111 protein-coding genes, 5 tRNA genes and 1 pseudogene (2 of these 117 only partly in view) are annotated in these 112,596 nt (G+C 56.3%); 61 read left to right on the forward strand and 56 right to left on the reverse strand.

Features of this window, described 5'->3' with window-relative positions:
* Positions 1–697: the 5' portion of a TRAP transporter small permease subunit gene (locus tag AC2T28_RS11185; protein ID WP_486749078.1), read on the reverse strand. Its footprint begins 260 nt before the window's first position; only the first 697 of its 957 coding nucleotides appear in the window; it begins with the start codon at positions 695–697; the stop codon falls past the left edge of the window.
* 115 nt (positions 698–812) lie between these two features.
* Positions 813–1,895 carry a TRAP transporter substrate-binding protein gene (locus tag AC2T28_RS11190; RefSeq protein WP_486749079.1) on the reverse strand — a complete coding sequence of 361 codons (1,083 nt, stop codon included), beginning with the start codon at positions 1,893–1,895 and terminating at the stop codon, positions 813–815.
* Between the two features lie 253 nt (positions 1,896–2,148).
* Between AC2T28_RS11190 and AC2T28_RS11195 the strand changes: the two genes are divergently transcribed.
* From AC2T28_RS11195 to ilvN, 4 genes are all read left to right on the forward strand, one after another.
* Complete coding sequence (locus AC2T28_RS11195; RefSeq protein ID WP_486749080.1) at positions 2,149–3,564, forward strand: cache domain-containing protein; 1,416 nt, start codon at positions 2,149–2,151, stop codon at positions 3,562–3,564.
* Between the two features lie 59 nt (positions 3,565–3,623).
* Positions 3,624–4,268, forward strand: a complete 645-nt coding sequence (locus tag AC2T28_RS11200) for a response regulator transcription factor (protein ID WP_486749081.1) — start codon at positions 3,624–3,626, stop codon at positions 4,266–4,268.
* Between the two features lie 365 nt (positions 4,269–4,633).
* Positions 4,634–6,385 (forward strand): acetolactate synthase 3 large subunit, encoded by a 1,752-nt coding sequence (locus AC2T28_RS11205; protein WP_486749082.1) that lies wholly within the window; start codon positions 4,634–4,636, stop codon positions 6,383–6,385.
* Positions 6,386–6,463: 78 nt separating this feature from the next.
* The gene (gene ilvN / locus AC2T28_RS11210) at positions 6,464–7,024 is read left to right on the forward strand and encodes an acetolactate synthase small subunit (protein ID WP_486749083.1); all 561 of its coding nucleotides are present in this window, start codon (positions 6,464–6,466) and stop codon (positions 7,022–7,024) included.
* A gap of 18 nt (positions 7,025–7,042) precedes the next feature.
* On the opposite strand, the gene AC2T28_RS11215 is transcribed toward ilvN, so the two are convergent.
* Complete coding sequence (locus AC2T28_RS11215; protein ID WP_486749084.1) at positions 7,043–7,396, reverse strand: hypothetical protein; 354 nt, start codon at positions 7,394–7,396, stop codon at positions 7,043–7,045.
* Between the two features lie 232 nt (positions 7,397–7,628).
* Here AC2T28_RS11215 and AC2T28_RS11220 point away from each other — a divergent pair, with 232 nt between their 5' ends.
* The 3 genes from AC2T28_RS11220 (at position 7,629) to AC2T28_RS11230 (ending at position 9,911) form a co-directional block, all read left to right on the forward strand.
* Positions 7,629–8,426: a helix-turn-helix domain-containing protein gene (locus AC2T28_RS11220; RefSeq protein ID WP_486749085.1), complete on the forward strand. Its 798-nt coding sequence runs from the start codon at positions 7,629–7,631 to the stop codon at positions 8,424–8,426.
* Positions 8,427–8,538: 112 nt separating this feature from the next.
* Complete coding sequence (locus AC2T28_RS11225; RefSeq protein ID WP_486749086.1) at positions 8,539–9,693, forward strand: aromatic ring-hydroxylating oxygenase subunit alpha; 1,155 nt, start codon at positions 8,539–8,541, stop codon at positions 9,691–9,693.
* Positions 9,690–9,911, forward strand: a complete 222-nt coding sequence (locus tag AC2T28_RS11230) for a hypothetical protein (protein WP_486749087.1) — start codon at positions 9,690–9,692, stop codon at positions 9,909–9,911. The genes AC2T28_RS11225 and AC2T28_RS11230 overlap by 4 nt, the downstream gene beginning before the upstream one ends.
* A 292-nt stretch (positions 9,912–10,203) precedes the next feature.
* Here AC2T28_RS11230 and AC2T28_RS11235 read toward each other — a convergent pair whose 3' ends face one another.
* The 3 genes from AC2T28_RS11235 to prfB form a co-directional block, all read right to left on the reverse strand.
* Entirely contained in the window at positions 10,204–10,983 is a 780-nt protein-coding gene (locus tag AC2T28_RS11235; protein WP_486749088.1) for a DUF2189 domain-containing protein, read from the reverse strand.
* A gap of 30 nt (positions 10,984–11,013) precedes the next feature.
* Positions 11,014–12,402, reverse strand: coding sequence for an amidase (locus AC2T28_RS11240; RefSeq protein WP_486749089.1), 1,389 nt, complete (start codon positions 12,400–12,402; stop codon positions 11,014–11,016).
* Positions 12,403–12,516: 114 nt separating this feature from the next.
* Positions 12,517–13,641 (reverse strand): peptide chain release factor 2, encoded by a 1,125-nt coding sequence (gene prfB, locus AC2T28_RS11245; protein ID WP_486749090.1) that lies wholly within the window; start codon positions 13,639–13,641, stop codon positions 12,517–12,519.
* A 266-nt stretch (positions 13,642–13,907) separates the two neighbouring features.
* On the opposite strand from prfB, the gene AC2T28_RS11250 reads away from it, so the two are divergent.
* On the forward strand, positions 13,908–15,653 hold the full coding sequence (locus tag AC2T28_RS11250; protein WP_486749091.1) for a Hint domain-containing protein: 1,746 nt from the start codon (positions 13,908–13,910) through the stop codon (positions 15,651–15,653).
* A gap of 182 nt (positions 15,654–15,835) precedes the next feature.
* On the forward strand, positions 15,836–18,253 hold the full coding sequence (locus AC2T28_RS11255) for a Hint domain-containing protein (protein WP_486749092.1): 2,418 nt from the start codon (positions 15,836–15,838) through the stop codon (positions 18,251–18,253).
* Here AC2T28_RS11255 and AC2T28_RS11260 read toward each other — a convergent pair.
* The 3 genes from AC2T28_RS11260 to AC2T28_RS11270 form a co-directional block, all read right to left on the reverse strand.
* Positions 18,250–20,748 (reverse strand): penicillin-binding protein 1A, encoded by a 2,499-nt coding sequence (locus AC2T28_RS11260; RefSeq protein ID WP_486749093.1) that lies wholly within the window; start codon positions 20,746–20,748, stop codon positions 18,250–18,252. The genes AC2T28_RS11255 and AC2T28_RS11260 overlap by 4 nt on opposite strands.
* Positions 20,749–20,911: 163 nt before the next feature.
* The gene (locus tag AC2T28_RS11265; RefSeq protein ID WP_486749094.1) at positions 20,912–22,147 is read right to left on the reverse strand and encodes an N-acetylmuramoyl-L-alanine amidase; all 1,236 of its coding nucleotides are present in this window, start codon (positions 22,145–22,147) and stop codon (positions 20,912–20,914) included.
* 87 nt (positions 22,148–22,234) lie between these two features.
* A complete protein-coding gene (locus AC2T28_RS11270) occupies positions 22,235–23,380 on the reverse strand; it encodes a pyridoxal phosphate-dependent aminotransferase (RefSeq protein ID WP_486749095.1) in 1,146 nt (381 codons plus the stop codon).
* Positions 23,381–23,402: 22 nt separating this feature from the next.
* On the opposite strand from AC2T28_RS11270, the gene AC2T28_RS11275 reads away from it, so the two are divergent.
* Both AC2T28_RS11275 and AC2T28_RS11280 read left to right on the forward strand, forming a co-directional pair.
* Positions 23,403–24,755, forward strand: coding sequence for a M48 family metalloprotease (locus tag AC2T28_RS11275; RefSeq protein WP_486749096.1), 1,353 nt, complete (start codon positions 23,403–23,405; stop codon positions 24,753–24,755).
* On the forward strand, positions 24,752–25,516 hold the full coding sequence (locus tag AC2T28_RS11280) for a DsbA family protein (RefSeq protein WP_486749097.1): 765 nt from the start codon (positions 24,752–24,754) through the stop codon (positions 25,514–25,516). The genes AC2T28_RS11275 and AC2T28_RS11280 overlap by 4 nt, the downstream gene beginning before the upstream one ends.
* Before the next feature lie 50 nt (positions 25,517–25,566).
* Here the strand turns inward: AC2T28_RS11280 and ispG are convergent, their stop codons facing one another.
* From ispG to hemA, 3 genes are all read right to left on the reverse strand, one after another.
* Positions 25,567–26,685, reverse strand: coding sequence for a flavodoxin-dependent (E)-4-hydroxy-3-methylbut-2-enyl-diphosphate synthase (gene ispG / locus AC2T28_RS11285; RefSeq protein WP_486749098.1), 1,119 nt, complete (start codon positions 26,683–26,685; stop codon positions 25,567–25,569).
* 106 nt (positions 26,686–26,791) lie between these two features.
* Positions 26,792–28,000: a helix-turn-helix domain-containing protein gene (locus AC2T28_RS11290; protein ID WP_486749099.1), complete on the reverse strand. Its 1,209-nt coding sequence runs from the start codon at positions 27,998–28,000 to the stop codon at positions 26,792–26,794.
* Positions 28,001–28,128: 128 nt separating this feature from the next.
* Complete coding sequence (gene hemA, locus AC2T28_RS11295; protein WP_486749100.1) at positions 28,129–29,352, reverse strand: 5-aminolevulinate synthase; 1,224 nt, start codon at positions 29,350–29,352, stop codon at positions 28,129–28,131.
* Between the two features lie 330 nt (positions 29,353–29,682).
* Here hemA and AC2T28_RS11300 point away from each other — a divergent pair, with 330 nt between their 5' ends.
* A complete protein-coding gene (locus tag AC2T28_RS11300; RefSeq protein WP_486749516.1) occupies positions 29,683–31,074 on the forward strand; it encodes a M20/M25/M40 family metallo-hydrolase in 1,392 nt (463 codons plus the stop codon).
* An 87-nt stretch (positions 31,075–31,161) separates the two neighbouring features.
* Here the strand turns inward: AC2T28_RS11300 and AC2T28_RS11305 are convergent, their stop codons facing one another.
* Positions 31,162–31,488 (reverse strand): low molecular weight protein tyrosine phosphatase family protein, encoded by a 327-nt coding sequence (locus AC2T28_RS11305; protein ID WP_486749101.1) that lies wholly within the window; start codon positions 31,486–31,488, stop codon positions 31,162–31,164.
* A gap of 83 nt (positions 31,489–31,571) precedes the next feature.
* Positions 31,572–31,964 (reverse strand): acyl-CoA thioesterase, encoded by a 393-nt coding sequence (locus AC2T28_RS11310; RefSeq protein WP_486749102.1) that lies wholly within the window; start codon positions 31,962–31,964, stop codon positions 31,572–31,574.
* 126 nt (positions 31,965–32,090) lie between these two features.
* On the opposite strand from AC2T28_RS11310, the gene AC2T28_RS11315 reads away from it, so the two are divergent.
* Positions 32,091–32,474: a DUF4440 domain-containing protein gene (locus tag AC2T28_RS11315; RefSeq protein ID WP_486749103.1), complete on the forward strand. Its 384-nt coding sequence runs from the start codon at positions 32,091–32,093 to the stop codon at positions 32,472–32,474.
* 178 nt (positions 32,475–32,652) lie between these two features.
* On the opposite strand, the gene AC2T28_RS11320 is transcribed toward AC2T28_RS11315, so the two are convergent.
* The 3 genes from AC2T28_RS11320 to AC2T28_RS11330 form a co-directional block, all read right to left on the reverse strand.
* A tRNA-Asp gene (locus AC2T28_RS11320) sits at positions 32,653–32,729 on the reverse strand.
* 66 nt (positions 32,730–32,795) lie between these two features.
* Positions 32,796–32,872, reverse strand: a tRNA-Asp gene (locus tag AC2T28_RS11325).
* 79 nt (positions 32,873–32,951) lie between these two features.
* A tRNA-Asp gene (locus AC2T28_RS11330) sits at positions 32,952–33,028 on the reverse strand.
* Between the two features lie 624 nt (positions 33,029–33,652).
* Here AC2T28_RS11330 and AC2T28_RS11335 point away from each other — a divergent pair.
* The 3 genes from AC2T28_RS11335 to flbT all read left to right on the forward strand — a co-directional run bounded on the left by AC2T28_RS11335 (position 33,653) and on the right by flbT (position 35,357).
* Positions 33,653–34,501: a flagellin N-terminal helical domain-containing protein gene (locus AC2T28_RS11335; RefSeq protein WP_486749104.1), complete on the forward strand. Its 849-nt coding sequence runs from the start codon at positions 33,653–33,655 to the stop codon at positions 34,499–34,501.
* A gap of 78 nt (positions 34,502–34,579) precedes the next feature.
* On the forward strand, positions 34,580–34,951 hold the full coding sequence (gene flaF, locus AC2T28_RS11340; protein WP_486749105.1) for a flagellar biosynthesis regulator FlaF: 372 nt from the start codon (positions 34,580–34,582) through the stop codon (positions 34,949–34,951).
* Between the two features lies 1 nt (position 34,952).
* Positions 34,953–35,357: a flagellar biosynthesis repressor FlbT gene (gene flbT / locus AC2T28_RS11345; RefSeq protein ID WP_486749106.1), complete on the forward strand. Its 405-nt coding sequence runs from the start codon at positions 34,953–34,955 to the stop codon at positions 35,355–35,357.
* A 123-nt stretch (positions 35,358–35,480) separates the two neighbouring features.
* Here the strand turns inward: flbT and AC2T28_RS11350 are convergent.
* Positions 35,481–35,556: transfer RNA gene (locus tag AC2T28_RS11350), tRNA-Val, on the reverse strand.
* Positions 35,557–35,631: 75 nt separating this feature from the next.
* Positions 35,632–36,224 (reverse strand): annotated as a pseudogene (locus AC2T28_RS11355) (histidine phosphatase family protein).
* A 398-nt stretch (positions 36,225–36,622) separates the two neighbouring features.
* On the opposite strand from AC2T28_RS11355, the gene AC2T28_RS11360 reads away from it, so the two are divergent.
* Entirely contained in the window at positions 36,623–36,985 is a 363-nt protein-coding gene (locus AC2T28_RS11360) for a hypothetical protein (protein WP_486749107.1), read from the forward strand.
* Between the two features lie 18 nt (positions 36,986–37,003).
* On the forward strand, positions 37,004–40,561 hold the full coding sequence (locus tag AC2T28_RS11365) for a M10 family metallopeptidase C-terminal domain-containing protein (RefSeq protein ID WP_486749108.1): 3,558 nt from the start codon (positions 37,004–37,006) through the stop codon (positions 40,559–40,561).
* A gap of 193 nt (positions 40,562–40,754) precedes the next feature.
* Here AC2T28_RS11365 and AC2T28_RS11370 read toward each other — a convergent pair.
* The 3 genes from AC2T28_RS11370 to AC2T28_RS11380 all read right to left on the reverse strand — a co-directional run bounded on the left by AC2T28_RS11370 (position 40,755) and on the right by AC2T28_RS11380 (position 41,977).
* Positions 40,755–40,830: transfer RNA gene (locus AC2T28_RS11370), tRNA-Val, on the reverse strand.
* A 19-nt stretch (positions 40,831–40,849) separates the two neighbouring features.
* Positions 40,850–41,317, reverse strand: coding sequence for an HU family DNA-binding protein (locus tag AC2T28_RS11375; RefSeq protein ID WP_486749109.1), 468 nt, complete (start codon positions 41,315–41,317; stop codon positions 40,850–40,852).
* 204 nt (positions 41,318–41,521) lie between these two features.
* On the reverse strand, positions 41,522–41,977 hold the full coding sequence (locus AC2T28_RS11380) for an Lrp/AsnC family transcriptional regulator (RefSeq protein WP_486749110.1): 456 nt from the start codon (positions 41,975–41,977) through the stop codon (positions 41,522–41,524).
* A 126-nt stretch (positions 41,978–42,103) separates the two neighbouring features.
* Here AC2T28_RS11380 and AC2T28_RS11385 point away from each other — a divergent pair, with 126 nt between their 5' ends.
* The gene (locus AC2T28_RS11385; protein ID WP_486749111.1) at positions 42,104–43,153 is read left to right on the forward strand and encodes a Glu/Leu/Phe/Val family dehydrogenase; all 1,050 of its coding nucleotides are present in this window, start codon (positions 42,104–42,106) and stop codon (positions 43,151–43,153) included.
* Between the two features lie 59 nt (positions 43,154–43,212).
* On the opposite strand, the gene lon is transcribed toward AC2T28_RS11385, so the two are convergent.
* Together lon and tgt are read right to left on the reverse strand one after the other, a co-directional pair.
* Positions 43,213–45,624 (reverse strand): endopeptidase La, encoded by a 2,412-nt coding sequence (gene lon, locus AC2T28_RS11390; protein WP_486749112.1) that lies wholly within the window; start codon positions 45,622–45,624, stop codon positions 43,213–43,215.
* Positions 45,625–45,909: 285 nt separating this feature from the next.
* Positions 45,910–47,040: a tRNA guanosine(34) transglycosylase Tgt gene (gene tgt / locus AC2T28_RS11395; RefSeq protein ID WP_486749113.1), complete on the reverse strand. Its 1,131-nt coding sequence runs from the start codon at positions 47,038–47,040 to the stop codon at positions 45,910–45,912.
* Positions 47,041–47,218: 178 nt separating this feature from the next.
* Between tgt and AC2T28_RS11400 the strand changes: the two genes are divergently transcribed.
* Both AC2T28_RS11400 and AC2T28_RS11405 read left to right on the forward strand, forming a co-directional pair.
* Entirely contained in the window at positions 47,219–48,109 is an 891-nt protein-coding gene (locus tag AC2T28_RS11400) for an SPFH domain-containing protein (RefSeq protein ID WP_486749114.1), read from the forward strand.
* A complete protein-coding gene (locus AC2T28_RS11405) occupies positions 48,109–48,387 on the forward strand; it encodes an NfeD family protein (protein WP_486749115.1) in 279 nt (92 codons plus the stop codon). The genes AC2T28_RS11400 and AC2T28_RS11405 overlap by 1 nt, the downstream gene beginning before the upstream one ends.
* Before the next feature lie 75 nt (positions 48,388–48,462).
* Here AC2T28_RS11405 and tpiA read toward each other — a convergent pair whose 3' ends face one another.
* From tpiA to AC2T28_RS11420, 3 genes are all read right to left on the reverse strand, one after another.
* On the reverse strand, positions 48,463–49,212 hold the full coding sequence (gene tpiA, locus AC2T28_RS11410) for a triose-phosphate isomerase (protein WP_486749116.1): 750 nt from the start codon (positions 49,210–49,212) through the stop codon (positions 48,463–48,465).
* Positions 49,213–49,360: 148 nt separating this feature from the next.
* Positions 49,361–49,720 carry a HesB/IscA family protein gene (locus AC2T28_RS11415; RefSeq protein WP_486749117.1) on the reverse strand — a complete coding sequence of 120 codons (360 nt, stop codon included), beginning with the start codon at positions 49,718–49,720 and terminating at the stop codon, positions 49,361–49,363.
* Positions 49,721–49,854: 134 nt separating this feature from the next.
* Positions 49,855–50,217, reverse strand: coding sequence for an SUF system Fe-S cluster assembly protein (locus AC2T28_RS11420; RefSeq protein WP_486749118.1), 363 nt, complete (start codon positions 50,215–50,217; stop codon positions 49,855–49,857).
* A gap of 519 nt (positions 50,218–50,736) precedes the next feature.
* Here AC2T28_RS11420 and AC2T28_RS11425 point away from each other — a divergent pair.
* On the forward strand, positions 50,737–51,282 hold the full coding sequence (locus AC2T28_RS11425; protein ID WP_486749119.1) for a hypothetical protein: 546 nt from the start codon (positions 50,737–50,739) through the stop codon (positions 51,280–51,282).
* A gap of 78 nt (positions 51,283–51,360) precedes the next feature.
* Here AC2T28_RS11425 and AC2T28_RS11430 read toward each other — a convergent pair whose 3' ends face one another.
* The 6 genes from AC2T28_RS11430 to AC2T28_RS11455 form a co-directional block, all read right to left on the reverse strand.
* Positions 51,361–52,737 carry a TRAP transporter large permease gene (locus AC2T28_RS11430; RefSeq protein WP_486749120.1) on the reverse strand — a complete coding sequence of 459 codons (1,377 nt, stop codon included), beginning with the start codon at positions 52,735–52,737 and terminating at the stop codon, positions 51,361–51,363.
* A complete protein-coding gene (locus AC2T28_RS11435; protein ID WP_486749517.1) occupies positions 52,737–53,417 on the reverse strand; it encodes a TRAP transporter small permease in 681 nt (226 codons plus the stop codon). Before AC2T28_RS11435 ends, AC2T28_RS11430 begins: the two co-directional genes overlap by 1 nt.
* Before the next feature lie 99 nt (positions 53,418–53,516).
* Positions 53,517–54,518, reverse strand: coding sequence for a DctP family TRAP transporter solute-binding subunit (locus tag AC2T28_RS11440; RefSeq protein ID WP_486749121.1), 1,002 nt, complete (start codon positions 54,516–54,518; stop codon positions 53,517–53,519).
* A 278-nt stretch (positions 54,519–54,796) separates the two neighbouring features.
* On the reverse strand, positions 54,797–55,333 hold the full coding sequence (locus AC2T28_RS11445; RefSeq protein ID WP_486749122.1) for a GNAT family N-acetyltransferase: 537 nt from the start codon (positions 55,331–55,333) through the stop codon (positions 54,797–54,799).
* 24 nt (positions 55,334–55,357) lie between these two features.
* Positions 55,358–56,596, reverse strand: a complete 1,239-nt coding sequence (locus tag AC2T28_RS11450; RefSeq protein ID WP_486749123.1) for a sigma-54-dependent transcriptional regulator — start codon at positions 56,594–56,596, stop codon at positions 55,358–55,360.
* Positions 56,593–58,347 (reverse strand): sensor histidine kinase, encoded by a 1,755-nt coding sequence (locus tag AC2T28_RS11455; RefSeq protein WP_486749124.1) that lies wholly within the window; start codon positions 58,345–58,347, stop codon positions 56,593–56,595. Before AC2T28_RS11455 ends, AC2T28_RS11450 begins: the two co-directional genes overlap by 4 nt.
* 59 nt (positions 58,348–58,406) lie before the next feature.
* Here AC2T28_RS11455 and AC2T28_RS11460 point away from each other — a divergent pair, with 59 nt between their 5' ends.
* Positions 58,407–59,588 carry a cytochrome P450 gene (locus tag AC2T28_RS11460; protein WP_486749518.1) on the forward strand — a complete coding sequence of 394 codons (1,182 nt, stop codon included), beginning with the start codon at positions 58,407–58,409 and terminating at the stop codon, positions 59,586–59,588.
* Positions 59,589–59,816: 228 nt separating this feature from the next.
* On the opposite strand, the gene AC2T28_RS11465 is transcribed toward AC2T28_RS11460, so the two are convergent.
* On the reverse strand, positions 59,817–60,284 hold the full coding sequence (locus tag AC2T28_RS11465) for an Lrp/AsnC family transcriptional regulator (RefSeq protein WP_486749125.1): 468 nt from the start codon (positions 60,282–60,284) through the stop codon (positions 59,817–59,819).
* 145 nt (positions 60,285–60,429) lie between these two features.
* Here AC2T28_RS11465 and cobA point away from each other — a divergent pair, with 145 nt between their 5' ends.
* The 6 genes from cobA (at position 60,430) to AC2T28_RS11495 (ending at position 65,401) form a co-directional block, all read left to right on the forward strand.
* Entirely contained in the window at positions 60,430–61,236 is an 807-nt protein-coding gene (gene cobA, locus AC2T28_RS11470) for a uroporphyrinogen-III C-methyltransferase (protein ID WP_486749126.1), read from the forward strand.
* The gene (locus tag AC2T28_RS11475; RefSeq protein WP_486749127.1) at positions 61,236–61,544 is read left to right on the forward strand and encodes a DUF2849 domain-containing protein; all 309 of its coding nucleotides are present in this window, start codon (positions 61,236–61,238) and stop codon (positions 61,542–61,544) included. The genes cobA and AC2T28_RS11475 overlap by 1 nt, the downstream gene beginning before the upstream one ends.
* Entirely contained in the window at positions 61,537–63,204 is a 1,668-nt protein-coding gene (locus AC2T28_RS11480; protein WP_486749128.1) for a nitrite/sulfite reductase, read from the forward strand. Before AC2T28_RS11475 ends, AC2T28_RS11480 begins: the two co-directional genes overlap by 8 nt.
* Positions 63,205–63,208: 4 nt before the next feature.
* The gene (locus AC2T28_RS11485) at positions 63,209–63,988 is read left to right on the forward strand and encodes a phosphoadenylyl-sulfate reductase (protein WP_486749519.1); all 780 of its coding nucleotides are present in this window, start codon (positions 63,209–63,211) and stop codon (positions 63,986–63,988) included.
* A 4-nt stretch (positions 63,989–63,992) separates the two neighbouring features.
* Complete coding sequence (locus tag AC2T28_RS11490) at positions 63,993–64,397, forward strand: DUF934 domain-containing protein (RefSeq protein WP_486749129.1); 405 nt, start codon at positions 63,993–63,995, stop codon at positions 64,395–64,397.
* A gap of 140 nt (positions 64,398–64,537) precedes the next feature.
* Entirely contained in the window at positions 64,538–65,401 is an 864-nt protein-coding gene (locus AC2T28_RS11495; protein WP_486749130.1) for a ferredoxin--NADP reductase, read from the forward strand.
* 72 nt (positions 65,402–65,473) lie between these two features.
* On the opposite strand, the gene AC2T28_RS11500 is transcribed toward AC2T28_RS11495, so the two are convergent.
* Positions 65,474–66,184, reverse strand: a complete 711-nt coding sequence (locus AC2T28_RS11500) for a translation initiation factor 3 (RefSeq protein WP_486749131.1) — start codon at positions 66,182–66,184, stop codon at positions 65,474–65,476.
* A 256-nt stretch (positions 66,185–66,440) separates the two neighbouring features.
* On the opposite strand from AC2T28_RS11500, the gene infC reads away from it, so the two are divergent.
* Entirely contained in the window at positions 66,441–67,052 is a 612-nt protein-coding gene (gene infC, locus AC2T28_RS11505; protein ID WP_486749132.1) for a translation initiation factor IF-3, read from the forward strand.
* 147 nt (positions 67,053–67,199) lie between these two features.
* On the opposite strand, the gene AC2T28_RS11510 is transcribed toward infC, so the two are convergent.
* The 8 genes from AC2T28_RS11510 to AC2T28_RS11545 all read right to left on the reverse strand — a co-directional run bounded on the left by AC2T28_RS11510 (position 67,200) and on the right by AC2T28_RS11545 (position 76,059).
* A complete protein-coding gene (locus AC2T28_RS11510; RefSeq protein WP_486749133.1) occupies positions 67,200–67,985 on the reverse strand; it encodes an FAD binding domain-containing protein in 786 nt (261 codons plus the stop codon).
* A 101-nt stretch (positions 67,986–68,086) separates the two neighbouring features.
* Complete coding sequence (locus tag AC2T28_RS11515) at positions 68,087–70,456, reverse strand: xanthine dehydrogenase family protein molybdopterin-binding subunit (RefSeq protein WP_486749134.1); 2,370 nt, start codon at positions 70,454–70,456, stop codon at positions 68,087–68,089.
* A 103-nt stretch (positions 70,457–70,559) separates the two neighbouring features.
* Positions 70,560–71,045 carry a (2Fe-2S)-binding protein gene (locus tag AC2T28_RS11520; protein ID WP_486749135.1) on the reverse strand — a complete coding sequence of 162 codons (486 nt, stop codon included), beginning with the start codon at positions 71,043–71,045 and terminating at the stop codon, positions 70,560–70,562.
* A 115-nt stretch (positions 71,046–71,160) separates the two neighbouring features.
* A complete protein-coding gene (locus AC2T28_RS11525) occupies positions 71,161–72,186 on the reverse strand; it encodes a molybdopterin-binding protein (protein WP_486749136.1) in 1,026 nt (341 codons plus the stop codon).
* Positions 72,183–73,166 (reverse strand): XdhC family protein, encoded by a 984-nt coding sequence (locus AC2T28_RS11530; RefSeq protein WP_486749137.1) that lies wholly within the window; start codon positions 73,164–73,166, stop codon positions 72,183–72,185. The genes AC2T28_RS11525 and AC2T28_RS11530 overlap by 4 nt, the downstream gene beginning before the upstream one ends.
* 131 nt (positions 73,167–73,297) lie before the next feature.
* A complete protein-coding gene (locus AC2T28_RS11535) occupies positions 73,298–74,545 on the reverse strand; it encodes a vWA domain-containing protein (RefSeq protein ID WP_486749138.1) in 1,248 nt (415 codons plus the stop codon).
* On the reverse strand, positions 74,538–75,089 hold the full coding sequence (locus tag AC2T28_RS11540; protein ID WP_486749139.1) for a P-loop nucleotide/nucleoside kinase family protein: 552 nt from the start codon (positions 75,087–75,089) through the stop codon (positions 74,538–74,540). Before AC2T28_RS11540 ends, AC2T28_RS11535 begins: the two co-directional genes overlap by 8 nt.
* Before the next feature lie 61 nt (positions 75,090–75,150).
* The gene (locus AC2T28_RS11545; protein ID WP_486749140.1) at positions 75,151–76,059 is read right to left on the reverse strand and encodes an AAA family ATPase; all 909 of its coding nucleotides are present in this window, start codon (positions 76,057–76,059) and stop codon (positions 75,151–75,153) included.
* Between the two features lie 135 nt (positions 76,060–76,194).
* On the opposite strand from AC2T28_RS11545, the gene AC2T28_RS11550 reads away from it, so the two are divergent.
* The 6 genes from AC2T28_RS11550 to AC2T28_RS11575 all read left to right on the forward strand — a co-directional run bounded on the left by AC2T28_RS11550 (position 76,195) and on the right by AC2T28_RS11575 (position 83,157).
* A complete protein-coding gene (locus AC2T28_RS11550; RefSeq protein ID WP_486749141.1) occupies positions 76,195–77,256 on the forward strand; it encodes a glycosyltransferase family 2 protein in 1,062 nt (353 codons plus the stop codon).
* A 104-nt stretch (positions 77,257–77,360) separates the two neighbouring features.
* The gene (locus AC2T28_RS11555) at positions 77,361–78,317 is read left to right on the forward strand and encodes a phosphoadenosine phosphosulfate reductase (protein ID WP_486749142.1); all 957 of its coding nucleotides are present in this window, start codon (positions 77,361–77,363) and stop codon (positions 78,315–78,317) included.
* A 63-nt stretch (positions 78,318–78,380) separates the two neighbouring features.
* On the forward strand, positions 78,381–79,421 hold the full coding sequence (gene pyrC / locus AC2T28_RS11560) for a dihydroorotase (protein WP_486749143.1): 1,041 nt from the start codon (positions 78,381–78,383) through the stop codon (positions 79,419–79,421).
* Between the two features lie 6 nt (positions 79,422–79,427).
* Positions 79,428–80,468: a threonine aldolase family protein gene (locus AC2T28_RS11565; RefSeq protein WP_486749144.1), complete on the forward strand. Its 1,041-nt coding sequence runs from the start codon at positions 79,428–79,430 to the stop codon at positions 80,466–80,468.
* A gap of 229 nt (positions 80,469–80,697) precedes the next feature.
* Complete coding sequence (locus tag AC2T28_RS11570; RefSeq protein WP_486749145.1) at positions 80,698–81,378, forward strand: orotate phosphoribosyltransferase; 681 nt, start codon at positions 80,698–80,700, stop codon at positions 81,376–81,378.
* Between the two features lie 252 nt (positions 81,379–81,630).
* Positions 81,631–83,157: a replicative DNA helicase gene (locus AC2T28_RS11575; RefSeq protein ID WP_486749146.1), complete on the forward strand. Its 1,527-nt coding sequence runs from the start codon at positions 81,631–81,633 to the stop codon at positions 83,155–83,157.
* A 125-nt stretch (positions 83,158–83,282) separates the two neighbouring features.
* On the opposite strand, the gene AC2T28_RS11580 is transcribed toward AC2T28_RS11575, so the two are convergent.
* The gene (locus AC2T28_RS11580; protein ID WP_486749147.1) at positions 83,283–83,573 is read right to left on the reverse strand and encodes a hypothetical protein; all 291 of its coding nucleotides are present in this window, start codon (positions 83,571–83,573) and stop codon (positions 83,283–83,285) included.
* Positions 83,574–83,922: 349 nt separating this feature from the next.
* Between AC2T28_RS11580 and alr the strand changes: the two genes are divergently transcribed.
* The 5 genes from alr to AC2T28_RS11605 all read left to right on the forward strand — a co-directional run bounded on the left by alr (position 83,923) and on the right by AC2T28_RS11605 (position 87,801).
* Positions 83,923–84,960, forward strand: a complete 1,038-nt coding sequence (gene alr / locus AC2T28_RS11585) for an alanine racemase (RefSeq protein ID WP_486749148.1) — start codon at positions 83,923–83,925, stop codon at positions 84,958–84,960.
* Complete coding sequence (locus AC2T28_RS11590; RefSeq protein WP_486749149.1) at positions 84,957–85,739, forward strand: MlaE family ABC transporter permease; 783 nt, start codon at positions 84,957–84,959, stop codon at positions 85,737–85,739. Before alr ends, AC2T28_RS11590 begins: the two co-directional genes overlap by 4 nt.
* Positions 85,736–86,482: an ABC transporter ATP-binding protein gene (locus AC2T28_RS11595; RefSeq protein ID WP_486749150.1), complete on the forward strand. Its 747-nt coding sequence runs from the start codon at positions 85,736–85,738 to the stop codon at positions 86,480–86,482. The genes AC2T28_RS11590 and AC2T28_RS11595 overlap by 4 nt, the downstream gene beginning before the upstream one ends.
* A gap of 395 nt (positions 86,483–86,877) precedes the next feature.
* Positions 86,878–87,261 (forward strand): hypothetical protein, encoded by a 384-nt coding sequence (locus AC2T28_RS11600; protein WP_486749151.1) that lies wholly within the window; start codon positions 86,878–86,880, stop codon positions 87,259–87,261.
* Between the two features lie 90 nt (positions 87,262–87,351).
* Complete coding sequence (locus tag AC2T28_RS11605) at positions 87,352–87,801, forward strand: paraquat-inducible protein A (RefSeq protein ID WP_486749152.1); 450 nt, start codon at positions 87,352–87,354, stop codon at positions 87,799–87,801.
* A gap of 65 nt (positions 87,802–87,866) precedes the next feature.
* On the opposite strand, the gene AC2T28_RS11610 is transcribed toward AC2T28_RS11605, so the two are convergent.
* Positions 87,867–88,019 carry a hypothetical protein gene (locus AC2T28_RS11610; RefSeq protein ID WP_486749153.1) on the reverse strand — a complete coding sequence of 51 codons (153 nt, stop codon included), beginning with the start codon at positions 88,017–88,019 and terminating at the stop codon, positions 87,867–87,869.
* On the opposite strand from AC2T28_RS11610, the gene radA reads away from it, so the two are divergent.
* From radA to AC2T28_RS11660, 10 genes are all read left to right on the forward strand, one after another.
* Positions 88,020–89,384 carry a DNA repair protein RadA gene (gene radA, locus AC2T28_RS11615; RefSeq protein WP_486749154.1) on the forward strand — a complete coding sequence of 455 codons (1,365 nt, stop codon included), beginning with the start codon at positions 88,020–88,022 and terminating at the stop codon, positions 89,382–89,384.
* A gap of 42 nt (positions 89,385–89,426) precedes the next feature.
* Positions 89,427–89,981 carry a CvpA family protein gene (locus AC2T28_RS11620; RefSeq protein WP_486749155.1) on the forward strand — a complete coding sequence of 185 codons (555 nt, stop codon included), beginning with the start codon at positions 89,427–89,429 and terminating at the stop codon, positions 89,979–89,981.
* A gap of 374 nt (positions 89,982–90,355) precedes the next feature.
* Positions 90,356–91,030 carry a Hint domain-containing protein gene (locus AC2T28_RS11625; RefSeq protein ID WP_486749156.1) on the forward strand — a complete coding sequence of 225 codons (675 nt, stop codon included), beginning with the start codon at positions 90,356–90,358 and terminating at the stop codon, positions 91,028–91,030.
* A 402-nt stretch (positions 91,031–91,432) separates the two neighbouring features.
* Positions 91,433–92,953, forward strand: a complete 1,521-nt coding sequence (gene purF / locus AC2T28_RS11630; RefSeq protein ID WP_486749157.1) for an amidophosphoribosyltransferase — start codon at positions 91,433–91,435, stop codon at positions 92,951–92,953.
* A 190-nt stretch (positions 92,954–93,143) separates the two neighbouring features.
* A complete protein-coding gene (locus AC2T28_RS11635) occupies positions 93,144–93,686 on the forward strand; it encodes a DUF2199 domain-containing protein (protein WP_486749520.1) in 543 nt (180 codons plus the stop codon).
* Between the two features lie 209 nt (positions 93,687–93,895).
* Complete coding sequence (locus tag AC2T28_RS11640) at positions 93,896–94,144, forward strand: hypothetical protein (RefSeq protein WP_486749158.1); 249 nt, start codon at positions 93,896–93,898, stop codon at positions 94,142–94,144.
* Between the two features lie 43 nt (positions 94,145–94,187).
* Positions 94,188–94,835, forward strand: a complete 648-nt coding sequence (locus tag AC2T28_RS11645) for an SDR family NAD(P)-dependent oxidoreductase (RefSeq protein WP_486749159.1) — start codon at positions 94,188–94,190, stop codon at positions 94,833–94,835.
* A 271-nt stretch (positions 94,836–95,106) separates the two neighbouring features.
* Entirely contained in the window at positions 95,107–95,889 is a 783-nt protein-coding gene (gene surE / locus AC2T28_RS11650) for a 5'/3'-nucleotidase SurE (protein ID WP_486749160.1), read from the forward strand.
* Positions 95,886–96,533 (forward strand): protein-L-isoaspartate(D-aspartate) O-methyltransferase, encoded by a 648-nt coding sequence (locus tag AC2T28_RS11655; RefSeq protein WP_486749161.1) that lies wholly within the window; start codon positions 95,886–95,888, stop codon positions 96,531–96,533. The genes surE and AC2T28_RS11655 overlap by 4 nt, the downstream gene beginning before the upstream one ends.
* 95 nt (positions 96,534–96,628) lie before the next feature.
* Positions 96,629–97,843 (forward strand): peptidoglycan DD-metalloendopeptidase family protein, encoded by a 1,215-nt coding sequence (locus AC2T28_RS11660; RefSeq protein WP_486749162.1) that lies wholly within the window; start codon positions 96,629–96,631, stop codon positions 97,841–97,843.
* A 76-nt stretch (positions 97,844–97,919) separates the two neighbouring features.
* On the opposite strand, the gene AC2T28_RS11665 is transcribed toward AC2T28_RS11660, so the two are convergent.
* Positions 97,920–98,762: an ATP-binding protein gene (locus AC2T28_RS11665; RefSeq protein ID WP_486749163.1), complete on the reverse strand. Its 843-nt coding sequence runs from the start codon at positions 98,760–98,762 to the stop codon at positions 97,920–97,922.
* A 154-nt stretch (positions 98,763–98,916) separates the two neighbouring features.
* On the opposite strand from AC2T28_RS11665, the gene AC2T28_RS11670 reads away from it, so the two are divergent.
* Entirely contained in the window at positions 98,917–99,114 is a 198-nt protein-coding gene (locus tag AC2T28_RS11670; RefSeq protein ID WP_486749164.1) for a hypothetical protein, read from the forward strand.
* Here AC2T28_RS11670 and AC2T28_RS11675 read toward each other — a convergent pair.
* The 4 genes from AC2T28_RS11675 to AC2T28_RS11690 form a co-directional block, all read right to left on the reverse strand.
* Complete coding sequence (locus tag AC2T28_RS11675; protein ID WP_486749165.1) at positions 99,111–100,082, reverse strand: adenylate/guanylate cyclase domain-containing protein; 972 nt, start codon at positions 100,080–100,082, stop codon at positions 99,111–99,113. The genes AC2T28_RS11670 and AC2T28_RS11675 overlap by 4 nt on opposite strands.
* A 227-nt stretch (positions 100,083–100,309) precedes the next feature.
* Positions 100,310–101,257 carry a twin-arginine translocase subunit TatC gene (gene tatC / locus AC2T28_RS11680; protein WP_486749166.1) on the reverse strand — a complete coding sequence of 316 codons (948 nt, stop codon included), beginning with the start codon at positions 101,255–101,257 and terminating at the stop codon, positions 100,310–100,312.
* Positions 101,254–101,739 (reverse strand): Sec-independent protein translocase protein TatB, encoded by a 486-nt coding sequence (gene tatB / locus AC2T28_RS11685; RefSeq protein ID WP_486749167.1) that lies wholly within the window; start codon positions 101,737–101,739, stop codon positions 101,254–101,256. The genes tatC and tatB overlap by 4 nt, the downstream gene beginning before the upstream one ends.
* Before the next feature lie 6 nt (positions 101,740–101,745).
* Entirely contained in the window at positions 101,746–101,970 is a 225-nt protein-coding gene (locus AC2T28_RS11690; RefSeq protein WP_486749168.1) for a twin-arginine translocase TatA/TatE family subunit, read from the reverse strand.
* A 219-nt stretch (positions 101,971–102,189) separates the two neighbouring features.
* Between AC2T28_RS11690 and AC2T28_RS11695 the strand changes: the two genes are divergently transcribed.
* Complete coding sequence (locus tag AC2T28_RS11695; RefSeq protein ID WP_486749169.1) at positions 102,190–102,498, forward strand: antibiotic biosynthesis monooxygenase family protein; 309 nt, start codon at positions 102,190–102,192, stop codon at positions 102,496–102,498.
* A 33-nt stretch (positions 102,499–102,531) separates the two neighbouring features.
* Positions 102,532–103,215 (forward strand): helix-turn-helix transcriptional regulator, encoded by a 684-nt coding sequence (locus tag AC2T28_RS11700; RefSeq protein ID WP_486749170.1) that lies wholly within the window; start codon positions 102,532–102,534, stop codon positions 103,213–103,215.
* A 68-nt stretch (positions 103,216–103,283) separates the two neighbouring features.
* Here AC2T28_RS11700 and AC2T28_RS11705 read toward each other — a convergent pair whose 3' ends face one another.
* The gene (locus tag AC2T28_RS11705; RefSeq protein ID WP_486749171.1) at positions 103,284–103,757 is read right to left on the reverse strand and encodes a hypothetical protein; all 474 of its coding nucleotides are present in this window, start codon (positions 103,755–103,757) and stop codon (positions 103,284–103,286) included.
* Between the two features lie 256 nt (positions 103,758–104,013).
* Positions 104,014–104,571 carry a TetR/AcrR family transcriptional regulator gene (locus AC2T28_RS11710; protein WP_486749172.1) on the reverse strand — a complete coding sequence of 186 codons (558 nt, stop codon included), beginning with the start codon at positions 104,569–104,571 and terminating at the stop codon, positions 104,014–104,016.
* Positions 104,572–104,728: 157 nt separating this feature from the next.
* On the opposite strand from AC2T28_RS11710, the gene AC2T28_RS11715 reads away from it, so the two are divergent.
* Both AC2T28_RS11715 and AC2T28_RS11720 read left to right on the forward strand, forming a co-directional pair.
* Positions 104,729–104,950, forward strand: coding sequence for a DUF2147 domain-containing protein (locus AC2T28_RS11715; RefSeq protein WP_486749173.1), 222 nt, complete (start codon positions 104,729–104,731; stop codon positions 104,948–104,950).
* A 6-nt stretch (positions 104,951–104,956) separates the two neighbouring features.
* Complete coding sequence (locus AC2T28_RS11720) at positions 104,957–105,394, forward strand: hypothetical protein (RefSeq protein WP_486749174.1); 438 nt, start codon at positions 104,957–104,959, stop codon at positions 105,392–105,394.
* Between the two features lie 70 nt (positions 105,395–105,464).
* Here AC2T28_RS11720 and AC2T28_RS11725 read toward each other — a convergent pair whose 3' ends face one another.
* The 3 genes from AC2T28_RS11725 to AC2T28_RS11735 form a co-directional block, all read right to left on the reverse strand.
* The gene (locus AC2T28_RS11725; RefSeq protein WP_486749175.1) at positions 105,465–106,283 is read right to left on the reverse strand and encodes a DUF2189 domain-containing protein; all 819 of its coding nucleotides are present in this window, start codon (positions 106,281–106,283) and stop codon (positions 105,465–105,467) included.
* Between the two features lie 189 nt (positions 106,284–106,472).
* Positions 106,473–107,399, reverse strand: coding sequence for a nickel/cobalt transporter (locus AC2T28_RS11730; protein WP_486749176.1), 927 nt, complete (start codon positions 107,397–107,399; stop codon positions 106,473–106,475).
* Position 107,400: 1 nt separating this feature from the next.
* Positions 107,401–108,036 carry a DUF1007 family protein gene (locus AC2T28_RS11735; protein ID WP_486749177.1) on the reverse strand — a complete coding sequence of 212 codons (636 nt, stop codon included), beginning with the start codon at positions 108,034–108,036 and terminating at the stop codon, positions 107,401–107,403.
* 168 nt (positions 108,037–108,204) lie between these two features.
* On the opposite strand from AC2T28_RS11735, the gene AC2T28_RS11740 reads away from it, so the two are divergent.
* Together AC2T28_RS11740 and AC2T28_RS11745 are read left to right on the forward strand one after the other, a co-directional pair.
* Complete coding sequence (locus AC2T28_RS11740) at positions 108,205–108,579, forward strand: SH3 domain-containing protein (protein ID WP_486749178.1); 375 nt, start codon at positions 108,205–108,207, stop codon at positions 108,577–108,579.
* A 149-nt stretch (positions 108,580–108,728) separates the two neighbouring features.
* Positions 108,729–109,217, forward strand: coding sequence for a DUF4329 domain-containing protein (locus tag AC2T28_RS11745; protein WP_486749179.1), 489 nt, complete (start codon positions 108,729–108,731; stop codon positions 109,215–109,217).
* 333 nt (positions 109,218–109,550) lie between these two features.
* Here AC2T28_RS11745 and AC2T28_RS11750 read toward each other — a convergent pair whose 3' ends face one another.
* Positions 109,551–109,877, reverse strand: coding sequence for a hypothetical protein (locus AC2T28_RS11750; RefSeq protein WP_486749180.1), 327 nt, complete (start codon positions 109,875–109,877; stop codon positions 109,551–109,553).
* A 367-nt stretch (positions 109,878–110,244) separates the two neighbouring features.
* Here AC2T28_RS11750 and AC2T28_RS11755 point away from each other — a divergent pair, with 367 nt between their 5' ends.
* The 3 genes from AC2T28_RS11755 to AC2T28_RS11765 all read left to right on the forward strand — a co-directional run.
* Entirely contained in the window at positions 110,245–111,057 is an 813-nt protein-coding gene (locus AC2T28_RS11755; protein ID WP_486749181.1) for an RNA ligase family protein, read from the forward strand.
* Positions 111,050–112,207, forward strand: a complete 1,158-nt coding sequence (locus AC2T28_RS11760) for an AAA family ATPase (protein ID WP_486749182.1) — start codon at positions 111,050–111,052, stop codon at positions 112,205–112,207. Before AC2T28_RS11755 ends, AC2T28_RS11760 begins: the two co-directional genes overlap by 8 nt.
* Before the next feature lie 215 nt (positions 112,208–112,422).
* Positions 112,423–112,596 carry the 5' portion of a hypothetical protein gene (locus AC2T28_RS11765; protein WP_486749183.1) on the forward strand. Its footprint extends 12 nt past the window's final position, so only the first 174 of its 186 coding nucleotides appear in the window; it begins with the start codon at positions 112,423–112,425; its stop codon lies off the right edge, out of view.

A 112,596-nucleotide genomic window follows, 5' to 3' on the forward strand; every position in this document is an offset into this window, starting at 1 on the left:
CACTGGCCGAAGGTTTTGGCACGATCAGGTGACGCCACAGGAAGAACCAGCCATACATCCAGATCAGAACCGCTGTCGGCACCATGAAGATGATCGAACCAATCATGTCGATTACCTTTTTAGTGCGGAAACTGACACCGGCATAGATCAGGTCAACGCGCACGTGACCGCCCTGAACAAAGGTGTAAGTCGCACAGAGGCAAACCACCATTGCGTTGTACAGCTTCAGTTCCTCAGCAAACCAGCTGATGTCCATCTGCAATGGAATCCCAAAGCCAAAGCTCATGTCAGGCCGGGCAAACACCCGCTGCATGAACACAATGATGATCTGTTGAAGAACCATCAGCAGGCCAGCCCAGGCGAAAAAGCGTCCAACCGTATTGGCGAAGCCTTCCAACCCACGCACCATGCTCCACATGAAGTTGCGGTAGTACAGACCAATGGCGGTCAGCACCAAGAACCCTGTGAATATCACAAAGAAAAACTCGACCGAGCCGCCGTAGTATACAAAGCGCATGACCGACTGTTTGTCTTCGGTGGTACCAGCCCAACTGATCCAATCCAGCCAAAGCTGTGGATGGCTAATTGCATAGCCCAAATTGTAAAAGGCCATGCCGATGTTCTGCACAAGCCACCAGAGCCCGTCAAAGAGCCCCCCGAATATCCCTGACAAGGAGATGCTACTCTCTTCTTGCATTTTGCCCCCGGATGATTGCCAGCAGCGATCCGGTGTTCTCACCGATCAACCTGCTGCAATTAGTAAAAGGATCCCCCGCGTCGGCGGAGGATCCCAGTGGTTTCAATCGGACGATTTAGCCCAGTACGCGGTCGCGCTGAGCGCGGTACGCGCCTTCCGACTTGGTCAGCCAGCTCGAGGAAGACTTCATGGAAGTTTCAACGCTGTTGCGGATCTTGGCGAACAGTTCGTCACCCATGAACTCATCCAGAGTGTCTTTGGAAGCCTTACCAAATGCATCCCAAACAGAGTCAGGGAATTCCAGAGTTTTCACACCACCGGACTGCAGGCGCTGCAGCGCCGCACCGTTGTTGTTCATGAACTGAGCCAGGTTCCACTGGTGCGTGTCGCCAGAAGCAACTTCAATAATCTTCTGGTGGGCAGGCGACAGGCTGTCAAATACATCACGGTTGGTTGCCAGCGACAGAGCTGCACCTGGCTCGTGGAAGCCCGAAGTGTAGTAAGTCTTGGTGATTTCCTGGAAGCCAGCTTTTTCATCAGCCCATGGACCAATCCACTCGGTGCCGTCGATCGCACCCGAGGACAGAGCCTGGTACACTTCGGAACCTGGAATGTTCTGAACAGATGCGCCCAGTTTACCCAGAGCCTTGCCACCCAGGCCAGGCATACGGAACTTCAGACCGTTAAAGTCTTCGGGACCGTTGATTTCCTTATGGAACCAACCGCCAGCCTGTGGGCCAGTGTTACCCGCGATGAAGGATTTCAGACCAAAGATCTGCCCCAGTTCATCGTGCAGGCCCATGCCTTCACCGTGGTAGTACCAGTTCACCAGTTCCTGCGGAGTCATACCAAAAGGAGCTGCGGTGAAATACTGGTAACCGGGGTGCTGGCCGGTGAAGTAGTAGTCAGCGGCATGATACATGTCAGCCTGACCCGAAGATACGGCGTCAAAGACTTCGAACGCACCAACCAGCTCGCCGGCTGCTTTGATGTCGACGGTCAGGTTGCCGTCGGACATGGCTGTGATGCTGTCGGCAACGTGCTGAGCAGCGTCAAAAACGCCAGCCAGACCACGGCCCCAGGATGTAACCATAGTTAGGGTACGCTTGCCCTGGGCATATGCTGGTGCGGCCAGAGTAGTGGCAGCAGCTGCAGTTCCGCCCAGTGCGGATGTTTTTAGAAATGAACGACGATCCATAAGTGTATTCCTCCCAGAATTTCGGATTGTCTCGGCCTCAAAAAGCCGGACGGATCGATATAAGTGGCGATAGACTAGCCGCGGTACTCGGGATGTGAATACCTAGTACTACGTAGACCCCCTAGTTTTTTAACACATTCAAGGGGCATCCACGCAATTTTCTTGCATCTCCCCCGTCAAATTTAACAAAGCAAGTGTTCGAGTTCATGCCCGGCTTTGCTTTTTGCTTTGCAATTGCGTATCGATTCGCCTCATGTCCTGGCTTCACTCTCTTTTCCGTCCGAACTACGCACAAAAACTGTCACTTTTGGCGACCTTACCTCTTATTGCGGCGGTGACTGCGATTGCTGTTCTGGTTGCTTATCAGTCCCGCGCACTTGCAGAGCGCGAAATCCAGGCGCTGGAGCATCAGCTGTTGGAGGCCAAAAAAGCCGAGCTGCGCAACTACGTCACACAGGCCCGTAACGGATTTTCATTCATCTATGGCCGTGCCCGCCCGGATGACGACGCAGCCAAAACTCAGGTTACTCAAATCCTGTCATCGATGATTTATGGCACCGACGGGTTCTTTTTTGTCTATGACTACGACGGCACCAATTTGGTGAGCCCACGTCAGACCGAATACATCAACCAGAACTGGTCGGGTCTAAAAGACAGCAACGGCGTGCCGGTGGTGGATGAGTTCATCCGCCTCGCCCGCAAAGGCGCCGGCTGGCACAGTTTCATGTGGGAAAAGCCATCAACCGGCGAATCCGCGCAGATGGTCGCCTATGTGGTTGGCCTGCAAGACTGGGGCTGGGCGGTTGGCACCGGAGTATTCATTGACGACGTGTTGGCCTCGGTTGCCACCGCCCGCGCCGAGGTAGAAGCACGGGTCCAGCGTACATTTGTTTACATCGGCGCCATTGCCCTGACCGCCCTGTTGGTGGTTTTTGCCTCGGGCATGATGCTGAACATTCGCGAGCGACGCCTCGCCGACGCCAAGCTCAAAGAACTGACCCAGCGGGTGTTTGACACACAAGAAGAAGAACGCGGCCGGGTGGCGCGGGAACTGCATGATGGTATCAGCCAAATTCTGGTTGGCGTCCGTTTTGCGCTCGACAACGCCCGTCGCCGCCTGGCCCGTGGCGACTATGACAAAACCCAGGAACCGCTGGACAAGGGACTGACCAATCTGGGCACCGCCATTTCAGAGGTCCGCCGCATCAGTCGAGACCTGCGCCCAGGCGTGCTGGATGATCTGGGCCTTGGCCCCGCACTCAAGGCGCTCACCGATGACTTCGCCGCCCGAACTGGCATCGACACTGATTTCAGCACCGTGGTCTTCCGCAACCGGCTGGACCAAGACAGCAAGATCGCACTGTATCGCATCGCCCAAGAAGCCCTGACCAATATCGAACGCCATTCCGGCGCGACCCATGTCTCGGTCGATATTCGTGGCCATGCCAAAGGCGCCACCATGCGTATTGCCGACAATGGGTCCGGCCTGCCAACCCAGAAATCCCGAACGGGGCCCGGGATCGGGTTGCGCAACATGCAAGAGCGGATTGAACAGCTTGACGGCACCCTGCGCATTCTGTCATCACGTGGCACCCAAGGCGGCACGGTGATCGAAGCCCGGCTACCCTTGAGCCATTTGCTGCCACCAAGCGGCAAGACCGAGACCTGACAAAACGGAATGTTTGGCCTTGGTACTGACACCACGCCATTTGCTTTTTGGGGGAGCCAATGACCAAACCAATCCGAGTGCTGATAGTAGACGACCACCCAATGGTCGCCGAAGGGATCCAGTCGATCCTGGAAAGCTATGATGACATCGAGGTTGTTGGCTCATTGACCAATGGCCGCGAAGCGGTTGATCGCGCAGCCGATCTGGCCCCTGATGTGGTTTTGATGGACCTGAACATGCCAAACTTGGGTGGCCTTAGCGCAACCGAACTGTTGCTGGAACACGCCCCCGAAACGCGCATCCTGATCCTGACCATGCATGACAGCCCCGAATATATCACCAGCGCCCTCAGCCACGGCGCCATGGGGTATATTCTAAAAGATGTGCCCACCGAAGAAATCAAACAGGCGATTGATGAAGTCATGCAGGGAAACCAGTATCTCTGCACCGGTGCTCAAGTTTCGCTCAAGCCAAAAGATGGCAGCAATCGCGAGTCTTTGACCAACCGAGAGCAGACCATCCTGCTTGAGCTGGCACAAGGGAAGTCCAATAAGGAAGTGGCTATTTCGCTGGATATTTCAGTCCGTACGGTCGAAACCCACCGCAAGAACATCAAACGCAAACTGGGTATCAGCTCTACCGCCGGGTTAACCCGCTATGCGCTGGAACATGGCGTATTACAGGGAACAGGTGCCAGTTTATAACTGACCCTCGCGATGGCAGTGCCGCAAATTTGAGTCGACCTAGGTCAATTGGATGCCTGCATCAGCCGCACATGATTACAAAAATGTCGCACCAGCACCCCCTCGCGCAATAAAATGTCCATTTTCACCCCTAAACTTGGCCAATTGACTGTTGACGCCCCCCGCTCCCCCAAATAATGTCCCGGAAACGCATAAAAGGAGCCTGGGGCAAATGAATACCCTAGTCGTAATCGTGGGAAACAAGCGCATGGGCCGGTAACGGTAAACCATTTTCGAACCCATGCGCCTCCGACAAAAAATCGGGGGCTTTTTTTATGTACATAATAAGTTACGCACTGAAGACGACGCCCAATGGAGCAAAGTAGATGACACGTGAGATGACCGGCGCAAAGATGGTAGTTCAAGCCCTGAAAGATCAGGGTGTGGACACAGTATTTGGATACCCCGGTGGCGCCGTCCTACCGATTTACGACGAGATCTTTCTACAGAACGATATCCAGCATATTTTGGTGCGCCACGAACAGGGCGCGGTACACGCCGCCGAAGGCTATGCCCGCTCCACCGGCAAACCCGGTGTTGTTCTTGTCACGTCGGGCCCCGGTGCCACCAATGCGGTGACCGGCTTGACCGATGCCTTGTTGGACTCGATCCCTATTATTGTTCTGACCGGACAGGTTCCAACTTTCATGATCGGCTCTGATGCCTTTCAAGAGGCCGACACCGTTGGCATCACCCGCCCCTGCACCAAACACAACTGGCTGGTCAAAGACACCGACGATTTGTCGGGTGTCATGCACGAGGCGTTTCATGTTGCAACCGCTGGTCGCCCAGGTCCGGTTTTGGTCGACATTCCCAAGGACGTTCAGTTTGCAACGGGCACCTATAATGGCCCCAAACCTTCGGCCTCACACTATCAGCCGCCGGTTAAGGGCGATATCGAGTCGATCACCGAACTGGTTGCCGCGCTGGAGAAAGCTGAACGACCGGTGTTCTACACCGGTGGCGGTGTCATCAACTCGGGCCCTGCTGCCAGCCAATTGCTGCGCGAATTGGTTGATGCAACTGGCATTCCAATCACTTCAACCCTGATGGGTCTGGGGGCCTATCCTGCATCTGGCAAGAACTGGCTGGGTATGCTGGGCATGCACGGCTTGTACGAAGCAAACATGGCGATGCATGGCTGTGACCTGATGATCAACATCGGTGCCCGTTTTGACGACCGTATCACCGGTGTCCTTTCGTCGTTTTCGCCAAACTCGGTCAAGGCACATATCGACATCGATCCGTCCTCGATCAACAAGGTAATCCGGGTTGATATTCCGATTGTTGGCGACGTCGCCCATGTTCTTGAGGACATGCTGAAGATCTGGAAGTCTCGTGGCCGCAAGGTGAACTCTGAGGCATTGGTGTCCTGGAACCGCCAGGTCGACGAGTGGCGCAAGGTTGATTGTCTCAAGTTCCCCGAGGACAAAAAGATCATCAAGCCACAGTATGCTTTGTCACGGCTGGAAGCCCTGACCAAGAAATACGACCGCTATATCACCACCGAAGTTGGCCAGCACCAAATGTGGGCGGCGCAGTTCCTGAACTTTGAAGATCCCAACCGCTGGATGACATCCGGTGGTCTGGGCACCATGGGCTATGGCTTCCCGGCATCCATTGGTGTGCAGATGGCGCACCCGGAGGCGCTGGTGATCAACGTCGCAGGCGAAGCCTCGTGGCTGATGAATATGCAGGAAATGGGCACCGCCACACAGTACAACCTGCCGGTAAAACAGTTCATCTTGAACAACGAACGTCTGGGCATGGTCCGCCAGTGGCAGGAACTGCTGCACGGTTCACGCTATTCACAGAGCTGGTCCGAGGCGCTGCCCGACTTTGTCAAACTGGCCGAGGCCTTTGGTGCCAAGGGCATCATCTGCTCTGATCCGGCGGATCTGGACGATGCGATCATGGAAATGATTGAATATGATGGCCCTGTCATCTTTGACTGTTTGGTGACCAAACACGAAAACTGCTTCCCGATGATCCCATCGGGCAAGGCGCATAATGAAATGCTGCTGGGTGAAGCCGATACTGAAGGCGCCATTCAGGCAGGTGGTGCGGTACTGGTTTAACCAGTCCCGTTTTCTATAAAGAAAACGACCCGGAAAATTCGAATTTTCCGGGTCACGAGGAACCGAAAAGGACGATACATGTCTGCCCTACATATCAAAAAAGGCTCGACCCGCCACTCTGCCTATAACCTACGCCCGACATTTTCGGACGTACAGGAACGGCACGCAATTGCGGTTCTGGTTGAAAACGAACCCGGTGTGCTAGCCCGTGTCATTGGCTTGTTCTCGGGCCGTGGTTACAATATCGAAAGCCTGACTGTGGCCGAGGTGGACCACACTGGCCACCTCTCCCGTATCACTGTTGTCACCAACGGCACGCCTCAAGTCATTGAACAGATCAAAGCTCAGCTCGGCCGCATCGTATCTGTGCACGATGTTCATGACTTGACTGTAGAAGGCCCAACTGTTGAACGTGAACTGGGAATTTTCAAGGTCTCGGGCGACGGTGAAAAACGAGTCGAGGCATTGCGCCTGGCCGATATTTTCCGCGCCAACGTGGTCGACAGCACATTAAACAGCTTTGTGTTTGAAATCACCGGTGCGCCAGACAAAATCGACGCCTTTGCCGATCTGATGCGTCCCTTGGGACTGGTTGAAGTCGCCCGCACGGGTGTCGCCGCACTGCTGCGCGGCGACTGATATCTACGACTTGGACTGTTAGCTTACACAGCGGCGCGATGTATCTTCGCGCTGCTTTTGTTTGGTTGCCCCTGCAAAGGGGATGATCTGCGCCGTTGGCCGATTGTCTCTTTCACTAGCGGTCGAACAGGGTTGCGCCGCTGACAGGGTCTCGGCAAGCCCCGAACAGGCCGCTTCAGCCAGTACCAGCGGATTTTCGACCACGCGCTTATTCTGTTGCAGGGTCATGTCAAAGCAGATCAGATCACCTTCGTGCAGGCTAATGTCTGCCTCTTGCTGATGCTGTGTATAATACGCCAGGTCTCCCTGATCCTCACACCAAACCACTGCTTTTTGTTGGGTTTGGTCGCTCCAAAGTACTACACCATTCATGTCATGCCTCATTTTGAACGCCCTTCAATTCTGCGTCAAAGAAGAGCGTTCAAACATGGTAAATTCGGTGTCTGGCACTTGCATTTTGTGTCTAAGCGGCTAGCATTTTGAAACAAAGCAGCGTCACTTATGATGCCGATTGGCGTCAAATGGGAGATTTATGCCCGAATTTTGGTGCAACCAAAGTAATATTGTCGATTATTGAGTTAAACAAATCTAAGGTCACAGACCAATGTCAAAGGTTAACCGGTCCCCAGCAGAATTACGCAACATGTTCGGAGCCAACCTGCGTAAACTGGCAAGACGATACCCCTCTATTTCAGAGCTGTCTCGCCAGCTTGGAATAAATCGAACGCAGTTCAACCGTTATCTCTCGGGTGAAAGTTTCCCCCGACCCGATGTGTTGGAAAGAATCTGCTCTTTCTTCGATGTTGATGCACGTATCTTGCTGGATCCGGTTGATAAAATCGACACCCATGGGCAGGTTCTAAATGGGTCTGTTCTAAGTGACTTTCTGGGTCCGGGAATTGGCCTTCTTTCAGAAGAGACTTTTCCTTCAGGTATTTACCGGTTCTCACGACGCAGCTTTGTAAAGGACCATCAGTACCTGCTAGGCCTCTCTCTCATTTTTCGCCAAGACGGCGTCACTTATGTCAAAGGCTACGAAGCCAAAGATGCTATGCGGCACCAGGGGCTGCCTACCGACCCAGACTCACGGGAGTTTCGCGGATATGCCGCCCGCCAGGATGACGGTGTAGCACTGGTCATTGCTCGGCGGGGGGCACTGACCTGTTCGTTTAACTATCTGTCCCGCGCCGCGTCTCTCGAGAACAATTTCTGGGTTGGCTATGTAAGCCGCACAGTCCGTGAAAATCCTGGTTCAACCCGGGCAACGCGCATGGTCTATGAACACTTGGGGCATAACACGGGCGAGATACTCTCCGCCGCGCGTCAAACAGGATTTGTCTCAGAATCGAATCTGATGCCGTTCCATCGTCGACTGTTACAGGTCGACGCTCCATTTCGATAAACCAGCACAATACAATCCAACATGTCGCCTTGAGATAAGTCAGGTCGCGAAATGGGCGGACAGAGGTTCTTTGCAGGGGTTCACTTATGTGGAGCCAAAGCGAGGATCCTCTATGTCTAACACCGACTTATCCGCGGTTCGTCAAACCATCGAAACCGCTCGTGGATTGGCCAACGCACATTACACCAACGGTGCTGTCTACGCAGAGGAAAAACAGGCGCTGCTTTTTGATCAATGGGCAGGTCTGGCGGTTGCGGCGGATGTGCCCGAACAGGGTGACGCAGTTCCTCTGGAGTTCATGGACATCCCGCTGTTGCTGATCCGCGATCGCCAGGGGGTGGTGCGGGTCTTTCAAAACACCTGCCGCCATCGCGGCATGATCCTGGTTGATGCACCGCGCAAGATTGAAGGCGCCATTCGTTGCCCCTATCACAGCTGGTGTTACTCAACCGACGGCAAGCTGGTCAACACCCCACATGTGGGCGGACCCGGGCAAAACACCCATGCGGGCATCGACCGGGCACTGCTGGGGCTGATCGAGGTCCGCAGCCACATCTGGCGCGATGTGGTCTGGATAAACCTGTCGGGCACAGCCCCGAGCTTTGAAACAGCCATGGCAGATGTGATCACCCGATGGGCTGAGTTTGACACTCCACTGTTTCACGGCGGGGTCGACAGCCGCTTTCAGCTGGACCTGAACTGCAACTGGAAACTTGCGGTGGAAAACTATTGCGAAAGTTACCACTTGCCCTGGGTGCATCCGGGTCTGAACAGCTACTCCCGGCTCGAAGATCACTACCACATTGAACACCTCGGCCACTACTCGGGTCAGGGCACCTGGGTCTATCGTCAGCTCAGCGATGACAACGCCCAGGTATTTCCGGATTTCAACGGGTTAAGCGACAAATGGGACAAGGCCGCTGAATATATCGCGCTCTATCCCAACGTGCTGATGGGTGTGCACCGCGACCATGCCTTTGTGATCCTCCTGCATCCCCAAGGCCCCGGACACACCCGGGAACACATCCATATCTACTATGCCAGCCCCAACACCAATGCCGAATTGCGCAGTCGCAACACGGAACAGTGGAAACAGGTCTTTGCCGAGGATGTATCTGTGGTCGAAGGCATGCAACGGGGCCGCAATGCACCGGGGTTTGACGGAGGGCGTTTTTCTCCGGCGATGGATGGGCCAACCCATCTGTTCCACGACTGGGTTGCCGCCCGACTGCAAGACCACCGCACCGGGCCAAACGGTGTGGCATGACCGAATTAAACGCTCGTCTGATGGCCGCCCATGCCAAGAGGGATAAGCTGGCCTTGGTTTCCTTTTATACCGAGGCTGTACAGCTTGAAGATACCGAGGACGCAAAAGGTTTTTACCTCACCCAGGCCTATGTCTTTGCGCTTGAGTGTGATCATCCAGATACCAAAACCCTACGTCAGAAATTGGTTGAGATGGGACGCGAGGAACCGGCGGGTTAGCCCCATGCCCAAGGGTGTTGCGCACCCAGCGTACGCTCTGGTCACGCGATCTTCGCCAATTCCTGCCAAAGTGCAGCCTGATCATGATCACCGCCCGGCCTGACAAGCCCGGCACCCAAAAAACGGGGCCCCTTGTGAAAGGGGCGCTATCGAGATGCATTTACGCTCGGGGGATAAAGTCCCCGACCAGCTCTGCTTTGGCGACGTCGCCATTAGTAACCGAAACCAATATTGGACTGATCGGCCGCTGATAATACGGTCTAGCCCCCGCTTGGTGGCCCTTCGCCGTGGGCTATGTTTCGCCCGCAATAACGATAAGACGATACACGTGCCAGCTTGCATGCCCCAGCAAGGGCAGCACTACCAGCAACCCCACAAATCCAGGCATCATTGCCACAAAGGTGGCAACGGAAATGAAGATAGCCCAGCCAAGCATCATGGTAAAGTTATTGGTAACATACTGAAAACTGGTGATCATTGCGGTAACAAAATCGACTTCCCGGTCCAGCAGAAGCGGCAACGACAGGACGGTAAGCATATAGAGCAACAACGCAAAAATTGCGCCGACAATTGATCCCACCCCCAGCATCATCAGGCCGTTGGGGGTCACAAACACCTCTAGTGACGAAGACACATTGGTCATCGGCTTCAGCCCCAGAAACAGTGCAAAAATCATATGCCCCAGAAAGAACCAGAACAGAAAGACCACAACAATGATAGCGCAGATCGATGGCAACTGGCGGCTGCCCTGCTGCAAGATGGCGGCGAACACGGCGCTGATATCCTTGGGCTTTCCTTGCTCCAGCCGGTGCGACACTTCATAGAACCCAACCGCTGCAAAGGGACCGATCAGCGGAAACCCGATTGCAGCCAGTACCAGCCAATAAGTGGTGCCGGTGGCCTGGGTGATCCAAGCCATCGCCCAGCCAGCCAGAACATAGAGCGCCGAAAACAACAGCCCCAGTTCGGGCCGGGCCTTAAAATCCCTCCAGCCACGCCGCAAGGCCTCGCGCAAAATCTCAGCAGTCATTGGCCGCAATTGCGGCACACCAAATTCTCTTTCCCTGCTCATCTCGTCTCCTCCCAAAGACAATCTGCCTGTTCACCGGGGTGGTGGTCGTTTCTCGGGCCACTTGGTGGCCTCATGATACCCTTTACCCAGTTCCAAAATCTCCCGGTCGCGCCCAAGCGCGCCAAAGATCTGTATGCCCATCGGCAGGCCCGCAGCACCAAACCCAGCTGGTGCAGCAAGACTGGGGAGCCCCAACAGGCTCACCGGCACCACAACCTGCATCCACCGGTGATAGGTATCCATAGCAACACCTGCGATCTCGCGCGGGTAATCAATCTCCACATCAAACGGCCAGCATTGGGCGGTGGGCATCACCAGCGCGTCATAGTCTTGGAACAGCTTCACCGCCGCCCGGTGCCAGTTCGAGCGCTGCTCTGATGCCTTCTGGATCTGCGCGCCGGTCAGTGCCAAGCCACGTTGCAGCTCCCAGATTGCGGTATCTTTCAACTGGTCCTCTCGACCGACAAAGGTTTTGAGCCCCGCCGCCACTGCAAAGGAACGCAGGGTGATCCAGCTGTCCCAGATCTGTTCAGCAGGGAACGGCGGCGCCACTGGTTCAACCACATGCCCCAGTTCCTCAAACACCTTCAACGCGCTTTCGCACTGCGCCAGAACTCCGGCTTCCATCGGGATCGCCCGGCCCCAGTCACCCAGCCAGCCAATGCGCTTGGGCCCCGACTGCGCCCGGCTCTCTGAAAGGTCGTGCGACAAAGGCGCCCGAGGATCCGTGCCTGCCATGACATCCAGCAACAGCTCGATATCACCAGGACTGCGCGCCATTGGCCCCAGTGTGGAAAGCTGGTGCAAATACAGATCGCCATCGGGTTCCGGCGGCACCCTGCCCCAGCTGGGACGGAACCCGTAGACATTGTTCCACCCCGCCGGGTTGCGCAGGCTGCCCATCATGTCAGACCCATCCGCCAGCGCTAGCATCCCCGAGGCCAGCGCCACCGCTGCGCCGCCGGAAGACCCGCCACAGGTGCGCATTGGATCATACGGGTTTAGGGTCGCCCCATGAACAGGATTGAACGTATGAGAGCCCAAGCCGAACTCGGGCGTATTGGTCTTGCCGATAAAAATCGCCCCAGCGCGGCGCATGCGTTCAACGATCAGATCGTCTTTCTGCGGCACAAAATCCGCAAGCGATGGCGAACCTTGGGTAGATCGCAGGCCTGCCACATTGGCCAGGTCTTTAACCGCAATGGGCAGACCGTGCAGCACGCCCCGATTGGGGGCTTGATCGGCGGCTTTGGCCTCGGCCATCAACTGATCACGGTCTCGCAGCGAAACAATTGCGTTCAATGCCGGGTTTACCGCATCAATACGATCCAGCGTTGCCTGCATCAGATCGACGGCAGATAGGCTATTCCTGCGCAATTCACCCAGTAAATCAGACGCAGAGCGGAAGGTCATAGACATAGGATTTGGCAGCTCATGTTAAAGTCATGCGCAGCCTAGCCTGAGGATTTTCAGATGCAAATACACGTCTCACATACATCTTACCGAAATGTATGTATTGCGGTGGCTTAAGGCCTAGACGCCCTGCGCTTCGGCCCGGCTTTTGCCAGCAACGTCCAGCGCCAGCGTCGCCGCCATAAAGCCATCCAGATCCCCATCCAGAACACCCTTGGTGTCCGAGGTCTCATGACTGGTACGCAGGTCTTTGACCATCTGGTACGGCTGCAGAACGTATGAACGGATCTGGTTACCCCAACCTGCATCCCCAGCGTTTTCGTGGGCCTCATTCACCAGCGCGCTGCGTTTATCCAGCTCCATCTGGTACAGACGAGATTTCAGGGCCTTCATCGCGATGTCGCGGTTTTGGTGCTGGGATTTTTCCGAGCTGGTCACAACAATACCGGTGGGATGGTGGGTAATCCGCACCGCCGAGTCGGTGGTGTTGACGTGCTGACCACCTGCGCCCGAAGAGCGGTAGGTATCAATGCGGATATCCGCCGGGTTCACCTCGATCTCGATATTGTCGTCTACCACGGGGTAAACTTTGACCGAGGTAAAGGAGGTGTGGCGCTTGGCAGCCGAGTCAAACGGTGAAATCCGTACCAGACGGTGGACACCACTTTCGGATTTCAGCCAACCATAGGCGTTATGACCGGAAATTTTGTAAGCTGCAGATTTGATGCCAGCTTCTTCGCCAGCACTTTCGGATTGTAGTTCAACCTTATAGCCCTTCTTTTCGGCCCATCGAATATACATCCTCGCCAGCATCGAGGCCCAGTCGCAACTTTCGGTGCCACCCGCGCCCGAGTTGATCTCAAGAAAAGTATCATTGCTGTCAGCCTCGCCATCCAGCAGCGCCTCCAGCTCTTTTTTGGCAGCTTTTTCCGCCAGCGCCTGCAGTGCCTGTTCGGCGTCTGCGATGACCTCATCGTCCTCTTCCATCTCGCCCAGCTCGATGAGTTCGATGTTGTCGGTCATATCCTGCGCGATGCCGTTGTAGGTCTCCATAGCGTCCACCAGCATTTGCCGTTCACGCATAAGCTTCTGGGCCGCTTCAGCGTTATCCCATAGGTTGGGATCTTCGACACGTGCGTCAAATTCCTCAAGCCGATGAGGCGCGGTATCCTTGTCCATCCGCTGGGCGAGCAGCTCGAGCGATTTTTCAATCTGAGTCACAAAGTTCTGGATCTCGGCGCGCATTGGATTTCCTTGGAATGACCTGTCAGTGCTGCGTGATAAACCACCCGAGCGTCGCGGGCAAGCAGACTGCAAGTTATGGCCAGAACAGCGTTAGCCCGAACAATTTTAATTAAACCTATTGAAAATATAGAAATGGAGAAGGACTAAAACATTTCTTAGTCAAAGAAAAAGTAACCTTCACTTTGTAGCACAATTTCACGGTTATTTTGCGAAAGCATCATGGTCGTCGAGCAAAAACAAAAAAAGTGCTGCAAGGACAAACAGGTATGCTCCAGGGTTACATCGTACAGCTAGGCAATGGCTCGCTCGACTCAGGCGATACCATTGTTGGACCTTATTCGAGTTTCACAACCGATACCGCGCTTGGCGCAGGAACCTGGACATGGACCGGATATGTCACCGATGACGAAGATGATCCGCCGGTTTACTACGCAAACGAAGTCGAAAACGGGGACTATTTTCTGGGCACTGACGGCAACGTCTACTTCGTCCCGTATTATGGTGCGGTTGATACCCTAGAAGGCGCAACCGTCACCACCGCCCCCAGCTACTCGGGTGCGGATGGGGTCATCGATGGAACCTCTGGCGATGATCTGATCAATTCCAGCTACGTCGACTCGGATGGTGACGGGGTAGACAATGGCAACGGCGGCGGCGCAAGCGGCAACCAAGACACCATCAACGCCGGTGACGGTAATGACACGGTGAAAGCAGGAGCAGATAACGACACCGTCTATGCGGGCTCTGGCGATGACAGCGTTGAAGGTGGAGCTGGCGATGATGCCATTTTGGGCGGCCTTGGTAACGACACACTGTCAGGCGGCGATGGCAACGACCAGATGTGGGGCGAAGACGGTGCTGACCTTCTGCAAAGCGGCGACGGAAATGATGCGGCCTATGGTGGTGATGGCAACGACACCCTAATGGGGTCCTACGGCCAAGATACGCTGCATGGTGGCGCAGGCGATGATAGCCTTATGGGCGGCGACGACAGTGACCTCCTGATGGGGGATGTCGGCAATGACACGCTGCACGGTGGTGGGGCAAGCGATACCCTGCATGGTGGGGCTGGCGCTGATCTTCTGGATGGCGGTTATGGTGACGATAGCCTAACCGGTGGCGATGGCGGCGACATCCTCAAAGGGGCGCAAGGTGCGGATGTTGTAGATGGTTGCGCCGGTGACGACTGGCTGTGGGCTACCCAAGGCGACACATTGGATGGCGGATCTGGTGACGACAGTTTCGTGATCGACGACCTGTTGGAGAGCGGATCTCAATCCATCACCATCATCGGTGGCGATGATGTCCAGATCGCTGGAGACACCCTGCATTTTAACGGCCATCTGGTGCCCGGCAGTGTCAACATCACCTCAACCGATCCAGTTACCGGCCTAACCGGGACAGCCCTGTTGTCCGATGGCAGCACCGTGGCCTTTACCGGCATTGAAACGATCATTTGTTTCACCACCGGGACACGGATTGCGACCCCCGCTGGCCCACGGCTTATTGAAACGCTGGAACCGGGTGATCTGGTGCTCACGCGCGATCATGGCCCGCAGCCCATTCGCTGGGTTGGTCAAACCACCACCCCTGCCCTGGGCGATCTGGCCCCGATCCGTATTGCTAAGGGCCAATTTGGCGCCACGCGCGATCTGCTGGTCTCACCCCAGCATCGGATGCTGTATCGCGGTTCCATGGCGCAGTGCCTGTTTGGAGACACCGAAGTGCTGGTAACGGCCCGTCATATGCTGAACGATCAAACCATCCGCCGCCAGGTCGGTGGTATGGTTACCTATGTCCACCTGCTCATGGACCAGCACGAGATCATCTTTGCCGAAGATGCGCCAACCGAGAGCTTCTTTCCCGGCGATCAGGCGATGGAAGCACTGGAGGATCAGGTTCGTAACGATCTGTTTTGCCATGCGCCCGAGCTACGCACCCGCAATTCAAACTACCATTCTACTGCACGACAGTGCCTGTCCAGCAAGGAAGCCAGCATTTTGCGCCAATAAATTTCTCTAATGTACCAAAAAATATCATTCGCATTTTCAATACCCTAGGGCTGTCAGCCGCTGGGTAGCTAAAACTGTGCGTATTTTCTACAGAAACGTAAAATTTCCGCAAATCAGTTCCCTGTACCTGTTCACAAAAGGTCCATTTTTTTGGGCTCAATTTTGTGTACGGGAACAGCAGTATGGCCCAAGGTTATCTGGTATCACTAGGCGATGGCAGCCTTGACTCGGGAGATGTGATTTCGGGGTCCTATACCAGTTTTACGTCTGATCAGGTCCTTGGGGGTGGTCAGTGGACATGGACTGGAACCGCCGGAGGTAGCTTTTACTCCAATGAGGTAGAAAACGGCAGCTATGTCCTTGGAACGGATGGCAATGTCTATTTTGTGCCAAGCTATGGCGCGGTTGATAGCCTGAGCTCGGCAACGGCAACAAACCCACCAACCTATTCTGCGCTGGATGGCACAATTGACGGCACAGCCGGGGTGGATCTTATCGATGCCTCCTATATTGATCCTGACTCGGATCAAATCGATAACGGTGCGGGCGGTGGACTGTCCGGTAATGACGACCAAATTGAAGCCGGTGCAGGGAATGACACTGTGCTTGCTGGTGACGGAAGTGACACCATTTATGGGGGAGCCGGAGGCGATAGCATCAGCGGAGACGGTGGCGATGATGTCATCTATGGTGATACCAGCTCGGGCGACGCTGGAAGCACAGTCAACATCACGGACGCCAACGTTACGGAGACCTCTAACGGATATACCGTCACCGCCCAGAGCATATCAGGAGGCGCACTGACAGCGGCAAACGCATCAAACCTGTCTTCTTACGATGGTGGTTTTGGCGTGGCCGGATCTGTGAGTGACTCGGACAGTGGCGTGACCGAACAGATTGGGTATGACAAGGCAACAGGCCTGTCCGAAGCGCTGATAATTCAATTTGAAAACGATGTCAGCGACGCGAACTTCAGCTTTGAACACCTTTATACATCTAGCTACGCCGAAACAGGCCACTGGGCGGTCTATAATGACGGGGTATTGGTCGCCGAAGGCGATTTCACCGAAGACACCGCAGGGACAGGGGTAGGAAGCGTTGCGATCAGCGGGGTTGGAGATTTTGACCAGCTGGTTTTGACTGCCAACATTCAGACAGATCTGACTGATGGTTCTGATTACATGGTGACCGACGTGAGCTTTACGCTGCCGGACATCGAACCCATCGGATACGATGACAGCCTTGCAGGGGGCGCGGGCAACGACACGCTATATGGCGAAGGTGGGAACGACACCCTGTTTGGTGAAGAAGGTGCGGATGTTCTCTCTGGCGGCGACGGGGACGATGTTCTGGATGGCGGGCTAGACAATGACACCCTGCAAGGGGGCGTTGGCAATGACCACCTGTATGGACAAGAAGGCGCAGACAGCCTGCAGGGTGGATATGGTCACGACACTTTATCTGGCGGCATCGGCGACGACACCCTGGATGGGGGGCATCACAACGACCTGTTATATGGCGGCGAAGGCAATGACCTGCTGCTGGGTGACAAAGAAAACGACACGCTTTATGGCGGCGACGGGGACGACACGCTGGACGGCGGGGTAAACACCGACGTCCTTTATGGCGAAGGCGGAAATGATTCACTCGTCGGCGGCATTGGGGTCGATACCCTGGATGGGGGCGACGGTAATGACACCTTAGACGGTGGCGCCAACGCGGATACATTCATTGGTGGCCAAGGCGCTGACAGTGTTCTGGCCGGCGCTGGCGACGACATGATCCTTGTCGCCGAAGGTGACACGGTTGATGCCGGAGATGACAGCGATTCCATCACCTTGACCGACTACGCCGAAGCGGGGTCTTCGACCATCACGATTGATGGTGGCGAAGGGGGAACGACTGATTGGGACGTCCTGAACTTTAACGGTCTGACAAATTCGGATGGCGTTACAATCACCAGCACGTCACCCGACGGGACACTGGCGGGCTATGCGACGCTGTTAGACGGCACGGTTGTCAACTTCTCGAATATCGAGCAGATCATCTGTTTTACAACGGGCACGCGCATCGCCACCCCCGCTGGTCCTCGGTTTATTGAAATGCTGGAGCCGGGCGATCTGGTGCTGACCCGTGATCACGGCCCGCAGCCCATTCGCTGGATTGGCCAGACCACCACCCCTGCTCTGGGCGATCTGGCACCTATCCGGATTGCCAAGGGACAGTTTGGCGCCTCGCGCGATCTGCTGGTCTCACCCCAGCACCGCATGCTGTATCGCGGCTCCATGGCACAGTGCCTGTTTGGCGAATCCGAAGTTTTGGTGACTGCCCGTCATATGCTGAACGATCAGACGATCCGCCGTCAGGTGGGCGGTATGGTCACCTATGTCCACCTGCTGATGGATCGCCACGAGATCATCTTTGCAGAAGATGCTCCGACTGAAAGCTTCTTTCCCGGCGACCAGGCACTGGAGGCGCTGGATGATCAGGTTCGCAACGATCTGTTTCGCCACGCTCCCGAGTTGCGCTCAGCTCACTTGGGCTACGAGCGGACGGCACGGCACTGCCTGTCTGGCAAAGAAGCCAGGACGTTGAGCTAGTACAATCCACCGGAACTGACGGTGCCAAAGGTCGCCTTGGGGCCCAGAACAGCAGTACCGCCGCTTGAGGTGGTGACCTGACGCCCGGTTGAGTTGACCTCTTCGAACAGCGGCAGGTTTGAGCCCATGGCAAAACCACCGTCATAGCTCAGACCAAAGATCGGCTCGGCGCCATCGCGGAAGTACTCGGCAACTACATATTCACCGCTGGCCTCATCCGGCAAGCGCGCGCCGGTGAACCGGTCAATCTTGATGAAGTGACCACCGGGCGGCACGTCAAACGGACCGCCACCATATTTTGCTGTGGCTTCTTTCATGAACTGCTGGAACACCGGACCACAGGTATTGCCACCAAAAGTGCCGCGCCCCAAGGGCCGTGGCCGGTCGTGGCCGATGTAGCAACCTGCCACGATGTTGGAGGTAAAGCCGACAAACCAAACGTCGCGCGCCTCGTTTGTGGTCCCGGTTTTGCCTGCGGTCGGAACGCCAAGGTTCACATTGCCCGAGGCTGTGCCGCGTTCAACCACGCCCCGCATCATCGACGTCAGCTGATAGGCGGTGATCGGATCCATCACCTGATCACGGTCGGTCACAATACGCGGTGCTGCGCCTGCTGGCAGTGACACCGAAGAACAATCGACACAATCCCGATCATCATGGCGGTAAATCGTTTGGCCTTCGCGGTCCTGAATACGGTCAACCAGGGTTGGCTCCAGGCGCTCCCCGCCATTGGCAAACATCGCGTAAGCCGTGACCATTTTGTACAGTGTGGTCTCTTCGGATCCCAGCGAGTTGGCCAGATAAGGTCCCATTTCCTCGTAAACACCAAAGCGTTCGGCGTAACCGGCCACCACCGGCATTCCAACTTCCTGCGCCAGACGAATGGTCATCAGGTTCCGCGAACGTTCAATGCCGGTGCGCAACGGGGTTGGGCCATAGAATTTGTTGGAGGAGTTTCGTGGGCGCCACAGGCCTTGGGGTGTGTTCACCTCAATCGGGGCATCCACAACAATGGTCGCCGGGCTATAGCCGCTGTCCAGCGCGGCGGCATAGACAAAGGGCTTGAAGCTGGAACCGGGCTGACGCTGGGCCTGGGTTGCGCGGTTGAACACCGAATGCTGGTACGAGAACCCGCCCTGCATCGCAATAACACGGCCGGTATTAACGTCCATCGCCACGAAGCCGCCCTGCACCTCGGGCACCTGACGCAGCGACCAATGCTGGAACGCGTCATCCTTGGTTTCGGCAACAACATGGACCACGTCACCAACAGTCAGGTTGTCCTGGAAGCTGCCTTTCATCCATTTGATGTCAGCGCGCGGGACTACGCCAATCTCATCCACGCCATCAACGCCGACCTGCAACTCCTTGTCACCAACACCCAGCACTACAGCGGGCAACCAATTGCCCCCCAGAATGACATCGCGTGGCACTTCCAGTTCAGCCAGCGTCTCCCGCCAGGCATCCCCGTTTAGCTGCTCAGCCGAAATGGTCAGATCGGTGCCACGCCAGACCCCACGCGAGCGGTCGTATTTTTCCAGTGCCGTACGCAAGGAAAGCGCTGCAACTGTTTGCATTTCCTCATCAATTGTTGCCCGCACGGTAAAGCCACCGGTGAAGAACTCACCCTCGCCAAAATCAACCGACAGCTGACGGCGAATCTCATCTGTGAAGTAATCGCGGGGCGGCAGGGCAGTGCGGAAGCTCTCAAAATCACCATTCTGAACCGAGCGCAGCGGTTGCTCGACTTCTACCTTGAAAACTGCCTCAGAGATATATCCGTTCTGGAACATCTCACGCAGTACATAGTTACGGCGATCTGTCAGACGCTGCTTGCCACGCACCGGATGAAATTTGCCCGGCGCTTTGGGGAGAGAGGCCAGAAAAGCCGCCTCGTGCGGAGCAAGCTCACCTAGGGTTTTGTTGAAATAGGTCTGCGAGGCTGCGGCCACCCCGTATGAGTTCTGACCGAGGAAGATCTCGTTCATATAGAGTTCGAGGATCTGTTCTTTGTTCAGGGTCTCTTCTAGACGTGTTGCCAGAATGATCTCCTTGATCTTACGCGCGGCCTTGCGGTCACCAGACAACAAAAAGTTCTTCATCACCTGCTGGGTGATGGTCGAAGCCCCACGAACGCTTTTGCCACCCGAGACAACCGCTTCATAGGCTGCCTTGGCTATGCCACCTAGGTCGTAGCCTTGGTGGCTATAAAAGTGCTTATCCTCGGCCGAGATAAATGCCTGTTTCACTAGATCAGGGATCTCATCTGACGGTGTAAACAGGCGGCGCTCTTTGGCGAATTCATCAATCAACTGCCCCTCACCGGAATAGATCCGGCTGATGGTTGGCGGCTGGTATTGCGCCAATGATTCGTGGCTGGGCAAATCACGCCCATAAATCCAGAACACTGCGCCAATTGTCAGGGCCACCATCGCAATACCTAGTGTTATGGTACTAAAAATGGAGCCAAAGAATGAGAGAATAAACCTAAGCACTGTACTGCCTTCCTGTGCACATGCCGTCTATATAAGGGGGCCAGCGCAAATGGTCAAAACAACAGATGGCGATTTCACGCCACCACTCGCTGCGCCGGATCTTGATCTGGCCAAAAATATCCCGGGGGTTGGTACAGAGCCCCAAACAACGCCACTTTTACCGCTATTGACGCACCAGAGCGCGGCGTGCTGCGTCTTCCTCGCGCCAAGTCACCAAACCGCTCAAGATCCCGGCAATCATGTCCTTGCGCCAAGCAGGATCTTGAATATTTGCCAGATCCCGGGGGCTCGACAGAAATCCAATCTCGATTAGCACCGAAGGAATGTCAGCTGCTTTGAGCACTGAAAAACCTGCTGATCGCAAGGGTCGGCGGTTCATCGGCCCGCCTTGATCGCTCATGCCCTTGACCAAAGACTGCGCCAGCGCATCGCTGCGCGGTTGGGTTTCCTGTCGCGCCAGATCCAGCAGGATACCGGTCACACGATCATCTGTGTCACTCAGATCAACGCCCGCCAACAGATCGCTGCGATCATGGCGTTCAGCCAGTTTGGCCGAGGCCACATCGGAAGCTTCGGGCGACAGCACATGCACCGTTGCCCCATGCGCCATACCGTCAGACAGGGCATCTGCATGCAGGGAAATGAAAACATCCGCGCCAGCCTGATGAGCCAGTGCAATCCGACGTTCCAGCGACACAAAATAGTCGCCATCGCGAGTGAGCTGGACCTGGAACCGGCCCGACCGCACCAAGGCCTCGCCCAGTTCGATGGCAAAACCTAAAATCAGCTCTTTCTCGACCACAGTCCCATGGGCCCCATGTGCCTCGGCCCCCGGATCGATGCCGCCGTGGCCTGGATCCAGCACCACCAGAAGGGGCGCGTCTGGCGACTTGGTCACTGGCGCAGGCAAGACTTCGGCTGCTGGCAGATCCCAGCGCGGATCCGACGGCGCACCGGCATTGGCAGCGAACTCTTCGGCGCTTGCCGGATTCAGTGTCACATGCAGGTTGGCATGAGCCGTGACAGTATCAATTTCGAGGGCTGCGCTATTGATCATCATGGGATCTGCCATCTGCAACACCATCCGCGACCACCCGGGCACATAGGTACCAAATTTCGCCTCGGAGATCCGCTCTCCCTGCAGCAGCGCCTTGGAGCTCAACCCCCGCCAGTCGACTTCTTGAAAATCCAGAACCAAGCGAGGTGGGTTGTTCAGGGTAAACAGACGATAGGGCACACCCTGACTGAGCCCCAGAACAATGTCCGTGCCGCCGTCATCACCATCTGTGATCTGGCTTTTCTCGGCAACAACACGCGCCAAGCCACTGAATTCCTGAGACAAGCCCGGCTGCGCGAGGCATGCCCACAAGACAGCCATAAAAGTGAATACTCTGCTCATTAACCCCAAGCCTTTGTTGGTCTTGTGCACCACAGTTCGATCTGCATCAGACTGAAACGCCGTTGATTGGACCAGAACGAACCGCTCTTATGCGCGTTGTTCCATAAACTGTTTCAACCGCGCCAGCCCCTCTTCGATATCCGAGGTAGACCGCGCATAGGAAAACCGCAGCGTGGTTGCGCCGCGCACAGGGTCAAAATCTAGCCCCGGTGTCACCGCCACCCCGGCTTTGTCCAGGATCTCGGCGGCAAAGGCACGGCTGTCCTGGGTCATGTCTGACACATCAGCATAGACATAAAACGCCCCATCGGGAGGCGCGATATTGGTGAAGCCTGCTTTGGGCAGGCCCTCCAACATCAGCTGACGGTTTTTGGCATAGACGGCCAGGTTCTCGCGCATCTCATCTTGGCAATCCAAAGCCGCCAACGCGGCAACCTGGCTGGCATGGGGGGCGCAGATAAACATGTTCTGCGCGATCCGCTCGATCACCCGCACATGGTCGTCAGGCACCACCATCCAACCAACACGCCAGCCGGTCATGGAAAAGAACTTGGAGAAGGAATTAATAACGTAACACTCGTCGGTCAGTTCCAGCGCCGTCACCGCCTTGGCCTCGTATTCCAGCCCATGATAAATCTCATCCGAGATAAAGCTGGCGTTTTGTGACTTGGCCGCGTCGATCAAGCCCCCCATGGCGGTGTGATCCAGCATGGTGCCGGTTGGGTTGGCGGGCGAGGCCACCATCAATCCGGCTAGATCCAGCCCTTCCAGATCTCCAGCAACTGGCTGCAAGCGGTTTTCCGCCGCGGTTTGGATATCCACCGGTGTCAGTCCCAAGGCGCTGAGGATCTGCCGATATGATGGATAGCCCGGTGCGCCGATGCCGACCCGATCGCCACTGTCAAACAGAGCGGTAAAGCCAAGCAGAAACGCCCCGGAAGACCCCGGCGTCACGATCACCCGGTTTGGGCTCAGATCAACGTTATACCATTCACCATAGAGCTGAGCGATGCGTTGGCGCAGTTCAGGCAGGCCCAGGGCCACCGTATAACCAAGGTTGTTGTCTTCCAGCGCAGCAGCCAGTGCACGACGCGCCCCCAGTGGTGCACCGGTCGAAGGTTGGCCAACTTCCATATGGATAATGTGGCGCCCCGCTTCTTCAGCTTTGCGCGCGGCTTCCATCACATCCATCACAATGAAGGGATCGACTTGAGACCGGGTTGAGTTTCGCATCTTTGTCTCCCATGGTGCGGCCATGACTTTTGACCGTTTATCCAGGCTGGCGTCAATCCCGGCCCTATTGTTGAGTGCGCTATTCTTTGTGGCCTCGGCCCTGCCCTCGGCCGCGATTACCTTGCTGCGTGATGCAGACATTGAACACGGGCTAAACAAACTGGCCACGCCGGTGCTGAATGCGGCTGGCTTAAATCCTAAACGCGTGCGGGTTCTGGTGGTCAACGATTCCAGCTTCAACGCCTTTGTCATTGATTCGCAGACCATTTTTGTGAATTACGGCTTGATCCTGAAGGTCACAAGCCCCGAGATGTTGCAAGCCGTCATTGCCCACGAGGCCGCCCATATCGCCAATGGCCACCTGTCGCGCCGCATGCAAAACATGCGATCGGCCAATTCGGTGGCTGGATTGGGCATGGCACTGGCCGTATTGGCGGCCGCGGCCGGAGCTGGCGAAGCCGCCGGAGGTCTTGCAATTGGTATTCAAAGCTCTGCCTTTCGCAGCTTTCTGGCCCATACTCGCGCCGAGGAAGCATCGGCTGACCGCTCCGCCGCCGGATATTTGACCCGCGCAGGCATCAACCCGCAGGGAATGGTTGACCTGCACCAGATTTTTGCGGGCCAAGAATTGCTCAGCGCGGCCAACCAAGATCCCTATTCGCGGTCGCACCCGCTCAGCCGAGACCGAGTGCGCGCAGCCAAGGCCTATGCCGCCAGCTATGGCGGAGACACCAGTCGTGACGCCACCGCAGACTATTGGTTTGCCCGCGTGCGCGGCAAGCTGTCAGCCTTTTTACGCTCTCCCAAATGGACCAGCCGCCGCGCAAGTGAGGAAGCGCACAAAGATATTCGGTTATTGCGCGAATCCGTCGCTTTTCACCGTCAGAACAAGCTAAACAAGGCGCTGAACTCCCTTAACAAAGCTCTGTCTCTTCGACCCAATGACGCCTTTTACTATGATTTAAAGGGCCAGATCCTGATGGAGAACCGGCGCTGGAACGAGGCTTTGGCGGCTTATAAACGGGCTGTTGATCTTGCCCCAACCGAGCCTCTTATTCTGGGTGGATATGGTCGTGCATTGCTGGCAGCAGGAAAGCCAAAGCAGGCCATTCAAGCCATGGAGAAAGCCCGCGCCAGGGATTTCCGCGATGCGCGATTGCTGCGGGATATGTCCATTGCCTATGCCAAGATCGGACAAAACGGTATGGCAGCGCTGGTCACCGCTGAACGATACGCCCTGCGTGGCCGGATGGAGGACGCTGAACGACACGCAAAGCGTGCTACCGCCCTGCTGCCACGCGGAGCCCCCACATGGCGCCGTGCACAGGATGTACTGGTCGCCGCGGAACAATACCAAAAAAGGAAGAGAAAATGATCCGCTTACCCCGCGCCTTTACTGGCGCTGCAACCGCACTTGCGTTGCTGACTGCTCCGGTTCAGGCGCTTGATCTGAATGAGATGAACGCAGCTGAACGTGAGGCCTTTGGCAAGGCGGTACGGCAGTATATTCTTGAAAACCCGGAATTGATTATCGAGGCGGTCAACCTGCTGGAGCAACAGCAAGCTGCGGCTGAGGCCATGCAAGACAACGAGTTGGTTGCGGCCAATTTGGATGAGCTACAGGACGACGGCTATTCCTGGGTTGGAGGCAACCCGGACGGGGACATCACGCTGGTTGAATTCATGGATTATCGCTGTGGATTTTGTAAACGCGCCGCTCCCGAGGTTGAAAGATTGCTGGCCGAGGATGGCAATATCCGTCTGGTGGTCAAAGAGTTCCCAATCCTGGGCGATGCTTCGATGCTGGCCTCTCGCTTTGCTATTGCAACCCGGATTGTGGCCGGTGACGGCGCCTATAAGCAGGTGCATGATGCACTGATCGCACTCAACGGTGAGCCAAACGAGGTGTCGCTGCGCCGCCTGGCCGACGGCCTGGCGCTTGATACAGATGCAATCATGGCCATGATGGACGACGACGAAATCACCTATGAGCTAACTCAGACCCGTGCGCTGGCACAGCGGATGAAGATCTCGGGCACCCCAACCTTTGTACTGCAGGATGAATTGCTGCGCGGTTATCTGCCTGCCGATCAGTTGTCGATCATTGTAGCTGATAAACGCGATCAGCGTGGCTGATATGTGTAGGGTGCGTGTTTGCACGCACCTTTCGCGCTCAGCTCAGTGACCTATTCCGCCGCTGCTTCGGCTTCCAAAGCGGCGGCCTTTTTTTCGACCTCGCCAACGATGTGATCGATCATCTGGTCGTTGTTCATCTTGTGGCTGGCCTTGCCTGCCAGATAAACCATCCCTGATCCTGCCCCACCACCGGTAAAGCCAACATCGGTCATCAGCGCCTCGCCAGGGCCGTTGACCACGCAGCCGATGATCGACAGGCTCATTGGGGTGTGGATATGGGCCAGACGATCTTCTAGCGCTTCAACCGTCTTGATCACATCAAACCCCTGCCGCGCACAGGACGGGCACGAGATGATGTTGACGCCACGGTGACGCAGGCCAAGAGATTTCAGGATTTCAAAGCCAATTTTGACCTCTTCCACCGGATCGGCGCTCAAAGATACCCGCAGGGTGTCACCGATGCCCATCCACAAAAGCTGTCCCAGACCAATCGCCGATCTAACCGAGCCAGAGACAAAGCCGCCAGCCTCGGTGATGCCAAGATGGATCGGCGCATCGGTGGCATCGGCCAGCTGCTGATAGGCGGCGGCGGACATGAAGACATCAGAGGCTTTGACCGAGATCTTGTAGTTGTGGAAATCATGGTCCTGCAGGATGCGGATATGATCCAGCCCGCTTTCAACCATCGCATCAGGACAAGGTTCGCCATATTTTTCTAGCAGGTGCTTTTCCAATGACCCGGCGTTGACTCCGATACGGATCGAACAGTTGTGGTCCTTAGCGGCTCTAATAACCTCGGCAACACGGGTTTCATTCCCGATGTTGCCGGGGTTGATACGTAGACAGGCAGCCCCTGCCTCAGCGGCCTCGATCCCACGTTTATAGTGGAAATGTATGTCGGCAATGATCGGCACCGGGCTTTCCGCCACGATCTCTTTCAAGGCCTTGGATGATGCCTCGTCGGGAACCGAAATCCGCACCAGATCGGCCCCTGCCTCCGCGGCGGCCTGCACCTGGGCGATAGTTGCAGCAATATCCGTGGTCAGCGTGTTGGTCATGGTCTGCACTGCAATAGGTGCGTCGCCACCAACTGGCACATTGCCCACCATGATCTGGCGGCTTTTACGACGTTCGATATTGCGCCAAGGGCGGATGTGATTGATCGACATGTTGGGGATCCAGGCTAAAGATCAGTTACCTTCAGATACGCGCAGATCCGGCCCGCTGCAATGGCACATGCGTGTTAAGGCAACTGTGTTGAGTGCGACTGATGTCTTACTCCGAAACCACGCCCGCTTCGAGTTCCGCCACCATTTTTGCAAGATCCCGATCTTGCTCGAGATCGGCAACGTTGAAACGCTCTACCACGCCATCAATAGACAACGGCAGATTTTTGGTGACTTGGCCACGGCTTCCAACAGGGCCGAAGTGCGCGCCATTCAAAGCAAAATAGATGGCGCTGCTTTCGCCCGTGCGCAGCAATGGTGCCTCTTCAGTTGCAAGAACTTCATAACGTTGGCCCGGTTGCATAATACCTTCGAAGATCACACTGCCGTCTGCCGCGCTGACCCGCACCCAAGATTTGCGTACCGCAACCATTTCCATTTTCGGAGCCGCTTGTTCAACAACTTGTGGTACCGATTGAGGCTGTGGCGCAGTCAATGAAGACATGCCAGCCAAACGCCGGGTCTCGGCAACCTCTGTACTGGGGCTTACAGGCGCAGCAAAGCTGCCAAAGCTGCTGGGATCGAGCGTCGAAATCGGAGCGTCCCGCGCCATCATAACTGGAACATCCAGAGCCTGCGGACGATACAAACGGTGTAGCGCATCAGCCGAGGGGCCATCTTCGGAAATTACGGGGTTCAATCCTGCGCCTTGTAGGGGGTCCAGCTCTGCCAATACCACGGGTGTTTGCTCAACTGGGGCCATTTGTACCTGTTGCACTTGTTTCAGTACCGTCCAGCCGCCAAATCCGATACCACCGATCAGAGCAAGCAACACCAACGATGAACCAATCGCCCGCGCTTCGAAATTGGCAAAGGCACTGCCACTTTTGGGTGCAAAGGGGGTATTAGGCGCGGTAAAGGCATCGGTCCCTAACCCACCCATGCCAGTGGCAATAGGGGCTGGGCCCTCGCGTTTGCTCGACGCCTTGGCAGACATACCATGGGCCACTTCGAACCCGCTTTCGCGGCAGAAATCATCGAACACCTGTTCGGGATCCATATTCAGATACCGAGCGTAAGAACGCACATACCCAGCGATGAAGCCGGGGGTGTCAAATACGGTTGGGTCCGAGTTTTCGATGGCAGCGATGTAGGAGGCTTTGATTCGCAATTCCCGTTGCACATCCAGCAGTGACTTACCCAAAGTTGCGCGCTCACCGCGCATGGCGTCACCCAATCGAAACTCATAATCATCAAAGCTTTTGGGTTCGACGACTTCTTGCGCCTTGGATCTGCGCTGAGTAATGCGCCTAATCATGCCGCTTTCCTAACCTGCCCGCCACGTAGTCTCCAGAACACCTGACGAATCATCCCATCGATTCGATTGTGCCCTTTCGTTGACGAATTGGTAACACATTCAAAAATAATTTGTAGGGGGCTAGTGACTTAGCCTGCGAGATCGGCACGATTCAGCGCACAATGGGACCACAGAGCGTCCATTGCACACACAAGGGCATCAATCTCCTTGGGTCCGTGGACTGGCGACGGTGTGAAACGCAGTCGTTCGGTGCCGCGTGGCACAGTAGGGAAGTTGATTGGCTGCACATAGATGCCATGATCGGCCAACAACATGTCACTCAACTTTTTGGTATGCACCGGGTCACCAACCATCACGGGAACGATGTGGCTGCCGTGATCGATGATAGGCAAGCCCATCCCCTTGAGCCGTAGTTTTAGAATTTTGGCCTGTTGCTGGTGCAGTTCACGCAGTTCAGGTGCCTGTTTCAGGTAGGCAACAGAGGCAGCGGCACCCGCGGCAACAGCTGGGGCCAACGAGGTGGTGAAGATAAAGCCTGGCGCATAGGAGCGAATAGCGTCCACCATCTTGGCGCTGGCTGCGATATAGCCGCCCATCACACCGTAAGCCTTGGCCAGGGTGCCGTTGATGATGTCGATACGATGCGCAAGATTGTCGCGTTCGGTCACGCCGCCACCGCGTGGGCCATACATGCCCACCGCGTGCACTTCGTCGATGTAGGTTAGCGCGTTAAACTCTTCGGCCAGTTCGATAATCTCTTCGATCGGACCAAAGTCGCCATCCATCGAGTATACCGATTCAAAGGCGATCAGTTTTGGCGCCGACGGATCATCAGCTTGCAGCAGTTCACGCAGATGTTCGACGTCATTATGACGGAACACGCGTTTGGCACCACCGTTGCGGCGCACACCTTCGATCATCGAGGCATGGTTCAGCGCATCCGAATAGATGATCAGACCAGGAAAAAGCTTAGGCAAAGTCGAAAGCGTTGCGTCATTGGCGATATAGGCTGAGGTGAACAGCAGTGCAGCTTCTTTGCCATGCAGATCCGCCAACTCGGCCTCGAGCCGTTTGTGATAGACAGTGGTGCCAGAAATATTGCGAGTACCGCCCGAGCCTGCGCCAGTTGCGTCAATCGCTTCGTGCATGGCCTCAAGCACAACAGGATGCTGCCCCATTCCAAGATAGTCGTTGCCACACCAGACGGTAATGTCTTTCTGGCTGCCATCCGGCTGGGTCCAGACTGCATGCGGAAATTGGCCCTTTTGGCGCTCAATATCGATAAAGGTCCTGTAGCGACCTTCTTCGTGCAATTGGTCGATTGCTGTGTCGAGTTTCGCGGTATAGTCCACCGGTTTCTCCATAGCTTTCCCGGCACCCCGGAGTTGAGGCGACTGTGCCGTATTCACCTTTGTGAATAGTAAACCTGCGCGCCCGTTTCGATCAACCACATACGTCCCGTCGAGCCGCCGTAGCCTTGATGTGGATCAAATAGACCTTTGTTTGGGGCTCGGCAAGAACGCCAAGCGACCGGTTTCAGCAATTTGCGCCTGATTTGTCGCCAATCGGAAGCGAACAAACAATATAGACTATCTTGAAAGTCCTTCTTTGCTTGGTCTGGTCCATGCCGACCGCCACTGCTAGGCTCTGCGACAAAACACCTCGACATGCTGGAGAAATTGATGTCGCTTGATAACGTATTGGCCCAGATCGACAATGATCTGGACACCGCCACCAACCGCCTGATGGAACTGCTGCGGATCCAGTCGATCTCGACCGATCCAGCCTATAAGGCAGACTGTGACAAAGCCGCCGACTGGCTGGTGGCAGACCTGAAATCCATTGGCGTTGATGCTGCCAAGCGCCCCACCCCAGGCCATCCGATGGTTGTTGGTCATGTCGGCGATAAGGACAGTGATGTACCACACGTACTGTTTTACGGTCATTATGACGTGCAACCCGTTGATCCGCTTGACCTGTGGGACAACCCTCCGTTTGAACCGCAGCTGGAAGAAACTCCAAATGGCACTGTAATCCGAGGTCGCGGATCGTCGGATGACAAGGGCCAGCTGATGACTTTTGTCGAAGCCTGTCGTGCCTGGAAAGCGGTGCATGGCTCCCTGCCCTGCCGCATCACCTTCTTCTTTGAAGGCGAGGAAGAGTCCGGTTCCCCGTCGCTGATTCCTTTCATGGAAGAGCACGCCGAGGAGCTGAAGGCCGACATTGCGCTGATCTGTGACACTTCCATGGTGTCTCGCGGCGTGCCGTCGATTGCCTCGCAACTGCGTGGCATGTTGAAAGATGAGTTCACCATCATCGGCCCGCGTATCGATCTGCACTCGGGCCACTATGGCGGCCCTGGCCTAAACCCGCTGCGTGAGATTTCACGAATCATCGACAGTTTTTACGATCAAGAGACCGGTCGCGTTGCTGTTGAAGGATTCTATGAGGGCGTTCACGAGGTGCCAGCCGACCAGCTGCGCCAGTGGGAAAACTGTGGGTTTGACGAATCCGAGTATCTGAACTCGGTTGGCTACACGCAGGCGCATGGCGAAAAGGCCTATTCCACGCTGGAACAACAATGGGCGCGACCAACACTGGAAGTGAACGGGTTGTGGGGTGGATATAACGGCGCGGGTTCCAAGACTGTGCTGCCATCGGAGGCGCACTGCAAAATCACCTGCCGTCTGGTGGGCGATATGGATCCGGATGCGCTGCGCGAAAAGATTCGCGCGCATGTAAACAGCCAGCTTTCGCCCGATGCCAAAGTTGTTTGGGATCAGGATCTGGAGGGATCACCCGCCTCTGTGATGAATATCTCTCGTCCTGAGTTCGAAGCCGCCCGCGGTGCGCTGTCGGATGAATGGAACCGCGAGGCGGTGTTCTGCGGTATGGGTGGATCGATTCCAATTGCCGGTTTCTTTAAGTCCGTTCTGGATATGGATGCGATGCTGGTTGGCTATGCCAATGATGACGATGCGATCCACTCACCTAATGAAAAATACGACCTGAAGAGCTTCCACAAAGGTATCCGCTCATGGGCGCGTATTCTGGACGCACTGACCAACCAATAAAGTCTACCTAGTTTCGGGCAGCGCTCGCCAGCAAGCGGGTGCTGCCTTTTCTCTTAAGACTATGTCTATGTTTTAAAATGAACTGAGCTAGTGACCCTGCAGGTAGGGAGAAATTTTACTCTTGAGTAATTCAACAAGCTCCGCATCTCCGCGCTCATACTCATCAGGTATATGCAGTGTTATGATTTTGCTATCCCCTGGGCGTTTCTTGAATTTCTTTCGAATTCGATCGCGGTGATGGCTTTCCATTGCAAAAATTAGGTGAGCGTTCGCAACCAGATCCTTGGTCAATGGTCGTGGCGCATCAGAACTTGTGCCTGCAGAAACAGCTTCAATACCCGGCCAATCGCCAAAGACATCCTCGGCAGTTGGGCTTCTAAGTTCATCGGCGGTGCAAACAAATAGTACTTTCATTCGATGATCATAGCTCCGGCCCTAATGATGTAAATATTGGGCAGGGACAGAATACTCTTTATCAATTCTGCCTCTAACATCGGCTAGACCTCTCGGACAACTGGACGCGGACGGGCGTTTTCATCAAGCGCGACAAAGGTGAATACCCCTTCGGTCACTGGATTGCTTTCCTCCTGATGGCGCGCGCGGCTCCAGACGCGCACCTTGATTCGCATGGAAGTACGGCCAATTTTCAAAAGGTCGGCATAGAAAGACACTTCGTCCCCTACTGTAACCGGCTGATGAAACTGGATCTGATCAACGGATACTGTCGATGCCCGCCCCTTGGACACTCGCGCGGCAATGGTGCCTGCTGCAAGGTCCATCTGGCTCATCAACCAACCGCCAAAGATATCACCTGCAGGGTTGGTATCCGTTGGCATCGCAATCACGCGGATGGTGGGCTGGGTGTCGGGGGGCTGAACCTTTTTGCTCATCTCGACCTCCTGATCTGTCTGTTCTACATACGGTTTTCAGGTATGGCGTTCGGCAAGAAGTCAACAAATCTAAGGGCAGTTTTCAGTCGACTTGCAATGTGTTGCGCGACGGAGCACCCTGCAAGCATGGAAAAACAAACACTAACAAGCGGCCCGTTGCTGGCTGAAATCGTCGCACATGAAACCAGGGTCTGGGAGGCCCTTGTAGCAGGCGACCCTGAGGCAGATGGGCAAATGCTAACCGAAGACTTCCTTGGCGTTTATCCGTCAGGCTACTGCGCCAAGGCTGGACACTGTGAGCAGCTGGAAAACGGGCCAAGCATGGTGTCGTACGACCTGTGCCAGACGCAGTTGCGGATCATTTCACCCGATGCTGTGTTGCTGAGCTATCGCGCCCAGTATCGTGCGGTTGAGGGTGACAAAGACGAAGTCATGTATATCTCGTCGCTCTGGGAACGGGATGCTGAGGGCTGGTTGAACAGTTTCAGTCAGGACACACCAGCGGCGTGATACAAGTCGACCATGGGCTCCCGCCCGGCCCATGCCCCTTGATAAGGGTTGGTCCAGTTGGGCATGGCAGCACGCCTGTGGCGTGCTGTGGTCCCTATTCGGTGCAAATCGAAAACACGCGCGCCAACGATAGAAAAAACCAATCATGGCATCTGGTATTTCAGATAAAAGGGGTAAGTGGCGCGGTTGACGGGGCTCGAACCCGCGACCTCCGGCGTGACAGGCCGGCACTCTAACCAGCTGAGCTACAACCGCGCAGTGACCTTGCGGTCGCTCCCCTCCGGGGCGGTCCTGATATCCTCAGGAAGGATGAGAAAGAAGTGGCGCGGTTGACGGGGCTCGAACCCGCGACCTCCGGCGTGACAGGCCGGCACTCTAACCAGCTGAGCTACAACCGCGCATTTTCTTCTCACCGGACCTTGCAATCCAGTCCCCTCCGGGGCGGACCTTGATTTCCCCAAGGTGGGTAAGGCAGCGTGGCGCGGTTGACGGGGCTCGAACCCGCGACCTCCGGCGTGACAGGCCGGCACTCTAACCAGCTGAGCTACAACCGCTTGCTGCCCATCCAGCATCGCTGCTGAATGTTGGGCTGTAATATTCCTAGGTCTCGGGCATCGTCAAGCGGTGTTTGGGCTTTTTCTCTCCTTTCGGGAAAAAAAATTCCCGCAAGCAGGCAAGTCTCTGAAAATACGTCAGAAGATCCGAGACACCTAATAGCTAGTACTGGGTTCATTTCAAGACACGGCCCTTAAAGACCAGCCTGAACATTCTTCTGAGCTGAAAGACCGTGACCATCTGACAAAGCAATAGAGAATTACCCGGGTCAGGCCACTTCGGCTCAGCAACCAGCTCTCGAGCAAGCGACACAAACAACTGGTGCTCTCTTCATATAGAGGCCTCTCCTCTAAGACCTCGTCTCCCCTTGCTTAGTCCGATTGGCTTACTGGCGATCAAATCAATTTAGAGAAAATTCTAGCTATGCTGTTTTTCTGAATTAGCACTCCATTAGCACCTATTGGGCCAATGTCCGCTTGCATCTCGGACCGGGGTGGCGCGAACGCTTCCGGCCGAACGCAGCAGTCAGAAACGACATGATGAAGAGGTCCATCAGGACCAACAATGCCCATTAGGGCCGCAATAAGCTGGGTAAAATCCTGGCAGAAAAAGGAAGAAACATAATGACCAGCATTCTGACCAACAATGGCGCAATGGTTGCTCTGCAGACTCTGCAATCTGTGAACAACAACTTGACCGATGCTCAGAACGAGATCTCAACTGGTAAACGTGTGGGTGAGGCAAGCGATAACGCTGCTGTTTGGGCTATCTCCAAGACCATGGAATCCGATATCGCTGGCTTCAACGCCATCTCGGAAAGCCTGCATGTAGGCGAAGCAACCGTTGCCGTGGCTTCGGCTGGTGCTGAGCAGATCGTGGAAAAGCTGACTGAAATCAAAGAGCTGATCGTTTCTGCACAGTCGGAAAACGTTGACCACACTAAGATCCAGAACGATATCACCAAGAAAAGTGAACAGGTTGCCAACATCATCGCCGCGGCCCAGTTCAATGGTGCCAACCTGCTGGCCTCTGATATTGACGGCAACACAACAACCACACTTGGTGTTCTGGCCTCGCTGGATCGCGTTGGTGCAACTGGTACGCCAACACCAACTGAAATCAGCATTGCTACCGTTGATTTTGAAGCCAATATCGACCTGGCAGCCAACCTGACAGCGATCACAGACAGCGCAACCGCAGCTACGGCCATGGGTGAAATTGATGCCTTCTTGGTTCTGGCCATTGATGGTGCTGCCCAGCTGGGCGCCGATACCGCCCGCCTGAAAGATCAGGGTGATTTTGTCTCCAAGCTGACCGACTCGATGAAAATGGGTGTCAGCTCGATGACCGATACCAACATGGAAGAAGCTTCGGCCCGACTAAAAGCTCTGCAGACACAGCAGCAGCTGGCAGTTCAGTCGCTGTCGATCGCCAATGGTGCTCCAGAATCGATCATGCAGCTGTTCCGTTAAACGGCATGAGCCGGGGCACCCTAATGCCCCGGCATCCCATCTCAGAGAATCTGTAGATTATTGACGTAAGGAATTCACGTGAACGCACTCAGACATGCGAAGCAGGCCTATTCGGCGGCCAAAGCCCCGACCCGCACCTTTAAAAACCTTGAATACGACGCTGTAGCACGCATCACTCACAAATTGATTGCAGCTGCCAACAAGGGTCCAGACGGGTTTGGTGCATTGGCGGCGGCTCTCACCGACAATCGCAAACTGTGGACCATCTTTATGGCCGACATTGCCAGCCCAAAAAACCAACTGCCGCAAGAGCTGAAAGAACATTTGGCTTATCTGACCGAGTTCACAATGCAATATTCCAGCAAGGTCCTGGCTCGCGAAGCCGATGTCAGACCGTTGGTGGAAATCAACACGGCCATTATGCGTGGCCTACGCAGCGGAGCACCATGAAATGAGCGGATTGGTCCTAAAATTAGCCCCTAAAGAACGCGTCCTCGTGAACGGCGCGGTGATTGAAAACGGTGACCGGCGCAGCCGATTGTCGATAGTCACCCCGGATGCCAACATCCTGCGCTTGCGCGATGCCATCCACCCTGAAGAAGCCACCACACCGGTGCGCCGGGTCTGTTACGCAGCCCAGTTGATCTTGTCGGGTGACATTGACGCCCAGGAAGACCGGCTGCCAATGCTGCGCCGCATCGAAGACCTGAGCCAGGTGTTCACCGACCCGGACAGCCGGGCATCACTGGCTGAAGCAACCGAAGCAGTCATTCAGAACAACCACTACAAGTGTCTGAAAGCATTGCGCACCCTACTTCCACGTGAGGACCGCCTGATCGCGGTGAACCCTAACTGAAAATTCAGCCGGCAGTTCCATCCTAAGGAATTGCCGGTTGTCTCCGCCCTGGCTCTGATCACGGCACAAAAGCCGCTATGCCGCATACACTGCGGGTTATTGCGGCTTATTTAGAAGTGGGAATGGTGGGTCGTGAGAGGCTCGAACTCCCGACATCTTCGGTGTAAACGAAGCGCTCTACCAACTGAGCTAACGACCCGTTGAGCCGGGATTTAGACAATGCGCCCGGCAGGCGCAAGAGCTCAATTGAAGTTTTTTGAACTTATTTTGGTTCCTAGCGCAACACCGTCTCTGTGCCGTCTTCAAGCAAATAGATACAGCCCTGTTCATTTCCCAGTACTGCCATCTGAGATCGGTCTAGCCCCTGCACCACGCCCCGCATGACCTGCCCCAACAAACCATGGGCCACCTCCACTGTTGGCGCGACAAGTGTGGACATGAAATCGACGATACGACCTTTGAACCGGTCAAAACCCTCTCCTCCGGGTGCTGCGCAGAACAGATCCAAGTTTTGGGGGTTGTTGGTGAAGATCTCTGGGTAGAGTTCAGCCACATCTGCTCTGGTTAAACCCTGAAGGTCCCCGGCATGAGCCTCGGCCAGTCGCGCGTCGGTGTCAAACGGTGCCCCTCTAAAGCGATGTCTGCGGTCTGCTGCGCACGCCCCAGCGGAGACACAAAACAAGGCGGCTGCTGTGTCAGGATAGGCTTCATCAGTTCAGCCTGTCGGCGCGCCTGCTGGATCCCCAAAGGGCTCAGCCGCGATTTCAGTTGCCCTTGAATGCGCTGCTCGGCGTTCCATTCCGTCTGTCCATGGCGCAACAGCCAAATCTTGGGATATGAACGCGGCATATTGGTTCCTTCGCGCATGGCTGGTTGACGCAAATGCCACCCTGCCCTTGTGAAACATGGAAGTCCACACAGTCATCCCTAGTCCACAAACAGGCACGGCTAGGCTGTATGCCTGGTCACACGTGCGCATAACATTAAAGAACCGCAAACCGATTACCGCAGTTTTTAGTGATCTAATTTTCTGGCAAAATCAACGACCTGAAAGCGGTGAGCAGCAGAGACTATGGTAAATGGGCGTCCCGCAATCAGCGCGACCACATTTCCGCCACTTTTACGACCCCTTCCTGCCCGGATATCAAACTAGAAAATTAACAGCGGCCAGAACGGCGCGAGAAAATCTAAATATCTCAAACCGTTAAGTGATCAACACCTTGGCCCGACTTAAAAAATACACCCAACTCTCGGCCGCTGCCGTGATGCTTACTTCAGGCACGGTCCTGCAAGGGAATGCGGCACCTCGCCTTGATGTTGAGTGTGAAGGGAAGCAGCAAGCAGCACTCTGCTCTGCGTTGGAACAGGCACTAAGCACAGAGTTTCCCAATCACAGGCCGTACACATCATCCGGCTCAAGTGATCAGGCAGATCTGACAGTCGGTTACGTGGAAAAACACCAGGCCTCTGACTGGGTGTCCGGACATCTGATCTGGAAGCTGGCCGACGGTCGCGCCGGAGACGGCCCCGTCATCGAATATTCGGTCATGGACCGACAACTGAACGCGGACGACATGACACCATTTGCCCAGCAACTGGTTCGGTCGACCGAGTTCCCTAATCAATAAACGAACGAGGTAAGCAGCATGTGCGATCTTTGCGGAAACCCAGAACACCATCTTGCTTGGGGTAATGCCAGCAGCGGCAGCACCACCTCGACAACGTCCTCCTCCAAGCCCTCCTACACCGTGGATCAGGTCGCCAACTATCTGACACAAGGGTACTGGAATGACACCGGTCGTCAGCAGCGCTCGTTTGATGTAGAGCCCGGCGGACAAATCACGGTGAACCTAACTGGCCTTGATGCCTATGGCCAGACAACAGCGCGTCAGGCTCTGGACAGCTGGACTGCAATCACCGGTATCGAGTTTGTAGAAAGCGGCTCAGCCCAGATCACTTTCGACGATAACAATTCAGGTGCCTATGCCAGCTCATCCGTTAGCGGCACCACCGTTATCAGTTCACACATCAATGTTGCGACGTCCTGGTCGAGCTATGGTGACTACTACCTGCAGACGTACATTCATGAAATCGGCCATGCGCTGGGTCTGGGCCACACCGGCAACTACAACGGTAGCGCCAGCTATGGCGCAGATGCGAACTTTGCCAACGACAGCTGGCAGATGTCGGTCATGTCGTACTTCAGCCAGACCGAAAACACCTCGACCGATGCCTCGTATTCTTTCTTGGCCACTGCGCAGCTGGCTGACATAGCCGCCGTGTATCAGCTGTATGGCACCCCAACCAACGTTCAAACCGGCAATACCGTATATGGCGATGGCGAGACGACCGGCCAATTTGGTATGGATCTGACCGGAACCTGGGCTGTCGCCATTGTGGACAGTGACGGCATCGACCTGATCAATCTGGGTTCGCGCAGTTACAACCAATATCTCAGCCTTGTTGAGGAAACCTATTCCAACTTGAACGGCCGCATTGGCAACTTCTCAATCGGCCGCGCTACAACAATCGAAAATGCCATCACCGGCACGGGCAATGACACGATCATTGGCAATGACGCTGACAACCGTCTTGAGAGTGGCGCAGGCGACGACCAGATCGATGCGGGCAACGGCAACGACATCCTGATTGGCGGCGCCGGTGCAGATCAATTGACGGGTGGCACAGGCGGAGACCGCTTTGTCTATACTGCCCTGGGCGATGCTGGAGATACCATCACCGACTTTGATCTGGCTGCAGGAGACCGCGTAGACATCACACAGCTGCTGCTGGCGATCGGCTATGCTGGCAGCGCACCGGTCACAGATGGGATTGTCTCTCTTGTTGCCGGAACAGGTGGTTCGTGGCTTGTCATTGATGATGGCAGCACCACCACTCAGCTGGCGTTCCTGACTGGCGTGGCAGACACCGCAGATGTGGCAGCGATCATCAACAGCGGCGACACACCGCCACCTCCGCCTCCGCCCGAGCCGGTTTCGATAGACACCACCTATACCTATGACAATGATTTTGTTCGCTTCTGGACCACAACTCTTGGCTTACTCAGTGACGCCGACGGTGGCATCGACACTATCGACCTGAGTGGCGTCACATACAATCTGAACGTAAACCTAGAAGCTGGTATGCAAAGCCGAATTGGCTCCAAGAAACTAACCATTGAGGCTGGAACCGAGATTGAAAACCTCATTCTGGGCGCAGGCCGCGACCAGGCCTATGGCAACGGCCTGGATAACCACATCCAAGGCAACGGTGGTGCAGATCGTCTGTACGGCTTGGATGGCGCAGATACATTGGACGGCGGCGATGGAGCTGACCGGTTGTATGGCGGCGACGGTGATGATGTTCTCAATGGTGGTGCCGGAGACGATGCACTCTACGGCGGCGCTGGAATTAACGTTCTGAACGGTGGAGAGGGTAGAAACCGTCTGACCAGCCTTGGCGGTGATGACACGCTTACAGCAGGCAGCGGCAGCGATCGTATCGACGCTGGTGAAGGCAACAACAACGTTGACGCTGGTGATGGGCAAAATGTGATCAAAACCGGCAGCGGCAATGACACCATCACGTCGGGTACTGGCGGCGACAGGATCACCACAGTCGATGGACACAACCTCATCAACGCAGGCGGTGGGCGAAACAACATCAAAAGTGGCGCAGGCAACGATACCATTGTGACTGGTGACAGCGACGACAGAATCGCCGCTGGGGGTGGCAACAATCTCATTACCGCCGGCCACGGACGCAACGCGATCAAAACCGGCAGTGGAAATGACACTGTCACGACGGGGAGCGATGCCGACCGTATTGACACCACAGGTGGCAACAACCTGATCACTGCTGGTGACGGGCGAAACTCGGTTAAGACAGGTGCCGGAGATGACACCATTACAACTGGTCTCAGTGATGACAAAATTGATGCCGGAGGTGGCACCAATACCATCATCGCAGGTGATGGCCGCAACATGATCAAAGCTGCCGAGGGCGATGACACTGTCACAGCCGGTTCCGGAGACGACAGAATTTATGTTGGCGAAGGTAATAACAACGTCGCAGCTGGAGGTGGCCGGAACACGATTAAGACCGGCAGTGGCAACGATACCATTACGTCCGGGAACAGCGATGATCGGATCTACGTCGGCAACGGCAACAATATCATCACCGCTGGCGATGGTAACAATATGATCAAAACCGGTAATGGCCATGACATCATCACTGCTGGTTCTGGCAATGACAGGATCTTAGCCGGCGACGGACACAATGACATCACCGCCGGTGACGGTAAGAACATGATCAAAACCGGCCATGGCGACGATATCATCACCTCTGGTTCAGGCGATGACAGGATTGATGCCGGAAACGGCACAAACCACATCACCGTCAGCGGCGGGCGCAACATGATCAAGACCGGCACGGGGAATGATACGGTGTTGTCGGGGGTCGGCGATGATCGGATCGACACCAAAGAGGGTGATGACTTTGTCGCAGGTGGCGATGGCCGCAACGCGATCAAAACGGGCGCAGGCAATGACACCATCACCTCGGGCAATGGTGCCGACAGAATTGACGGCGGCATAGGAAACGACAGCATTGATGGTGGTGATGGCGCCAACCAGATCAAAGGTGGGCATGGCAACGACTGGATCCAATCCGGAGCTGGAGTCGATAGCATTTACGGTGGTGACGGAGACGACACCATTTCAGCTGGCGATAGCAACGATGTAATTTATTCTGGCAAGGATAATGATGTTATCAACGCAGGTGCTGGCGATGATCGGGTCTTGGCCGATACAGGCAATGACACCATCGATGGTGGTGCAGGCGACGACCTGCTCGACGGGGGCACTGGCAACGATGTGCTGATTGGTGGTGATGGCGCTGACATTCTTAAAGGTGGAACGGGGTCCGACGTATTTGTCTTTAACTCTTTGAGCGAAATCGGCGACACAATCAAAGACTTCTCGCTTACTCAGCTCGACAAGCTTGATATATCTGGCCTGCTGCTGGAACTGGGTACCGACCTGAATACCGCCCTAAGCAACGGCCATCTGGACCTGAACGGTACGAGAGCCGCGTCTTGGCTGGAATATGATGCCGACGGCGTTGGCGGTGCGGATGCAATACAGATTGCTTATATCCTGCGCGCCAATTCAGAAACCGATGTAACACTTGATTGGTTTGCATAGGAAATGCGCTGCATTTAATAACGCTTATAACGGGCAGCGGTTGCTACAGCAGCGGTTGCCCGTTTGCAGAAAGCGGGATGTGACGGACAGTTGCATTAGGCTGGCTTGGAATTACCCCTGATACCGAGGCTATCCCAGTTCTGTGCCTAGCCAGCTTCCAGACCATTGAAGCGTGGCATAACATCGGAAGGGATGGTGGGTCGTGAGAGGCTCGAACTCCCGACATCTTCGGTGTAAACGAAGCGCTCTACCAACTGAGCTAACGACCCGTGAGGCCGGGTATTACCCTCAGCCTTTGTCCTCTGCAAGGGGGTCTGCATCAGTTTTTTCGTCTTCTGCAGATTTTTCCACGGTGGCTGAACTCTGGCGCAACTTACAGACGATGACCCGACCATTGCTACGCTCTTCGCTGCGGTTGATACGCAGTTTTCCCAACGGCTGCAGATTCAGCTCACGCCCTGCGCCAATGGTTTCCCCCAGCACCGCCAACATGGCCTCGACCACTGGTTTGGCGTCTTTCTTCTTGATGCCAGACCGTTCGACCACCTTATCGATCAGTTCTTTTTTCTTCATGGCAGGATCGGTCACAACAGGAGATGCCGCTACAACCACTGGCTCAGGTGATTTGGGGGCAATGGCTGGCTTTGGTGTCGCCTTGGGTGCTGCCGCAGGTGTCACCTTGGTTCGTGAAGAACTGGTTGTCTTAGTTGCGGTTGTTTTGCCTGTGCCGGTTCGCTTTTTGGTGCTCGTAGCCATGGTTTACCCCGTGGTTAGTGTGTCTAGACAAAGGCTATTCCTGAATAGCCGCGGTTACTAGCTCCACGTTAAAAACGGCCCCAAATGGCCCCTGTTAGCATTCATTAACGCGACATTGTTGCCCAAAATGCGCACTTTTCAGCCTATTACTCAAACGACTTGGAATTCGTGGAACAGCCAATTGGTCAGCACCACATATCAAATTCAACCCAGCGGCAGCGTGTTGCGGCGCAGCATTGTTCTCAGCGTAAAACTGGACCGGGTCGACCTGATGCCCGGCACACGCATCAACTGATGCTCCAGAAAATCATCAAAGGCCGTTAGATCCTGTGCAACAACCCGCAGCAGAATATCGCGACTGCCGGTCATAAGATAGCACTCCATCACTTCGTCAAACTGTCGGACAGCATTCTCGAAATTGCTGATCGCGTCGCCAACCTGCCGTTCCAGTTCGACGGTAAGGAATATCGTCACCGGCAGGCCCACCTTGGCCTGGTCAACCCGTGCAGAATAGCCGGTGATCACGCCCGCCTCTTCCAGCATCGCAACACGTCGGGCACATGGGGTTGGGGAAAGCCCCACTTTGTCTGACAGATCAGCCATTTTTTGCCGGGCATTGAGCTGCAGTTCAGTAACAATCTTTTTGTCGATGGCATCCATAGTAATTCTCTAATTTTTGCTGCCCTTTTAGGGAAAAGCTTCAAACTTAGCAAATCTACCCGCTAGATTTGGCGAAATTCGGCTCTCAACCTAGCTTATCAGAGGGGCAACGGAGGAGCGAAGCGAATGAAAATCACACCAGTGCCATCCAGCGGCCACGAGGAAATGTATTGCGTAGATGACACCGCAACTGGCCTGCATGGCTATATCGCGGTTCACTCGACGCAATTGGGCCCAGCAGCAGGCGGTTTGCGTATGCGCCCCTATGACAGCGCTGACGAGGCCCTGACCGATGTAATGCGGCTCAGCGAAGGCATGACTTACAAAAACGCGGCAGCCGGGTTGCCGCTGGGTGGTGGCAAGGCCGTCATCATAGGTGATCCTGCACAAGACAAAACACCCGAGTTGCTGCAGGCCTTTGGCCGCGCAATCAACTCGCTGGAAGGCCGCTATTACACAGCCGAAGACATGGGAATGAGCCCCAAGGACATGGCCTGTTTGGCCGAGGTGACACCCTATGTAGCAGGCCTGCCCGAAGGCAAACATGCCAGTGGTGACCCTTCTCCTGTCACTGCGCGTGGTATCTTCAACGCAATCCGCACAGCACAGAAACATCACAGCGGCAGAGCGGACCTCACTGGACTGACCGTTGCCGTACAGGGGCTGGGCAATGTCGGTTGGCACCTGTGTGCATTTCTGACCGAGGCTGGGGCCTCCTTGATCGTCACCGACACCGATGAGACACGCACCGCCAAAGCCAAGACCGAATTTGGCGCCCAAGCGGTTGCTCCGGGAGAAATATATGCCGCTGAGGCCGATATTTTTGCGCCCTGCGCTATTGGGGGCATTCTCAACGCGACAACTATTCCGCAGCTGAAGGTCGCAATTGTGGCCGGTGGGGCCAATAACCAGCTTGGCAGCTCAGCAGACGGACACGCCCTGCACCAGCGCGGGATACTTTATGCGCCTGATTTTGTGGCCAACGGTGGTGGCATCATCAATGTCGCAACCGAAATCCTCAAGATTTCCGACAGCGATGGATTTGTGCAGGACAAGCTAGTCGCGCTGGATCAAACCATGCAAGCGATCCTAGGCCAGGCTAAGGCCGAGAACACCTGCCCTGATGCGGTGGCAGTTGCCACGGTGCAGGCCAAAATGGCGCGACCCGCAGCGTAACCACAAACAAAAAGGGCGGCCTGATCGGGCCGCCCTTGTCATATTCTCAAGAGGTTGGTTTAGTGGGCCGTAGCCCCTGCCCCTCCTTCGGACTGTTTCAGAGCAGCCTTGGCAGCTGCAGCCTCTTCGGCCTCTTCATCCCATTCGATAGATTCCGGAGTAGCGGTAAGGGCCAGCTTCAGAACTTCGGACACGTGGGACACCGGGATAATCTCCAGTCCCTCTTTCACGTTGTCCGGGATCTCGGGCAGGTCCTTCTCGTTCTCTTTGGGGATCAGCACCGTCTTGATGCCACCACGCAGCGCGGCCAGCAGCTTCTCTTTGAGACCGCCAATCGCCAAAGCGTTGCCACGCAGGGTGACCTCGCCGGTCATGGCAATATCCTTGCGCACTGGAATCTGGGTCAGCACCGATACAATCGACGTCACCATGGCCAGACCAGCTGAAGGACCATCCTTGGGCGTTGCCCCTTCAGGCACGTGCACGTGGATATCCAAGCGATCAAAGCGCGGTGGTTTAACTCCGATCTGCGGTGAAATTGAGCGGACATAAGACGCGGCGGCCTCAATCGACTCTTTCATCACGTCGCCCAGCTTGCCGGTAGTCTTCATCCGACCCTTACCTGGCAGGCGCAGGGCTTCGATCGACAGCAGCTCACCGCCAACGCTGGTATAGGCCAACCCGGTCACCACACCGACCTGATCTTCTTTCTCGGCCAGACCATAGCGGAACTTTTCGACACCTAGGAAGTCATCCAAATTGTCAGCTGTGACAGACACACTGTCAGCTTCTTTCTTGATGATCTTGGTCAACGATTTCCGCGCCACCTTGGCGATCTCACGCTCCAGATTCCGCACACCAGCTTCGCGGGTGTAAGTGCGGATGATCTCGGTCAGCGCTTCGTCTGTCAGTTCAAACTCCTTGGCTTTCAGACCGTGGTTTTTGACCTGCTTGGAAATCAAGTGCTGCTTGGCAATCTCGCGCTTTTCGTCCTCGGTATAGCCAGACAGCGGAATGATCTCCATCCGGTCCAGCAATGGCCCAGGCATGTTGTAGCTGTTCGAGGTGGTTAGGAACATCACGTTCGAGAGGTCGTACTCGACCTCCATATAGTGATCGATAAAGGTTGAATTCTGTTCAGGATCAAGCACTTCCAGCATGGCCGAGGCAGGGTCACCACGGAAGTCCTGGCCCATCTTGTCGATCTCGTCGAGCAGGATCAGCGGATTGGTGGTTTTGGCCTTTTTCAACGCCTGAATGATCTTACCGGGCATCGAACCGATGTAGGTCCGACGGTGGCCGCGAATTTCGCTTTCATCTCGCACGCCGCCCAATGAGATACGGATGAACTCACGCCCAGTGGCCCGCGCAACCGATTTACCCAGGCTGGTCTTACCCACGCCAGGAGGGCCAACAAGACACAGAATTGGCCCCTTCAGCTTAGTCGACCGCTGTTGCACCGCAAGGTATTCAACAATGCGCTCTTTGACTTTTACCAAGCCATAGTGATCGTCATCCAGAATTTCCTGCGCCTTGCCCAGATCCTTTTTGACGCGGGACTTGGTGCCCCATGGGATCGACAACATCCAGTCGAGGTAATTGCGCACTACCGTGGCCTCGGCCGACATGGGCGACATGTTCTTGAGCTTCTTCAGCTCACCCTCAACCTTTTCAAGAGCCTCTTTGCTCAGCTTGGTGTCTTTGATCTTAGCTTCCAGCTCGGCCAGTTCGCCTTCACCCTCTTCACCGTCGCCCAGTTCCTTCTGAATGGCCTTCATCTGCTCATTCAGGTAGTACTCGCGCTGGGTCTTCTCCATCTGGGTTTTGACACGGGTCTTGATCTTTTTCTCAACCTGCAGAACCGACATTTCGCCCTGCATCAGGCCATAGACTTTCTCCAGACGTTCCGAGACTGAGAGCGTTTCCAGCAGATCCTGCTTCTGCTCAACCTCGATGCCCAGATGACCGGCAACCAGATCACCCAGTTTTGCAGGTTCAGCAGATTCACCAATGGCCGACAGGGCCTCTTCGGGGATGTTCTTGCGGACTTTGGCATAGCGCTCAAACTCATCACCAACCGTGCGCAACAGCGCCTCGGTGGTAGTGACGTCGCCGGGGATCTCGGTCAGGTATTCAGCACGGGCTTCAAAGAAGTCTTCGTTTTCCAGGTATTCAGTAATGCTGACCCGCGCATGGCCTTCGACCAGCACTTTGACGGTACCATCGGGCAGCTTCAGCAACTGCAGCACATTGGCCAACACGCCAACAGAATAGATACCTTCGGCTTCCGGATCATCCTCGGCCGGGTCAATCTGACTGCTCAGCAAAATTTGTTTGTCATCGGCCATCACCTCTTCCAAGGCACGCACCGATTTTTCCCGACCCACGAACAGCGGTACGATCATGTGGGGGAATACCACGATGTCTCGCAACGGCAGTACGGGATAGGACGAATTAAGGGGCTCTTGCATAGTCGGTCCTTACTTTTGGCAAGACGATCCGGTCCCGAAATGCGGCAACCTTGGATCGTCTCCTCTTTGGATCTGTTAATTTGGGGCAGCACTGACAGGGTTTCAACCCGCTGGCTGTCAAGTTGCCGCTCAGTTTGCCCTTAGAGCCGCATGATCACAAGGCAACAAATGCAGTCAGGGTGATCAAAAATCTAATAAATGAACGCCGCTGCCGTTGCGCCAGTCGAACGGCACAATTTTTTCCCGGCAAGGGCGCAACTTTGTTACACGTACGAGTTAATCGGCTCAGAGCGGCTCAATGTCACCTTGAGCGCGGCCGGCGTGGAAGTCTGCCTGCCAGGCTTCAAATGTCCCTGCGGCGATCGCACCGCGCATGCCATCCATGATATCCTGGAAGTACTGCAAGTTGTGCCAGGTCAGCAGCATGCCACTGATCATTTCATTGCTGCGGAAAACATGGCTTAGATAGGCACGCGAGTAGTTCCGGCAAGCCGGGCAAGTACAGTTCTCGTCCAAGGGGCGTGGATCATCGATGTGGCGCGCGTTCTTGATGTTGACCACACCCTGGCGAGTGTACACCTGCCCGGTACGGCCAGAACGTGATGGCAGCACACAATCCATCATGTCGATACCACGAGCCACTGCCCCAACGATATCATCCGGTTTGCCTACGCCCATCAGGTAGCGCGGCTTGTCCTTGGGCAGCATATCCGGTGCATAGTCCAGCACGCCAAACATCGCCTCTTGCCCCTCGCCCACGGCCAGACCACCAACAGCATAACCATCAAATCCGATTTCGCGCAGCTTCTCGGCACTTTCGGCGCGCAAATCCGCGGTGACCCCGCCCTGCTGGATCCCAAACAGAGCATGACCGGGACGATCACCAAAGGCTTCACGCGAGCGTGCAGCCCATCGCATCGACAGGCGCATGCTTTCAGCGACCCGCTCATCGGTTGCAGGCAAGGCCGGGCATTCATCAAAACACATGACGATATCACTGCTCAATAGCTTTTGGATCTCCATCGACCGTTCCGGCGTGATCTCGTGCTTGGAGCCATCCACATGGCTTTTGAAGGTCACGCCTTTCTCGGTGAGTTTGCGCAGCGCGGCGAGTGACATCACCTGAAACCCGCCCGAGTCGGTCAGAATGGGGCGCTCCCAGTTCATGAACTTGTGCAGACCACCCAAACGGTCAATCCGCTCGGCTGTAGGGCGCAGCATCAGATGATAGGTATTGCCCAACAAAATATCGGCACCCGTTGAACGCACACTTTCGGGCATCATCGCCTTGACCGTAGCCGCCGTGCCTACCGGCATAAAGGCAGGCGTGCGGATATCCCCACGCGGGGTCGAGATCACCCCAGTACGGGCCTTGCCATCGGTGGCGTGCAGATCAAAAGTGACTTTCGGCGACATCGGTATATCCTCATCCTACGTGCGGGGCGGCGCGACTTGGCGCATTTGCCTGATCTGGCCGGATTTAGCAAGATGCATCGCGTCTTGCCTCAGCCCAGTTCAGGCCCCATACATAGCTTGAAATAAGGGGACGAGCCCCCATATGTATACCATAGTACACTAACTTTTGAGGCCAAATATGTCCGAAGAACAAATTATCGGGTTAATCTCCCAGAACGTCATTTACCTGCTTGGCGCGATTTTCTTGGTCGTCGTCATCCTAAAGGGCATCCGCATTGTGCCCCAATCCGAAAAATACGTCGTTGAACGCTTTGGTCGCCTGCATGCGGTGCTTGGGCCTGGCATCAATTTTGTTATTCCATTTCTGGACGCGGTTGCGCACAAGATTTCCATTCTTGAACGCCAGCTGCCTTCCGCCAGCCAGGATGCGATCACAAAAGATAACGTTTTGGTACAGGTCGAAACCTCGGTGTTCTATCGCATTACCGAACCTGAAAAGACCGTGTACCGTATCCGCGACGTTGACGCGGCCATTGCTACAACCGTTGCAGGTATCGTACGTGCCGAAATCGGCAAAATGGATCTGGACGAAGTTCAGGCCAACCGTGATCAACTGATCCGCACCATCAAGACTTCTGTCGAGGATGCTGTCGATGACTGGGGTATCGAAGTAACCCGGACCGAGATTCTCGATGTGAACCTTGATCAGGCCACCCGCGATGCGATGTTGCAGCAGTTGAATGCCGAACGCGCGCGTCGTGCGCAGGTGACCGAGGCCGAAGGCTCTCGTCGTGCGGTCGAACTGTCCGCCGATGCCGAATTGTATGCTGCTGAACAGATTGCCAAGGCCCGCCGCATTCAAGCCGACGCCGAGGCCTATGCCACCGAAGTTGTGGCCAAAGCCATCAAAGACAACGGTATCGAAGCCGCGCAATACCAAGTGGCCCTGAAACAGGTCGAAGCGCTGTCTGTCCTTGGCAACGGCGAAGGCAAACAGACGATCATCGTACCGGCAGATGCGGTTCAGGCCTTTGGGAATGCCTTTAAGATGCTGACAGGAGGCAAGTAATGGGCGACCCTATCTGGTCAACGTGGTGGGTCTGGGCAGCAGCATCTCTGGTGCTTGCCATCATTGAGGTGCTGGCCCCCGGCTTTGTCTTTTTGGGCTTTGCCATTGGTTCCGCCGCAGTTGCACTGATCTTGCTCAACACCGGAGTAACTTTTGGCCTGCCGATGCTACTGCTAATTTTTGCAGCGTTATCTCTGGTTGCCTGGCTGATCCTGCGTCGTGTGTTTGCCCGCCCACAGGGGCAGGTGAAGACCTTTGACCACGATATCAACGACTAAACACCAACCGTACTGTGACCGGCCATAGCGTCTGTCAGATAGGGTCGAGACCGCGGTCTCGACCCTTCTATTTATTTAGGCTGATTGCAGGGCCGCAATAATAGGCGAGAAGTCCGCCGCCTTGAGGCTGGCACCGCCCACCAGAGCCCCGTCCACGTCGCCTACAGCAAAGATCTCACCGGCGTTGGTCGGCTTAACAGAGCCGCCATACAGAAGTCGCATGCTATTGCCGACCTGGTCGCCAAACCGGTTTACGAGTTGGGCGCGCAAAAAGGCATGAACCTCACCGATCTGCTCCAATGTTGGGACTTTGCCAGTGCCGATGGCCCAGATGGGTTCATAGGCAATCACCAAAGTCTCGCCAGTGCATCCCTCAGGAACCGAGCCTTGCAGCTGCGCGCCGATCACATCCAGCGTCTCTCCCGCTTCGCGCTGCTCCAGGCTTTCGCCTAGGCAAACAATTGCAATCAACCCAGCCGAAATAGCGGCCTCGGCCTTGGCACACACCAAGGCATCCTTTTCACCGTGATCCATTCGGCGCTCGGAATGACCTAAAATGACCGATGTCGCCCCCGCGTCTTTGAGCATGTCAGCGCTGGTGTCGCCGGTATGAGCCCCCGAAACAGCCGCATGACAATCCTGCCCTCCAACTGATACAGCGCTATCACCCGCAATCTGTGCAGCGCGGTCGACCAAGGACGCCGGAGGGCAAATCAGGATATCCACTGCGGCCGCCGCATTGGCCTCGGCCAGCGCTTTCAGCTCGGCCAATGCCGCGCTGGTGCCATTCATTTTCCAATTGCCCGCTGCCAATTTCCGCCGCATCTGCTGCCTCCTGGTTCATTTTGCAGAAGTCGTAACATTGCCAAGGCACCGAGACAATTGCCTCAAATGCCGGAACACAATTACAAAAGGCGCAAAAACAATAAAGGCGGGCAACGCCCGCCTATCTACCACTGCACATGATGCGAGATCAAACGCCGGGCATTTCCTTGAAACTGATCGATTCTCCACAGCCACAGGCATCCGAGACATTGGGATTGTTGAACTTGAACCCCGCCTCAAGCAGCGACACTTCGTAATCGATCTCAGTGCCAAACAGGAACATCTGCGCCATCGGTGCAATCATCACCCGAGCGCCATCCTGCTCGACCACTTCGTCATTAGGATCGGGTTCGTTGACATACTCCATGGTGTATTCCATGCCAGCACAGCCGCCCTTTTTCACACCAATTCGCAGACCAGCATGACCGGCCTGCTGCATCAGCTTAGAAATTTGCGCGGCCGCCTTAGGTGTTACTGTGACGGCTTGCTTACCGGGAATGCCAAACATTGATGTCTCCTTGTGCCCTTTAACTTAAGGACGCTTACCGAGCGGCTCAACCCCGCCCAGTCAAAGCCTAGAGAAAAAAGATGAACTTCAGGTACAGGTTTGGCCGTCGGAGTTAAGCCAACGGCCTCAAGCAACTACATAAAGCCCAGTTCCAGACGTGCCTCGTCTGACATCATCTCCATGCCCCAGGGAGGCTCGAATGTCATATCGATATCGACGCTCTTCACCCCTGCAACCGGTCCAATCGCATCTGCGATCCAGCCCGGCATTTCGCCAGCAACCGGGCAACCCGGCGCTGTCAGGGTCATGATGATCTTCACATCATTCTCTTCGTTGATGTTGATGGTATAGATCAGCCCCAACTCGTAGATATTGACCGGAATTTCCGGATCAAAAACCGTACGGCAAGCTTCTACCACCGGTTCATACAACGGGTGGCCTACAGTGGATGGCGCAATCAGTGGAGCACCTTCAAGCGGTTCAGACGCATTGGTCATCAGGTCATAGCCTCAAGTGTTTACTTGAGCGATTATATAGGGATTTTAAAATGGGCCGTCCAGTGGTCGAAATAGCAATCCTGTTTTTCACCCACATGACCATTTGCTCACTTTTCAAGAGCGTCTTTTACGATCAATTTTCTGGTCCCGCCCCCTGCCCCGACCTACATTAGATGTGACTTCAGCCAGACATGGAGCCATATGGATAGGACCTAACAATCGCCGCAGGCTGCGCCGTGATGGTGATGATAAACAGGCTTATGGCATCGCTCCGTTTTTTTGCATTCGGGAGGCTAAGCTATTCCACAACTCCACAAGTTCGGGCACCACCTGATCCTCGTTCTCACCTGCGGAGCGGCACTGCTTCCAAATATATCTGGGGCACAGGAAGACTGGAATTTTGTATTTGCCCCCTATGTTCTTGCCCCATCCATAGATGGAACCACAAAAATCGGCCGCGTTGGCGGTGACGTCTCTATTGATCCGGGCGACATCTGGGACAATATCGAAGGCGGAGGAATGCTTCGATTCGAGGGCCAGCATGACTCGGGCTACGGTTTTACCTTTGACTATTCCTTTATGAAGTTAGGCAACGGTGCCACCAGCCCGATTGGCGATATCACTGCGGACTACAAACAATCCGTTTTCGAGGCCACGGCAACCTATCGTATCGAAAATTACAATAGCCAGCTGGATATCTACGCCGGCGTGCGGCACTGGGATATTGACGCTGAAGTCAACGTTCTGACCGGCCCAGCTACAGGTCAACTGAACCGTGGGGCGAACTGGACCGACCCCATTGTGGGGCTCCGCTGGCAACAGCGCGTTGCGCCAAAATGGCGGGTGTTGTTGCAAGGCGATGTTGGTGGGTTTGATGTCGGATCCGATTTTACCTGGAACGCAATAGGTGGCCTTGCCTACGATCGATGGGAAAACACGTCTTTGTTCATGATGTATCGCGCTTTGGGCGTCGACTATAAAGAAGGGACCGCTGGCACCGCTTCCTTCTTTGAATACGATACAGTGACCCAGGGGTTGCTCGCCGGTGTAGGGTTCAAGTTCTAGGTGCTCTTCTCTAGCGTCAAAACACGCAAAAAGGCGCCCACTGTTCGGAGCGCCTTTTATTTTTTTCGCCGTCAAAACCTACTTGGTTATGATTTCAGGCCCCATCACCGCGTTTGGCAAAACTGTCGACAGCCATGGTATGTAGGTGATCATGATCAGGAACACGAAGAGCACCGCTAGGAACGGCAGAGCTGCCCGGACCACGGCCATCATCGGCATGCCAGCCACGCCTGAGGTCACAAACAGGTTCAAACCAACCGGAGGCGTGATCATCCCAATCTCCATGTTCACCACCATGATGATGCCCAGGTGGATCGGATCAATGCCCAACTCGATTGCAATCGGGAACACCAGTGGCGCCACGATAACCAGCAATCCTGATGGCTCCATGAACTGACCACCGATCAGCAGGATCACGTTGACCACGATCAGGAACATCACCGGCCCAAAACCCGCCGACAGCATTGCACTGGCAATGGTTTGTGGCACCTGCTCGTCGGTCAGCACGTGCTTCAGGATCAACGCGTTAGCGATTACAAACAGCAGCGTCACGGTCAGTTTACCGGCCTCAAACAATGTGTGCTTGGTGTCCTTGTGGAAAAAGGCAGTCACCAGCGCCAGTGGCTTCTTCAGCAAGCTGTTCTTGGCCACACCTTCCCCGTTCGACAGTGGCCCCATGTCTTTGTAGACAAAGCTGGCGATAAAGAAGGCATAGACAGCCGCCACTGCAGCAGCCTCGGTCGGGGTAAAGATCCCGCCATAAATGCCGCCCAGGATGATGACGATCAGGAACAGGCCCCAACCAGCCTCACGTGCCGATGCAAAGATTTCGCCCCAGCCCTTCCATTCTCCTTTGGGCAGATTCTTGACCTTGGCCATTACATAGATGGTCACCATCAGCATGATGCCAGCCAGAAGGCCTGGAATGACCCCGGCCAAGAACATCCGGCCCACCGACACCTCTACCGCTGCAGCATAGACCACCATCACGATCGAGGGCGGGATCAAAATGCCCAGTGTCCCCGCGTTACAGATCACACCGGCAGCAAACTCTTTGGTGTATCCAACCTGGCGCATGCCCGCGATGACAATTGTCCCGATGGCCACCACGGTAGCGGGGGATGATCCGGACAGCGCGGCAAACAGCATACACGCAAACACACCCGCAATCGCCAGACCACCCGGCAGGTGACCGACACAAGCAATCGAGAACCGAATGATCCGCCGCGCAACACCGCCCGTGGTCATGAAAGAAGACGCCAGAATGAAGAACGGAATTGCCAGCAGGGTAAAGTGACCCTCAAAAGCCTCGAACAGGGTGCCAGCCACCGAGGCCAGCGAGCTGTCAGAATAGACCAGCAGGAACAGGGTGGAACTTAGGCCGAGGGACACCGCAATTGGTACCCCGATCAGCATCATGCCAATCACCAGGGAAAATAGTAGGACAACGTCCATCAGTCGCGCTCCTCATCTCGCTGAGCACGCATGGCTTCCAGCTCGTCTTCTACTTCATGACTGGCCACCAGCCGGTCCAATTCTCCACGCCAGATCTGCAGCGCAGCCTGACCAAACCGAAATACCAGCAATATCATCGACAGCGGCAGCACGATGTACGGCACCACTTTGGGCAGCTTCTCATAGGATTCGCCGTAGTTGATCAGCCCTTCGAGCCAACTCAACCAGACCACCATCGGCACGTCTTGTACCTCGTAAAAGCTCTGGCTGCGCGCCTTCATGTCGAACCCGGTGGGGAACCAACGGCCCGAGGTCGGTGGCAGATCGGCAAAGACCGCCCAATAGTCATAGGCGCCTTTCAGCAGCAGCAATGAGAACGCCAGACAGCATCCCACTGCAACCAGTGCCAGAATGCGCCGCGGTGCGGGTGCCAGCATGTTCAAAATGGCGTCCACGCCCAGATGCGCATGGGTTTTCACCGCATAAGATGCGCCCAGCAGCACCAGCCAGGCAAACAGGAACACGGTCAGTTCCAGTGCCCACAGAATGTTGGAATTAAAGGCAAAACGTGCCACCACATTGGCAAATGTGATGATGGTCATCAGGCCCAAAAGCCCGGCAATCACGTTTTCCTCGATTGAATTGATAAACCCGGTCGGACCGGTCCGTGCCCCCGACATAAAACCATCCCCATTTTTGGAAGTTGTTCGGTGCGGCAACCCGATCCGGGTGCCGTAGGTGTAGGGTGCGTGCAAGCACGCACCCTACGGTGATCTGTCTTACAGACCTGCGTTGATTGCCTGTGCAGCGTCGATCTTGTCCTGACCTACATCGTCAGCAAACTGCGACCAGACCGGCATCATGGTTTCAACCCACTGCTGGCGCTGTGTGGCGTCCAGCTGACGGATGGTACCGCCGGCTTCGACGATTGCAGCTTTTGCCGCTTCGTTGACTGCAAAAGCCTCGCTGTTGCGGGTCTCGGTGACTTCACCCAGGATGGTCAGGAACTGCTCGCGCACTGGCGCGTCAAGGCTTTCCAGCCAGTCCACATTGGTCACAACCAGATAGTCGATGATACCGTGGTTGGTTTCGGTCACGCCGTCCTGAACCTCAAAGAACTTCTTGCCGTAGATGTTCGACCAAGTGTTTTCCTGACCGTCGACAACACCCTGCTGCAGAGCGCCGTAGACTTCCGAGAACGCCATTTTCTGTGGCGAACCACCGATGGCTTCCATCTGCGCGACCAGAACGTCGCTCGACTGTACGCGGAACTTCAGGCCATCTGCATCGGTTGGTGCAACCAGCGGTTTGTTGGCCGACATCTGCTTCATGCCATTGTGCCAGAACGCCAGACCTTGCAGACCACGGCGCTGCATGCTGTCCAGCAGGGCCTGTCCGTCGTCAGAGGCCTGAAATGCATCAACTGCTTCGATGTTTTTGAACATGAACGGCAGATCGAACAGGCGGAATTGCTTGGTGAACTTTTCAAACTTCGAAAGCGACGGGGCCGCCAACTGAACGTCGCCCTGCAACATGGCTTCCAGAACCTTGTTGTCGTTGTACAAAGTGGAGTTCGGGAAAACCTCCATGCACATGGTGCCGTTCATCTCTTCGTTGACTCGTGCTTCCAGCAATGAGGCTGCGATGCCCTTTGGGTGCTTGTCGGTGTTGGTCACGTGGGCAAATTTCACCACGATCTCGCCAGTGTCACAGGCCGCGATTGCTGCGCCAGCGCTGACGGTCAGTGCCATTGCTGTGGCGGCTGTTGTCAAAAATTTCATAATACCCTCCCAGGTAGTCAATCTCCGTCTCTCCCCAACAGAGAGCTCCGAGCGATAGCATCGCGCCAAGCGGAAAGCCGCTCAATAGTTCTTTCCGGAAACATCAAAAATCTGGAATTATTCAATAATTACAGACTACAGGCACAGCGCCAGACCCATCCAACGCTGCGCCAGGGGCAAAGCTGTGCGGTTTTCCACACAAGCAAAACTTCAATTTGTGCGAAATTCCGCACAAAGTTGAAAACCCCCTGGGAACCTGATTCACTCAGTTCAAGCCCTCAAGCCCAAAAAGACTTGTCTTGCCAAGGTTCGGGCACTGTAAGCGTGCCAGCCAATGTCCGCTTCTCGGGGTGCAGACACAATGATCGCCACGCCGGGCGCCATTTTGCAGGCAGAGGATAAGGAGGCGCCACCAAATCGTCCTGACGAAACTCAAACCGACTGTAGTAAGCAGGATCCCCCAATACAAAGACCTGGGCGGTTTCACTGTCTGTCAGCCGCTTCAACCCGTCCCGGATCAGCGCACTGCCAATACCCTGCTTTTGCCGCGCAACCGAAACCGCAATAGGTCCCAACAGTGCAAGGTTTTCAGCTGAACCGTAATTTTCCCCAGCAAGGCCGCACATTGAAAAAATCGCATGCCCGACCAATTCCCCCTCATTGAGAGCGGAAAGCGACAATACATCCTCTCTGCCCGCCAGCAGGTCCTTGACCAAAGGTATCAAATCTTCGTCTGGAAATGCCTCTCGGTAGAGCTGCTCCACATGCCGAAAATGGTCAGGTAAAGCGTCTGAAATTTCGAAACCAAGACTCATAAAAGCTGTCCTTTATTTCACCAGCTACGCACCCGGCCTGCGATAATCCTCGGGCCGGATCCCATAGCGCGCCAGCTTGTCGTAGAAGGTTTTGCGCGGCAGTTTAAGCGCCTGTGCCGCTGCAGCTGCCCGCCCGTTTTGTCGCCCCAAAGCCGCGATCAACAGCGAGCGCTCCACCTGCGCCAGTTGCTCGACCAGCCCCAGTCCCGCCGCCTCGTTGGTTTCTTCTGGCATCCCCAGCACAAACCGCATGGCAGCCGACATCAACGAGCGCGCATTGCCCGGCCAATCCTGCGCCATAAGCGCGGCCAAATGATCCGGGCTGATTTCTGGCGCTTCGATGCCGGCCTGCTCTGCAGCCTGAGCCACATAGTGACGGTATAGTACCGGTATATCCTCGGGCCGTTCATTCAAAGACGGAATTCGCACCCGCATCACATCCAGCCGATAAAACAGTCCGGCATTGAACGTTCCCGCCTCTACCAGATCTGCCAGATTGACCGTGGATCCGGCAATAACCCGGGTACCTGCGCCCTGCTCAAGACGATCCAGCACTGCGTACTGCGTTGCTTCGGGCAAGGCCGAAACCTCATCAATAAAAATCGACCCGCCTGCCCCAGCAGTGCACAGGTCGTTAAAACCCTCAGCGCTCAGCCCAGCCCCGGGCCGTTTGACAAACGGTCCCTGCGCCACCTGAGACATCAAGTGCACCACCTCGGCCACCTTGGAAATACCACTACCCGCCGGACCACTCACCAAGACCTCAGCCCCAGTCGGCGCCACACTCCGCACCTTGTTTCGCAGCTCATCCGCTTGAGGTGAGGTGCCAAACAGGATCCGCGCTGCCGGATCACCACGCTCTAGCTGAACCTTCAGCCGCCGGTTTTCCAATACAAGAGCGCGCGTCTTCAAGGCGCGCTCCAACACGGCAAGCAAATCCGTCGCCGCACAGGGTTTTTCAAGGAAATCAAACGCTCCGTGTCCCATCGCTTTTACAGCCATGGGAATATCGCCTTCACCGGTTAACAAGATCACCGGAAGTTCTTCGTCCACCCCGTGTGCGTAATCCAGCAAATGAAAGCCATCCCGCCCCGGCATCCGAATGTCCGATACGATGACCCCGTCAAATTGCGGCGTAATGTGATCCTTGGCCACAACAAAGGACGCAGCCGTCACCGCGTCCAGATCGTTCAACTCTAGCGTCTGCGCCAGCGCATCCCGCACTGCGGTGTCATCGTCAACAAGCAACACTTTGCGGGTCATGCAGCGTCTTCCTCAGTCCAGTATTCCAATTCCACGGTGAACATAGCCCCGCGCTCAGCGTTGGCTCCACGGATGTTACCGCCAAAGCTCTGTACCAATCCGTATGAAATGGACAGCCCCAGCCCCATTCCTTCGGAACTTCCCACCGCCTTGGTCGAGTAAAACGGTTCAAACACCTTTTCTGGCTCTTTGATGCCCGGCCCAATATCACGCACCGTCACCATCAGCTGCTCACCGTTGTTAATTTCAATACGGATATGGCGATCGTCCTGATCCAGCATGGCATCGGCTGCATTATTGATCAGGTTGACAAATACCTGTGCCAACCGCACTTCCCCCCCCCAAGCATAGACCGGGGCCTTATGCTCGGCCGGGCTCCACGCCAAAGTAACTTGATCCGCCTTCAATCGCGCCTCGGTCAGTTCCGCCGCCGTATTGATCACCTGCACCAGATCTACCCGGCTAATCGGTTCACTTTCGTTACGGGCAAAGGCGCGCAGGTTCTTGATGATCCGCGCCATTCGCGTCGCCATGTCAGAAATCCGGCCAAGGTTTTCTCCGGCCCGCTCCTCCTTACCTTTGCTTAGAAAAGCACTGCCATTATCAGCATATTGCTGAATCGCCATCAGCGGTTGGTTCAACTCGTGACTAATACCAGCTGACATCTGGCCCAACGCCGACAGTTTCCCAGCCTGAACCAGTTCTTGCTGAGCCAGCTTTAACGCCGCCTCGGCCTCCTGGCGTTCTTTGATTTCACGGCGCAAATGGGTATTGGTCGCAGACAGCGCCCGCGTCCGTTTAGCCACCCGGCTCTCCAGCACTACGTTGGCCAGCGCCAGCGTTCTCCGCCGCTCAGTCGCTAGAAACAACAACGCCCCAAAGGCCAGAAACATTGCGGCCAGCGCCGCCGCCTGCAGCGTCGCAATGCGCCGTGCCGGGCTAGTGTCGAGCAGGATTTCCCCAACCATATCAATCACCGGCAGTTCAACCGCCTGATGCAGGGCTTGCTTGGGCAGGTATCTCCCCCAACCCAACTGCCAAATGTCATGCCCGCCCACCTGATGCGCCGAGAATTCAACGGCTTCACCGTTCTTTGGCCGTAATCCCGGTTCGTTTACTCGACGTTGCCAGAACAACAGTTCAGACCGGTTAGAGATAAACACTTCGCCACTGCGACCTGTAAAGAACACCGCAGGAAGCGAACCTCGCCATGTTTGCTCAACGTCTTCTACATCCGCGACGACAATCAACGCGCCGCGCACCAGTCCGTCTTCGCCAAAGTCCGGCGCGGCATAAAAAAAGGCGCGCCTGTTCAGCGGCTGCAGAACCTCATGCCCTTTACCCAGTGCACCATATGTCGCGCGCGCGAAATACTCGGCCCCTGAGACATCCGGTCCTGTAATTCCTCTGGCTGCAACCAAAACCCGGCCTGTCGCATCGGCATAGAATACATCCAAAGCCGCTGTATGATCTGCCACCTCGCGCAGCAGCTTAGTAGCCAGACGACGATCCTCCACACCCTGCAGCTGCCCAAGCACCGGATGTCGCGCCATCAGCACTGCCAGTTCCTGATACACCTGCAACTGGGTGCTGACCCGATCCGATGCCAGCTCTAGATCGGCCTCCCCCTGCCGCGCCAGCGCATCCAGCGCCTGACGATAGCCATAGGACCACATTGCTACTGTCACAGCCGTCAGTGCGAGACCAAACCCCAGTACAATCCACAAACGATGTCTTTGAAAATTTCTCATTTGTGTACAATAGCAAAGCCACCCTTGCATTGACCAGCCGGGTTGGCGACTGTGCGGCCATGATAACCGTGACCCAATCCCCGACCGATTCCAATTTTGTTCAAAATCCTTACCCGTTCTATGCAACGGCACGGGCCAGCAGCCCGTTGCAGTTCTGGACCGAGTACAACATGCCCGCCGCCTTTAGCTACGATGCCGTACAGGCCTTGCTCAAAGACCGCCGCTTTGGCCGCGAGATCCCAGCCGAGATGGCCAAGCCGGGGCCCGAACATCTGGCCCCGTTTCTGATGACCGAGGCACATTCACTGCTCGATGCTGAACCACCGCGCCACACCCGGTTGCGCAAACTGATCCTGCGCGCCTTTACCTCGCGCGCCATCACTGCGCTCAGCGACGATATTGAAACGCTCTGCCACCAGCTTATTGACGACTTTCCTGACACACCGTTTGATTTGCTCAGCACTTACTGCACTCAGATTCCGGTAATCATCATCTGCCGCCTCCTTGGCGTGCCCGAAGACATGGCGCCAAAACTGCTGCAATGGTCACATGACATCGTGGCAATGTATCAGGCCAGCCGTACAAGTGAGACCGAGCATCGCGCCGCGAGCGCCTCGGCAGAATTCACCGACTTCCTGCGTACTTATATTGACCAACGTCGCAACGACCCGCGCGATGACCTGATCACCCGCCTGATCACCGCCGAGGAAGAAGGCGAGAGCCTCAGTACAGACGAGCTGATTGCCACCTGCATCCTGCTGCTCAACGCCGGACACGAGGCCACTGTGCATAGCATTGGCAATGGAGTGAAATGCCTACTTGAGCACGGTCTGAACCCCGAGTGGCTGAAACCTGAGGGCATCGATCGCACCGTTGAGGAAATCCTGCGCTACGACCCGCCCCTACACATGTTCACCCGCTACGCCTACGAAGAGATCGAGGTCTTTGGCCACACGTTCCAGCGCGGCGATCAAGTGGCCTTATTGCTCGGTGCCGCCAACCGCGACCCCCAAGGCTTTGTCGGTGCCGAAACGTTCGACCCCACCCGCGAGATCAAGACCAACACCGCTTTTGGTGGCGGGCTACACTTCTGTGTTGGCGCACCGCTGGCCCGGTTGGAAATGAAATTTGCCCTGCCGATCCTGTTTGAGCGTTGCCCCAATCTCGCACTGGCGGAACCACCACAGTTCAGCAACACCTACCACTTCCACGGTCTGACCCGGCTGATGGTCACAGCTTGAGTCTTGCCGGGGTCAAGGATGGCCAAAGGCCACCGCGCCCTGGCGCGGCCTGTCCTTGACGCTGGCACGACTTAACACAAACTCGACATGGCGCATTAAGGACAAACTTGCCCTTAATCGCTTCTCAACACATATTCAGTTCTTTCACCCAGCTCCATCCTATCGGCGGCACGTCACCTCTCCACGACCTGAATAACAGTGCGCGGAAGCGTTCAATTTGGTTCAGCCTCAGCTCTCCAGTGGCAACATAGTGGTGGATTTAATCTCTTCCATCGAAAGCAGCGCCGTCACATTGTGCACCCGCACCTCTGAAATCAGCGCCTGATAAAAGGTGTCATAGGCCCGCGCGTTCTGTACCCGCACTTTCAGGATATAATCGATATCCCCCGCCAACCTGTGCGCTTCCTGCACCTCCGCGCGATCCCTCAGCGCCTGTAGGAATTTCGCCTGCCAGTCCGCCTCATGCTCAGATGTACGGATCAGCACAAAAAAACAGGCCTCGAACCCCAGTGCCTCGGCATCCAGTACAACGGTCTGCTGACCAATCACCCCAGCCTCACGCAATTTACGGATGCGATTCCACACAGGCGTCTTAGAACTCCCCACATTTCGGGCAATTTCATCCAATGATTGACTGGCATCGCGCTGCAGCTCCGCCAAAATTTTCCGATCCGTGGCATCAATTCGTACCGACATTTTCACTTCCCTCGTGTTTGGCAACTTTTCTACCACTTAGCCCCACAGAATGGAATGCCTGTTCTTATTCACGTCAGCATATAGCAAAGATGTGGGATTATTTCCTATATCTAAGATCAATTCAGTTGCAACCCACGAGGCCGCCATGCTGCACCAAATGCCCAAAACACCCGATGCCCCACACGGCACTGGCTGTATGCAGCCGGGCCAAGTGACATTTGCGGGCTCCGGTCCCGGTGATCCTGACCTGCTGACCGTCAAGGCGCTCAAAGCGCTGCAACAGGCTGATGTAATCCTGCATGACCGTCTAGTCAGCGATGACATCCTGCAACTGGCCGGGCCTTCGAGTGCGCTTCAGGACGTTGGCAAAGAGGGCTTTGGCCCACAGGTCACCCAGCGGGAGATCTGTGGCCGTATGGTAGCGCTGGCCAAGTCCGGCTTGCGGGTGTTGCGCCTCAAAGCCGGTGATCCAGCCATCTTTGCCCGCCTCGACGAGGAACTCACCGCCTGCGATCTGGCTGGCATCACCTACCGCGTCATTCCCGGTATCACTGCGGCCTCGGCTGCGGTGGCGGACATTGGTCAAAGCCTGACCCAACGCGGCCGTAACGCCTCGGTTCGTTTCCTGACCGGCCACGACATGAAGGGCTTTGCCGATCACGATTGGGCTGCACTGGCCCGCTCCGGTGAAGTTGCTGCGATCTACATGGGCAAGAAATCCGCCCGTTTCATCCAAGGCCGCCTGATCATGCATGGCGCCGACCGCAATACACCTCTGACCATCGTAGAAAACGCCTCACGCGCCGACCAGCGCGTGTTGGAAACAACCCTAGACAAACTGCCCGATGATCTGGCCGACGCCGAATTTAACGGCCCTGCCCTCACCCTCTTTGGTCTGGCGCCCCGTGCCAGCCTAGCCGCCCTTACCGATCTCAAGCTGGAGCATGCATAATGGCCCGCGCCTTTACCCCTAAAGTGATCACCGCCAACCACCTGATCGAAGGCGATGTGATCTATCTCACTGTCGCTGACACCTGGAGCCGTGATCTGGCCGAGGCCGAGCTAATCACAGACGAGGCCCACGCCCAGCTGCGCCTGCTCGACGCCCAAAGCCAGCCCGCCACTGTTGTTGGCGCCTATCTGGCTGACGCAGTGTCTGGCGACAACGGCCCAGAACCCACCCATTTCCGCGAGGAGTTCCGCCGCACCGGGCCTTCGAACTATGCCCACGGCAAGCAGGAGGCCCTGGCCCATGTATAAGTACAACGACTTCGACGCCGCCTTTCTGGCCGAGCGCAACGCCCAGTTCCGTGCCCAGGTCGAGCGCCGCATTGACGGCTCTCTCACCGAGGACGAGTTCAAACCCCTGCGCCTGATGAATGGCCTGTACCTGCAGCTTCATGCCTACATGCTGCGTGTCGCTATTCCCTATGGTTCGCTGAACTCAGGCCAGATGAACACATTGGCCTTGTTGGCCGAAAAGTGGGACAAGGGCTATGGCCACTTCACCACCCGTCAGAACATCCAGTACAACTGGCCCAAGCTAAGCGACGTGCCGGACATGCTGGACGCGCTGGCCGAAGTTGGCATGCATGCCATCCAGACCTCGGGCAACACTATCCGCAACGTAACCGCCGATCACTTCGCCGGTGCCGCTGCCGATGAAATCGAAGATCCGCGCCCCGTGGCCGAGCTGATCCGCCAGTGGTCCACCGATCACCCGGAATTCCAGTTCATGGGCCGCAAGTTCAAAATCGCAGTTGGCGGTGCTGCCAAGGACCGTGCAGTGCTGAAAGCACACGATCTGGCGGTGCGTGTTGTTCAGAACGATGCTGGAGAGATCGGCTATCAGATCCTGATCGGTGGCGGTTTGGGACGCACCCCGATGATCGGCAAGGTGATCAACGAGTTCCTGCCCCGTGCTGACCTGTTGCCTTACCTTGAGGCGGTGGTCTCGGTCTGGAACCAAATCGGCCGTCGCGACAACAAGTACAAGGCCCGCATCAAGATCACCCTGCACGAGCACGGCATGGATGACATCCGCGCCCGCGTCGAAGAGCGTTTTGCGCTGATCAAGCCAACCTTCCAAGGTGCTGATCAGGAACTACTAGCCGAGATCAAATCTCATTTCGCAGCTCCCGCATTCCGTTCAGGCACGACCGCAGTCTATGAAACATCTTACAAGGTTGACCCAGTGTTCCGCTCCTGGGCTGACACCAATCTGGCCGAGCACCGGGATCCCGAGCACGCGATCGTCACCATCTCGATAAAGAAACACGGTGCCACCCCCGGCGACGCCAGCGCTGAACAGATGCGAGTGATGGCCGATCTGGCTGCCGAATACGGCTATGACGAGCTGCGCATCAGCCACGAGCAAAACGTGATCCTGCCGCACGTCCACAAATCGGACCTGCCTGCGATCCACGCCAAGCTGAAACAGCATGGCCTGGGCACAGCCAACATCGGGCTGATCTCGGACATCATCGCCTGCCCCGGCATGGACTATTGCGCACTGGCCACCGCCCGCTCGATCCCGGTTGCAGAACAGCTTGCCCTTCGCTTTGACGAGCTGAAGCTAGAGCATGACATTGGTCATCTGCAGATCAAGATCTCAGGCTGCATCAACGCCTGTGGTCACCACCATGTGGGCCACATCGGCATTCTGGGTCTGGATCGCGCTGGTGTGGAAAACTACCAGATCACTCTGGGGGGCGACGCCACTTGGTCTGCTGCGGTTGGCGAACGCGCTGGCCCTGGCTTTGCCTATGACGAAATCGTCCCAGCGGTGGAACGCATCGTAGCGGCCTATCTTGAACTGCGCGACAGCCCCGAGGAAACCTTCCTCGAAGCTTATCGCCGTCTGGGATTGGCACCATTCAAGGCTGCGCTCTACCCAGATGCGCAACAAAAGGCTGCGTGATCCGATGGGGGATTTGGACAACAACAAGGCCTGGGGCGCATCCCCCAGTGACCTTCTCAAAAAGGATACGCTGGCGGATCGTGTCGCAGACTTGAACGCCCGCTACCGTCATCATTCGGCCAATGCGGTCATGCAAGGCGCCCTGCAAGACGTGGGCCGGATTGCACTGGTCTCAAGCTTTGGTGCCGAATCCGTGGTGCTGCTGCATATGGCTGCGGTGATCGACCCAATGACGCCGGTTTTGTTTGTCGATACCCAACTGCTGTTCACCGAAACCTTGGTCTACCAAAACGAAGTTTCAGAACGGCTGGGCCTGAAAAACTTGCGGATCATCCGGGCCAAGGATATCGCCGAGAAAGACCCATACGGCGCGCTTCGGTTCAGCGACACAGACGCCTGCTGCGCCCTGCGCAAAACCGCGCCGCTGCAACAGGCCCTAACCGGCTACAACGGTTGGATTTCGGGTCGCAAACGGTTCCAGGCTGGCAGCCGCGCGGCGCTTGATTTTTTCGAGGTAGAAGAAACCCCGGATGGCGCCACTGGACGGATCAAGGTCAACCCATTGGCCCATTGGGCGCCCGAAGACGTGCGCGCCTACATGGATGAAAACAACCTGCCCCGTCACCCACTGGTGGCCAAGGGCTATCCTTCGATCGGCTGTGCGCCTTGCACCTCGCCTGTCAAAGAAGGCGAAGATCCCCGTGCCGGACGCTGGCGCGATCAGAACAAAGAAGAATGCGGCATTCACGTCTTGGATGGCCAGTTTGTACGCACAGGAGCATGAGCAAATGACTATTGTCGTAACAGATAGCGGGTTCAGCCCGAACACCCTGACCACCGACCCGGACGATACAAACGTTCTTGATCTGGCGCCGGATACCAACCCAGCAGACATCGTTGGCGCCCTTGATGGTATTACGCTGGTCCGCATCAACTTCCCCAGTTTTGCCGACGGTCGCGGCTTTACCATTGCCAAACAACTGCGCCTGAACGGATATACCGGCCACCTGCGCGCCTATGGCCATGTGCTAGCTGATCAATATGCCATGGCCCGCCGCTGTGGCTTTGATGATGTGGAAATCGACGACGAACTGGCGACCCGCCAACCCGAGGACCAATGGCTGGCCCGCGCCAACTGGCAACAACACAATTATCAAGCCCGCATGCGTGGAGGGTCTTCGGCTGCGGCCTAAGCCGACATTTACCGTCAGAAAAATGGGAATTCCGGTGCCGCAACCCACGCGGTTGCCGGTTTTCTTCGAAACACCCCCTTTTCCTGACCCATATCAACGATTAATCAGAGGTGTCGGCTATGCAGTCGGCAGTGTAACCGATGAACGAGATAACCCCTGTGACCGATGCCGCCACCAACGCCGAGCCTGTAAAAGCCGTTCCAACCCTTCCGGACGCCCAGACCGTCACCGCGGTCAAGCACTGGACAGACAAGCTGTTTTCCTTCCGGGTGACCCGCCCCGCCTCGATGCGCTTTCGCTCGGGCGAGTTCGTGATGATCGGCCTGATGGGCGATGTGAACCCAAAGACCGGCAAGCAAAAACCACTGCTGCGCGCCTATTCCATCGCCTCTCCCTCTTGGGATGACGAACTGGAGTTTTACTCAATCAAGGTGCAAGACGGCCCGCTGACTTCGAAACTACAGCACATCCAGGTTGGCGACGAAATCATCCTGCGCCCCAAACCGGTTGGTACCCTGGTGCATGATGCCCTGATCCCCGGCAAACGGATCTGGTTCTTCGCCACTGGCACTGGCTTTGCCCCCTTTGCCTCGCTGCTGCGTGACCCGCAGACCTATGAGGACTACGACGAAGTCATCATCACCCACACCTGCCGCACTGCGGGTGAGCTGACTTACGGTGCCGAGCTGATCGAAAATCTCAAAAAAGACGAGATGATGATCGAATTGCTTGGCGAAGAGAACCTGAACAAGATCCGCTATTACCCAACAACCACCCGCGAAGAGAGCCCCAAGATGGGCCGCATCACCGATCTGATGCGCTCGGGCGAGGCCTTCACCGATCTCGGCGTTGATCCAATCAACCCCGACAGCGACCGCGCCATGGTCTGCGGCAACCTGGCTTTCAACCTTGAAATCAAGGACATGCTCGAAGACTACGGGTTGGAAGAAGGCGCCAACTCCAGGCCTGCTCAATACGTAGTTGAAAAAGCCTTCCTCGACTAAGCTCCCCTTATCACAAACAAAAAGGGCGCCCTCTTTGCCAGAGGACGCCCTTTGTCGTGTCTTCAAGCCAGCTTACATGCCCAAAGCGGCTTTAACCTGATCCAGAGCAGCGCTCAGAAGTTCCGGGTTGTCTTTGGCCTGGGTAACTGCAGTGGTCAGCATCATTTTCTTGGTCTCGTCCAGCGACGAGCCTGAAATCATCTCTACAACCCTGTCGAGATCAAAACCATCAGCCGTCAACAGACCCGCAGCCGCGTCCATAGCAGACGTTGCAGCACCACTGGCCGCCTCACTCGCAGCAGTTGCTGTTTCGGTTGCGGCTTCGGCTGCGTTTGATGCTGCCTCGCTCGCCTGTTCAACAGCTTCGCTTGCTGCTTCAGTTGCAGTCTCGGTAACTGCGGTGGCTGCGTCAGTTGCGGCAGTTGCAGCCTCATCGGCCACAGCAGCGGCCTCGGCACCTGCATCAGTTGCGGCTTCCACTGCGTCCGTCGCGGCCTCTTGCGCGGCTTCCGTTGCACTTTCAACAGCTTCACCCACCGCTTCAGTAGTTGCTTCAACAGCATCAGTGGCAGCTTCAGACGCTTGCTCAGCCGCTTCTGTCGCCGTTTCCACAGCGTCATTTACAGCCTCTGTCGCAGTTGCGGCAGCGCCTTCCGCAGCTTCAGTTGCCTGCTCCAGAACACCAGGCTCAACAGCCTCAGTCGGCACTTCCATTTTTGTATAATATACGTAGCCGCCAATAGCAGCAGCCCCAATACCCAGCGCAATCACAGCAGGTTTCATCAATCAATCTCCTTGGTAGTGTTTACAATAGTCACGACGCAAATTTCACACATCGTTTGTGAGATGCGAAATGGCCCTACCCGGACACCACCTCAAGGGGGAAAAATCGGATTGCTACCTCAACGGCCAAACTTGGCCGATGCGTGAATTTCCGTAAAAACAAACAAAAACTACCCTTTCTGGTGAACTTCGTTGCCACATTGTCGGAAAGATGCCTTGAAAACCTCACTCTCCCCGGTCATACGAAGCAAACAGCTTGAATCACGCGCCTGAGAGCGTTACTTTTCAGGTAATTTCACGCAATGACAAAAGGATTCCCGTCATAGCCCGCAGACCTCACAATGCGCCGCCGCAACGCGACACCGGCCCGCGCGTCAACGAAAAAATTCGTGGTAGCGACCTTCGCTTGATTGGTGCCGATGGCGACAACGTCGGTGTAGTAACACCCGCCAAAGCCATGCTCATGGCACAGGAAGCCGGATTAGATCTGGTCGAAATCTCGCCCAATGCCAACCCGCCCGTGTGTAAGATCATGGATTTTGGCAAGTTCAAGTATGAACAGCAAAAGCGGGAAAGCGAAGCGCGCAAGAAGCAGAAGATCATCGAGATCAAAGAGGTCAAATTCCGGCCCAACACTGATATCCATGATTACGGCGTCAAAATGCGCAACGTCTATAAGTTCCTGGAAAACGGCGACAAGGTAAAGATTACCCTGCGTTTCCGTGGCCGCGAGATGGCCCACCAGAACCTGGGACGTGAACTGCTGGAGCGTGTGGCTGTCGACATCAAAGAACACGGCAAAGTCGAAAACATGCCCAAAATGGAAGGCCGTCAGATGATTATGCTGATTGGTCCACTGCCTAGATAAGACGCTAACAACCGTTAGAATTTCAAACGCCCTCGCTGCCACCCAGCACGAGGGCGTTTTTGTTTTCTCACCCCCCTAGCGCGCATCCACAATAACGCAAAAGGCCGCCCGAATGGGGCGACCTTCCACCAATTGCAATGAGTGGCGTCAGCCTGCCGCGGCCACCGCCCTCTTGGTCATCACGCCAACCAGATGTGCCCGATACTCCTTGGTTCCATGTAGATCGCCAATCATACCTGATGGATCTAGTGTCAGGCCTGCAATCGCATCTGCCGAGAAGTCTGCATCCAGCGCAGCTTCGGCTTCGCTCCAGCGAAACACACCTTCCTCGGATCCGCCAGTCACCGCCACTCGCACGCCGTCGGCATGCTTGGCGACAAACACCCCCACAAGCGCAAAGCGCGAAGCTGGTTGCACAAACTTCTGGTAGTTTGCCGCCTGCGGCACCGCAAACTTCACCGCGGTGATGATTTCACCCTCATCCAGTGCAGTGTCGAACATGCCCTGAAAATAATCATCCGCCGCAATCTCACGGGCATTGGTGACAATAGTCGCCGCCGAGGCCAGCGCCGCCGCCGGATAATCCGCCGACGGGTCGTTATTGGCCAAAGAACCCCCAATGGTACCGCGATTGCGCACCGCTGGATCGCCAATGTGACCGGCCATTTCAGCCAGTGCCGGATAGCCGCCAGCCAGCGCTGCAACTTCGGCATGGGTCACTGCTCCACCAACGCTCAACGAACTACCGTCAGCCGACACGCCCTGCATTTCGGCAATACCGCTCAGGCTCACCAGTTTGGCCGGGCTTGCCAATCGCTGCTTCATGGTCGGGATCAGGGTCTGCCCCCCACCCAAGACCTGCGCCTCTTCACTTGCCAATGCCGCTACCGCATCCGCAACCGATGAAGGCTTCTCAAACTCGAAATTGTACATTTCGCTTCCTTCCTCAGACAGCCTGGATCCTTACGGATCCCTGCTTCATCTGGCTAAAAATATCCCGGGGGTCCGGGGGCTGCCCCGGCGCTCCCAAACCATCACCCATTCATCGCGGCCCAAACCCGACCGGGGCTCAGCGGCATATCGATATGGGTTACGTCCTTACCCGCCGACTGCAGCGCATCGACCACCGCATTGACCACCGCAGGGGGTGACCCAATGGCCCCAGCCTCACCACAACCCTTAACGCCCAGTGGGTTATGGGTGCAGGGTGTCTGGCAGGAATGATCCACCGCATAGTATGGCAGGTCATCAGCACGCGGCATCGCGTAGTCCATATAAGAGGCGCTCAGCAACTGACCGTCCTCATCATAGACACAGCCTTCGAGCAGTGCCTGGCCGATACCCTGACCAATGCCACCATGCACCTGACCATCCACGATCATCGGATTGATGATATTGCCAAAGTCATCCGCAGCCGAGAACCGTTCGATGCTGACCTTGCCTGTGTCTGGATCTACCTCAACCTCGCAGGCATAGGCCCCTGCCGGATAAGTAAAGTTGGCCGGATCATAAAACGCGGTCTCCTCCAGCCCCGGTTCCAGCTCTTCAGCCGGGAAGTCATGGGGAACATAGGCTTTGAATGCAACCTCGCCAAAGGCGACCGACTTATCAGTACCAGCAACGCTGAACTGCCCATCCTTGAACTCGATATCAGCCTCCGAGGCCTCCATCATATGAGCGGCGATCTTCTTGGCCTTGTTGATAATCTTCTCGGTCGCACGCACAATGGCAGACCCACAAACTGCGAGCGATCTTGATCCATATGTTCCCATGCCAAAGGGAATTTTGGACGTGTCACCATGCACGATTTCGATCAAGCCTTCGTCGATACCAAGCATTTCGGCAACCACTTGTGGAAACGCCGTCTCGTGTCCCTGTCCATGGCTATGGGCGCCAACCATAACAGCAAGTGTCCCCGTCGCGTTTACTCGAACGGTGGCCGCATCATACAACCCGACCCGCGCGCCAAGTATGCCAACCAGATTAGACGGTGCAATTCCGCAGGCCTCTATGTAGCTATTGATGCCAAGGCCGCGAATTTTCCCGTTGGCTTCACTTTCTGTGCGACGGGCTGCAAAGCCAGCCAAATCGCCGATCTCTTCAAGCTTATCCATGACCGCGTCGTAGTCGCCGGTGTCGTACTGTAGACCAACCGGAGATGCATAAGGGAACTGATCCGGTTTGATAAAGTTCTTGCGGCGTATGGCTATGGGGTCAATTCCCAGTTCCCGCGCACATTTGTCGATTACGCGCTCAATCGAATATGTCGCCTCTGGCCGACCGGCTCCGCGATATGCATCAACTGGGGCTGTGTTTGTGATTACAGCCTTCAGGTTCACATAGACGTTGGGAACAGTGTAGTTGCCAGCCATAAGCGTGCCGTGCAGAAACGTAGGTGTCACAGTCGCAAAGTTGGACAGATAGGCCCCAACGTTGGCCAATGTTTCCGTGCGAATGGCGATAAAGCTGCCATCCATTTCTGTCGCAAGCTCGATTTTGGTGACATGATCGCGCCCGTGGGCATCAGTCAAAAAGCTCTCGCTACGATCTGCGGTCCATTTCACCGGCCGTTTGAGCCGTTTTGCAGCTGCAAGAACCAAAGCCTCTTCGCCATAGTGGTAGATTTTTGACCCAAATCCGCCACCAACATCAGGCGCTATAACCGTCAGTTTGTTCTCGGGGATTCCCATCACAAACGCAGAGATCAAAAGCCGCGTGAGGTGCGGATTCTGCGAGGTTGTATACAGTGTATATTCACCGGTTCCCGGCTTGTAATCCGCAGTGGACGCCCGAGGTTCCATTGCGTTGGGAACCAGACGGTTGTTCACCAGCTCAAGCGTCGTCACATGTGGCGCGTTCTTAATCGCTTCATCTGTTGCCGCACGATTGTCTTCTATCCAACCCCAGTCAAAACACAGGTTGGTTTCAATTTCATCATGTACCAGTGGTGCACCCTCGGCCAGTGCAGCGGCAGAGCTTGCAACAGCCGGCAATTCATCAATATCTGCATTGATTGCTTCAACGGCGTCGCGGGCTTGTTCATATGTTTCTGCTATGACGGCGGCATAGGCGTCCCCAACGTGACGCACCTTGCCATGCGCCAACACAGGGCGCTTTGGCTCTTTCATCGGTGTGCCATCGCGGCTTTCGATGTACCAGCCAGCCGGGTTTCCGCCGACCTCAGCAAAATCTTCGCCAGTAAACACCGTCAAGACACCAGGCATGGCCTCGGCAGCGGAGGTGTCGACGCTGTTGATTTTGCCATTGGCAACGTTCGAGCGTGCAAATGCAGCGTAAGCCTGCCCATGCAGATTGATGTCGTCAGTATAACTTCCAGTTCCGGTCAGGAACCTTACGTCTTCGCGCCGCTTTGGACTGGCGCCAATGCCGTTGTCTTTTGGCATGCTTTAATACTCCTCCCTGGACGGTGCCCCGTGGCGCACCCCTTGGTAATACTCGGTATCAAACACGGGTCGCCCTCCCTCTGGCATCCCGCAAAACAACTTTCTATTCGGCAGCAATCGCCGAGACGTCCTGCCCGCTGGCAGCCATGATCGATTTGACAATATTGTGGTAGCCAGTGCAGCGGCACAGATTGCCCTCAAGGTAATCGCGCACTTCCTGCTCTGACGGCTTGGAGTTTTCACTCAACAGCGCTGCCGCCGACATCACCATACCCGGCGTGCAAAATCCGCACTGGAGCCCGTGATGTTCCTGAAACGCCGCCTGAATGGCATTCAAGCTCCCATCCGCAGCCGCCTGCCCTTCGATGGTTGCCACCTCGGCCCCCTCGGCTTCGAGTGCCAGCATGGTGCAGCTTTTTACGGCATTGCCATCCACATGCACAACACAGGCACCGCACTGGCTGGTATCGCATCCCACATGTGTTCCGGTCAGGCCCAACTGCTCGCGCAGGAATGAGGACAGCAACGTGCGCCCCTCAACCTCTCCGCTGGCGGTCGTTCCATTCACGGTCATTGTGACCTTGGTCATGAACTCCTCCTTTAGCTATTTTAGTTGGCTAGGGGGAGTTAAGCACGGCTTTGCCAATCTGCGAAACACTTTCAGGGTGTTATCGAAAAATAACATGTGTACATTCTATTTGGCGTTAGCTGCCTTCAGACCGCCGCGGCATAGGCCGGGTTGGGATTTCTTTAAGCAATCCGCCAACACCCATGCCCGCAATATCAGCACTGGTAACATCGATCCCGCAGATCACCCGTTCCAACACCCAATCCGCACCATTCAGCGCTGGCGAACGCGCACAGCCTGGCAACCCAATCACCGGCTTGCCGTTCAAATCGCCCAAAAACAACAGATTGCCCGGATCCACAGGCATACCAAACCGCGTCACCTTTCCACCAGCCAATCGCAAGGCCTGCGGCGCGACATCCATAGGGTCCGAGGTGGCCGAGCCAGTCAAGATCAAGACAATCTCACCGGCAGCCTGCGCAACAGCGGCAGCGATATCGGTTTCCCGGTGCGGAACAACCACACGATCATCCAGCAAGATACCCATCCGCGAAAGTCGCCCAACCATCGCTGCGCGCCCCTTCTCCGGCGGGATATCCTTGGTCACCCGCGTCTCGATTAGCGTAGCCGAAGCGTAATCAGGAGGCATCACCCACATCGCGCCTTCCGACCCTGCACAGGCCTGTTCCAGCGCCTGCTCTGGCACCGCATAGGAAATGATCTTGATCGTCGCCACCATGCCATCGGCATCCACCCGGTGGAAATCCGGCACAGTTGCAATGGAAATCATCGGGTCTACGGCATTGATAGTCTCAATGCGTTCTCGATCCAGCCGCAAAACACCGCAACCCGTGGCATAGAGATTCACCCGGCCCGCACCGGCCCCAGAGATCCGCAGGTTTTGCCCGGTCTCATCCACAACAATGGCCTGCGCCAATTGCAATGCCGCTGCATCCTCGTGGACATCCCCCGGTTCAAGACGCGAGATGGTAACTTCTGACAGACCTTCTTCCCGCAGATCACCCAGATGATCTGAGGTCAGACATGTCCCTTTTGGAATCCGATAGCTAAACTGCAACCCATAGGGTTTCCGGGCCGCTTCAACAGAATGCGCCAAAATGGCACCTTCCGCCTCAGACAGGGGTACTGATCCAAATTTCACGCAGCTTTCCCTCGCAACACAGCCGTCATCTCAGCCAGGATAGACACCGCAATTTCTGCCGGGCCAGCAGCCCCGATATCAAGCCCAACGGGCCCATGAATTCGGCTGATCTGTTCATCGTTAAATCCAGCCGCCAACATCCGGTCCACCCGCTTGGCATGGGTCCGTTTCGAGCCCAGCGCTCCAATGTAAAAACACTCTGCTGTCAGCGCGGCCTGTAACGCCGGATCATCTAACTTGGGATCATGGGTCAACAAGACCAGAGCGGTGCGTGCATCCAACCCCAGCTTGGCCACGGCCTCATCTGGCCAATCTTCCAGAATAGTCTCACCGGGGAAACGATCACCATTGGCAAAGGCCGTACGAGGGTCGATCAAAACCGGATCATACCCCACAATCCGCGCCATCGGCACCAGCGCTTGGGCGATGTGTACCGCGCCCACACAGATCAGTCGCAGCGGTGGGTTGTGAACCCCGACAAAGGTTTCATCGTCGTCGGCCATTCCTGAGCGGTCCATCCGCATCCGGTCCGCATGACCATCATGCAGCAACCGGCGCACGCCGCTTTCGATGTTCACCTCATAGGCCAGCGCCTGTCGCGTTTGCCGGGCTGCAACAAGTTGCTCCAGCAGATCCAGCGGCAAGGCGGAACCCACAGGCTCCACCAGCACCTTGATAGTACCACCACAGGCCAGCCCCACGGCAAAGGCGTCCTCGTCAGACACCCCATATTCCAGCAGACGGTGTTCACCTTCTTCCAGAGCCTCCATCGCCTCAAGCACAACCGCGCCTTCGACACAACCGCCCGAAACCGAACCTTCGAAAGAACCATCATCGCGCACAACCAGCATTGATCCTGCGCGGCGTGGCGCTGAACCCCAGGTCTGCACCACCGTGGCCAAGACAACGCCATGCCCAGCGCGATGCCAGTCCAAGGCTGTCTCGGGCGCATTCTCAAATCGCTTGTCTGTATTGCTCATGGGCTCCTCCGCTTGCGCAGTATGACCCTATCCAGCAGGGACGTCTGCCTCAAAACGCAAGGAAGTAATATTGTGCTTGGAAATGTCGTGACGTTTCTAAGCTCTGACACCGCTCGCTCGACCAAACAACGTCAAAGCAGGTCCATCAATCGGGCCTTTTCACCGATGTCGTCAGGACTGGAAATCACCCGCGCCAGCTCTTCAAGCGAGGCAATCGAATGCCCTGCGCGAAAGCTGTCTACATGGGGCAGCATGGCCCGGATGCCTTGGGCTTTGGGGGCAAAGCCTTCCCAACGCAACAGCGGATTGAGCCAGATCAACCGACGCGATGATAGCTGCAACCGCTGCATTTCCTTAGCAAGTGCATCTGGATCATCCCGGTCCAACCCATCGGTGATCAGCAAAACCACTGCTCCCTGCCCCATAACCCGGCGCGACCAGTCACGATTAAACTCATGTAAGCATGCCCCGATCCGGGTGCCGCCTTCCCAGTCCTGCGCCTCTGCCCCCGCAGCAGCCAATGCCACGTCCACATCCCGCTCTGCCAGATGGCGGGTGATATTGGTCAGCCTGGTGCCAAAGGTAAAGCCATGCACTTTGGCCCAGCCCGCACCTTTGGAATTCGACACCCCATGCAGGAAATGCAGAATGATGCGGCTATATTGGCTCATCGAGCCGGAGATATCACAGAGCACCACCAGATTAGGCCAGCGTATTCGCCGTTTGGCCCGGGCCACGGTCTGGATCTCTCCGCCCATGCGCGTAGCATCCCGCAGGGTCCGCCGCCAATCCGGGCGATGACCGCGCGGTGCAGCGATCAATCGGCGGGATTTCAGCGGCTGCACCGGCAGGCGCATCTGCGACAAGATCCGCTTGGCTTGGGCCACCTCTTCGGTGCTCATCTGCTCAAAATCAAGTGAGCGCAGCCTTTCCTCAGCTGACATGGTCAGGCTGGCGTCAAACTCGATCTCGGTGCCATCCTCATTCTCAATACTCTCAAGGTCTAGCTGAGTACCCTCCAGCAATGCCTCGGCCGCGCGTTTCTCACCGGGCTTGGCAGGCTGTTCTTCTTGCACACCGCGCACCGAGGGCATCAGCATCGCCATCATATGTTCTAGAAACTTCGGATCGCGCCAATACAGCCGAAACACCTGCGCAAAGACCACGCGATGTTCGGGCTTGCTGACAAAACAGGCATGCAGCGCCCAATAGAAATCCTGTCGGCTGGTAAACCCTGCCGCGGCCACGGCCTCAACCGCATCCACCACCCGCCCCGGCCCAATCGGCAGGCCCGCTTTGCGCAAGGCGCGCGCGAAATGAGTGATGTTCTGCGCCAACTTGGGTTTCTCCGGCAGATCAAGCGGCAGGACCTCAGGCACTCTCCCCCTCCTCGCAGCAGAGACCGTAGATATATTCGGCGGCCTCGCGCGCGCTAAGACCGTCGACAGCTATGTCTACACAACCTTCTGGCCGAAGCAGCTCTAGTTGGTCACGGAACCCAAGCAGGACTTCAGCATCCATCAGCTTTCCCCGGTCTTTTCGTTCAGCTGCAGTCAAACGCCTCACATTTTCCGCTTGCGAGAGAGACAGGACAAAAGAGAGAAATCGGCCACCACGATTTTCTGCAAGTTCCTGAGTTGGAGCAAAAAGGGCCCGGTCTGCCGGACTTTCCGCAAGTGCATCCGTCAGGATCAACGGCACATCTGGCGGAAGAGACAAAGCAGCCCCATAAATCACCGCGCGAATTTTCTCGCGTAATTCTTTATGCTCCTCTTGCCGACGGTCGAACAAGGCGCTGGCTGGGTTCAGGATCAAGTGGTTGTCTATCACCCGCCCTCCGCAGAGTTTTGCCAACTCAGCTGCTATGGTGCGCTTACCTGATCCTGGCCAGCCACCGATATGAATGGTGAGAGGATGATGCATCAGCAGCCTTCGCGGAGGCTCTTCCCCCGCACTCCCGGGATAGCTCCCGCCAGATGAAGGATCATGTCGCCTCCAAACTGGCTCGTGCTTGTTCAAGTATTCGCTTAGCCTCAGACCCTTGTAGCTTGGCTATGTCATCCTGATACTTCAGCACCGCCCCCAACGTGTCCGAGATCACCTCGGGCGACAAGTCTACTACATCCAGCGCCAACAAGCAGTTGGCCCAGTCGATGGTCTCTGCCACCCCCGGTTTCTTAAACAAATCCTCGGAGCGCAATGCCTGCACAAACGCAACCACCTCGCGGCTCAACTGGGCGCTCACCTCAGGCGCGCGGGCCTGTAGGATTTCCACCTCGCGCGCGAAATCCGGATAATCTACCCAGTGATACAAGCAACGGCGTTTCAGGGCATCATGCACCTCGCGGGTGCGGTTCGAGGTCAGGATAACAATGGGGGGCTCGGGTGCCTTTATGGTGCCCAACTCGGGGATCGTGACCTGAAAGTCCGACAAGGCTTCAAGCAGAAAGGCCTCAAACGGCTCGTCCGTCCGGTCCAATTCGTCGATCAGCAGCACAGGCGCGCCGTTTTCATCCGGGCGCAGCGCCTGCAGCAGCGGGCGTTCAATCAGGAACTCATCCGAAAACAGTTCCGCCTGCAATGCACTGCGATCAGCTGCCCCTGCCGCCTCGGCGGTGCGGATCGCCACCATCTGCGCCGGGAAATTCCATTCATAAACAGCTGACGAGACATCCAACCCCTCGTAACATTGCAACCGGATCAGGCGGCGGTTCAGCCCGGCGGCCAGCGCCTTGGCGATCTCAGTCTTGCCAACCCCGGCTTCGCCTTCCAGAAACAGTGGCCGCCCCAGCCGCAGTGCTAGAAACACCACCGTGGCCAGCGCGCGCCCGCAAACATAGCCCTGATTGCCAAGCAGGTCCTGCACCTGGTCGATTGTCTCGGTCTGCTGCATCTGTCCCCTCCGGTTGCAGGCCAAACAGGCCACGGCCCAGCGGATGCGTCAAGTACCGAGTGTTGACGCCCGCCGCCTTGCGATGCGATGACACAGGAACCGATTTGCCCGGTCAGCCTGCCAAAAGAGAAATCTATGCGTTATCTTGCCATTACCACCCTACGCAACGAGGCTGCATTTCTTCTGGAATGGTTGGCGCATCACCGTGCGGTGGGGTTTACCGACTTTCTGGTATTTTCAAACGACTGCCAAGATGGCACCGACACCCTGCTGGACCATCTGCAAGATCTTGGGCAGCTGACCCATGTCCGCAACGACGGTCCCTATGACAAACACGGCATTCAGTTCACCGCAATGAAGACAGCTGACAAGCACCCACTGGTGCAACAGGCGGATTGGATCCTGACACTGGACATAGATGAGTTTGTCAACATCCACGCGGGTGACGGAATTCTTTCGGACCTAACCAACGCCATGCCGCAAGCCGATGCCATCACCCTGACCTGGCGGTTGTTCGGCAATGGCGACGTGGTGCGCTATCAGGACCAGCCGGTGGCATCCCAATTCACCCGCTGCGCGCCCGAGGTTATTCACTGGCCCTGGCGCGCTGCCATGTTCAAGACGCTGTACCGTAACAACGGCACCTATCGCAAAACCGGCGTTCACCGCCCGCGCAATGCCGACAAGGACAAATTGAAAGAGTTTCGCTGGTTTGATTGCGAAGGCCGCGAGCTCGGCGCTGACTTCAAAACCAAACGCCTGTTTTCCAACTATGGGCAACCCAATTTCAAGCTGGCGCAACTGAACCATTATGCCCTGGGCGCGATGGAAAGCTATGTGGTCAAGTCTGACCGAGGCCGCGTTAACCACTCGGATCTGCCCTTAGGTATGGACTACTGGGTTGAACGAAACTTCAACACCGATAGCGATGTCTCAATCTCTCGCTATGCAGATGAAACTACGGCTTGTTTACAGGACCTTAAGGCAGACAAAACCCTTTCCAGCCTGCACAAAAGCGGCGTTGACTGGCGGCACGAACGCTTTCGCACGCTTATGCAGCAAGAAGATTTTCGCAGTCTGTTCAGCCGCTTGATGATGACGCCGCCCTCTAGGCTGATCAATGCCACCACAGCCCGCACACTGACCCAATTTGCCCAGCAGGGTCAGCCCCCGAAAAATAGAATACAATGGGGATAGCCGGAAAACTGGCACGAGTTTTTCCCAATTTAGCCGTAATTTGCACCTAGTGGTTACTCTGATTAACCAGCCCATGTTGTGGCTGGACTATGAGGAATGCATCGATGCAGGACGGACTGGAAAATCTGGACGAAAGCCTGGCGGGACTCGCACCGGATCAGTGGCGCAAGCGCATGGCTGAACTGGCCGAGCAAAATGGTATGTACCAGCCGCTTGGCGACAAGCACTTCGCCACCTTCATTGACCAGGACAGCACCCTTCTCGTCACGTTTGAGACCATTCAAGGCATACAAAGCCTATCTGAGCAGGCCCAGCCCTTGGGTTTTGATCTGGTCAAAAATCTGGGCTGGTCTCACCTGTGTTTGATTTCAGACGGGGATACCTGGTTCCGAGAGAACCGGATCTACGGGTTCTTTGATCAGTTGATCGATGACGGGTTCTTTGAAGAATTTGACAATGTGGTCTTTTATGGCGCCGGCCCCTGCGGCTACTCAGCTGCGGCGTTCTCCGTAGCTGCCCCGGGTGCAACCGTGGTTGCAATTCAGCCTCAGGCGACGCTTGATCCACGCATGTCCGAATGGGACAACCGATTTGTTGAAATGCGCCGCACCTCGTTTACCGATCGTTACGGCTATGCCCCTGATATGCTCGACGCTGCGGATCACGCCTTTGTTTTGTATGATCCTTACGAACAATTGGACGCGATGCATGCCACCTTGTTTGCGCGCTCCAACGTCACCCGTTTGCGACTGGCAAATATGGGGGATGCTCTGCAAACCCGGCTCATCGAGATGGAAATTCTCTACCATACACTGGCTCTTGCCGGGGCTGGAAAGCTTAGCTCAGGCCGGTTCTGGAAGCAGTATCGTGCCCGGCGCAAGAATATGGCCTATCTGCGCCGGATGGTGTCGCGCCTGGACCAAGACGACCGCCCCTATCTAACAACTTTGCTGTGTCGCAATGTTGCTGAACGGATGCGTGCCCCACGATTCCGTCGGCGCTACAAAGCGCTGGAAAAACGTGCGACCGCAGGTGAGTTCAACATGCCAACAAGAGCCTAAAGTCCAAAGTGCTGCCCTGCGGCGGCACTTCCCCTCGCAACGTCCATATGCTAGGGCGGCGGAATGACCCAGAGCCTAACCATCGCCCGCCCCGACGACTGGCACCTGCACCTACGTGACGGTGCCATGTTGAATGCCGTCCTGCCCGAAACAGCCCGTCATTTTGCCCGCGCCATCATCATGCCCAACCTGGTGCCGCCAGTGGTGACAGCGGCCCATGCCGCCGCCTATCGCGACCGCATTCTGGCTGCCCTGCCCGAAGGCATGTCCTTTGCCCCGCTGATGACCCTGTACCTGACCGAGGACACCGACCCGGCAGATGTTGCAGCAGCTTATACAAGTGGATTGATCAAAGCGGTCAAGCTCTACCCGGCTGGGGCCACCACCAACTCGGCCAGCGGTGTTGCGAACTTTGAGAACGTGCGCCCTGTGCTCGACAAGATGGCCGAGATTGGCCTGCCCTTGTGTGTGCATGGTGAGGTCACCGACGCTGACATCGACATCTTTGACCGCGAGGCGGTGTTTATCGATCGCGTGTTGGACCCGATCCGCAAGGCCACTCCGGGCCTGCGCGTTGTTATGGAGCATATCACCACCGCCAATGGCGTGGACTATGTGAAATCCAACGATCAGGATCTGGGCGCCACTATCACCACCCATCACCTGATCATCAACCGCAACCACATTCTGGTTGGCGGCATCAAGCCCCACTACTATTGTCTACCCGTCGCCAAACGCGAAGAGCACCGTCTGGCCCTGCGTGCAGCCGCAACCTCTGGTGATGCGCGTTTCTTCCTTGGCACCGACTCGGCGCCGCATACGGATGACAACAAAGAAAGCGCCTGTGGCTGTGCCGGTTGCTTTACTGCCACCAACACCATATCGCTGCTCGCTCATGTGTTCGAAGAAGACGGCGCATTGGACAAGCTCGAAGGCTTTGCCTCGAAAAACGGTCCTGCCTTCTACGGTCTGCCGGTGAATACGGAAATCCTGACCCTGACCAAACGGGACGCGCCCGTTAGCTTCCCGCAGAACATCGCGACGGAAGATGGCCCTGTGACCGTGTTCGACCCCGGCTTCGCGGTTCACTGGGCGGTCGACTAAACCCAGATGCCCCGGTTTCCCATTGATCTGATTTCCGACACCAGCACCCGGCCCAGCGCCGGGATGCTGCAGGCGATGGCAGATGCGGAAACCGGAGACGAACAGCGCGGCGAAGATCCTACCACATTGGCCCTGTGTGAACGGATGGCCGATATGCTGGGGATGGAAGGTGCAATCTTTCTCCCCTCAGGCACCATGTGCAACCAGATCTCCTTTCTGGTGCACTGCCTTCCGGGTGATGAAATTCTGGCGGCTGAAAACGCCCATATCGTCCGCTCCGAAGGGGCAGGAGCATCGGCCCTGGCTGGCGCACAAATCCGAGGCATTCCCAGCGCATCGGGCATTTTCACCGCTGACGATGTCATTGCACGTCTCAACCGCAAACGAGACCGCGCCCCGGTATCGCGCCTAATCTCGGTTGAGCAATCCAGCAATTCCGGCGGTGGAGCGATTTGGCCTCTGGAATCGCTTCGTGAACTGGTTGCGCTGAAACAGGAACGTAACCTGATTTTGCATATGGATGGTGCGCGCCTGTTCAATGCCACCACGGCCAGCGGCATCTCACCTGGCAAGATGTGCAAAGGGTTCGACAGTGTCTGGGTCGACCTGTCCAAGGGGCTGGGCTGTCCCGTGGGTGCGGTTCTGGCCGGGTCTAAGGACTTCATCGCTCGCGCGTGGGTTTGGAAACATCGGCTGGGTGGCGCCATGCGCCAGTCCGGTGTGATTGCAGCCGCCGGGCTCTATGCGCTGGACCACAACATTGACCGCCTCATCCAAGACCACGAAAACGCCCGCCAGTTGGCAAGGCTGGTTGCAGATGTGCCAGGATTGCAGATCTCTCCCAGAGAGCCAGAAACCAACATCCTGTTTCTGGAACTTGCGGACAGTGGTCAAGGCACTGCACAAATGGCAACAACACTTGCCAAACATGGCGTTCGTTTGAACACTGAAGGCAAATCCCTGTTCCGTGCCGTGACACACTTGGACATAAGCGAAGCCCAGATCCAGCAAGCGGCAAAAGCCATAAGAGCGGCGCTCGCATCCTAGTTCTCACCGGGTCGCATGCGGCCAGGGCACGCGACTGCCCGCCCCTCGGTGGGCGTATGCTGCATCCGCCCGGTCAAGCGCTTGCCCTTTGTTGCGCCTCTCAGGCCCAGACCTCACGCTCGTCCTTCTGTCAGTTGCAGCCCCACTTTACCGCTTTTCACTCTCGACTTTTGCCCCCCAGCAGGAGTAACAGGGCACCGTTTGTCACGCCAGAGCCCGAGGTTGCCCCATGATCCCCACATCATTTCCCAGCAAAGAAGAAATCGCCCGCCTGTCCGCACGCATGTTGCTGGAAATCGGCGCGGTTGATTTCAACTCCAAAGAGCCCTTCACTCTGGCCTCTGGTCTGCCGTCGCCCTCTTACGTCGACTGCCGCAAGCTGATCTCATATCCGCGCATCCGCTCGACCCTGATGGATTTCCTGACCATCACCGTGATGCGCAACGCCGGGTTCGAGGCCTTTGACAACATCGCAGGTGGCGAGACCGCGGGCATCCCGTTTGGCGCTTTGGTTGCTGAACGCTTGGCCCTGCCGATGACCTATGTGCGCAAAAAGCCTAAGGGCTATGGCCGCAACGCTCGCATCGAAGGTGTGATGAAAGAAGGCGAGCGTGTGCTTCTGGTCGAAGACATGACCACCGATGGCGGCTCTAAGCTCAACTTTGTCGACGCGATCCGCGAAACCGGTGCCACCTGTGGCCACACCGCGCTGATCTTCTATTACGACATCTTCCCCGAAACCATCCAAAAGCTGGGCGACCATGGGGTCGAACTGCACTACCTCTGCACCTGGTGGGACGTGCTGGCCGAAGCCCGTGCGCAAGAATCCTTCTCAGCCGAAACTCTGGACGAAGTCGAAAAATTCCTCAAAGACCCGCGTGCCTGGCAGGACGCGCATAAATCCGCTTAACGCCACGCCCAAGATTATCAAGGCGGCCAGAACATTTGGCCGCCTTACTAACCATCGCAGACCGCCGTACACCCCATATTGCGGTGTTTGTGTTTTTCCCTACGTGATGTAGAGTGCGAGGAACAAGGGTTGGTTCGTTTTGAAGCCCCCTATTGTATCCTCTGTGTTATCCACAATCTGCCCACAGAGATTTCCAGATAGCCGTTGGCCCGCTAAGAGGCTTATAACCACGGTCAAACGATGAGAGCAGAAATGAACGAATTGACCCCTTTCGACGGCCCGCAGCCGCCAGCACCGATGCCAGAACAAATGCCAGCCAATGTCGAGGCTGCGTCGGAACCAGTGATGCCGCACTCGGTCGAGGCCGAGCAGCAGTTGCTTGGGGCCATTCTGACCAACAACGACGTCTATGACCGGATTGCTTCGGTCATCAATGCGTCTCATTTCTACGACCCGGTCCACACTCGTATCTACGAAATCGCCGCTGCGCGGATTTCCAAAAACGCGCTGGCTTCACCCGTCACGCTCAAGGCGTTCATGGAAGATGACGAAGGCCTCAAAGAACTCGGCGGCCCTGCCTATTTGGCCAAACTGGCTGGCGCTTCGATCTCGGCCTTTGCGGTGCGCGACTATGCCCAGATGATCTATGATCTGGCGATCCGTCGCGAGCTGATCGGCCTGGGACAGGACATCGCAGACAAGGCGCGCCGGGTTGATGTGGCCTCGGAACCCAAGGAACAAATCGTCGAAGCCGAACAATCGCTGTATAAACTGGCCGAACAGGGCCAGACAGAAAGCGGTTTCAAATCCTTCCTCAAGGCAGTGACCGAGGCCGTCAATGTCACCAACGAAGCCTATCAACGTGGTGGCGGCATGGCCGGGATCTCTACCGGGCTGGTTGATCTCGACAAACAGCTTGGTGGCTTGCACCCTTCGGATTTGCTGATCCTTGCGGGTCGTCCGTCGATGGGGAAAACCTCGCTGGCAACCAACATCGCCTATAACGTTGCCAAGGCCTATAAACGTGGCACCAGAAACGACGGCACCGAGGGCGCAATTGACGGCGGCGTGGTCGGCTTCTACTCGCTCGAGATGAGCGCCGAACAGCTGGCCGGTCGCATCCTTGCCGAAGCATCCGAAATCTCGTCCCACAAAATCCGCCAAGGTGACATGACCGAGGCTGAATTCCGAAAATTCGTTGAGGCCGCGAAAACGTTGGAAAGCTGCCCGCTGTTCATCGACGACACGCCAGCGCTGCCAATCTCTCAGCTTGCCGCCCGTGCCCGCCGCCTGAAACGAACCCACGGGTTGGACCTGCTGGTGATCGACTACCTGCAGCTCTGCCGTGGTACTGCCGAAAACCGTGTGAACGAAATCGGTGAGATTTCGATGGGCATGAAAGCCATCGCCAAGGAATTGCAGATCCCAGTGATCGCCCTGTCCCAGCTGTCGCGTCAGGTGGAACAACGTGACGATAAGCGCCCACAGCTGTCGGACCTTCGTGAATCGGGATCGATCGAGCAGGATGCCGACGTGGTGATGTTCGTGTACCGCGAGGAATACTATAAAGAGCGTGAAAAGCCCGGCGATCATGAGCTGGACAAGATGGAAGAGTGGAAAGAAGCAATGGAGCGCCTGCACGCCAAGGCCGAAGTTATCGTCGGCAAACAGCGTCACGGTCCCATCGGCACGGTCGAGCTTGGGTTCGAAGCGCAATTCACTCGCTTTGGCAACCTGGCCAAGGCCTGGCAAAACGGCCCGCGCGAAGACGAGTATTAAGTCGCTCAGATCGCCAGAGATTAGTAAGTGTAAGCCATTCAGACAAAAGATCTGAATGGCTTGCAGATCTTTTGAGATTCAACTCACCTCATAGAGCAATCTAGCATCCCTCTAGCAAGACTCTTTCAACGTATTAGATAACGTAAATAACTATGTGCAATAACCGTGTGAAAATCGCTCTTGTCACAGAAAATCAGTGTTGCGATATCTCCATTTTGACCAGGCGTAGGTAACCAGGTGACGACAAATTGATCATCGTTTTTGGTCTTGAGTTCCCATGTCTCTGCAACATTATACCATTCGCCCTTGTCCTTCTCCAAGAGCTTAAGCAAACCCGCCTTATGCTCACTACCGCAAACCAAATCCAAGCAACGATCCATAGTCATTTCTATTGGCATCAATGGCATTCCTTTCATTCAATTTTAACCTCACGTCATAGAGTATTCAAACATCACTCTAGCAAGAGTTTAAATTTGCACCATCCATTCAACCCTCCACCTGCAATTGAAAAACCGACACTGCCAAGTGCGGTTACACCTGCCACGGTCTTGCCCGGCATCACGCCGGGCAGCGCCTGACCTCCCCGCGGGAAGGCGCTTTGCATCTCCCCAAGGTCAGGCGCAGCCCTTATTGTGGTGTGACCCATGTTGCTGGTTTATTTGGTTGCGGCCCAAACTATGGCCACAGCCCCACGCTTGGCATTTGGTTCCTAAAACCGCTGCCATTCCCCCTTGACCCCTGCCCCGCGCGTGTCATGAACACCGCATGAGTACAGCAAGACTATCAATTGATCTGGATGCCCTGGCCACCAACTGGCGCAACCTCGATGCCCTTAGCTCGGGCGAAACCGCCGCCGTGGTCAAAGCCAACGGCTATGGCTTGGATGCTGGCCGAGTCGGCCAGGCCCTGGCCCGCGCTGGTGCGCGCAACTTCTTTGTCGCTGCGGCTGAGGAAGGCGTTGCCCTGCGTCGCGCTATCGGCCCTGACCTCGGCATTTCGGTGTTTTCCGGCCATATGGAGGGTGATGCCCGCCTGCTGCAGGAATTCAACCTGACCCCGATGCTCAACTCGGTTGACCAGATGCTGCGCCACTTTGAAAGCCTGCCCGGCCACAGTTTTGGCGTACAGCTAGATAGCGGCATGAACCGTCTAGGCATGGAGCCCGCCGAATGGGCCGCCCTGCGCGACATTGCACTGAGCCAAAACCCCGAACTGATCATGTCTCACCTCGCTTGTGCAGATGAAACCTATCACCAGATGAACGCGCTACAGCTCAAGGTCTTTCGTGAAATGACCGATGGCGTAAATGTGCCCCGTTCTCTGGCTGCAACTGGCGGCATATTGCTGGGCAAGGACTACCACTTTGATCTCTGTCGCCCCGGCATTGGTCTCTACGGTGGCCTGCCGTTCAGCGACGCTGTTCCGGTGATCAGTCTTGACCTGCCGGTGATCCAGGTCCGCGATATCCTGCCCGGCGAAAGCGTTGGCTATGGCAACACCTGGATTGCCCGCCGCCCCTCGCGCATCGCAACTGTAGCCGCCGGTTACGCCGATGGCCTGATCCGCGCCATGGGCTCGGGCGGCATTCACGCCCACGCCGGTGACACCGCCTGCCCGATTGTTGGCCGCGTCTCAATGGATCTGATCACCATTGACGTCACCGACCTGTCCGGCGATCCCGAGTATCTGAGCCTGATCAACCCGCAGCAAACTGTCGACAAAGTCGCCGACGCCGCTGGCACCATCGGCTACGAGATCCTCACTTCGCTGGGCCACCGTTACGCGCGGAGCTATTCCGGATGAACCCCATCTCCCTTTTGGCCCAGCTGGGCCGCGTGGTCCTGACTGCGCTGGCCGCCCTTGGTCGCCTGTCACTATTCGCCATCAGCACGCTTAGCCACATGCTGCGCCCCCCGTTCTACCCACGCGAGTTTTTCTCAGCTCTGCTGAACATCGGCTGGCTGTCCCTGCCCGTCGTTGGCCTCACCGCAGTATTCACCGGCGGCGCCCTCGCGCTGCAAATCTATTCCGGCGGTGCCCGCTTTAATGCCGAGGCCGTGGTGCCCCAGATCGTCGCCATTGGCATCGTGCGCGAGCTTGGCCCGGTGCTGGTTGGCCTGATGATCGCAGCCCGCGTCACTTCATCCATCGCAGCCGAAATCGCGACCATGAAAGTGACCGAGCAGATCGACGCGCTTGTCACGCTCTCGACCCACCCAATGAAATACCTCGTCGCCCCCCGTGTTGCTGCGGCGTTAATTACAGTGCCACTGCTGGTCGCCGTCGGTGACATCATCGGCATCGCCGGTGGCTATACCGTTGCCACCCAAAATCTCGGCTTCAACGCCGCCGCCTACATCAAGAACACCGTCGACTTTCTGGAGCTGCGCGACATCGTCTCCAGCCTGGTCAAAGGCTGCGCCTTTGGTGGTATCGCTGCCACCATGGGCTGTTACTACGGCATGCAGTCAGGCCGCGGCGCCCAGGGTGTGGGCGCTGCCACCAAATCCTCGGTCGAGGCCGCCGCCGTTCTGATCCTTGCCGCCAACTTTGTCCTGACCGGAGTGTTTTTCTCGCTATGATCCGCATGCAAAACGTCCACAAGGCCTTTGGCGACAATCGCGTGCTGCGCGGGCTAGATCTGGATATCCCTACTGGCACCTCGATGGTCATCATCGGCGGCTCTGGCACCGGCAAATCCGTGGCACTGAAAACCGTGTTGGGCCTTATTACCCCGGATTCCGGCACCATCCTGGTCGATGGCAAGCCCTCGGACAAAGGCGACCGCGACGCCTTCCTCGCCAAATTCGGCATGCTGTTCCAGGGTGGCGCGCTGTTTGACTCGCTCCCGGTCTGGCAAAACGTCGCGTTCCGCCTGCTGCGCGGCACGCTGAAGCGCCCAGTGGACGAGGCCCGCGAGATCGCCATCGAAAAACTCCGCCGCGTTGGTCTGAAATCCGATGTCGCCGACCGCTACCCGGCCGAGCTCTCAGGCGGCATGCAAAAACGCGTTGGCCTGGCCCGCGCCATCGCCGCCGAGCCCGAGATCATCTTCTTCGACGAGCCCACCACCGGGCTCGACCCCATCATGTCCGGCGTCATCAACGACCTGATCCGCGAGATCGTGGTCGAAATGGGCGCCACCGCCATGACCATCACCCACGACATGTCTTCTGTGAGGGCCATCGCCGACAACGTCGCTATGCTACACGACGGCGTGATCCAATGGACTGGCCCAGTGGCCGATATGGACGCCTCGGGCGATCCCTATCTGGATCAGTTTATCCATGGTCGAGCAGAAGGGCCGATTGAGGCGGTTCGGTGATGCCCGCTTGGCTGGACAGCGCCATCGCAGTGACTTTTCTGCTCAGCCCGTTTTTTGCAGCAATCACTACTATTGCTTTAGGAATAAGGCTCCTCCGCCTTCCGCGCCAACGGATAGTCGGAGCTACGCTAATTCTGCTCCCCGTTACATGCTTGGTTTGGTCGCTCTATTGGCTTCACTTGGCTTCAAACCAGCTACCCGAAGTTCATAAAGTCTATTTTGCCTTCCCAGCCATCCCTAGAGCCTTCTTTTTGACCACCTCAGTCATTCTTGGAACCGCCATAATCAAAAGCCCCTTTCGCACCCATTCAGTTTTTGCGCTACTTCTTTGCACAACTGCAGCCTTTGTCCATTTGCGACCATAACTGTCTTAACTGTCGAAATAGATCTCCAAAATGCTCCTCATCCTCTTCATGTTCCTCTGCCTGCCTCTGGCAATTCTCTTCTCTTTCCTCGCCAGCTTCCCGGTCCTGAAACAAAACCGCGCCCTTGGCAGCGCCCTTCTGACAACCGGCCTGCTCTGTGCCCTCTCCATCCTGTGGGAATTGCGGTTCGACATCACCGTGATCTCGCACATCTTCACCTACGACCAACTCAGCGCCGACTTTCAGACCTACTTCATGGCCCTCTACATCGCTTCCTTTGCGCTGGTCGTCCTTGCCCGCCTGCGCTGGAACCGAGACCACGGACGCGGCGTGTTGCTGATCCTCGCCATCGCCTTCTGGATCCTCGCCCCGCTCCCACACTACCTGATCAGCCCCGGCGCATTCGCGCACTAACCGGGAAACCCAGCCAAATTTTCCCCTCTTCCATTCGACCGCCAAACATCCCAAGTCTATCAGACCAAAGAATTTAGGACCTTACACTGAATGCTGATCCGACTACTCACCCTGTCCCTGCTGATCCTCTACCCTGTCGCCTGGTTCGCCCCGCTCATGCGCGCCGGCCTGTTGCCAATCTTCGGCCTCAGCGAGATCAGCGTCATCACCGGATTGCAAAGCCTCTGGGGCAGCGATGTCGTCCTTGCCCTCGTCGTCACCGTATTCGCGATATTTGCCCCCTACCTCAAAACCATCGGCCTGGCGCTGGTACAGTGGAACCTGCTCGATCCCCGCGCCCAACCTGTGCTGCATATCCTCGGCAAGCTGGCCATGGCCGACGTCTTCCTGATCGCGCTCTACATCACCCTGGCCAAGGGCATCGGCTACGTCACCATCGAGGTCGCCTGGGGCCTCTACATGTTCACCGCCTGCATCCTCGCCTCCATCACCCTTGGCTTGATCACCGAAAAACAACGCAGGTCTGCGCCGGGTCAATGACGGCCATGGGACGCCTTGCGCAGCAAGGTCGCAGATCATTGACGCGGTACAGAGCTGCATAACACTTACACTGGCGCGTTCAGGGCAGACCTGCCCCTGAACCGCTTCCCCAGCAAAACCTTCACGCCGCGCAGCGGCGCCACGCCCAAGCCTGCAAAGGCGCGGGACTGCACCGAGAACATCTTGAACAAACCCTGAACATCGGGCACAAGGCTCATATGGCTAAATCAAAATCTTTCTCCTGTTCCGCCTGCAACGCCAGCTTCTCGAAATGGTCGGGCCGCTGCGAGGGCTGCGGCGAATGGAACACCATCGCGCAAACCACCGCTCTGTCGACAGGGCCGGGCAAAAAGTCTCTGGGCAATACCCGTGGCAACACCATCGTTCTAAGCGATCTGGCAACCAAGGAAACCCCGCCCCCCCGCACCCTCTGTGGTGTAGGTGAACTCGACCGGGTACTGGGCGGTGGATTGGTCGCTGGATCAGCCATTCTGGTTGGCGGCGATCCAGGCATCGGCAAATCCACCCTGCTATTGCAAGCCGCCGCACAATTTGCCCGGACCGGGGTGAAAACCATCTATGTCAGTGGCGAGGAAGCCACCGCCCAGGTCCGCATGCGTGCCCAAAGGTTGGAACTATCGCAGGCGCCTGTGCAATTGGCCGCCGAAACCAACCTGCGCGACATCCTCACCACGATCGAGGCGGAAAAGCCGCAACTTGTGATCATCGATTCAATCCAGACCATGTGGGTCGACAATGTTGACAGCGCGCCCGGCTCCGTTAGCCAGGTACGTGCCGCTGCGCATGAGCTGACCAGTTTTGCCAAGCGTAACGGCATTTCCATCATAATGGTCGGTCATGTCACCAAAGACGGTCAGATCGCCGGCCCCCGCGTGGTGGAACATATGGTCGACACTGTACTCTATTTCGAAGGTGAGCGCGGCCACCAGTTCCGAGTGTTGCGCGCCGTGAAAAACCGCTTTGGTCCGGCTGACGAAATCGGTGTGTTTGAAATGACCGGACGCGGTCTTGCCGAAGTCACCAATCCCTCCGCCCTGTTCCTATCCGAACGCGGCGAACCCAGCCCCGGATCTGTGGTCTTTGCTGGCATCGAAGGCACCCGCCCGGTGCTGGTCGAAATGCAGGCACTGGTCGCCCCCTCCCCTCATTCACAGCCGCGTCGCGCCGTGGTGGGGTGGGATTCGTCCCGCCTTGCGATGATTCTCGCGGTGCTCGAGGCCCGCTGTGGAATCCCCTTTGCCGGGTTGGATGTGTACTTGAACGTTGCTGGCGGTATGAAAATTTCCGAACCCGCCGCCGACTTGGCCGTGGCCGCGGCCCTGCTCAGCGCCCGCGAAGACACCGCCTTGCCCGCTGACACTGCTATTTTTGGCGAAATATCTCTGTCTGGGGCCCTCAGACCTGCCCCTCAGACAGAAAACCGGTTGAAAGAGGCGCAGAAACTTGGTTTTACCGCTGCCATAGCTCCAAGCGGCGGCAAGTCTGTCTCGATAAAAGGGATCGGTTTACGCCGAGTAACCGATTTGACAGGTTTTGTTGGCGATTTCTTTGGGGCCGGCTAAGGTCGCACAAATTTCGATCGCAGAATTAAACGGGCGAGGGACATGGAAGGTTTCACAATAATTGACGGGGTTGTCGCCCTGATCATAGTAGTATCGGCACTGCTGGCATACGCGCGCGGCTTTGCCCGCGAAGCCATGGCCATCGCCGGTTGGATTGCAGCAGCAATACTCGCATTCATCTTTGCGCCTCAGGTCGAACCGATGATGGCCGAGATCCCAGTCGTAGGTGAGTTCATCTCGGATAGTTGCGAACTTTCAATCATTGCAGCCTTTGCTGCAGTCTTTGCATTGGCGCTGATTATCGTCTCTTTCTTCACGCCACTGTTCTCATCGCTGGTTCAGCGTTCTGCGATTGGTGGGCTGGATCAGGGCGTCGGCTTTTTCTTTGGCGTATTGCGCGGCATCCTTTTGGTCGCCATTGCCTTCTTCCTCTATGATGTCGTGATGACCGGACAGTCGTTTACAATGGTTGACGAAAGCCGCTCGGCGCTGGTGTTCGAGAACATGATTTCCAAAATCGAAGACCGCGACCCCGAACAGGCTCTGGGCTGGGTTACTCAGCAGTATGAAAACCTGATTGGTCACTGTCAGAAATAAGCGGGCCGCTTATGGACCGTTGCAGGGCGCCCAATGGGCGCCCTTTTTCGTTGCACGCCTTATTTTCACCGCTTTACTGAAAACCATCCCGGCAATTTATTAACGCAAATTACACCCGTTAACCTTTTGTTAACGAAGAAGAATCATTTGATTCGACAATTTTGAATTCTCTTGGTCGAGTAGCGCCAAAAGTTAACAAATTCTAGCCTGAGAGGCAAAACAGTTAACAAACCGCAGTAAAAATGCCGAATTATCCCTAAAAAAGAAACCAAATCCGCAATCGGCCCCATCCGTGCCCCAATTTGGACCAATTTCGCTGGCCATGTGTACCCAAGACAGAACGTCAGGTACTCCCGACCAGAAGGAACGACAAAATGCTACTGGATCACTTCAACTCTTTCGCAGACTTTCAGTCGGTGGATCTGCTGATGGATTTTCCGGTTTCCAAGCCCGAGCCTCGCCCGGTACGTCGTCCCCGTCCTCAGGCCGGTGGTTTCCTGCCTGACACTCTGATCGAAACCGACCGCGGTTTTCTGCAAATGCGTGACGTCAAACCTGGCGACAGCATCTACACCTTTGATGGTGGCGCTCAGGAAGTGAAATCCATCAAGCACGGTGTTCCACGCCTCACCACTCTGGTTCACGTTCCCGCTGGCGCCCTTGGCAACGACACAGACCTGCTGCTGCCGTCGGATCAGATGGTTGCGCTGGAACTGGACGCCGCCGAGCGCCTGTTCGACGTTGCTCTGGTCATGACCAAGCTGATTTCGCTGGTTGGCTACAAAGGTATCGCCGCCGCCATGCCCGAGCGTATGGCCCGCATTCACGTCAAGTTTGACGAAGAAGAGCTGATCTGGGCTGAAAGCGGTATGCTGATGCAGGCCGCTGGCGATAGCCTCGACTCGGCGTTCCGCAAACTGTCCTTGGCTGAAACCCGCCAGATCCTGGCCAGCGAAGACGGCCGCGCCCTGGCGCTGACTGGAATGGATCCGCTGCCCGCAGCCGCGCCAAGCCCGCTGGACGACATTCTGGCGCCAATGGCTGCCTGATCGAAATTACTCCCTGACTTACAGGCCCGCCCGCGCGGGCCTTTTCTTTTTTTCACATCTGCATCTTGCTGCGTCAAATGATCTGCCGCAAAATTGTGATCCTTTGGTGACAACTGCGGCCTAACGTTCTATGTCGTGGCCAACGCCCCAAACGGATTCGAAGCCACCCGCCTTGCCGATGCCGCAGATGCCCTCCGTTACCGCCTTTGAAACCAACACCCCGCATATTTCGTGCGGCACTGTTGATGCAGGCCCGGTGCAGATCACTCTTCAGCTTGAATACGCAAGGCCAACATGGTCACGAACTCTAACCCGGGGCTGCCTCGGCCTAGGCCTTAACAGCTAATTATGGTTGAGCCCGCTCAGCCAGCACAACGCGCAATGTGAAAGTGGAGCCACTGAATGTGTGGGATTTTGGGGATCGCAAGCCGGTCTGATGACGTCTTTGCGGAAATCTACGACGGCTTGTTGATGTTGCAGCACCGGGGCCAAGACGCCTCGGGCATCGTGACCTATAGCGGCGAGTTTTTTCGCGAGAAAAAGTCCAATGGTCTGGTCAAAGATGTCTTTGACGCCAAAGACGCCGAAACGCTGACCGGCAAGGTTGGCATGGGCCACGTCCGCTACCCAACCGCCGGCTCACTTAGCGCGTCTGAGGCACAACCGTTCTTTGTGAACGCGCCATACGGCATCTACCTTGTCCACAACGGCAACATCACCAACACCACCGAACAGCGCGAGAAAGTCACCGGCAAATACAGCCGTCATCTGCGCACCACGTCTGATTCAGAAATCCTCCTGAACGTTCTGGCGGATAAGATCTCCGACAGCATCAAGGTCAACGGCACCGGCGATCCCAAGCGCAACCTGTTTGCGGGCGTCAAAATGACGATGGAGCGTGTTCAAGGTGCGTATTCTGTCATCACGCTGATCGCTGGCGTTGGCATGATGGCCTTCCGTGACCCCCACGGTATCCGTCCCCTTTCGGTTGCTCAGCGCACCAATGAAGATGGCACCAACGATTACGCCTTTGCCTCGGAAGATGTGGCTTTTGGCATCAACGGTTTTGAAAAACTACGTGATGTAAACCCTGGTGAAGCCATCCTGATCGATCTCGACGGCAATATGCACAGCTTCCAGGCCGTTGAGGGTAAACTGACACCCTGCATTTTTGAATATGTCTATCTGGCGCGTCCGGATTCCATGCTGGATGGCATTTCCGTCTACAAAACCCAGCTGCGGATGGGCCAGACCTTGGCTAAACAAATCCAGGAAGCCGGGCTGGAAATCGACAGTATCATTCCTGTTCCGGATTCTGCACGCCCAGTGGCACTGGAAGTGGCAAACGCCACTGGCATCCGTTACCGCGAAGGCTTGGTGAAAAACCGCTATGTCGGCCGAACCTTCATCATGCATGGTCAGGCCGAGCGTCAGAAATCCGTACGTCGCAAGCTGAACGCAATTCCGCTTGAGATGAAAGATCTGAACGTGCTGCTGATCGACGACTCTATCGTGCGTGGCAACACAATCAAAAAGATCGTTCAGATGTGCCGTGACGCCGGTGCCAAAAACGTCTACGTCGCCAGCGCCTCGCCGCCTGTCAAATTCCCGAATGTCTACGGCATCGACATGCCAACCAAGCACGAACTGGTCGCCGACAAGCGCACGCTGGAAGAGATTCGGCAGGAACTGGGTGCTGATGCTCTGATTTATCAGAAGCTCGATGACCTGATCTGGGCTGCAAAAGAAGGTAACAAGGACATCACCCAGTTTGATTGTTCTTGTTTTGATGGCAACTACCTGACCGGTAGTGTCAGTCAAGACTACCTGTCCGCACTGGAAAGTAGCAGCCGGGTTAGCAGCAAGATCAAGGACATGCCACACGCCGGGGATTCCTGGAATGGCTCCAAGCTGGCGACCTAACGCACGAGTCTCAATCGCAAGCTGTGGATAAAATCCGCTTATGCTATCCGGTTGGAAAACGAACAATTGAGTTTTGAGATCGATGGGTGTACCAGCGCCTCTGATCCAAATTTGGAGGCGCTGTCCGCAGAGACAGCGCTTTTCCTTTGCCCATAGAAAGTCTGCCACCTTGGACGCGCATCTTGCCCGTATGTTGACCTCGTCGCGCCAGTGCCGCTGTTGCGGTGCTACCTTTGCGCAATTGCTCAGCTTGGCCTGTGACCGCCCGGACCTGTGCCCCGAGGATATGCCCGCCCAGGATAATTCGGCCATCCTTGCGGAAACGGGCGATGTGCTGACCGAAGATTTCTGCCGCATTGGTGATCTGCACTTCTTGCGCTGTGTCTTGGCAATCCCGCTCATCGGTGGTGATGAAGCTGAATTTGTTCTGGGAACCTGGGCCAGCGTCAGCCGCGAGGATTTCATCGACTATCTCGATCTGTTCGACATGCGCGAAACCGAGGGCTTAGGCGAACGCCCGGCCTGGCTGTCAAACGCCATCCCCCCAGGCATTGGTGAACCGGTTGCCGGCATGCTGCACATGCGCCCTCTGGGGCAATATCCCGAACTGATGATTTCGGAAACAAACCACCCCTTGCACCCGTTACAGAAAAACGGCGCTCAGCTCGAAGAAATGTTCGATCTGCTTTATTCTTATGGACATGACATGGCGTCCTTGGTTTATGACGCCTGAGAAATACCAAGACTAGAATTCAAGGGTGGTGCGGCCACCCGCCCTACATTTGCAACGGTCTGCGCAAGGACCTGCCCATCGGCAATCCGCTGCGCAACAACCCGCGCACCGCAATTTTCCTCTTCCTGTTCCCCCCAGTTCGCGGCTGCTAAGCGCCGCGACTGATACACCAGTTCGACTGCGCTGTTGCGGTCATGAGGATACGTACGATGACAAATTCAAAAGTGGCCAAACACGCCACCCAACGCCGTGCCATCAGCCAGGATTCACTCACCTTGATGGGCCTCTATGGTCCCAGCCAAGATCTGCGCGCCTTGATGCGGCTGCCCAATGGCCGGGTCAAACGGGTCAAACGTGGCACCCGCCTGTCCTCAGGCCGTATCGTCGGCATTGATGCACATGGGGTATTGCTGGAAAAAAACGGCACCACCCGGCGCTTAGAGATGCCAGGAGACTGACAGCCCTCTTGACCCGCTGATCCACTCGGACCACAAGGCTGCCATGACACAGAAACTTGCTCTCATCACAGGCGCCTCGCGCGGCCTGGGCGCGGCTCTGGCCGAAGCGCTGGCGCCCACTCACCACATCGTTGCCGTGGCCCGCACCACCGGCGCGCTGGAAGAACTGGACGACCGGATCAAGGCGGCTGGCGGCAGTGCGACACTGGCCCCGATGGATATCAACGACGCAGGTGCCATGGCGACCCTGTGCCGTGGCATCCATGACCGCTGGGGACAGCTTGATCTGTGGATGCATAGCGCCATCCATGCAGTCCCGCTTAGTCCTGCTAATTTTTCAGCTGGCAAAGACTGGGACAAATCACTGGCAACCAACACCAATGCCCCAGCCCTGCTGATCTCATATATTGCACCTCTGTTGGGGCATACGGGTCAGGCCGTGTTCTTTGATGACCCCCGTGCGGGAACCAAGTTCTTTGGAACCTATGGCGCCACCAAAGCCGCACAAATTTCCCTGGCCCGGTCCTGGGCAGCCGAAACCGAAAAAACCGGGCCCAAGGTGTCAATCGTCGCGCCAGAGCCTATGCCGACAGCCCTGCGCGCAAGGTTCTTCCCCGGTGAAGATCGCGATACGCTGACCAATCCGCTGGTTGAAGCCAAACGCCTGGTGGCAGAGCTACAGATTGGCTAGGCCAGTTCAACTCAATTGGATTGAAAACCCCAATCAGCGGTGCGTGCAAGCACGCACCCTACACTGAGCGGTACCTTTGGAAACAAGCCCCCCGGGGGCGGCATCTGGTTGAACACAAGCCAGGCACCGGTTCGATCACCCGTCATCAAAACCAATCTGCATGGCCCGGCAACCTACATGTCACGCAACAGCACATCCAATGACGCCAAGGACTTGCCCCATTTGCCGCCACCGCCTATTCATCTATAAAACCACTAGCTAAGGGCCCTTCATGCGCATTCTCATCACAAATGACGACGGCATCAGCGCACCGGGACTGGTGGTCTTGGAAAAGATCGCCCAGGCTTTGGCTGGACAACAGGGTGAAGTCTGGACCGTTGCCCCCGCATTTGAGCAATCCGGAGTGGGCCATTGCATCAGCTATACCCATCCCACCATGCTAACCAAACTGGGCGAGCGCCGCTTTGCCGCCGAAGGCTCTCCCGCTGACTGCGTATTGGCCGGGTTGCATGTGGTTATGAAAGACGCCCGGCCTGATCTGGTCTTGTCCGGCGTCAACCGCGGCAATAACTCGGCCGAAAATGCACTCTACTCAGGCACACTCGGGGCTGCAATCGAGGCCGCGTTGCAGGGTGTCCCGGCGATTGCCCTATCTCAGTATTTTGGCCCTAAGAACTACGAAACTGCCGCGCCGTTTGAAGCCGCTGCTGTACACGGGGCGCCACTGATTTCGCGCATCATCGAAGCAGGTGTTCAGTCCAATCAGGACTATGGGCTGTTCTACAACGTCAACTTCCCACCGGTCCCCGCCGCCGAGGTCAAGGGCACCCGCGTTGTTGCCCAAGGTCTTAGACCAGGCACATCCTTCACCGCCGAGCCGCAGCTATCACCCACCGGGCGCCCATACCTGTGGATCAAGGGCGGCGACCAACATATTCCGACCGCGCCAAACACCGATGCTGCAGCCAATCTGGACGGCTATATTTCAGTCACGCCCATGCGCGCCGATCTCACGGCCCATGACGCACTGGAGGCCCTGAAAGTCATCCAATGAGCAGTCCTGATCCCGAAACAAAGATGCAGTTCCTGTTTGCGCTCCGCTCCAAAGGCGTGACCGAAGCGCGGGTACTGAATGCGATGGAAGAAGTCGACCGCGGGCCGTTTATTCGTGGGCTGTTTGCCCAGCGTGCCTATGAAGACATGCCTCTGCCCATCGCCTGTGGCCAGACCATTTCGCAACCCTCTGTGGTTGGGCTTATGACACAGGCGCTGCAGATCTCGCCCCGTGACACTGTTCTCGAGGTTGGCACCGGGTCGGGCTATCAGGCAGCCATCCTGTCAAAGCTGGCCCGCCGCGTTTATACAATCGATCGTCACGCCCGTCTGGTGCGCGAAGCCAGACAGATATTCGAGCAACTGCAACTGGCCAATATCACCTCATTGGTCGGCGACGGCAGCCATGGGTTACCCGACCAGGCCCCGTTTGACCGTATCCTAGTTACCGCAGCTGCCGAAGATCCTCCGGGGCCACTCTTGGCGCAACTCAAGGTTGGCGGTATCATGGTGGTGCCTGTAGGCCAGTCGGACACCGTGCAAACCCTGATCAGGGTGCAAAAGACTGAAGACGGGCTGGAATATGACGAATTGCGCCCAGTTCGCTTTGTCCCGCTGCTTGAGGGACTGGGCAAAGAGACATAAGAGTACCACCGACCGGTCGCCGTTCTGGCTGACCAATTGAACGAGTGATAGAAACCCTCGGCGAAAAAGGGGGATCGCTTTTGCAGGAGAGCAGAATGACAATGACATCACCTTCGACCCGGCTGAAACGCGGCACAGCCCTGGTGCTGGTGCTGGGATTGACCGCAGCCTGTGACGGCGCCCTTGATTATGATCTGCGCGGTCAGGTTGGGGCTTTCAACACCTCAAACGCAGCGCAGAATGCTACCACCGGCCGCCCGGCTGCAGATGACCGTGGGCTGATCACCTATCCCAACTACCAGGTCGCTGTTGCAAAACGTGGTGACACCGTTGCAGATGTCGCCAACCGTATCGGTATGTCAGTAGATGAAATTGCGCGCTTCAACGGCGTGCAGCCCACCGACAATCTGCGCCCCGGCGAAGTTCTCGCCCTGCCCCGTCGCGCCCCAGACGAAGTGATCTCAACCGGCAACGGAGCCAATCCAGGCTCGGTGGATATTGAATCCCTAGCAGGTCCAGCCATCGATGGCTCGGCCCCCACCTCGCCCAATCCCGGCTCGGTAACCACAACCCAATTGCAGCCCACCCCTACAAAGGTTGAAAAACCGCAGGTTCAGGACGGCCCCGAGCCAGTCCGCCACAAGGTGGCCCGCGGCGAGACCGCCTATACCGTGTCGCGGCTCTATCAGGTGCCGGTCAAGGCCCTCGCCGAATGGAACGGCCTGGGCAGCGACTTTGCCATACGCGAGGGGCAATTCCTGCTGATCCCTCTCAAAGATCAGTCTGCCCCGGCTCAAGCCACTCCTGTCGCCACCACACAGGTGACCGAACCTGGACAGGGCACCACCACCCCTACCCCGCCAAGTTCGACGAAACCCCTGCCACAGGAAACGGTTGCCCCAGCAGCGGAAGTGGTCGCCCTCCCCGAAGTAGCAGTCCCGGCCCCGAGTCGCAGCAGCCAGGCGGCCATGGGCTACCCGGTTCAGGGCAAGATCATCCGGACTTACAAGAAGGGCAAGAATGACGGTATCGATATTGCCGCTGCTCCCGGCACTCCGGTCAAGGCGGCCCGTGGCGGCACTGTTGCTGCTATCACCGAAGATTCCAACAAGGTGCCGATCATTGTGATCCGTCACGATGAAAAACTGCTGACGGTCTATGCCAACGTCGACAACATCGAGGTGAACAAAGGCGACAAGGTCAAGCGTGGTCAGACCATTGCGGCGCTGCGCAGCGGTGACAATGCCTATGTACATTTCGAAGTGCGTGACGGGTTCGATTCCGTCGACCCGCTGCCCTACTTGCAGTAAACCAACGGGCATCGCGCCTTGGCACCATGCCTGCGGTGCCAGTATCTAGCGCAAAAAGAAAAACTGGGGCGCGCTGTCAGCGCAGCGCAATCCCCTGCCGCCCGGCCAGATCGACAAAGAACTGCCAAGCCACCCGGCCTGACCGCGCGCCGCGCGTCGCTTGCCACTCAATGGCCTCGGCACGGAGCTGCGCGGCATCTGTCTTCACACCATAAGCGGTGCAATAACCATCAATCATCGCCAAGTATTCATCCTGATCACAAGGATGGAAACCCAACCACAGCCCAAAGCGATCCGACAGCGACACCTTTTCCTCAACCGCTTCGGACGGGTTGATGGCGCTGGAGCGTTCGTTTTCGATCATGTCGCGCGGCATCAGATGGCGTCGGTTTGAGGTGGCATAGAACACCACATTCTCGGGCCGCCCCTCGATTCCACCATCCAGCACCGCCTTCAGGCTTTTGTAATGCTGGTCATCATGGCTGAATGACAGGTCATCACAGAACAGAATAAACCGATGCGGTGCGTCACGCAGATGATGCAGCAACCGCGCCACCGATGGCAGGTCTTCGCGCTGCAGCTCCACCAGTTTCAGATCTGGGTGATCTGCGAGCAACGCGCCATGCACCGCCTTGACTAGGCTCGACTTACCCATGCCCCGCGCGCCCCACAACAGGGCGTTGTTGGCACCATGGCCACGGGCAAAGCGACGGGAGTTTTCCAACAGCGTATCCCGCGATCGGTTGATGCCGACCAGAAGGTCCAGGTCCACCCGGCTGATATCGGCCACTGGCTCCAACCGTTCGGGCTCCACATGCCAGACAAAGGCCGAGGCCGCGTTGAAATCAGGTGCCGCCAGCGGCGCCGGAGCCATCCGCTCCAATGCTTCGGCAATACGGGTGAGTGTGGTCTGATCCATGGGGGCCTCCGTCTGTCCTTGGAGGGTTTCAAACCACGTTCCACACGGGTCGGCAAGAGCCCCCGTTTGGCGAAACCCTGCCAACAGAAAGCCGCGCCCCCAAAATCGCAAAAAATCGTCTATACTACCCGCAGCCAGATGAAAGGAGACCACAATGCTCTACCCTCTCGCCACGCTCGAAGCCGACAAGCTGAGCGCCATTCAGGACCTTGAAAAGACCATCGGCAGCCCCCTGGTGGCACTGGCAGGTGTCGAGGCCAAAACGGCCCAGTTGCCGGACGACAAGGTGCAAAAACTGCAGGAGCTAGAAGAGGAGTTGGGCGTTGTGCTGGTTGCAGTGCGACCAAATTAGTCCTCCCACTCGAGTCGGAGGACAACATGCTGCCCTTCCAATCCCTTTAAAGAAAACGAATCTGGTTTGGTAAATCGGAAACCCGTCGTTCCACCAACCATCTCCCGAGTGGCGTTGGAGACTAGTATCTCACCCGATTTGGCATGAGTGGTTATCCGAGCGGCCATATTCACGACGGTGCCAAAGAAATCACCACGCGTTTGAACAACATCACCTGTGTGTATGCCAATCCGCAATCCTAAGCGTGGCTCTTCTTCTATCGCCGCAACTCGTCCCTGCATTTCAATTGCAGCCGCAAGCGCCTCGTGTGCGGAAGAGAAGCTCGACATAGTGCCATCACCAAGTGACTTAACAAACTGGCCGTGATGGGACTGAACGACATCTTCCACGACCTGGAAGTGATCGTTTACGACAACTGACCATTGCTGGTCACCTAACGTTGCAACCAGCTTTGTGCTGCCTTCCAGATCAGTGAATAAAACGGAAGCTAGACCTTCAGTCTGATTCAATGCGGGGCCTTCATCACGCGCAGTGTCCACCAGACGTTGGATTTCTTTTTGCTCCCTGCCCATATGGACAATATTTGGAACCGGAGCCGATCCATGGCGCTGCATGATTTTCCACCCCGCGCCTTCCAGTACAAAAACAAGTGTGGTGCGTTGGATGCTTGCCTCGGGCAAACCTTCAAAATGGATACGATGCACAAAAGAGGACCAGCCGGTTTCACCGTTTTCAAAGGCTTCCGCCTCCTCTTCCTCAACAGAGATCAATGAAGGAATCTCAGCAAAAAAACCAGCTACCCCATCACCGACCACTGACCCGTTCCAATATTCGTTGTCCGCGGTTCCGATAAAACGCAACTCTTCCGAAGCGGACATGAAGTCTCTCAAGATTTCAGTGTTCCCGGTTAAAATCGCCTGATGCCAGCGCCTTGAAACCGCAAGAAGTTCTGGTGATGTCCGGATCATCTTTTTAGCCTCGCTTTCGGCTCAGGAGAGTGTTCTCTAGTACCTCCTCTGAAAACACCCGAAGACCGCAGCTTTAAACTACAATTCAGTCGCGGCATTTGAATTGAATGAACCAGCCCTGACCAAGCGCAAATTTCGACAACACTCGCCTAAACAATCAACCTAGTGCGCCAAACGAAAAAGGCGCGCCATCTCTGGCACGCCTATCTATCTTCTAAGCCTCAGACTTACTTGTGCTTGCTGTCATCCACTTCGTCAAAGTGAGGTTCAAACTCTTCGCCGTCATCCTCATCTTCTTCGTCGTCATCATCATAGTACCCGTCGGCCCGCAGCTTGGCTTCGCGTTTCACCTCAACCCGGCCAACCAGAAAGATCGAAATCTCATACAGGCCGTAGACCACGGTAAACAGGATGAGCTGTGTGATCACATCCGGCGGTGTCACCAGTGCCGCCAGCAGCAGAATGCCAACCATCGCGTATTTACGCACTGATTTCAGCCCGTCTGCACTCACCAGACCAGCCTTACCCATCAGTGTCAGCAGAACCGGCAGCTGGAAACACAGACCAAAGGCCATGATGAACTTCAGAGTGATATCCAGCGACTCGTTCACCTTACCAAAGAAGGTGATCCTGATCCCGTCACTGGTTTCCGGCACCACTGCGGCATCAGCCGGGAGCTCACTCACGGATCCAGACATCAGATTGGCAAAGATCGACGACACATCTGCAAAGCCCAGGAAAAATGACATGGCCAGCGGGGTGACGACAAAATGCGCAAATGACGCGCCTAGCAGGAACATCAAAGGTGACGCCGCAAGGAACGGCAAAAATGCCGACTTCTCGGTCTTATAAAGACCCGGCGCCACAAACCGCCATAGCTGAAACCCAATCACCGGAAACGACAGTGCAAATCCAAAGACCATCGAGATCCGGAACAGAGTGAACAGATACTCCTGCGGGCTGGTGTACTGCAAGGTAGGCGACGGATCGCCCAGTTCTCGCAGCGTTGCCTCGATTGGCCCTAGCAGGAACTGCAGGATCGGTTCAGCCACAGTGAACGCCAGGATAACCCCAACCGCGAAGGCCCCCACTGCCCGGATCAACCGGTTACGCAGCTCGGCCAGATGCTCGATCAACGGCGCCGAGCTGTCTTCTATATCTTCAGTCTGGCTCATGATTTACTCTCGTCATCACTCTTCAGCGCCGCCTCGGCTTCTTCCGCCTTGGCCAGAGCCTCAGCTGCTTCGCGCGCTTTGCGCTCAGCCGCTGTGCGTGCTGTCGCAGCCTGGATCTTCTTAGCGTCCTCAGCCCGTTCAGCAGCCAGTTTCCCGGTCTCGCTGTCCGGGTCAAACTTGCCCAGATCCGGGCCCTTGCCAGTCAGATCCATGCTTTTGGCCATATCCTGGGCCGCGTCACGCACCCCGTCCATAGCCGTTGACATCGGATTGGCGGCCGCCTTGAGACCTTTGCTGACATCCTTGATACCAGACTGATCCGCAGCATCGTTCATGGCGCTGCTAAACTCGCGCGCCATGCCCTTGGCCTTACCAACAAACCTTCCAACCGTGCGGAACATCACTGGCAGGTCCTTGGGGCCAACCACGATCAGCGCAACAACGCCGACCACCAGCATTTCGGTCATTCCCAAATCGAACATTGCGGGTTACGCCTTGTCTTTGTCGGTCTCGGTTTCCGGGGTCACGTCCTTGGCAGCTTCAGCGGCATCTTCTTCCAGTTCTTTCTGGCCTTCGTTGATGCCCTTCTTGAACGAGGTGATGCCCTTGCCCACTTCACCCATCAATGAACTAATTTTGCCACGGCCAAATAGCACCAGAACCACAACAGCAATCAGCAGCAAGCCCGGCAGTCCAATATTTCCCAAACCCATTTTACTTCTCCTTTAGTCTCGGCAGCTATCCGCGCCGTATATTCGTTTCACTAGTGGTTCTACGCCTCAAGCGAATTGATCGAAAGCAACAACCCCATCGCAACAGCTCTTTCGAGAGCAATTTTGCACTTTTTCTCACCCGCGCGAAACCCAACTGACAGGTTTATGTCAGTTGCCCCCTGCTAGGTCCAGAGCGTCAACACACATAGGAGATGACAAATGAAAAACGCAGTTGCTGAAATCGTGACCTTCGCCCTGGCCGACACTGTAAAATCAGCTGACTTTGTAGAAATCAGCAAAGGAACCGAATCCTTCGTGCGCTCTATGCCCGGCTTTGTGCACCGCCAGCTGAGCGAAGGGGAAGACGGAAAATGGACAGACTATGTCATCTGGGACAGCATGGAAGCCGCCCAAGCAGCCTCCGAGGCCTTTATGAAAGCTGAATGTGCCGGGGCCCTGATGACCGCTATCGCTCCTGACACCGTCAACATGCGCCACGAGAACGTCCTGTGGAAGATGGCCGCTTGACGCGGTAGGTCAGAACGGCACAAGGATAGACCCATGCGCCGCTCTGACCGCCTCTTTGATATCATCCAGATCCTGCGCGACGGCAAATTGCACCGCGCCCAGGACATCGCGGACCGGCTCGAAGTGTCGGTCCGCACCATCTACCGCGACATGGACACGCTGGTCGCCAGTGGTGTCCCGGTCGAGGGCGAGCGCGGTGTGGGCTATATGGTGCGCGAGGCGATCACTCTGCCCCCCGTGACCCTGACCACCGCCGAGCTTGAAGCGCTAAACCTTGGCATGGCCATCGTCGCCGAGGCCGCCGACGAGGATCTCAAAGCCGCCGCGCAATCCCTAGCCGATAAGATCGACGCCGTGCTTCCCACAAGCACCGTGGCCGAGGCGGATGCCTGGAAATTTGCCGTCTACCCATTCTCTAACGCCACCCTTGGCTTTACCCACATGCCCGCCCTGCGCGCCGCGATCAAAGCCCGGCAAAAGCTGAAACTGGACTACCGCCGCATCGACGGCGTGCTGACCCACCGCACCATCCGCCCGCTGCACATGGAATACTGGGGCCGCGTCTGGACCCTGACATCGTGGTGCGAAACCCGCGAAGATTTCCGCGTCTTCCGTGTTGACCTGATCGAAACCGCCACCCCCCTGCCCGAGCTATTTGTCGATGAGCCGGGCAAACGGTTGGCTGATTATCAGGCCTATGTGGACAATGGGTTGTAAAAGCCTAATGCACTTAGCAGCTAAGTTGACCGCAAAGCGCCAAGGACACCAATTGGCTGCGTGGCACTCTACTTGCGTGAAAGGTGTCGGTAAGCTTCCTCAGCACTGCGAAAACCATAAGGCCTTGGTGTGTAACGATGGTTTGCCTTAACAAAAAACAAAGCCTTTAGACGTAAACCCGCCGGGAGATTATTGATTTGTTCAACTAGGTGAGACCTTGCCACGGGCTTTTGGTTGTCTTGAAGGAAGTCAAGTTCAAGCCTTCTGAAGGATATATAAGCACCCAGAAAACGTTTATTGTCTTTTGGCCAAACAGTGTTGTCACGAAGTAACGAAGTTACCCGATCATAGTATTCCTGTGAAACAGCGCAGTCTTTCAAGTAAAGACTGGCGTCAGCCACCAGAGTGAGAACGCGCTCCTCATTTGGGAATTTTCGAGACAGCGAAAGCGCTTTCTGGAAACCTTTTGAGTAATCTCCTGATGTGAGTGTTCTCCGAATAGAGGCTAAGGCAATACGAATTCTAACTTCAGTGAAATACATTTATTTCCTCGGCGAATTCAGTTTTTTACAGCTAGTTTAATAGGAACGCTTCGCCGCGTGGGCGGTGAAGAAGCAACATTTTGCCCAGAAAAAATGGTCTTCTATCTTTCGAGTTACAATAAGGCTGCAACTTTAAACCGCTGTCATATCCCTAATCAACAAACGCCGGCATTGTCCGCATAGCAGACTATAGCACTTCGCGCAGCAAACAACCGATACCAGCCCTTGCCCCCTGCTCCAAGTCGCAGCGCTGAACTCAGGTTTGAACCAACCCCTCAATTGCGCTGCGCACAAGGTCCTCGGGTTTCGACCATCCGTAACTGCTAATGGTAATTAGATTATGCGCGATCCCATGCAAAACACACAGCAGCAACTCAGACTTCAAACGCTGTGTGGATTGATCCACCCTTTTACCCAAAGCCGCCGACAAAGCATCGTGGAGAACGTCAAACCGCGCCGGTGTTGCATCTGCCTCTAGAAAACCACGCACCTCGGCCTGGCTGATCCCCTTGGACATGAACACCATGAAATAGTGATCACGGTTGTCCAGCCAGTAGGTGACATAGCGTAGTGCCAATGCCTGTATGCAGGCCTGTGGATCAGGCTCCCGCACTGCAATTTGATCAAGCTCGTCAAACAGATCCGCAAACACCTTCACCCAAAGGGCCCGAAGAATATCGATTTTGCTGTCAAAGTATTTGTACAGGGTCATCGGCGTAAGATTGGCCTCCTGCGCAAGGCGCCGCATCGACACTGCCTCGTAACCTTCGGTCTGAAAAAGCCGTAACGCGCAAGACGAGATTTTCGCACGCATGTCCGCGATCTGTTTTTCTGTGCGCGGAGGGCGACCTCTCGCCCCTTTTCCCCGTTCACGTTGTGCCATTTGCATCCTTTCGCAAGGCCTGTCGCCCCTGTTGACATCTATCATTTTTAAAATATAACGCGTTATACAAATAAATGCGAGACATAAAATGCGCAATCGTCCCCTAATTGGCGCCCCCATCCTTCGGGGCTTCCAGACCGACAAAACCGGCAGGCAGGGTGGTCGAATTTACAATCCAGAAGACGGCAAGACTTTTCGCGCCCATTTGCAGCTGCTGCCAAACGATGAATTACGGGGGACTGGCTGCCAGGGTCCTCTGTGCCGTAGCCAGAAATGGCCCTGCATCCTCACCAACCAGACAGACGAGTAATTCGATATGCCAACACCAAACACACCTCGCAGCCTGAGCGCAAAAGAGCTTGGGTTCTATCGCATCTTATTTCTAATCTCGGCGATCTGGAACTTTGCAGGTGCCTTCCCGGGACTTTATGACAGCGCCGGAATGTTCGAGCGCGAATTCAGCCGCCAATTGGCAGATCCGATCATGATTGCAATCTATCGTGGCGCTTGGGGAACGGCGTTTCTATACGGCCTTGGGTTTCTCATGGTCGCCTTCAATCCGATACGCCATACCGGAGTGGTGCTGATGGGCGGACTGGGTAAGGCGCTTTTTGCCCTGAACTTGCTTGTCATGTATCTGAACGGCTGGACAACAGATTTCGCAATTATGGTCATTGGCGGCGACGTGGTTTTTGTCTTTCTATTCGCGGTCTATTTCCTCCGCCTAAGGCATCACGGCCATGCCCTGATCTGACAATGGTCCCTTATGGTTTTGGCTGACCTCACCCACCCGCGCAGTTGCTCAATAGTTGTGACCGGATAGATCACTCTTTCTCTGGCGGCACAGCCCGCTGGTAAAGATGCCATGTGGTATGGCCAAGGATCGGCAAGGTGAAGATCAGGCCCAGAAAAGCCGGAACCAGCGACAGCAGCATGGTGATCGAGATAATCGCCGCCCAGGTAAGCATGGCCACCGGGTTTTCCGTGACAACGCGAACCGAGGTTAGCATAGCGGTCACAAAATTGGTCTCGCGGTCCAGCAGCATCGGCATCGCCACAACCGTCACCGTGAACAGTGCGGCCGACAGCACCGCGCCTGCGCATGTGCCAATTGCAAGGAAGGTCCAACCTTCGGGCGTGAAGAACACGATGTGCAAAAAACCGTCAAAATCCGAAAACGAGGCATCCTTGAGGATGATCGCCAGCCAAAGCCGGACCTGGTAAATCCAGAACCAGAAAATGAACAGCGTGACAAAGGCCATCCAACCCAACTCGCGTTTGCGCTGCTTGACCATGACAGTAAGGATATCTGACCAGCCGAAACTCTCCCCCCTCTGCAACCGGCGCGACATTTCATAAAGCCCGGCAGCGGCAAAAGGCGCGACAAGCGGAAAGCCCACCAAGGCGGGCGGGATCATCCAGATTTTGCCGAGCCAGAACAGGCTCCAGACAAACAACAGGCCAAACACCGCATAGAATAGGCCAAAGAAACCGCTCATAACGGGGCGTGCCAGAAAGTCTGAAAACCCGGCCTTGAGCGACTCGGTAATATCCACCGATGTCAGCGAGTTGACCTTGGGCATGAGTGTCGGCCGCGGCGGCAGTTTTTGCGGTCTTTTGGATCCCGAGGTTTTGGACGTCATGGCATACTCCTCCCAAAGCATGGCACCACGCTGGCCAGTTTGCAAAATGACCCAGCTGTGAAGCGCGCATCCCCTCTGCACATAAGTGTGCATCAGCCAAGGCATTGGGGCAAGGGGGCCGTATTTTCTGCGCATCTCGCCAGTCAGACCATTGTCAATTTCCCAGCAACAGGTGATCCGGCCCTTACCCTAAACCACTCGTAGCAAAATCTGCAGTGCCAGTCCGGCCACTACAGCACCTGCCAGTATCTCCAGCACCGCAGCGGCGCGCAAGGCCGCCGTTCCCTGCATCTGCAACAAAGCCCCCTTGCGCAGGGTCACCGCCGCCACCGCCACCGCCACGGTCAAACAAGCGGTGCCCAGCCCCATGGCAAAAGCCCCGGCGATCCCCGCCCACAGGATACCCATGCGCCAGGTCAGCAGCAATAGAAACACAGCCCCCGTGCAGGGCCGTACCGCCACCACGCCAACAATCGCCAGCGCCTCACGCAGCGATGACACCTCGGCCGCTTCCTCTAGTGTAGGCCCATGCCGATGGCCGCAGGAGGGGCAGGTTCCGTCGTCGTGGTCATGCGAAGGGGAATGTTGATGCCCGCAGGCCGTTGCAGGTTGGGCAACCACTTGGCTCGCAAAAAGTCTACGCAGCCCGCGCAGTAGCAGCCACAGCCCCACTAGCCCTATCAAGGCATAAGACAGCGGCGCCATGACATCTTCGGCAACCGAGGTAAGCTGTTCGCGCCCCCAGTCCAGCACCAACAAACCGCCCACCACCAGCAGCACCGCCATAGCCGCCTGCGCCAATGAGGACGCAACCGACAGCCCCGCCAACCGCATCAATGGCACAGGCTTACCCAGCCCATAGCCGCCGATCACCAGCTTGCCATGCCCCGGCCCGGCCGCGTGAAAGAACCCATAGGCAAAACATAAGGTCAACAATCCAGCAAAAGCTCCTGGCTCTCCGGCCCGCAGAGCGCGCAGCCCCCGGGCCAGTGCATTCTGCACCTCGCGCTGCCCCTCGGCGGCCCAGACCAGCACCAGGGTCGCGCCGCCAAACAGCCACAGCCAGGCCGCAAGCCCCGCAATCACTGTTGCTGCCAGATAGATCCCCCAGCGCATCTTAGCCCTCGCAGCTCAAATTCACGGTATCGGCAAAAGCTTCGCCTACTTCGGGATAGGCATCTTCGGCCTGATCCGCAGGCATCGCATAGAGCATCTCTTCAACCTTGTCATAGGCCGCATTCAGATCCGGCGGAGTAGCGCTGCCGTTGCAGTTGCCGGTCACTTCCAGCCGCTGATCGAGCCTATAGGCCGTGTAAAACGTCGGATCATAGGCCTTGATCTTCACACCCTCGGCCGAGACGGTCTCAACCAGCGCCCGCCGGTGCTGCGTTGTGATACGCCCCTGCGATACCTCGGTTACAAGATGCTCGGGTGAGCCCAGCGTCACCGGTGCGCCATCCCTACTCGCATAGACATCGCCCTCAAAGCCCTCGCTCCAACTCAGATCAAACCCCTGAAGTTTCGACATTTCTTCGGCGGTCAGCTCTCCATCAAAGTCCGCATCCAGCTCAAGATCCTCAAAAATCAACAGCGAGTAGAATTCGTCATAGGCCCAAGTCACCTCAACCGATTCCAACTGTCCGGCGTCCGAAACAATCACCCTCAGCGAGGTGTCGACAAAAATATGCGGATGGGCCCCGGCGCTTACCGGGATCAGGGCAACAGCTGCAAGCACGGACAGAAAGTGTTTCATGCCCTCTTCCTTATGCCCAGGTCGCGGCTGGGGCAAGATGCGCCCCAAGTTCAGGCAGGAACTAGCCTATTGTTTTCACAGACACTTGCCCTGCCCTCGCCCCAATTTCTCGTATTGCTTTAACAACCGCGCTCGCTACACTTTTCCCCAGCAAAGGAGATCACCACTATGGCTAAGCCCCTTGTTCTAGCCGCTGCCGCCACCCTGCTCTGTGGGTCTCTGGCTGCGCAAACCTCTCTGAAATCCATGCCTGTCATGCTCACTCCCGATACCGACCACGGCACCTGCAGCATCGGCCTGCAAGTGAACGCTGGTGGCGCCAAACTTCGCGCGGGCCCTGGGGCCGAATATCCTGTCATCAAGGTTCTCAAGGCTGGCCACGTCGTGTCCGGCTGTGACGAACACAATGGTTGGGACGGAGTCATTGATGGGCTAGATGAAAGCTGCAGCGTTGGTATCTCCGTTGCCAAAAAACGCCCCTACAGCGGTGCCTGCGCCAGTGGCTGGATTGACCAGCACAGCCTCACCTCAATCTACGGCTAACGCGCTACCAGAGTCCCGACCCGCCAATCAAAAACACCAAATTCAAACTCGCTAGCGCTGGGTTATGGTACGACAGGCTACATTGAAGGAATTGCATTGTGTTCACGCCTAATAATTGCATTGCCAAAATCTCAGCCCTTGTCCTAAGCGTGTTGGCGCCACTCCCGGCCCTCGCACAATCCCAATCGGAACAAGCCTTTGCCCGCAAAATTCTGACCAACCTGCAGGCCAATTCCTTTGCCCAAAACCGGGAATATTGTGGTATTATCGGGCTCACCGAAACCGGCGGTCTCATCGCCTCGGCCCCACGCAAAGGACGACGCGACTCCTGCCGCCCCAAAGACCCCCGCGGTGCAGTGGAAATCATCGCCAGTTACCACACCCACGCAGGCTTTGACCCGGATGCCGACAGCGAGGTGCCCTCATCCAATGATTTGATCGGCGACATGGAGGAAGGTCTTGACGGCTACGTCTCCACGCCCGGCGGTCGATTGTGGTTCATCGACGGCCAATCTGGCACTGCCCGCCAACTTTGTGGCCTGGGTTGCCTGCCTTCTGATCCCGCGTTTGTCCCCGGCGAATGGGGCCCCATCAAACAGCGCTACACCCTGTCAGATCTGGAATGGCGCCAGTACTAAATCGACGCCATTGTACCGTGACACCGTACCGCCCCTACCAGTTAAGGTTTTTCCAAATCTATGCAGCGATCTCTACCTGTACCTTGCCATCATGTAAGACACAGACGGTGTTGAAAAGCTGCCCCATTGGAGGGGCACGCCCCAAGCTAGGCCATAGTCAAACGACCTAACTGGGTAGCAACACTCAAACAGGTTTCAAATTTTTGCTGCGAGCTGGTAAAAGTTCAGGCCTGGTTTAAGGCTGGCTTTGCGTATTCTCTAACGCTGATCGAGATTGCTTCCAACCATGGGGCCGCACAACGGCGACTGTGCGGACTTTGCGGCCCCCCGCGATTATGTTGTACCAATCGTTTCTCTTGACCGTGGCCGGTCCAATACCCGATTGGCTTTTCCATTTTCTGGGCGATACTCGACTGAATTGCCTTTGGCGTCACTGAGATAGAGCCTGCCGCAAGAACGGCACTCCCAAGCCAAACGACTTGGGAGTGCTCGCCTGACGCTCATACACAGTTTTTCGCGATCTTCTTCTTTGCTTTCAATGGCTTCATCAATGGTGTCGAGGAAATAAAAATAGTTCTTATCACCAATAATGTAAGCTTTGTACGATAGATAATCCGTTTGATCAGGGATTACCTCACCGCAAGTGCATTTGATTTTCATTGCTTGGGGCCACTGTTTCGTTACGTACCGTTCGTTGCAGACAGCTTGGCCGTGGAATCCCATTTTTTCAAGTATTTGTCTGTGTAGGTCTGGGCTCTAAGCGTTCATTTACACGCCTCAGTGCAAGCGATTGGGACCTGCCTAACCAACAAAGCAATGCCAACCACTTCTGCAAAGCTTCTGTTGCGAAATCCCCCATTTACACCCTGCAGTTGATTTATCCACAACCCAACGCTATACGCACTGTTCTGTCTCAACCCCGAACCCCACGGAAGTACGATGTAATCGCCGCGCACATATCTCAACCAAGACCCTGACTGCGTAAGTCGGGTGTCTTTTTGCGACCAAACACATCATCGAGACTATTATGAATATTCTGAAATACCCGCGGACGCGGCACATCGAAGGCTCGCGCCTTCAACTGGGCGATATGGCGGATGACAAACCTATCAAAGACCTCAGCGGCCAAACTCTGATCGTCGAAGAAAAGCTTGACGGCGCCAACTCTGCCATCTCTTTTGACAGGGCTGGCAGCCTTTTGCTGCAAAGCCGAGGTCACTACCTGACTGGCGGTGGCCGCGAGCGTCATTTCGACCTGCTCAAGACATGGGCGGCGGCCCATGCCCATGTCCTGCATCCGGTGCTTGGGGCGCGTTTTGTGATGTACGGCGAATGGGTGTACGCCAAGCACACGGTCTTTTACGACCGCCTGCCCCATTACTTTATGGAGTTTGACGTCCTGGATCGCGACACCGGAGCGTTTCTCAGCACCGCTGCCCGGCGATCTTTGCTGACAGGGCTGCCGATCATGCCCGTCCCGTTGCTGCACCAGGGAGAGATTACATCTGTTGATCATCTCAACAGCATGACCCGCCCGACGCCCTACAAGTCAGCGAATTGGCATCAGGCCCTGGCCCAAGCCGCCGCGCGCTCTGGCAGCCGTCCGGATATGGTCGATCAACAGACCGAAGACAGTGATCTGGCCGAAGGTCTCTACCTGAAACTGGAAGACGCAGACCAGGTACAAGACCGGTTCAAGTTTGTCCGCGCCGATTTCATACAAGCCATCGAGGCTGCGGATGGCCATTGGCACGACCGCCCGATCCTGCCGAACGCCTTGGCCGACGGGGTCGATATCTTTGCCCCCGTGCTTGGGGTGAAAGGGGCCTATGATGCATAAGCTCTTGAAACCCACGGTCAGCCACGACCACCTGCTATCGCTGCTCCCAACTGGCCCGCTCTGGCGGGTCGATTGGGCTGCAATCTGGCCGCTATGGCCTGAATTGGCGACACTGGACAGCTGCCCCCAAGACCCGATCCACCATGCCGAGGGCGATGTGGGCACCCATACGCGCATGGTGGTCGAGGCACTGGTGTCCAACCCCGAATGGCAAGCGCTCTCACCTCACGACCAAAGCTATCTGTTTTGGGCGGCGGTGCTGCACGATGTGGGCAAGCCTGCTGTCACCAAACACGAAGAAGGCGGACGCATTTCTTCTCGTGGCCATTCGCGCGTGGGGGCCAGCATTGCCCGGCACTTGCTGTGGCAGGCCGGGTCACCCTTTGCCTGGCGAGAAGCGCTCTGTGGGATTATCACCAACCACCAACTGCCATTCTGGCTGATTGAACGGCCTGATCCGCTGCGGCTCGCAATCGAGACCTCGTGGCGCTGCCGACCTGATCATCTGTGCCTGCACGCCACAGCCGATGCACAGGGGCGGTTGTGTCAAGATCAACAAGCAATCCTTGAAAGTGTCAACCTTGCTACGCTGACCTTTCAAGAGGCGGGGTGCATGACAGGGCCGTTCCCCTTCGCCAACGACGAAAGCCGCGTTGCGTTCTTTGACCTTGAAGACCGTGACCCGTTTTACGCAGCCTTTGAAGACTACAAATGTACTGTTACGGTGATGTCTGGCCTACCCGGCGCAGGCAAAGACACTTGGGCTGCCAAACATCGGCCGGACCACCCCGTCGTCAGCCTTGACCTGATCCGGGATGAGTTGGGCATTTCAGCCACCGACAACCAAGGCCGGGTCATCCAGGCCGCCCAAGAGCGGGCCAGAGAGTATCTGCGAGCAGGCACAGATTTTGTCTGGAACGCCACCAACGTTACCCGTCAGAACAGATCCAAAGTTCTGCGACTTCTACGCGACTACTGCGCCCGGATCGAGATCATTTACATTGAAGTCAGCCCCGACCAGTTGCGCCGACAAAACAAGGATCGCCCCGACGCTGTTCCAGATGCGGTGATCTCCCATCTGGCCCAGAAACTGGAACCACCCGAAATGTGGGAAGCCCATAATGTGTCGATTGTGGCGTCGTCGCATTAGGTCGTTTCGCCTAAAGCCCACAGCCATGCAGCTCACGACTTCTGTCAATTGAGCGCAAAGCAGACGCTGCGCGACTGTAAAAACCAAGTAGGGTTGTATTCGGCAAATGAGGAACCCGTGGAACTACCAATTGAATTTTTCATAGTGGCGGGTTTTGCGATCACGTTAACCAGCGTCTCCAAGGCCGGGTTTGCCGGGGGCTTGGGGTGCCATTGATGTCGCTTTATGTCGCGCCACAACTTGCGCTCACCATCCAGATGCCAACCCTGATCCTGGGCGTCTATATCGGCTTTCGCCTTCACAAGGTTGTCAGCCAGGACCTGTTTATGAAAATCTCCTATGTCCTCCTTGGTCTGGCAGGGATCCGGCTCGTTTGGGAGCCGATCACG

Source organism: Parasedimentitalea nitratireducens (genome assembly GCF_057444295.1).

Excerpts from the sequence above, each read along its gene's own strand:
- AC2T28_RS11300 (WP_486749516.1), top strand. The coding sequence starts at position 29,683 with ATGTCGCTTGATAACGTATTGGCCCAGATCGACAATGATCTGGACACC.
- AC2T28_RS11265 (WP_486749094.1), bottom strand. The coding sequence starts at position 22,147 with ATGAGCAGAGTATTCACTTTTATGGCTGTCTTGTGGGCATGCCTCGCG.
- AC2T28_RS11200 (WP_486749081.1), top strand. The coding sequence starts at position 3,624 with ATGACCAAACCAATCCGAGTGCTGATAGTAGACGACCACCCAATGGTC.
- AC2T28_RS11720 (WP_486749174.1), top strand. The coding sequence starts at position 104,957 with ATGCCAACACCAAACACACCTCGCAGCCTGAGCGCAAAAGAGCTTGGG.
- surE (WP_486749160.1), top strand. The coding sequence starts at position 95,107 with ATGCGCATTCTCATCACAAATGACGACGGCATCAGCGCACCGGGACTG.
- tgt (WP_486749113.1), bottom strand. The coding sequence starts at position 47,040 with ATGTCGCCGAAAGTCACTTTTGATCTGCACGCCACCGATGGCAAGGCC.
- AC2T28_RS11275 (WP_486749096.1), top strand. The coding sequence starts at position 23,403 with ATGACTTTTGACCGTTTATCCAGGCTGGCGTCAATCCCGGCCCTATTG.
- alr (WP_486749148.1), top strand. The coding sequence starts at position 83,923 with ATGAGTACAGCAAGACTATCAATTGATCTGGATGCCCTGGCCACCAAC.
- AC2T28_RS11430 (WP_486749120.1), bottom strand. The coding sequence starts at position 52,737 with ATGGACGTTGTCCTACTATTTTCCCTGGTGATTGGCATGATGCTGATC.
- tpiA (WP_486749116.1), bottom strand. The coding sequence starts at position 49,212 with ATGCGGCGGAAATTGGCAGCGGGCAATTGGAAAATGAATGGCACCAGC.
- AC2T28_RS11625 (WP_486749156.1), top strand. The coding sequence starts at position 90,356 with ATGCTACTGGATCACTTCAACTCTTTCGCAGACTTTCAGTCGGTGGAT.
- AC2T28_RS11565 (WP_486749144.1), top strand. The coding sequence starts at position 79,428 with ATGCCCCGGTTTCCCATTGATCTGATTTCCGACACCAGCACCCGGCCC.
- AC2T28_RS11555 (WP_486749142.1), top strand. The coding sequence starts at position 77,361 with ATGCAGGACGGACTGGAAAATCTGGACGAAAGCCTGGCGGGACTCGCA.
- AC2T28_RS11380 (WP_486749110.1), bottom strand. The coding sequence starts at position 41,977 with ATGGATGCCATCGACAAAAAGATTGTTACTGAACTGCAGCTCAATGCC.
- AC2T28_RS11605 (WP_486749152.1), top strand. The coding sequence starts at position 87,352 with ATGCTGATCCGACTACTCACCCTGTCCCTGCTGATCCTCTACCCTGTC.
- AC2T28_RS11730 (WP_486749176.1), bottom strand. The coding sequence starts at position 107,399 with ATGCGCTGGGGGATCTATCTGGCAGCAACAGTGATTGCGGGGCTTGCG.
- AC2T28_RS11590 (WP_486749149.1), top strand. The coding sequence starts at position 84,957 with ATGAACCCCATCTCCCTTTTGGCCCAGCTGGGCCGCGTGGTCCTGACT.
- AC2T28_RS11230 (WP_486749087.1), top strand. The coding sequence starts at position 9,690 with ATGACCGAATTAAACGCTCGTCTGATGGCCGCCCATGCCAAGAGGGAT.
- tatB (WP_486749167.1), bottom strand. The coding sequence starts at position 101,739 with ATGTTCGATTTGGGAATGACCGAAATGCTGGTGGTCGGCGTTGTTGCG.
- AC2T28_RS11435 (WP_486749517.1), bottom strand. The coding sequence starts at position 53,417 with ATGTCGGGGGCACGGACCGGTCCGACCGGGTTTATCAATTCAATCGAG.
- AC2T28_RS11495 (WP_486749130.1), top strand. The coding sequence starts at position 64,538 with ATGAACGAGATAACCCCTGTGACCGATGCCGCCACCAACGCCGAGCCT.
- AC2T28_RS11530 (WP_486749137.1), bottom strand. The coding sequence starts at position 73,166 with ATGAGCAATACAGACAAGCGATTTGAGAATGCGCCCGAGACAGCCTTG.
- AC2T28_RS11235 (WP_486749088.1), bottom strand. The coding sequence starts at position 10,983 with ATGAGCAGGGAAAGAGAATTTGGTGTGCCGCAATTGCGGCCAATGACT.
- AC2T28_RS11280 (WP_486749097.1), top strand. The coding sequence starts at position 24,752 with ATGATCCGCTTACCCCGCGCCTTTACTGGCGCTGCAACCGCACTTGCG.
- AC2T28_RS11465 (WP_486749125.1), bottom strand. The coding sequence starts at position 60,284 with ATGTCGGTACGAATTGATGCCACGGATCGGAAAATTTTGGCGGAGCTG.
- AC2T28_RS11655 (WP_486749161.1), top strand. The coding sequence starts at position 95,886 with ATGAGCAGTCCTGATCCCGAAACAAAGATGCAGTTCCTGTTTGCGCTC.
- AC2T28_RS11760 (WP_486749182.1), top strand. The coding sequence starts at position 111,050 with ATGCATAAGCTCTTGAAACCCACGGTCAGCCACGACCACCTGCTATCG.
- AC2T28_RS11600 (WP_486749151.1), top strand. The coding sequence starts at position 86,878 with ATGCTCCTCATCCTCTTCATGTTCCTCTGCCTGCCTCTGGCAATTCTC.
- AC2T28_RS11310 (WP_486749102.1), bottom strand. The coding sequence starts at position 31,964 with ATGAGCAAAAAGGTTCAGCCCCCCGACACCCAGCCCACCATCCGCGTG.
- AC2T28_RS11735 (WP_486749177.1), bottom strand. The coding sequence starts at position 108,036 with ATGAAACACTTTCTGTCCGTGCTTGCAGCTGTTGCCCTGATCCCGGTA.
- AC2T28_RS11475 (WP_486749127.1), top strand. The coding sequence starts at position 61,236 with ATGGCCCGCGCCTTTACCCCTAAAGTGATCACCGCCAACCACCTGATC.
- AC2T28_RS11750 (WP_486749180.1), bottom strand. The coding sequence starts at position 109,877 with ATGAAAATCAAATGCACTTGCGGTGAGGTAATCCCTGATCAAACGGAT.
- ilvN (WP_486749083.1), top strand. The coding sequence starts at position 6,464 with ATGTCTGCCCTACATATCAAAAAAGGCTCGACCCGCCACTCTGCCTAT.
- AC2T28_RS11220 (WP_486749085.1), top strand. The coding sequence starts at position 7,629 with ATGTCAAAGGTTAACCGGTCCCCAGCAGAATTACGCAACATGTTCGGA.
- AC2T28_RS11710 (WP_486749172.1), bottom strand. The coding sequence starts at position 104,571 with ATGCGTGCGAAAATCTCGTCTTGCGCGTTACGGCTTTTTCAGACCGAA.
- AC2T28_RS11425 (WP_486749119.1), top strand. The coding sequence starts at position 50,737 with ATGCTTCGATTCGAGGGCCAGCATGACTCGGGCTACGGTTTTACCTTT.
- AC2T28_RS11450 (WP_486749123.1), bottom strand. The coding sequence starts at position 56,596 with ATGACCCGCAAAGTGTTGCTTGTTGACGATGACACCGCAGTGCGGGAT.
- AC2T28_RS11520 (WP_486749135.1), bottom strand. The coding sequence starts at position 71,045 with ATGACCAAGGTCACAATGACCGTGAATGGAACGACCGCCAGCGGAGAG.
- AC2T28_RS11445 (WP_486749122.1), bottom strand. The coding sequence starts at position 55,333 with ATGAGTCTTGGTTTCGAAATTTCAGACGCTTTACCTGACCATTTTCGG.
- AC2T28_RS11375 (WP_486749109.1), bottom strand. The coding sequence starts at position 41,317 with ATGGCTACGAGCACCAAAAAGCGAACCGGCACAGGCAAAACAACCGCA.
- AC2T28_RS11420 (WP_486749118.1), bottom strand. The coding sequence starts at position 50,217 with ATGACCAATGCGTCTGAACCGCTTGAAGGTGCTCCACTGATTGCGCCA.
- AC2T28_RS11610 (WP_486749153.1), bottom strand. The coding sequence starts at position 88,019 with ATGAGCCTTGTGCCCGATGTTCAGGGTTTGTTCAAGATGTTCTCGGTG.
- AC2T28_RS11665 (WP_486749163.1), bottom strand. The coding sequence starts at position 98,762 with ATGGATCAGACCACACTCACCCGTATTGCCGAAGCATTGGAGCGGATG.
- AC2T28_RS11215 (WP_486749084.1), bottom strand. The coding sequence starts at position 7,396 with ATGAATGGTGTAGTACTTTGGAGCGACCAAACCCAACAAAAAGCAGTG.
- AC2T28_RS11670 (WP_486749164.1), top strand. The coding sequence starts at position 98,917 with ATGCTCTACCCTCTCGCCACGCTCGAAGCCGACAAGCTGAGCGCCATT.
- AC2T28_RS11595 (WP_486749150.1), top strand. The coding sequence starts at position 85,736 with ATGATCCGCATGCAAAACGTCCACAAGGCCTTTGGCGACAATCGCGTG.
- AC2T28_RS11500 (WP_486749131.1), bottom strand. The coding sequence starts at position 66,184 with ATGAAACCTGCTGTGATTGCGCTGGGTATTGGGGCTGCTGCTATTGGC.
- AC2T28_RS11515 (WP_486749134.1), bottom strand. The coding sequence starts at position 70,456 with ATGCCAAAAGACAACGGCATTGGCGCCAGTCCAAAGCGGCGCGAAGAC.
- ispG (WP_486749098.1), bottom strand. The coding sequence starts at position 26,685 with ATGTCGATCAATCACATCCGCCCTTGGCGCAATATCGAACGTCGTAAA.
- AC2T28_RS11240 (WP_486749089.1), bottom strand. The coding sequence starts at position 12,402 with ATGTCTATGACCTTCCGCTCTGCGTCTGATTTACTGGGTGAATTGCGC.
- AC2T28_RS11400 (WP_486749114.1), top strand. The coding sequence starts at position 47,219 with ATGTCCGAAGAACAAATTATCGGGTTAATCTCCCAGAACGTCATTTAC.
- AC2T28_RS11440 (WP_486749121.1), bottom strand. The coding sequence starts at position 54,518 with ATGAAATTTTTGACAACAGCCGCCACAGCAATGGCACTGACCGTCAGC.
- AC2T28_RS11755 (WP_486749181.1), top strand. The coding sequence starts at position 110,245 with ATGAATATTCTGAAATACCCGCGGACGCGGCACATCGAAGGCTCGCGC.
- AC2T28_RS11490 (WP_486749129.1), top strand. The coding sequence starts at position 63,993 with ATGACTATTGTCGTAACAGATAGCGGGTTCAGCCCGAACACCCTGACC.
- AC2T28_RS11225 (WP_486749086.1), top strand. The coding sequence starts at position 8,539 with ATGTCTAACACCGACTTATCCGCGGTTCGTCAAACCATCGAAACCGCT.
- AC2T28_RS11455 (WP_486749124.1), bottom strand. The coding sequence starts at position 58,347 with ATGAGAAATTTTCAAAGACATCGTTTGTGGATTGTACTGGGGTTTGGT.
- AC2T28_RS11545 (WP_486749140.1), bottom strand. The coding sequence starts at position 76,059 with ATGCAGCAGACCGAGACAATCGACCAGGTGCAGGACCTGCTTGGCAAT.
- AC2T28_RS11570 (WP_486749145.1), top strand. The coding sequence starts at position 80,698 with ATGATCCCCACATCATTTCCCAGCAAAGAAGAAATCGCCCGCCTGTCC.
- AC2T28_RS11635 (WP_486749520.1), top strand. The coding sequence starts at position 93,144 with ATGTTGACCTCGTCGCGCCAGTGCCGCTGTTGCGGTGCTACCTTTGCG.
- AC2T28_RS11620 (WP_486749155.1), top strand. The coding sequence starts at position 89,427 with ATGGAAGGTTTCACAATAATTGACGGGGTTGTCGCCCTGATCATAGTA.
- AC2T28_RS11645 (WP_486749159.1), top strand. The coding sequence starts at position 94,188 with ATGACACAGAAACTTGCTCTCATCACAGGCGCCTCGCGCGGCCTGGGC.
- AC2T28_RS11660 (WP_486749162.1), top strand. The coding sequence starts at position 96,629 with ATGACAATGACATCACCTTCGACCCGGCTGAAACGCGGCACAGCCCTG.
- tatC (WP_486749166.1), bottom strand. The coding sequence starts at position 101,257 with ATGAGCCAGACTGAAGATATAGAAGACAGCTCGGCGCCGTTGATCGAG.
- prfB (WP_486749090.1), bottom strand. The coding sequence starts at position 13,641 with ATGCGCGCCGAGATCCAGAACTTTGTGACTCAGATTGAAAAATCGCTC.
- AC2T28_RS11190 (WP_486749079.1), bottom strand. The coding sequence starts at position 1,895 with ATGGATCGTCGTTCATTTCTAAAAACATCCGCACTGGGCGGAACTGCA.
- AC2T28_RS11385 (WP_486749111.1), top strand. The coding sequence starts at position 42,104 with ATGAAAATCACACCAGTGCCATCCAGCGGCCACGAGGAAATGTATTGC.
- AC2T28_RS11315 (WP_486749103.1), top strand. The coding sequence starts at position 32,091 with ATGGAAAAACAAACACTAACAAGCGGCCCGTTGCTGGCTGAAATCGTC.
- AC2T28_RS11640 (WP_486749158.1), top strand. The coding sequence starts at position 93,896 with ATGACAAATTCAAAAGTGGCCAAACACGCCACCCAACGCCGTGCCATC.
- AC2T28_RS11575 (WP_486749146.1), top strand. The coding sequence starts at position 81,631 with ATGAACGAATTGACCCCTTTCGACGGCCCGCAGCCGCCAGCACCGATG.
- AC2T28_RS11415 (WP_486749117.1), bottom strand. The coding sequence starts at position 49,720 with ATGTTTGGCATTCCCGGTAAGCAAGCCGTCACAGTAACACCTAAGGCG.
- AC2T28_RS11740 (WP_486749178.1), top strand. The coding sequence starts at position 108,205 with ATGGCTAAGCCCCTTGTTCTAGCCGCTGCCGCCACCCTGCTCTGTGGG.
- AC2T28_RS11715 (WP_486749173.1), top strand. The coding sequence starts at position 104,729 with ATGCGCAATCGTCCCCTAATTGGCGCCCCCATCCTTCGGGGCTTCCAG.
- AC2T28_RS11485 (WP_486749519.1), top strand. The coding sequence starts at position 63,209 with ATGGGGGATTTGGACAACAACAAGGCCTGGGGCGCATCCCCCAGTGAC.
- AC2T28_RS11290 (WP_486749099.1), bottom strand. The coding sequence starts at position 28,000 with ATGATTAGGCGCATTACTCAGCGCAGATCCAAGGCGCAAGAAGTCGTC.
- flbT (WP_486749106.1), top strand. The coding sequence starts at position 34,953 with ATGAGCGGATTGGTCCTAAAATTAGCCCCTAAAGAACGCGTCCTCGTG.
- AC2T28_RS11460 (WP_486749518.1), top strand. The coding sequence starts at position 58,407 with ATGATAACCGTGACCCAATCCCCGACCGATTCCAATTTTGTTCAAAAT.
- AC2T28_RS11195 (WP_486749080.1), top strand. The coding sequence starts at position 2,149 with ATGTCCTGGCTTCACTCTCTTTTCCGTCCGAACTACGCACAAAAACTG.
- AC2T28_RS11360 (WP_486749107.1), top strand. The coding sequence starts at position 36,623 with ATGCTTACTTCAGGCACGGTCCTGCAAGGGAATGCGGCACCTCGCCTT.
- AC2T28_RS11675 (WP_486749165.1), bottom strand. The coding sequence starts at position 100,082 with ATGATCCGGACATCACCAGAACTTCTTGCGGTTTCAAGGCGCTGGCAT.
- AC2T28_RS11510 (WP_486749133.1), bottom strand. The coding sequence starts at position 67,985 with ATGTACAATTTCGAGTTTGAGAAGCCTTCATCGGTTGCGGATGCGGTA.
- AC2T28_RS11695 (WP_486749169.1), top strand. The coding sequence starts at position 102,190 with ATGAAAAACGCAGTTGCTGAAATCGTGACCTTCGCCCTGGCCGACACT.
- radA (WP_486749154.1), top strand. The coding sequence starts at position 88,020 with ATGGCTAAATCAAAATCTTTCTCCTGTTCCGCCTGCAACGCCAGCTTC.
- lon (WP_486749112.1), bottom strand. The coding sequence starts at position 45,624 with ATGCAAGAGCCCCTTAATTCGTCCTATCCCGTACTGCCGTTGCGAGAC.
- AC2T28_RS11405 (WP_486749115.1), top strand. The coding sequence starts at position 48,109 with ATGGGCGACCCTATCTGGTCAACGTGGTGGGTCTGGGCAGCAGCATCT.
- AC2T28_RS11305 (WP_486749101.1), bottom strand. The coding sequence starts at position 31,488 with ATGAAAGTACTATTTGTTTGCACCGCCGATGAACTTAGAAGCCCAACT.
- AC2T28_RS11700 (WP_486749170.1), top strand. The coding sequence starts at position 102,532 with ATGCGCCGCTCTGACCGCCTCTTTGATATCATCCAGATCCTGCGCGAC.
- AC2T28_RS11550 (WP_486749141.1), top strand. The coding sequence starts at position 76,195 with ATGCGTTATCTTGCCATTACCACCCTACGCAACGAGGCTGCATTTCTT.
- AC2T28_RS11205 (WP_486749082.1), top strand. The coding sequence starts at position 4,634 with ATGACACGTGAGATGACCGGCGCAAAGATGGTAGTTCAAGCCCTGAAA.
- AC2T28_RS11365 (WP_486749108.1), top strand. The coding sequence starts at position 37,004 with ATGTGCGATCTTTGCGGAAACCCAGAACACCATCTTGCTTGGGGTAAT.
- pyrC (WP_486749143.1), top strand. The coding sequence starts at position 78,381 with ATGACCCAGAGCCTAACCATCGCCCGCCCCGACGACTGGCACCTGCAC.
- purF (WP_486749157.1), top strand. The coding sequence starts at position 91,433 with ATGTGTGGGATTTTGGGGATCGCAAGCCGGTCTGATGACGTCTTTGCG.
- AC2T28_RS11725 (WP_486749175.1), bottom strand. The coding sequence starts at position 106,283 with ATGACGTCCAAAACCTCGGGATCCAAAAGACCGCAAAAACTGCCGCCG.
- AC2T28_RS11480 (WP_486749128.1), top strand. The coding sequence starts at position 61,537 with ATGTATAAGTACAACGACTTCGACGCCGCCTTTCTGGCCGAGCGCAAC.
- AC2T28_RS11270 (WP_486749095.1), bottom strand. The coding sequence starts at position 23,380 with ATGCGAAACTCAACCCGGTCTCAAGTCGATCCCTTCATTGTGATGGAT.
- AC2T28_RS11335 (WP_486749104.1), top strand. The coding sequence starts at position 33,653 with ATGACCAGCATTCTGACCAACAATGGCGCAATGGTTGCTCTGCAGACT.
- AC2T28_RS11255 (WP_486749092.1), top strand. The coding sequence starts at position 15,836 with ATGGCCCAAGGTTATCTGGTATCACTAGGCGATGGCAGCCTTGACTCG.
- AC2T28_RS11250 (WP_486749091.1), top strand. The coding sequence starts at position 13,908 with ATGCTCCAGGGTTACATCGTACAGCTAGGCAATGGCTCGCTCGACTCA.
- AC2T28_RS11705 (WP_486749171.1), bottom strand. The coding sequence starts at position 103,757 with ATGTATTTCACTGAAGTTAGAATTCGTATTGCCTTAGCCTCTATTCGG.
- AC2T28_RS11580 (WP_486749147.1), bottom strand. The coding sequence starts at position 83,573 with ATGAAAGGAATGCCATTGATGCCAATAGAAATGACTATGGATCGTTGC.
- AC2T28_RS11690 (WP_486749168.1), bottom strand. The coding sequence starts at position 101,970 with ATGGGTTTGGGAAATATTGGACTGCCGGGCTTGCTGCTGATTGCTGTT.
- AC2T28_RS11540 (WP_486749139.1), bottom strand. The coding sequence starts at position 75,089 with ATGCATCATCCTCTCACCATTCATATCGGTGGCTGGCCAGGATCAGGT.
- cobA (WP_486749126.1), top strand. The coding sequence starts at position 60,430 with ATGCTGCACCAAATGCCCAAAACACCCGATGCCCCACACGGCACTGGC.